The sequence below is a fragment of the Mycobacterium triplex genome (assembly GCF_000689255.1).
Taxonomy (GTDB): Bacteria; Actinomycetota; Actinomycetes; order Mycobacteriales; family Mycobacteriaceae; genus Mycobacterium; species Mycobacterium triplex.
In genome coordinates this window covers 4,543,278-4,656,897 of sequence record NZ_HG964446.1, presented here as the reverse complement: position 1 = coordinate 4,656,897, position 113,620 = coordinate 4,543,278, and the positions used below count along the sequence as shown (strand labels likewise).

The following is a 113,620-nucleotide window of genomic DNA, read 5'->3' as shown; positions in this document are numbered from 1 at the left end:
GACGAGTTCGACCTCTACTATGTGCGCACCGGCCGCAAGTCCGCCCACCCGCTGGTCATCATCCCCGGGGGGCCGGGCGTGGCCTCGCTGCAGGTCTACAAGGGATTACGGCGTCGCGCCGCCCTCGCGGGTCTCGACGTCATCATGATCGAACACCGCGGGATCGGCATGTCGCGCCATGACGACTCCGGCGACGATCTGCCGCCCGAGGCGATCACCGTCGATCAGGTCGTCGACGACGTCGCCGCCGTGCTCGACGACGCCCACGTGGACTCCGCCGTCGTCTACGGCACGTCGTACGGCAGCTACATCGCGGCGGGCTTCGGCGTACGCCATCCCGGCCGGGTGCACGCGATGATTCTCGATTCCCCACTGCTGTCACGACACGACATCGCGGTCGTGCGCGACGCCGTCCGCGGTCTGCTGTTCGACGGCGATACTCCGGAAACCGCTGCGTTGGCGCCCAAGGTCCGCAAGCTGATCGACACCGGGGTGATGACCGGGACGGCGGGGGAGATCGCCGCCACCATCTACGCCTACGGCGGCGCTGCGCTGCTGGAGCGCGAACTCGACTTGCTGCGCAGTGGCCGAATGACGGTGTGGCGGATGCTATCCCGCTTCTCCGGCCTTGTCAGCCGCAATGTCGCATACCGCCACGAGATCGATCTGGTGAGCCGCATCGCATTCCGCGAACTCGACTACGCGGCCGAACCCGACGGGTTGCCGCTCGATCCCGCTGTGGCATTACGCGAAATCATCAGCGAGACAGACGCTTTCGAAGCAGAGCCGTATGATCTGGTGGCCGAGATGCCCAAGTTCACCTGGCCCACGGTCGTGGTGTCCGGTGGGCGCGATCTGGTGACACCACGGGCGGTGGCGGAGCGGGTGGCCTCGCTGGTGCCCAACGCGCTGTTGTTGGCATTGCCGACGATGGCGCACAGCGCCGTGGACTTTCGTGAGCCCGCCGCGCTGATGATCGCCGACGCGGTGTGCCGCGGCGACGTCGACACGCTCGCCGGTCGGGGACCTGCGCTGGACACCCTGCCGGCCCGTCCCGCCATGCGCGTGCTGTGGAAGGCGGTCGAGGTGGCCGCGATCGCGGAGGGCGCGTTGCCGGTGGTGACACCGCTGTGGCGGCGGCTCAGGTCCGCATGAACCCGATCGCGGTGTAGTCCACGTCGGCCAGTCCGGCCGCACCGAAATTGGCCAAATCACGTCGCACCGCCCGGTTGCCCGGCGACTGAAACAGTGGCAGGTTGAACCCTTCCTGCCAGATCATCTGGTCAACTTCATTGGCCAGAGCACGCGCCTTGTTCTGGTCCAGCTCCGACAATGTCTCGGCGATCTTCGCATCGATCGCGGCGTTGCCGATCCTGCCGAAATTGCTGTCGCCGTCCGAGGTGTAGATCTGCGGAAGCGCAGACAGCGGGAAAGCATTGCCTTCCCAACCGAATTGGGCGATATCGAAGTCGCCGACCCCGATGTACTGGCTGAAAAAGCCATTCCCGGCTTTGACGTCGAGCACCAGCTTCACGCCGATCTGCGCCAGGCTGTTCTGCGCCACCATGGCGATCTGCCGGTTGGACGCCGCGTCGAAAAGGACGTCGCGGACGACGAGCTGCTTGCCGTCCTTCTCGCGCACCGCCCCGTTGAGCTTCCACCCCATGGCGTCCAGCTCTCTGCGGGCCTGGTCCGGGTTGTAATCGCCTGGCGCACTGTTGTTTTGGTAACCAACCTGTCCGGCCACATAGACGTGGTTGTTCAACGGCACGGGATCAGTGGTCAGACCGTGCTCGACGACATCGACGATGGCCTGTCGGTCGATGCCGTGGCAGACCGCCCGTCGCAGCCGCTCGTCGGCCATGATCGACCCCTGGGCGCCGTTGAACGTGAAGTGGAACCAGGTCGGGGCCGGCGCGCGCCGGATCACAATCCCGGGTGTGCGCTGGGCGGTCACCATATCGTCGAGCGTCGTGATACCCGCCGCGTCGATCGCCTTGTTCTGCAGGGCGGGGATGATCGCGGAGACGTCGAGCACCAGGAAGGTGATCGAATCCAGCCGTGGCTTCCGGCCCCACCATCGAGGATTGCGGGTCAACACGATGCGCTGGGCGGTCCGGTCGATCGTCGACACGATGAACGGCCCGGCGGACGGGCCGGGGCCTTCCAGCTGGCCCTTGTTGAAGACCTCCGGATTGGCGGTCATGCTGCGAGGTTGCATCCCGCCGGCGAACATGCCCCGCCATTCGGCGTACGGATCGGAGAAGGTGACCACGGCCTGGCGGTCGTCGACGCCTCTGGTCACCGACTTCACCCGTTCGAACCCGGCCCGGCTGGCGATCAGGTACCGCTTGTCGCGGCCGTTGCACGCTTCAACCTCCGACTTGAGGTCTTCCCACGTGATCGGCGTGCCGTCGCTCCAGACGGCCTTGGGATTGATTGTGTACGTGACGGTTTGGGGATTGGTCCCCGTCAGCTCGGCGCCGGTGAAGTAGTCGGTGTTGAGCTGCAGGCTGCCGTCCGCCTGGGTCATGAACGCCCCGGGCTGCGTGGCCGCCAGAACCGCGGCGGTGTCGGAGGTATTGCCGTCGATGTTCAACTGATTGAAGTTGTCCGGGAACGCCGTCAGTGGCAGGCGCAGGTTGCCGCCGTCCTGCAGCGTGTCGGGGTCCTGCGGGTTCATGTCGCTGGTGGCGCCGAGCTGAGCCGCCCGGGTCTCCGGCAGGTCGTCATACCCGCTCGAACATCCGGCGACCAGCAGCGCCAATGCCAGGGCCGCGAACTTGCGGGGGGTCACCGTCACCCCGCCGATGCTAACCCGCATCGGCGTGCGCTCGCGGAACGGCGGCCAGCAGCCGCCGGGTGTATTCGTGCTGTGGGTTGGTGAAGACCTCATCGCCGTCGCCCTGCTCGACGATGGTGCCCCGGTACAGCACCACCACCCGATGCGCCAGGTGTTTGACGACGGAAAGATCGTGCGAGACAAACAGATACGACAGACCAAACCGGTCTTGCAGGTCGAGCAGCAGGTTGATGATCCCCGCTTGGATCGAGACGTCGAGCGCCGACACCGGCTCGTCGAGCGCCAGTATCTTAGGCTGCAGCGCCAGCGCCCGCGCGATGCCGATGCGCTGCTTCTGTCCCCCGGAGAACTCGGCCGGATAGCGGGTGGCGTCGGCGTGGCGCAGGCCGACGATGTCGAGCAGTTCGGCGACTCGCGCGTCGGCGTCGGCCTTGTGAAATCCGTTTGCCTGCAAAGGCTCAGCTATGACTTCGGACACCGGTAGCCGCGGGTCCAGCGACGCCACCGGGTCCTGGAACACGACCTGGATGTCGCGCCGCAGCGAGCGCCGGCTCTCCGGATTCAACGCGGCGACGTCGGCGCCGAGCACCTCGATCGAACCCGATTGCGGTGCATTTAATTCCAGGATCTGTTGCAGGGTAGTCGATTTGCCCGAGCCGGACTCGCCGACGATCGCCAGTGTGCGGCCCTGCTCCAGGGTGAAGCTGACGCCGTCGACCGCTCGCACCTCACCCACCCGCCTGCGGAAGACCACGCCCTTGGTGAGCGGGTAGGTCTTGCGCAGGTCTGCGACCCGTAGCACCGTTGCACCCACCTCCGCCGCGGTATCGATGTCCGGTGGCGCGGTTGTCACGTCGAAGATCTCGGCGGCAGAACGCCCCGCGACGTCGTCGGTACGGATGCACGCCGCCCGGTGGTCTTGCGCGACGGTGATCAGAGCCGGTTCAGCCGAACCACATTCGTCGATCGCCAGCGGGCAGCGCGGCATGAACGGACAGGCCTCGGGGACCAGCGTCGAAAGATTGGGTGGCGCACCGGGGATCGGAACCAGCCGGGTGCCCTGCGGGGCGTCCAGCCGCGGCGCCGAACCGAGCAACCCGACCGTGTAGGGCATCCGGCGGTCCCGGTACAGATCTTCCACGGTCGCGATCTCCACCTCACGCCCGGCGTACATGACCATGGCCCGGTCGGCGAACTCCGAGACCACCCCCAGGTCGTGGGTGATGATCAACACGCCCGCGCCGGTGACGTCGCGGGCCGTGCGCAGCACGTCGAGAATCTGAGCCTGCACGGTGACGTCCAGCGCGGTGGTGGGCTCGTCGCAGATCAGCAGGTCGGGATCGTTGGCGATCGCGATCGCGATCACGACCCGCTGGCGCTCGCCGCCGGATAGCTCGTGCGGGAACGCTTTTGCGCGGCGGTCCGGCTGCGCGATACCGACCAGCTCGAGCAGCTCCACGGCCCGCGTGCGGGCAGCGGCGCGGCCGACGTCGCGGTGGTGGACCCGGATGGCCTCGGCTATCTGGTCCCCGACGGTATAGACGGGGGTCAGCGCCGACATCGGGTCCTGGAACACGGTGCCGATCGTCTTGCCGCGGATCCGTGACATCTCCTGGTCGGACAGCCCGAGCAGCTCCTGGCCGTGCAGCCGCACCGAACCGGACACCTGGGCGTACTGGGGCAGCAGTCCGATCACGGCCATCGCGGCGGTGCTCTTACCCGAGCCGGATTCGCCCACGATCGCCAGCACTTCGCCCGGGTCGATGTGGTAGGTCGCCCCGCGCACCGCGGGGATTCGGGCATCCCCGCTGTCGAAGGTGACGCCGAGGTCGGTCACTTCCAGCAGCGCCGTCACCGCGGCCGCCCGACCGGCTTGCGATTCTTGCGCCGGGTCGGCTTCGCGCCCGGATCGATGGCGTCGCGCAGTCCGTCACCGGCGAGGTTCGCGCACAACACGATCAGGATCAGCGCCGCACCCGGGAACAGGAAGACCCAGGGGAAGGTGGTCACCGACGGAGTGCCCTCGGCGATCAGGGTGCCCAGCGAAACGTCCGGCGGCTGGACACCGAATCCCAGGAAGCTCAACCCGGTTTCGGCCAGGATCGCGAAACCCACGTTCAGCGTCGCGTCGATGATCAGGATCGAGGCGACATTCGGAACGATGTGGTGCATGATCACCCGTCGGCTCGACACACCCATATACCTTGCCGCGCGGACGAATTCGCGTTCCCGCAGGCTCATCGTCAACCCGCGCACCATCCGGGAGCTGACCATCCAGCCGAACGCCGCCAGCAGCACGATCAGCCAAAGAATGCTGTTCGAATGCTTGGTGCGGGGCGTGACGACGGCAATGAGCAAAAAGCTGGGCACCACCAGGAGCAGGTCCACCAGCCACATCAGCGTTCGGTCGCGCCAGCCCCCGAAATAGCCGGCGATCGATCCGACGGTGGCGGCCAGGGTGGTCGAGATCATGGCGACGCACACGCCGATCAGTAGCGACTTCTGCATGCCGGTCAGAGTCCGGGCCAGCAGGTCCTGGCCCAGCGCGTTGGTGCCGAACCAGTGTCGCGGCGACGGCGGCTGCAGCAGGGCGTGCAGGTCCAGATCGGTATAGCTGTACGGCAACAGCGGCGGTAACGCGTAGCAGCCGATGAACGCCAGCGCCAGCAGGATCAGCGCCACCGCGGCGGGCCTGTTGCGAAAAAAGCGGTGGACCAACAGGTTTCGGCGCGACGCGAACGTTGCCACCGGGTGCACGCCGGACCGTACCGGGGCGGTTCCTTGTGTCATGAAACGCGTACCCTCGGATCCAGTGCCGCGTAGATCACGTCGGACAACAGCCCCGCCAGCAGAACCGCCGCGCCGGAGAAAAGCGTGATCGCGGCGACGACGTTGGCGTCCTGGGTCGCGATTCCCGACACCACCCATTCACCCATGCCGTGCCAGCCGAAGATTTTCTCGACGAACACCGCGCCGACCACCAGCCCGCTCACGCCATAGGCGAACAAGGTGGCCATCGGAATGAGTGCGGTGCGCAAGCCGTGTTTGAACAGCGCGCGCCGCCGGGTCAGGCCCTTGGCGCGCGCTGTCCGGATGAAATCCTCACCGAGCACGTCGAGCATCGCATTGCGTTGGTAGCGGCTGAAACCCGCGATTGCGCCCAGGGCCAGCGTCAGGGTGGGCAGCACCATGTGCTGCAGGCGTTCGGTGAGCGCCTCGACGGGTCCATCGGGTGGAAGCGGCGAGGTCTCCCCGGTGTACTGGAAGATCCCCATGCCCGCGAACATGTTGATCCGCAGGGCGCCCAGAATGAGCAGGCTGGCCAACACGAACGACGGGATGCTCAACACGATCAGCGACAGCACCGTGATCACCCGATCGCTGAGCCGGTACTGCCGCACCGCACCCCAGGCGCCCACGACGACGCCGATCAGCGTGCCCAGCACCGAACCGGTCACCACCAGCCGCAGGCTCACCCCGACCCGGCGCCACAGCTCCTGGGCGACGGGGTGACCGCTCACCGTCACCCCGAAGTCGCCGCGGACCACACCGGAAACCCAGCTCGCGTAACGGAGGACCACCGGTTTGTCCAGGCCCAACGCAACGGCCTTGGCGTGAATGGCCTCCGGCGGCGGCGTCGGGTGGCGCTGGATGAAGCTGTCGAGCGGATGAAACGTCTGCGAGGTCAGCAGGAAGGTCAGGAAGGACGCCAGCACCAACAGGACGACGTAGTTGAGGAACCGCCGGGCGAGGTACCGGATCATGCCCGGCGGGCCTGCCTGCATCGCATGGGGACAGGTTAGCGAGCCGACCGCGAGCCGGCTTGGATCACGGTTGGCGGCCCCGTCGACCGCCGTTCAGCAGCGCCGACAGCCGACCAGTATGATGAATTCTTCAACTGATCAACTAAAGGAATGTTGAATTCTTCAGGAGCAAAGGTGGAGTCGAAGCCCCTTTACAAGCTCAAAGCCGACTTTTTCAAGACGCTTGGGCACCCGGCGCGCATCAGGATTCTCGAGCTGCTGGTGCAGCGCGACCGCTCGGTCGGGGAGTTGCTGGTGTCCGATGTCGGGCTCGAGGCGTCGAACCTGTCCCAGCAACTGGCGGTGTTGCGCCGGGCGGGTGTTGTCGTCGCGGACCGCGACGGCAACGTCGTGACCTACTCGATCGCCTCGCCCGACATCGCCGAGCTGCTCGCGGTGGCGCGCCAGGTACTGGCCCGGGTGCTGACCGATCGGGTCGCGGTGCTCGAAGACCTGCGCGCCGACCCCGCGGCGAATTAGCGCCATGGGATGGCTCGCCAAAATCCTTCGCGTCGGCCGGATCGTCGAGCCCGCGGCACCGGCGCCGCCGTCGGCAACGGAACCGCCGGCGGGGGTGCGAGGTTCGCTGCAGATCCGGCACGTCGACGCGGGTTCGTGCAACGGATGCGAGGTTGAGATTTCGGGTGCGTTCGGCCCCGTGTACGACGCCGAGCGGTTCGGGGCACGGCTGGTAGCTTCGCCCCGGCACGCCGATGCCCTGCTGGTGACCGGGGTGGTGACCCGCAACATGGCCGACCCGCTGCGCAATGCCCTTGCTGCGACGCCGCGCCCGCGGGTGGTGATCGCATGTGGCGACTGCGCCCTGAACCGAGGGGTGTTCACGGATGCCTACGCTGTGGCGGGTTCGGTGGGGGAGGTGGTGCCCGTCGATGTCGAGATCGCGGGTTGCCCGCCCACACCCGCCGACATCGTTGCGGCGCTGCGATCGGTGACGGGGAAGTGACGACGACCACGTCGACCGTCGTCGCGACCTCGACGCCAAATGTGTTGCCGCGATTGGGTTTCGGTCGGGTCATCGGCGGCATGGCTACGTCCGCTGCAGGCATCGTCGGGGTGTGGCTGGGCTTGCGGGGCATGTTCGGATCGGTACGCCCGGTCGATATCGACTGGCTTCTCCCGCTGTCCGGCGTACGGATCGAACTCGACCCGCTCGGCGGATTCTTCGTGGCGCTCACGGGCGCGGTCGCGGTCCCGGTCGGCTGTTACGCGATCGGGTACGCCAGGCGCGAGCAGCTGAGCTGGGTCACGATGGCGGTGCTGCCGGTGTTCGTCGCGGCGATGGAGCTGGTGCCGGCCGCGGGATCGGTCACGACGTTCCTGCTGGCCTGGGAGTTGATGGCGGTCACGTCGCTGACGCTGGTGCTCTCCGAGGACACCCGCCCGCAGGTCCGCTCGGCGGGTCTGTCGTACGCGGTGATGACCCAGCTCGGGTTCGTCGCGATCCTGGTCGGGCTGATGGTGTTGTCGGCGGCCGGCGGATCCGACCGGCTCGCCGACCTGACCGGGGTGTCCGGCGGTGCCCGCACCGCGGTGTTCGTGCTGACGTTCGTCGGCTTCGGGTCGAAGGCGGGGTTGGTGCCGCTGCACGCCTGGTTGCCGCGCGCCCATCCCGAGGCGCCCAGCCCCGTGTCGGCGTTGATGAGTGCGGCGATGGTCAACCTGGGGATCTACGGGATCGTTCGCTTCGATCTGCAGTTGCTCGGGCCGGGGCCCCGCTGGTGGGGGCTGGCGCTGATGGCCGTCGGCGCCATCTCCGCGCTCTACGGCGTGCTGCAGGCCTCGGTGGCTACCGACATCAAGCGGCTGCTGGCCTATTCGACGACCGAGAACATGGGCCTGGTCACGTTGGCACTCGGTGCGGCAACACTTTTCGTGGACACCGGTGCCTACGGTCCGGCGACGATCGCCGCGGTCGCCGCGGTGGTGCATCTGATGGCGCACGGGGCATTCAAGAGCCTGGGCTTCCTGGCGGCCGGATCGGTGGTAGCCGCGACGCACCTGCGCGACCTCGACCTGCTCGGCGGACTGGCGCGCCGCATGCCGATCACCACCGGGTGCTTTGGGGTGGCAGCGCTGGGCGCCTGTGGGCTGCCGCTCGGTGCCGGCTTTGTCGGTGAGTGGCTGCTGGTCCAGTCCCTGGTCCACGCCGCTCCCGGACGCGATCCGATGGTGGCGCTGACGACACCGTTGGCGGTCGGCGCGGTCGCACTCGCCACCGGTCTGAGTGTGGCCGCAATGGTCAAAGCGTTCGGGATCGGGTTCTTCGCCCGTCCCCGCTCGAGTCAGGCCGCCGGCGCGGGTGAGGCGCCGGCCAGCATGCGTGCCGGCATGGCGGTCGCGGCGGGCGCCTGCCTGATACTGGCGGTGGCGCCGGGGCTCGTCGCGCCACTGGTGCGACGGACCATCGCAACGCTGCCGTTTGGCCACGCCGTGGAGTTCACCGACTTCGGCGCCGTGGTGCGACTGCCGGGGGTGCCCGGTTCGATCGCGCCCGGCGTGATCGCCGCCGGTGTCGTCGGCGCGGCGCTGGTGGCGTCCGGGCTGGCACTGCTGCGTTCCCGGCGGCGCCCCCCACCGGTAGTGCTGCCGCTATGGGCTTGCGGCGCAGCTGATCTCACCGAGCGGATGCAATACACCGCGACGTCCTTCGCCGAGCCGCTGCAGCGCGTCTTCGGCGAGGTGCTGCGCCCCGATACCTACATCGAGGTCACCCCGACCGCCGAGGCGCAATTCATGGCCGACCGAATCGCCTACCGGACCGCGATCACCGACGCGATCGAACAGCGCCTGTATACCCCGGTGGTCGGCGCGATCGGGGCCATGGCCGGGTGGATGCGGCGCGCCCACACCGGTAGCGTGCACCTCTACCTGGCCTACGGTGCGCTGGGCGTGCTGATCGTGCTGGTGGCGGCCAAGTGAACGCGATGTCCTACGTCGCGGGCGCGGCCCAGCTCGGCGTGGTCACGGTGGGCGCGCCGCTGGTGGTCGGTGTGACGCGTCAGGTGCGGGCCCGCTGGGAGGGGCGAGCGGGCGGTGGCGTGCTGCAGCCGTGCCGCGATCTACTCAAACAGCTTGGTAAGCAACAGATCACGCCAACGGGAACGACGATCGTGTTCGCCGCCGCGCCGGCGATCGTCGCCGGCACCACCCTGTTGATCGCGGCGATCGCGCCGATTGTCGCCACCGGGTCGCCGCTGGATGCCAGCGCCGATTTGTTCGCCGTGGTCGGTTTGCTTTTCCTGGGCACGGTTGCGCTCACCCTTGCCGGCATCGACACGGGCACCTCGTTCGGCGGTATGGGCGCAAGCCGCGAGATCACCATCGCCGCCCTGGTCGAGCCGACGATCCTGTTGGCGGTGTTCGCGCTGTCCATTCCCGCCGGATCGTCCAATCTCGGTGCGCTAGTGACAAATACGATCGCGCACCCCGATCACGTCATGTCCTTGACCGCGGTGCTCGCCTTTGTTGCGCTGGTCATCGTCATCGTCGCGGAAACCGGGCGGCTGCCGGTGGACAACCCGGCGACCCACCTGGAGTTGACGATGGTACACGAGGCGATGGTGCTCGAATACGCCGGGCCTCGGTTGGCGCTCGTCGAATGGGCGTCGGGGATGCGGCTGACGGTGCTGCTGGCGCTGCTGGCAAACCTGTTCCTGCCGTGGGGGATTGCCGGCGCAACGCCCACCGCGCTTCAGGTGTTGGCGGGGGTGGCGGCGATCGTGGCCAAGGTGGCGGTGCTGGCCGCGTTGCTCGCGACGTTTGAGGTGTTCGTCGCCAAACTTCGATTGTTCCGGGTGCCCGAGCTGTTGGCCGGCTCGTTCCTGCTGGCCCTGCTCGCGGTCACCGCCGCCAACTTCTTCACCGTCCGCGCATGAGGGCTCGCCGATGACCGACGCCAACTTCTCCACCCTGGTGGACTTCGCCGCCGGCGGCCTCGTGCTGGCCGCGGTCTTGATCGTGTGGCGCCGCGAGCTGTCCGCCATCGTGCATCTGCTGGCCTGGCAGGGCCTGGCGTTGGCCGCGATCCCGGCGCTGCGCGGCATCCACGACCACGATGTCGCACTGATCGGAGTGGCCGTCGCCGTGCTGGTGCTGCGCGTGGTGGTGTTGCCGTGGTTGCTCGCCCGCGCGGTGGGTGCCGACGTCGTCTCGCGACGCGAGGCCACCCCGCTGATCAACACGACCAGCTCGTTGCTGATCACCGGCGGATTGACGGTCGCCGCGTTTGCGATCACGCAGCCGGTGGTCGACCTGGAACCGGGCCCCAGTACCAACGCCGTGCCCGCCGCGTTCGCGGTGCTGCTGATCGCACTCTTCGTGTTGACCACCCGGCTGCATGCGGTCTCGCAAGCAGCCGGATTCCTGATGCTGGACAACGGGATCGCCGCGACGGCGTTCCTACTCACCGCGGGAGTTCCGTTGATCGTCGAACTCGGAGCCTCACTGGACGTGCTCTTGGCCGTCATCGTGATCGGCGTGCTGACCGGCCGGCTGCGACACGCCTTCGGCGACGCCGACTTGGACAAGCTGCAGGAACTGCGCGACTGATGACCGTGTTACTGCTCACGGCGATCCTTGCCCCGGCCGCCGCATCCGTTGCCGCCCTGGCCGGCGGATGGCGGCGCGTGACGGCGGCGCTGACAGTGCTGTCCGCGGTCGCCGTGCTGGTGTGCGGCGTGGCGCTGGGAATTCGGGTCGGGGCCGGTACCGGGTTTGCGCTCGGCGGGCTGCTGCGAGCCGACGCGCTCACGGTGACGATGCTCGTCGTCATCGGGACGGTCGGCACGCTGGCCACCTGGGCCGGCATGTCCTACATCGATGGCGAACTCGAGCGCGCTCACACCGACGAGCGTGGCGCCCGCCTATACGGCGTACTGACGCCGGCGTTTTTGGCGGCGATGGTACTCGCGGTGTGCGCCAACAACATTGGTGTGGTGTGGGTGGCGATCGAGGCCACCACGGTGGTCACCGCCTTCCTGGTGGGGCATCGCCGCACCCGCACCGCGCTGGAGGCGACCTGGAAGTACGTTGTGATCTGCTCGGTTGGCATCGCCGTCGCATTCCTGGGCACCGTGCTGCTGTACTTCGCCGCGCGCGACGGCGGGGCACCAGCCGCGCATGCGTTGAACCTCGATGCCCTTGCCGCGCATGCCCGCGGCCTGAATCCCGCCGTCGCGCGGCTGGCCGGTGGACTATTGCTGATCGGTTACGGCGCCAAGGCCGGGCTCTTTCCGTTCCACACCTGGCTGGCCGACGCCCACAGCCAAGCTCCCGCGCCGGTGTCCGCGCTGATGAGCGGGGTGCTGCTGTCGGTCGCGTTCTCGGTGCTGATCCGGCTGCGGCCGATCATCGACGCCGCCACCGGGCCCACCTTCCTCCGCGGCGGGCTGCTGGTGGTCGGGTTGATGACGCTGCTGGTCGCCGCGCTGATGCTGACCGTCACCGGTGATATCAAGCGGATGCTGGCCTACTCGTCGATGGAGAACATGGGCCTGATCGCGATCGCCGCGGCCGCCGGCACCACATTGGCGATCTCCGCGCTGCTGCTGCATGTGCTTGCCCACGGGATCGCGAAGACGGTGTTGTTCCTCGCGGGCGGCCACTTGCAGGCCGCGCACGACTCCACCGCGATCGCCGATATCACCGGCGTGCTGCGCCGGTCGCGGCTGGTCGGTTTGTCGTTCGCCACCGGCTTGATCGTCCTGCTCGGGCTGCCGCCGTTCGCGATGTTCGCCAGCGAGCTGGCGATCGCGCGGTCGCTGGCCGGTGCGCGGCTGGCCTGGGTACTGGGGGTCGCGATGCTGCTGATCGCGATCGCCTTCGCCGCGCTGGCCCGCAACTCCGGGCGAGTACTGCTCGGCGCACCCGCGGCGGGCGCGCCGTCGCTTGTCGTGCCCGCCACGGCCGCAATGGTGTTGATCATCGGCATCGCCGTCTGCGCGGCCCTGGGCGTCACGGCCGGCCCGCTCACCCACCTGTTCGCCGTCGCCGCCGGCAGCAACGTGGGAGCCCCGCGATGAGCCGAACCTGGTTGCGACACAGAGTATCCCAGCTTGAGCTGATCGAGATGGCCGAACAACTCCTGAACGATTCGTTTCGACTGGCGTTGGTCGCCGCGCACGACGACAAAGACAGTCTGCGCGTGGTCTATCTTTTTCTGGCCGGCTGTCCGGACCGCCGTGTCGAGCTGGAATGCGTTGTACCCGTGGATAACCCGAGCATCCGATCCTTGGCCTATATGTCGTTTCCGGCAAGCCGATTCGAGCGCGAGATGGCCGACTTGTACGGAATCCGCCCGGTCGGCCACCCCAAACCGCGCCGCCTGGTCCGGCACGCGCACTGGCCCGACTGGCACCCGATGCGTGCCGACGCGGGGCCCGCGCCCGAATTCGCGGACACCGGCGCATTCCCTTTCCTCAACGTCGAAGGCCCCGGGGTCTACGAGATCCCGGTTGGCCCCATCCACGCGGGCCTGATCGAACCCGGCCACTTTCGCTTCTCCGTGGCGGGCGAGACCGTGGTGCGGCTGAAGGCCCGGCTGTGGTTCGTGCACCGCGGCATCGAGAAACTATTTCACGGCCGGTCCGCCGCGGGGGCGGTCGATCTCGCCGAACGGATCAGCGGCGACACGTCGGCCGCCCATGCCCTGGCCCACAGCCTTGCCATCGAAGACGCGCTCGGCATCGAGCTGCCCGACGAGGTGCATCGGCTACGGGCGCTGATCGTCGAACTCGAGCGACTTTATAACCACGCGGCCGATCTGGGCGCCCTGGCCAACGACATCGGCTACAGCATCGCCAACGCGCATGCCCTGCGTATCCGCGAAAGACTGTTGCGGCTCAACGCCACCGTCACCGGCCACCGGCTGCTGCGCGGCGCCATCCACCCGGGCGCAGTTGCGCTGCAAGAGCTTCCCGACACCGAGGAGATTCGACGGCTCGACGCCGAGGTGGCCGAGCTCGCCGCGCTGACGCTGGCCAACGCGGTCGCCTACGACCGCTTCGCCGGCACCGCGATTCTCCGCTGTGAGGACGCCGCCGCCCTGGGCTGTCTGGGTTACGTCGCCCGCGCCAGTGGCCTGCGTACCGACGCCCGGGTCGAGCACCCCGCCGTCGAACTGCCCATCGCCGAGATCTCCGCGCCGGATGGCGACGTCCTCGCCCGCTACACCGTGCGGCGTGACGAGTTCGCGGCTTCGGCTGCCCTCGCCTGTCACATTGTCGAGTCACACAGCGGCGCAATCGAACACAGGGTCAGCGCCGACCCGACGGGTACGCCCGGCAGCGGTGTCGGCATCGTCGAAGGTTGGCGCGGCACCATCGTGCACCGTGTCGAAGTCGACGCGACCAACCGCATCACCCGCGCCAAAATCGTTGACCCGTCCTGGTTCAACTGGCCCGCGCTGCCGGTGGCGATGGCCGACACGATCGTCCCGGACTTCCCGCTGGCTAACAAGAGCTTCAACCAGTCGTACGCGGGCAACGACCTGTAGCCCGGCCACATCCGGATGCCCGGTCGCCTGCCGTGCACGATTTAAGACCCGGCAGAGCGAAACCAGACGCCGCGCGAACCGAAAGCGATACACTGCGGCACCGATTGTGTAGCAATTCCATGCCGCGATGCCGCTAGGAGGCCTGCCGTGACGGTTACCGATGACTACCTGGCCCACAACGCCCGATACGCGAGCACGTTCAACGGGCCACTGCCCATGCCGCCGAGCAAACACGTCGCGGTCGTCGCGTGCATGGACGCCCGGCTCGACGTCTATCGCATCCTCGGCCTGAACGCGGGCGAGGCCCACGTCATCCGCAACGCCGGCGGGGTCGTCACCGACGACGTGATTCGCTCGCTGGCCATCAGCCAGCGGCTGCTGGGGACTCGGGAGATCATCCTGATCCACCACACCGACTGCGGGATGCTCACCTTCACCGACGACGACTTCAAGCGCGCCATCCAGGAAGAGACGGGCGTCAAACCGCCGTGGGCGGCCGAGGCCTTCCCGGATCCCGCCGAAGACGTCCGGCAGTCGCTGCGCCGCATCGAAAACAGCCCGTTCGTCACCAAACAGGTGTCACTGCGGGGTTTCGTCTTCGACGTCGCCACCGGCAAGCTCGACGAGGTAACGCTCTAGCCGACCTTGTAGGTAGCGAGGGCCTTGGCGATCAGCCGGCCCTCCGGGTCGACGATCTCGGCCTCGCAGTTGGTCAGCGACCGGCCGCGCCGCAGCACCCGGCCCACCCCGATCACGTCGGTGGCGCGGGCCGGCGCCATGAAGTCCAGGGCCATCGATACGGTCACGCCGCGGAATTCCGGCGGTGCTTCCCTGCCGCACCAGGCCGCGGCCATCACGGTGAGGTCGGCCAGGGTGGCGATGGCGCCGCCGTGCACCATGTCGCCGAGCGTGACGTTGGACGGATCCCACGGCAGCCGTAGCCGTACCTCGTCGTCGTTGAGCTGGTCGGCGACGATCCCCAGCTTGGCGACGAACGGCGATTGGGGCAGAAACTGCGCGATCACGTCGCGCCCGCTGGGGGGAGCGGAGGAAGTGGTCATTCGTCCATGCTGTCGCACCGATCGCCCGCGGTGGAAGGGCCGGGGCCGCAACCCGGCGCGATGTGTCCGGTGCTCGGTCCCCGCGCCACGCCGCCCACTGGTTGACAGGGCCGGGGCCGGCTGGTTCTATGAACGTCAATGACCGTAAACATGGTCAGTTCGACCAAGTTTATCCGGATAAGTGGTGTGGGCAGGGAAGCAATGACCAGTGGTGTGACGGCGGGCCCCGCGGCGGGTCAGTACGAACTGAGCCATCTGCGCTCGTTGGAGGCGGAGGCCATCCACATCATCCGCGAGGTCGCCGCGGAGTTCGAACGGCCTGTGTTGCTGTTCTCCGGTGGCAAGGACTCGATCGTGATGCTCTACCTGGCGCTCAAGGCGTTTCGCCCCGGGCGGCTGCCGTTCCCGGTCATGCACGTCGACACCGGCCACAACTTCGACGAGGTGATCTCGACCCGCGACGAACTCGTCGACGAGTTCGGGGTGCGCCTGGTGGTGGCGTCGGTGCAGGAAGACATCGACGCCGGCCGAGTCGTCGAGACCATCCCGTCGCGCAACCCGATTCAGACGGTGACGCTGCTGCGCGCCATCCGGGAGAACAAGTTCGACGCCGCGTTCGGCGGGGCACGGCGCGACGAGGAGAAGGCGCGCGCCAAGGAGCGGGTGTTCAGCTTCCGCGACGAATTCGGCCAGTGGGACCCCAAGGCTCAGCGGCCCGAACTGTGGAACCTCTACAACGGGCGGCACCACAAGGGTGAGCACATCCGGGTCTTCCCGCTGTCGAACTGGACCGAGTTCGACATCTGGTCCTACATCGGCGCCGAGAAGGTCAAGTTGCCCCCGATCTATTACGCCCACCGGCGCAAGGTTTTCGAGCGCGACGGGATGCTGCTGGCCGTACACCGCCACATGCAGCCGCGCCCCGACGAGCAGGTGGTGGAGAAGATGGTGCGGTTCCGCACGGTCGGCGATGTCACCTGCACCGGGTGCGTCGAATCGGAGGCCGCCACGGTGTCGGAGGTCATCGCCGAGACCGCGGTCTCCCGGCTGACCGAGCGCGGGGCCACCCGGGCCGACGACCGCATCTCGGAGGCTGGAATGGAAGACCGGAAACGGCAGGGTTACTTCTGATGGCTGCCCCAACCACGTTGCTGCGCATCGCAACTGCCGGCTCGGTCGACGACGGCAAGTCCACCCTGATCGGGCGCCTGTTGTACGACTCCAAGGCCGTGATGGAAGATCAGTGGGCCGCGGTCGAAAAGACGTCGAAGGAACGCGGTCACGACTACACCGATCTCGCACTGGTCACCGACGGCCTGCGGGCCGAGCGTGAGCAAGGCATCACGATCGACGTCGCGTACCGCTACTTCGCGACTGCCAGGCGGAAATTCATCATCGCCGACACCCCGGGCCACATCCAGTACACCCGCAACATGGTGACCGGTGCGTCCACCGCGCAGCTGGTGATAGTGCTCGTCGACGCCCGCCAGGGGCTGCTCGAGCAATCCCGCCGGCACGCCTTCCTGGCGTCGCTGCTGGGTATCCAGCACATCGTGCTCGCCGTCAACAAGATGGACCTGATCGACTGGGACCGGGCGAAGTTCGACGCGATCAAGGACGAATTCCACGCCTTCGCAGCACGTTTGGACGTGCAGGACGTGGCCACCATCCCGATTTCGGCTCTGCACGGCGACAACGTCGTCGCCAAATCGAATCAGACGCCCTGGTACGAGGGGCCGGCGCTGCTCTCACACCTCGAGGAGGTGTACATCGCCGGTGACCGCAACCTGGTCGACGTGCGGTTCCCGGTGCAGTACGTGATCCGGCCGCAGACCCACGAGCATCGTGACCACCGCAGCTACGCCGGAACGGTGGCCAGCGGAGTGATGCGCCCGGGCGACGAGGTGGTGGTGCTGCCGATCGGCAAGACCAGCCGGATCAGCGCCATCGAAGGCCCGAATGGCCCAGTGGAAGAAGCGTTTCCGCCGATGGCCGTCTCGGTGAGCCTGGCCGACGATATCGACATCTCGCGGGGCGACATGCTCGCCCGCACCAACAACCAGCCCCGGGTCGCGCAGGAATTCGACGCGACCGTGTGCTGGATGGCCGACGGCGCGTCGCTCGAGCCGGGCCGCGATTACGTCATCAAGCACACCACACGAACCACCCGGGTCCGGGTCACCGCGCTGGACTACCGGCTCGACGTCAACACCCTGCATCGGGACAAGAGCGCAACGGCCTTGAAGCTCAACGAACTTGGCCGCATATCGCTGCGCGCGCAGGTGCCGTTGCTGCTCGACGAGTACACCCGCAACGCCAGCACCGGATCGTTCATCCTGATCGACCCGCACACCAACGGCACCGTCGCGGCGGGCATGGTCTTGCGCGACGTTACGGCGCAGAAGGCAAGCCCGAACACGGTGCGGCACGAGTCGCTGGTCACCGCCGAAGACCGGGCGGCTCGCGGCCGGACCGTCTGGCTCACCGGCCTCTCGGGTGCGGGCAAGTCGTCGGTGGCGATGCTGGTCGAGCAGAAGCTGCTCGAAAAGGGAACGCCCGCTTATGTTCTCGACGGCGACAACCTGCGCCACGGCCTGAATGCCGACCTGGGCTTTTCGATGGCCGACCGGGCGGAGAACCTGCGCCGGCTGGCCCACGTCGCGACGTTGCTCGCCGATTCTGGCCAGACCGTGCTGGTGCCCGCGATCAGCCCGCTGGCCGAGCACCGCGAGATGGCTCGTAAAGTGCACGCCGACGCCGGGTTTGAGTTCTTCGAGGTGTTCTGCGATACCCCCCTCGCGCAGTGTGAGGCCCGTGATCCCAAGGGGCTGTACGCCAAAGCCCGGGCCGGTGAAATCACGCATTTCACCGGTATCGACAGTCCGTACCAGCGGCCGAAGAATCCCGATCTGCGGCTGGTCCCGGACTGTTCGCTCGAGGAGATGGCGCAGCGTGTCATCGACATGCTGGAGTTGCGCGCCTAGGCGCACAGGTTCGACCCGCCGCACGAGATGGCACAATCCTCAAGGTGCGGATGTCAGCCAAGGCGGAGTACGCGGTGCGGGCGATGATCCAGCTCGCCACCGTGGAAAGCGGCACGCTGGTCAAGACCGACGACTTGGCCCAGGCGCAGGGCATACCGCCGCAGTTTCTCGTCGACATCCTGACCAACCTGCGCACCGACCGCTTGGTGCGCAGCCACCGCGGTCGCGACGGGGGCTACGAGCTGGCCCGCCCGGGCAGCGAGATCAGCATCGCCGACGTGCTGCGATGCATCGACGGCCCGCTGGCCAGTGTCCGTGACATCGGCCTCGGTGACCTGCCGTACTCCGGGCCGACGGCACCGCTGGCCGACGTCTGGCGTGCGCTGCGCGCCAGCATGCGATCGGTCCTGGAGGAGACCAGCCTGGCCGACGTGGCGTCCGGCACCCTGCCCAAGCACGTGGCCAAGCTCGCCGACGACTATCGAGGCCAGGAGAGCCGGCGGCACGGCGCCGGGCGCACCGACTAGGCCGCACCCGATCCGTACGGCCGAGTCAGGATTTCCATGGCGTGCCCGGACGGATCCAGGAAGTAGACCCCACGGCCGCCGTCGCCGTGGTTGATCTCGCCGGGCCGGCTTTGGCGAGGATCGGCCCAATGCTGCATGCCGCGCGAGGCGATCTTGCCGTAGATCGTGTCGAACTCGGGCTCGGAGACCAGGAACGCGTAGTGCTGCCGGTGGATGTCCTCGCCCTCGGGGGCATCGGCGAAGTCGAGGTTCACCCCGTGCTCGAGCGCGACGACCAGGAAGTGCCCGAATGGCTTCGGGGCGGGCAGGTCGAAGAGCTCGGCCAGAAATTCCGCGGACTCGCGCTTGTCGCGGGCGGCGACGATGGTGTGGTTGAAACTGATGGACATAGTTCTTTCCAGCTTACTTGGGCGCCGTCAGCTCCAAGGCGATGTTGTCGGGGTCGCGGAACTCTAGAATGTAGGACGGCCCGATGTCTTTGACCGGCTCGTGCTCGACCCCGATGTCATCCAGATGTGCTGCCGCAGCGTCTAATTCGTCCAAGCTGGCGAGCCGGAACGCGATGTGGTCCAGGCCGCAGCGGTCTTCGTGAAAGCGGTCCGAGGCGACCGGGCGCAGCCCGAGCAGGGTGCCGCCGAGGTCGTAGACGACCCCGCCGAACAAGAAGGAGAACTGGTCGCGGGTCGCCTCGTCGGCATTCTCGGGCACTTCCAGCAGCACCGGCCAGTCGAACACGCTCTCGTAGAACTGGCGCGATCGCTCGATATCGGTGACGGTCAGGCGGACATGTGCGATGGACGTACTGGCTAAGGGCACTCACCCCATGCTGCCACTTCGGCAACCACATGTAGAGGGCATGCCAGAATCGCCGTCGTGCGGATAGCAATGACGATGCCGGTGATGGAGCCGGATCTGGATGCCACGGTGCTCGAAACCTGGGCGCGCGCGATCGACGAGGGCCCGTTCTCGTCGCTGTGCTGGGGTGAGCGCATCGCATTCGAAAACCCGGACAACCTCACGCTGCTCGGCGCGCTCGCGGCGTGGACCAAACGGGTGCGGCTGATGACGACGGTGATCGTGCCGCAGCTGCACGATCCGACGATGCTGGCGAAGGGTCTCGCGACCGGCGACATGCTGTCCGGCGGGCGGTTGACCGTAGGCATCGGCGTGGGCGGCAGGCAGGAGGACTACCACGCGGTCGGCGCCGACCCGGCGACGCAGACCAGGCGCGACATGGCCGCGCGGGTCGCGGTGATGAAGCGGGTGTGGGCCGGCGAAAAGCTCACCGACTCGGTGTTGCCGGTCGGGCCCGCGCCGGTGCAGCCCGGCGGTCCGCCGCTGCTCGTCGGCAGTATCGGGCCGAAGACCATCCGCAGCGCCGCAGCCTGGGCCGACGGGTTGGCCGGCACCACCCTGGACCTCGACGTCGACAAGCAAAACGAGCTTTTCGACGTCGCACGGGCGGCATGGGCGCAGGCCGGCAAGCCCAAACCCCAGCTGGTGACCTCGTTCTGGTTCGCCTTCGGCACACCGGAGCAGTCGCGCGCCCAGGTGCATCGGCACCTGCGCCGTTACATGAATTGGATCCCGGCGGAGTACGTCGACGCGATGGCCCCGATGACCGGCTGGGCCGGTAGCGAGGACGAGCTGGCCGCGGTGCTGCGCAAGTTCGACGACATCGGCACCGACGAGGTGCAGCTGATTCCGACGAGTTCGGACGTCGACCAGGCGCGCCGCGCCGCCGACGTGGCCGGGCGCCTTTAGGCCGGGCGGCGCTCGCGGCCGACTTCCGGCTGCTGCGGCGGCCGCCCCTTGCGCAGCGTGGCCAACAACTCGCGATACGGGCCGACGAGGTAGACGGTGTCGCCGCCGCGCAGCCGCGCATCGCGGCGGGGGCGGCGCTGCACGGGGGCGTCCTCCCGGGTGATCACGATGACCCGGGTCTGGGTGGACAGCTCGAACATCCGCAGCCCGTCGAGCTCGCTCCCCGGCGCCACGTGCATGCCGCCGACCATGAAGTAGCGCTGCCCGACCGAAAACGTTCCCAGGACGTGCAGGCCCATCGCGGCACCGATGAACCACGGGGCGGCCAGTTCGACCGTCGAACGCACGGTGTCGAACCCGAACCGGTCGGCCACCGCGCTGCCCAGCACATGGTCGTAGATGCGCAGCACGATCGGAACGTCGGGCCGGACGACCTGCGGCATCACCCGCGGGCCGAGCATCTCGCGCAGCACGATTCCGGTCTCGATGTTGACCATGTCGTCGTGAGTCAGCACCGTCACGGCGCGCGCGTGTTCGACGTGGGCCGCCTCCAGCGTCTGCGGCAGCGTCGCGTCCCCGAAGATCACCGGAATGCCCAGCTCGGCCGCGGTCGACAAGTACCGGTTGTTTTCGTCGATCTCGATGACCGCGACTTCGTATCCGGCTGCGGTCAGATCGGCGGCGACTCGGCTGCCGAACGAGCCCAGCCCGACGACGATGACGTGATTGCGCAGCTGACGTGCCCGGCGGCGGCCGGCGGTGAAGGCGAAGCGTCGCGAGATCAACAGGTCGGCGATGAATGCGACCAGGACGGCGGTGGTGATCAGGCCGCCGAACATCAGCCCGATGCTGAACAGTCGCAGCCAGGTGGGTTGGGACAGGAAGCTGAAGTCGCCATAGCCGACGGTCGCGATCGTCTCGGTGCTGAAGTACAACGCGTCGACCCAGGTCATTTTCGCGTGCGGCTGGTAGCTGTAGCGCAACAGCACCGTCGAGCCGATCAGCACGGTCAGCACCGCGGCGATCGCACGCAAGAACATCGGGTTGGCGTCGCTGCCCAGCCCGCGTACGGCCTCGACGGCGCGCCGCACCCAGCGGGTACGCACTCGTGCGGCGCTGGGTGCCCGGACCCTGATGCCCTGCGCCGCCAACTCTTCGGCCGTGCCGATCATGGCCGTCCAGTCACCGGTACGCACCTGCACGTCGCGGGCCGGGCAGATTTCCACAAACCCGGGCGTGGGGGAGTTCTTGCCGTGGATCACCGCCACCGGCGCCAGGTCCCCGTAGATCTCCCGCAACGTCCCGTCGTAGGGCGCCTCCGCGCCGGACACCAGCAGCTTGATGCCGGCGACCTCGAACGGGTGCGCGGTGTGCGCCAGGGCCGCCTCGACGACCGAGGGCGCCGCCAATTCGGCGACGTCGAGGATGGCGCCGGGGCCGTTGTCGGCGGCAACCGCTTCGCGCAGCACATCGTTGGCCAGCCGGGCCACCACGCGCACGTTCGGGTTGGCTTTCCTTGCCAGCAAAGCGATTTCGAGGTTTATCGCGTCGTCGTTTCCCGCGCAGACCACGGCCGCCGCATGATCGATCCCGGCCTGGGCGAGATCGTCCTTGGTGTCGGCGACAGTGTCGTCGACGAGCTTGACGATCCGCGCGCCCGCGTTCTGAAGCTCCTCGGCGATCGTCATCGCCAGCGCGTCGTCACCGCTGACGATGATGTGGCCGCGCATGCTCACCCCGCCTCCCGGAACATCACATTGCTATGACTATCGGCCACCGTGCCGATTTCTGCCAGCGCAACATCGGGAACGTCGGGGGCCGCCGCCGCACTAGGCCGGTATCTGCTTCGGCCATAACGGCTTTGCGCTACAGGACGCGAACGTCGGAAGGGCCCCAGAACGCCCGCATCGACGTGATCTTGCCGTCGTCGTCGAACGTCATCAACGAGATCGGCGAGATCTGGGTGCGCGTGTCGCCGGCGTCGAGGGTCAGGTGCCAGTAAAACGCCGCCTCGTTGCCGCCGATGCGGATCTCGGCGAGTTCGGTGTCCTTCTTGGCATCTTGGAATGCCGCGTAGAACTCGCGGACCGCATCCCGGCCGCGCCGCACGTCGGATCCGGCCGGATCCTCGATGGTGGCGTCGGCGGAGTAGAGGTTCACGATCTCGTCGGTGGCGCCGTTGGCGACGTGGGTGAGATAGCTGTTGACGGTCTCGGTGATGGCGTCTTGGGAAGGCATGGCTTCGGACGCTACCTGCTCGCCATCGCGGTCGTGACCGGTTGGTCGCATTCATACTGGGCTCCGTGCCATTCATCGAACGCGTCGCGTCGCGCGAGATCTACCGGAACCCTTGGCTGATCTTCCGGGAGGACGACATTCGCCGCCCGGATGGCAGCCCCGGCATCTACGCCGTGGTGGACAAGCCGACCTATGCGCTGGTGCTGCCCTACGACGGCGAGCGATTCCGGCTCGTCGAACAGTTCCGCTACCCGGTGGGCGCGCGGCGCTGGGAGTTTCCGCAGGGCACCGCACCCGATCTGGTCGACACCGAGCCCGCCGAGCTGGCCGCGCGCGAGTTGCGCGAGGAAACCGGGTTGAGCGCGACCTCGTTCGAGGCGCTCGGCCTGCTCGACGTCGCGCCCGGCATGACCAGTCAGCGCGGCTGGGTGTTTTTGGCCACCGGCATCTCCGAGGGCGAATCGAACCGCGAGCACGAGGAGCAGGACATGCGCAGTGCGTGGTTCTCCCGCGAGGACGTCGAGGAGATGATGCGCTCGGGAGTGATCGCGGACTCGCAGTCGGTCGCTGCCTACGGGCTGTTCCTGCTACACGGGCGATGAGTTTCCGGGTCGGCCCCGGTCAACATCGTCATGACGATCAAAGCGCGCAATCTCGACGGGTACGGAGCGCCGACGATTGAATGGGCCCGGGTAAAAACGGTGCTGGACGGCCGGCTGACGCAGGCGCCGGGCAGCGGTGGTCCGCAACGCCATACGGCGTGGCTCACGACAATCAATCCCGACGGCAGCCCGCACGTGCGGCCGGTGGGGGTGATTGCACACGACGGCAGCTGGTATTTCACGTCCGGACCGGCGACCCGCAAGTCCGGCAACCTGGCCCGCGACCGCAGGTGTGTGGTCAGCGTCGCCACCGAGCAGTTCGATCTCGTTCTCGAGGGCACCGCCGATCGGGTCCGCGACGCTAGCGAATTAGCCTGCGTCGCAGAGGCTTTCGTACATTCCGGATGGCCCGCCCAGGTTGCCGGGGACGCGCTCACCGCCGAGTACAGTGCGCCGTCGGCGGGTCCGCCGCCCTGGCGGGTCTACCGTACCCAACCGGCGGCCGTGTTCGCGCTGGCGACATCGGAACCGTTCGGCGCCACCAAGTTTCGCCTGGACTAGGGCAACGACGGCGGCGCTATTAGGGGCAGTAGTTGGATTCGGCGGCGCTGACGACGCCCGTTGCGTCACTGAGGCTGATTCCCGGGTTCTTGCTCTGCACCACCTGGGCCAGCTGGTCGGGGGTCTCGCCGGCGCTGCGGTCCGCGCAGATCAGGTGCCCGAGCTGGATCAGTCCGTCCTTGTCCCCGGTGAGGCCGATCTTGTGGATCTGGGCGAGGTAAGCGTCATCGTCGGCGGCGGCGACCCCGGTGCTCACGGTCAATGAGGCGGCAACGGCAATAGCGGGGACACTCAGTGCGCACAGTGTGCGAGCAGAAAACATGTCGGCTCCTTTTGAGGTCGGGCAAGTGCGACGCCCTATTATGCTGTTCGCGACGCGTGAATGCATAGCGAATGAACGAAGCGGGCAAAGACTTGCGCGGGCGCCGTCGCCGGACCGAAGCGTCCGAGATCCCGCTGTGCCTACCGCAACCCCGCTCCAGCGGGGGTTGGCGCAGCGAGGGTTGGGCAAAATAGTTCCCCAAAATAAGCGCGCAGGCGGAAAATGGCCAGGCCCGGGCGCGAAATGGTGTGCTTCCCCATACGCACGAAATAGTGACCCGCTGCAATCGTGTCTTTTTCGGAGTTTCTCCCGAGTGTCGCTATCCGATGATGGTTAGGGTCGGGAATGTGACGTCCCTGGTGAAGTTGTTCCGCGACACCGTCGCGGTTCGGATGGCAGTTGTCGTGGTGCTCGGAGTTGTCGTCGCCATCACGGTGGGGCACGCCGCCGGTTCGCGGTACGCGCTGGTCGGTTGGATCACCGCGGCGGGAGTGTATGTGGTGTGGACGCAGCTGATCCTGCGCGGAATGGATGCCGACCAAACCCGTATCTGGGCGACGCGGGAGGACCCGACTCGGTGGGCCGCCGACGCGATCATCCTGACCGCGAGCGTCGCGAGCCTGGGCGGGGTCGGATATGTGGTGGCCGCCGGATCGCGCTCCGGCGCCGAGGCTCTGCAGGCCGCCATCGTCGGTGTGCTCAGCGTCGCGGCGTCCTGGTTCGCCGTGCACACGTTGTTCACCGTGCACTACGCGCGGCTCTACTATTCCGGCGAACCGGGCGGCATCGACTTCCACGACCCGGAGCCGCCGCGGTTTCGGGACTTCGCGTATGTCGCGTTCACCGTTGGCATGACGTACCAGGTGTCGGACACCGAGATCAACCTGACGTCGATCAGGGCGACGGTGTTGCGACAAGCGCTGGTGTCCTACCTGCTGGGCGCGGTGGTCCTCGCGGTCACGATCAATTTGATCGCGGGGCTGGGCGCCAAGGTGTGACCGATGCCGGCGTTGCCTTGGTGCCAAAACTATTGGACTAGAACAATTGTGGGGCGTGCCGGCCGCCGCTAGCCGATCTTGGTGAGGGTGAAGGCGTCGTGCGGGTCGGTGAGGCCGCACGGCGCGGTGCTGTCCAAGAAGACCGCAACACCGGTGAGCGTCAGTGGGTCCCAGGATTGGTGAACATGGACCGGGTGCAGGCTGGAGTCGTTGGCGCAGATCGCGGCCTCCGGGATCGTGCGCGTCACGGTGTACTGGCCGTCGATCAGCGGGGCGTTGAAGCCTTGACCGGGACCGGTGCTCACGTGGGCGACGCAGACCTGCTTGCACGTGGTGTTGATCGTCCACGTTCCGGTGTCGCCGTCCTCGTCCGCGTAGTGGTAAACGCCGTTCATCGTCGTGTCGTCGGCCGCGGCCGGTGGTTCGGCCGTGGCTAGGGGCGCCGGCAATGCAGCCATGCCAGCAAAGAATGTAATTGCCGCGATTAGTGAGTAGACCTTCATGTTTTCCGCCCTCAAGTCTTAGTTCTACCGCCGCGCAGGACACCCGACGCGAACGTATCAGCAAACTAAGAAAGAGTTTCCGGTCACTCTTGAACGCATATCGAATTGAAAGACAAATGGGTTTCTGAGGCCGAAAAGTTCTATGAAATCGACATGCGTCCGGGTTTGCTGCGATGTCGCGGAAGGCCGCGGCGCTCAGCAGTGCGGCGCCCAGCACCTCTGGTTGGGGCAATAGGTCGCGTGCGCGATGCCGACCATGGATGCGACGTCGCCGACCGCGATGCCCCTCGGGTCCAAGTTGGCGTGCACGTCCCGGGCGATCTGGTCTGCCGTCCAGCCCCAGCCGAGATCGTCGCAGATCAGTTGCGCCACCCCGATCAGGGCGGCGTCGTGCCCCGGCGGCCAGGTGAGGCCGGCGGCGCGCAGTTGAGCAAGGTATCCGTCATTGACGGGATCTGCAGTCGCTATCGGTGCGCTCGCAACCAGGGCGGCACCAACCATAGCGGGGGCGGCGATTCTGACCAGCCGGCGAGATATGCGCATCGAGTCATTGTGCGGCAAACGTATGAAGAACAAAGAAAGTCGGGATAGCCGTTGAGGTGTGACAGCCTCGGTGCCCCGCGCAGGATTCGAGGATGTCATCACCAAGGTTGCGCTCGATCGCGCCGCTGGTCGCAATCGTTGCGCTGATCGCCGGCACCACCGTCGCGGCGTGCGGTCGTGGCCAGGGCGCGCCCGCGGCCGAGTACGCCGTCTACGCGGAATACTCACTGTCGAACAAGCCGATGGTCGCCGGCTGGAATGCCCGCGTCTTCAACAAAAAGGAAGTGCAAGAAGGCGAGAACATCGGCCTCGACGATCGGACCGGGGTGGTGACGCTGCGGGCCGGGCTGTATCACATCACCGCCATGTCGCTGGTCAACTCCTACGACGTGGCGAACCCGACCAGCATCCCGACGTTGTCGACGCCGCCGGCCGGCTATGCGCGGCTGCGATACCTCGAGGATGCCCTGAGCCCGGACGTCGTCCCGACCATCGACGTGCTCAACGCCAACAATGCCAAGGCGCTCTCCATCGGCACGGGAAGCGACGCCAACGCGCTGCCGAGCTTCATGGAGACGTTCTTGAGGGTCCAGGACAAGGCCAGCCTCGTCGTCGAGCACCAGGTGGGCAATGACGTGAAGGGTCTCTATCTGCAGGTCAACGCGAACGGCTCGATCTGGCACGTCAACGCGCGAATCTCGATCCAACGGCTCTGATCTCAGCCGGAGAGTCCGGCCGCGGCACGGATCTGCCGGCGGGCCGCGGCGCGGTCGGTCTCGGGAAAGATGTAGTGGCTCAACGCGGTTCGCGATATAGCCCCGGCCAGATCGCGGGGATCCACCGCTGCGGCGAAGGCACCCTCGAGGGCACAGTGCTGCAAGACCGGCACCAGTCCCTCCGCGAGCATCGGGAGCGCCGCGGCCATCTGGTCGTGCGCGAAGCCCGGCTCGAGGTCGAGCAGCCGCCCCGGGGGTTGGGCCTCGAGGAAGCTCGCGACGACGTCCACCGCGGCCTCCAATCGTGCGACGCCGGCGACTCCGGACGTCGCTTGGTCCATCGCCGCGTAGAAGCGACGGCGTTCGCGCTTTCCCATGGCGTCGATCAGGTCTTCCTTGCACGCGAAATAGCGGTAGATGGTGGGCCGCGACACCCCGGCCAGGGTCGCCACGTCCGACAGCGACAACTTGCGGGCTCCGGTCCGGAATATCAGCCGCTCGGCCGCGTCCAGGATTCGATCCGCCAGAGCTCCATGATCTGAACGGGGCCTGCGTGATTCGGCGATCGACACCGTGGCGGCCTCTACAGCTTTCCGAGTTTGCGCAGCCACGAGATCAGCAGCCGCAGTCCGTCGTCGAAGGACATGGGCTGGTAGTTCAGGCGCCGGGTGGTCAGGTTGTCTTTGCTCCGAGTCATGCGGTCGCTGTTGGCCGCGGCCTTCGCAATGGCCATCAAGGTGGGTCCGAATTCGGCGGTCAACGCCTCGGGATCGGTGCGGTAGTCGAGATCCTCGACACGGTGGTCGATTCCGGCGACCTCGCAGGCGCGGTTGATGCCGCCGGCGGTGCTGAAGGTGTCTTCGGGCCGCCCGACCAACAGGTAGCGCTCGCCGGCCACGCCGGCATCCAGTGCGGCGATCGCGCCCCTCGCGACGTCCGCTCCGGCGACCCAGGTCACCGGAAAAGCCAAGTAGCGCTTGATCTTTCCGCGCATTCCTGCCAACAGAACCCGATTGAAACTGGTGCGGTGCAACGCGCGGTCCGCGACCGGGCCGGGTCCGTAGATCGCGCCCGGGTGGCATGTCAGGACGTCGTCGCCGGCGGCTGCGCGCCGATGAGCTTCCAGGAAAGCGGCGAGCTTGGTGACGGTGTAGGGGTCGCTGGGCGGGTTCTTCAGGACCGGCGCCTCCTCGAAGTCGGCGCCCGTGCTCAGGTCGAGGAAGGTGGCGGTGCTCAGGGCAACGACCCGACGCATGCCGTGGGCTTTCCCGGCATCCAAGACGTTGGTGGTGCCGACCAGGTTGACGGCCTTGAAGTCGTCGAGGTCCTGGCTCGCACCACCCAGCAGTGCCGCACAGTGGATCGCCGCCTCGGCGCCCTTGGCCGCGTTGAGTACATCGTCGGCGTCGGCGATGTCGCCCTTGACCAATTCGACGCCGATTTCGGCCAGCGGCGCGGCGTCGTCGGGATGGCGCACCAGGGCGCGAACATGGTCGCCACGCTCGATCAGCTGCTCGCAGACGTTGCCGCCCGTTTGACCGGTTGCGCCGGTGACGAAGATCGTGCTGGTCATCGGGACCTCCCAGGCGTTACAAATCGAACATGTCTAGCAAGAACTGTAAACCTTGACGTGGGGTTGTTCTATAGTTCAGTCCATGGCACTCGATCCCTCCAGCGTCCTGCTCACCGACCGCGTCGCGGTCGTCACCGGTGGGGGCGCGGGTATCGGCCGGGGCATCGCGGCAGGGCTGACCGCATTCGGTGCACGAGTCGCGATCTGGGAACGAAACCCCGACTCGTGTGCCGCCGCCGCCAACGAGATCGGCGCTCTCGGAATTCCGGTCGACGTCCGGGACAGCGCCGCCGTGGATGCCGCGCTGGCGCAGACATCGGACCGGCTCGGAACGGTGTCGATCCTGGTCAACAATGCCGGCGGAGTCTTCTGGTCGGGGATCCTCGACACCACCGAGAACGGGTGGGACGCGCTGTACAAGTCGAACTTGCGCCACGTCTACCTGTGCACGCAGCGGGTGGCCCGCAACCTCGTCGAGCAGAAGCTGCCCGGCAGCATCATCAGCGTCACGTCGATCGAGGGTGTCCGTGCCGCTCCGGGCTATGCGACCTACGCGGCGGCCAAGGCGGGCGTCATCAACTACACCAAGACCGCCGCGCTGGAACTCGCCCCGCATGGCATCCGGGTCAATGCGCTGGCCCCGGACATCACCTGGACAGAAGGCCTCGAGCAGATGGCGCCGCCGGGGTCTCGGAATCGCACGGGCTACACGGTGCCGATGGGGCGCGCGGGTCGCGTCGACGAAATGGCCGGAGCGGCAGTATTTCTCGCGTCCGACATGTCCAGCTACATCACCGGCCAGACGATCCACGTCGACGGTGGCACGCATGCCGCCAGCGGCTGGTACCACCATCCGGAGACCGGGGCATACGCGCTGGGGCCAACGAATTAAATACGGGTAATTTAATGCAGCCATCTTGGCCCAGCTGACCGTTTGCTGCGTAGACGCCTTCGGTGCATAGATGTTTGCTGGTTCCTGACGGCGCGCGACACGTGCTCGAACGCGCGTCCGCAAAGGGGTGGGGGAGGTACCCCGCCGCAGCTCGCGCGCCCCGGACGAGACTTAGCGTCTGCCTGTATCTACGGAGCTGCCGGAACTTTCGGGCGCGCCAGGTGGGCACATTGAGACGACATAAAAGTTTGCTGGAAGGCGAAAGATGACCGTGGGGGAGTTGCTGCGAGCGCAGCTCGACGAAGCGATGGCGCGCGAGCGTGACCAGTTAGGCCAACCAGCCCTGGAATGGGACGAACGCGAACAACAGCACATCGACGCCGCATGCCGGGCCGCCGACGCCGTGGAGCTACTCGATCAGCGAATCGAGGCCGAGCAGGCCGGTGAGCACGGCGGCAACGGCCCACTGATCGTGAAGTACCTGGCCGAGCGTCGGCTACAAGACGACAAAGTCAGTGAGCACCTCAAGTACCTACACATCGAGCAGTTCACGCCGCTCAAGAATCCGCACCGAGTCGCTGGCGGTCACGCCCGCTGGGCGGACGTGCAACGCGGCCATAGGGGGACGGCCTGATGCCGGTGGTCCGGGGTGACGGTGCTCGGCGCCAAAAGGGCGTATACGCCTGGCTTCTGGAGCGGGAGGAGGCCGAGTACCAACGCTGGAAGACCGGCCATGGTCGGGCACCGAACGCCGGGGTGTACCCGAGGCGGCGGGGACTCGAAGCGCTGCGAGCTAGCTGTGGGACTGACGATGGCCGGTGACAGGCTGGGCTTGGGTCTTTTGTAGCAGTCTTTCGTATGGCGTTTGGCCGTGAAGGCCGCCGTGGGGCCGGTGATAGTTGTAGTAGTCCTCCCATTCCTTGAGTTTCTGGTTGAACAGGCCGGTGTCGTCCTCGACGACGCCGTCGATTAGCCGGTAGAACTCCTCAGCGTCGATGCGGTGCGATCGCTTCGATGCTCCTATGTTTGTCAAGCGGCGGCGGGTTGTGCTGTGGCCGCACGGGATTCGGGTTCAGGGCGTGGGAGGTTCGCGTAGATTTCCCGGGCGATGTAGCGCTTGAGGCAGCGGATGATTTCGCGCTTGCTGAGGCCTTCGTTAGTGCGTCGTTCGACGTAGGTGCGGGTGGGTTCGTGGTGGCGCATACGCACGATGGTCACGATATAGAGCGCGCTGTTGGCTTGGCGGTCGCCGCTGCGGGATAGGCGATGGCGCCCGGTGGTCCGACCGCTGCTGGCGGGCTGCGGGGCCACGCCGCAGAGTTTGGCGAAGGCTGCTTCGTTGCGGATGCGGTCAGGGTTGTCGCCGGCCGTGACGAGGAATTGGCCCGCGAGTTCGGTACCGACCCCGAAGAGCTCGACCAATTTGGGTGCAGCCAGACCGACCATGGCAGCGATCTGCTGATTGAGTGACTTGATTTCGGTATCGAGGACTTTCCAGCGGCGGGCCAGATCCCGCAGCGCTATTTTCACGCCAGCGAGCAGCAGTCGATCGGGGTCGCTGGCAAGTGTGGCGAGGTCGTCGGTTTCGGGACGAAGGTGCAGGCAACGGTTGACGAGGGTGCGTTTGGTCAGATCGACCAGGTCGTCACGCAACGGTGACGGTGCTCCGATCATCACGCCGAAGAGGTTGTTGAATGCCTGGGTGCGGGCCTTGACGGCGCTGGCTCGCGTAACACGCAGGGTGCGAATCACTTCGACCATCCCGGATTTGGCCTTCGGGATAGCGGTCGAAGTGCGGCCCAGGACAGCGCGGGCAATGTTTTCGGCATCGAGGCGATCAGATTTGCCGTCCATGCGACGCGCCACACGATTGGGCCGGTTTACTTCGACGACGTGTTCCCCGGCCGCGGTCAGCGCCCGGGTTAATGTCGCTCCGAACGAGCCGGTGCTCTCCACGCCGATCGCCCGCAGGGGCCCAAAGGCTCGCATCCACGACAGTAAGGCCGCGTAGCCGCGATCGGTCGCGGGGAACTGTTGATGCCCACGAAGCCGACCGAGCGTGTCGATGACCGCCGCGTAGTGGGTGTGTTTGTGGGTGTCGACACCGCCGATGACATCGCCGTCTTCTGTTGTCATGATGAAATTCGCTCCTCCGTTAGGGCTGAACTGACGGGTGGGGCGAACCGGTCGGGCGGAGCGACAGGTCTGTGATGGGGCTTCTAGTCCAAGCTCCTATCAGGTCAGATCCGTCTGGCCGGTGCGACCCGCGATGTTGCACCGGAATCGGTCGACAAATCGAACGCAGGACACCATGGTCATACCTTGGCCGGGGTCAGACCGATCCGGTGCAACATCGGCGATAAGTCTTCACACACCTTCCCGTTCAGCCGCGGTGTCGCCGGCCGGATGTAAACGTGGCCGATGCCCTGGTCCAGGACGTGCCAGTGAAAGCTGGACTGGAACTCGGCACCGTTGTCGGTCTGAATCTTTTCGACCTGGAACGGCAGCCGCGACAAGACGTAGTCGAGGAATTGGATCGCCGTCTTCTGGTCCGAGCGGGGATAGGCCCGCAGTACGCGCAGCCGCGTGCAGTCGTCGATGGCCGTGTATTGGTAGTAACGCTTTCGTCGACCGGATGCTGTGGTGATCGGCTCGATGAACTTGACGTCGATCTGGACATGATGGCCGGGGCGTTGTTTCTCGTAGCGCTTCCACCGCCCGGTGTGGCGTTTGTACCGCTGCGAGGCGGGCAGACGATTCATGTTCAGCCGCTTGAGGATTCGCCATATCCCGGAAGTGCTGATTTCCACATCGTGATAGCGCTTGAGATACATCCCGATCTTCATCGGCCCGAAGTGATAATGCTGGCGCAGATGGATGATCTTCTCAACGATCTGAGGATCGGTGACGGTAGGGCAGTGCAACGGTGCACTGGAACGATCCTTCAGACCTTCAAGGCCCTCGTCCTCGTAGCGGCGCTTCCACCGATAGAAGACGTTGCGGCTGATGCCGTAGTAGCGACACGTCGCCGCCACATTGCCGCTAACTTCCTCGGCATGGCGCAGCACAGCCAAGCGCCGGTTCGCGCGCCTGATTAGGTCCTTCTCACTCCAAACACGCTCAGCCATGCGGCTCCTTCCATCAGGAGCCCAGACTGTCAACAACCTCAGTCAGTTTTAGAGCTAGCCGGCCGGTGTCGGTTTCAGTGGGGGAACTGCCAACGTGGGCTCGACCAGCCGGTTATCCGCTGCCGCCGAAGACGCGCGCGGACTTTACGCGGGAGTATCAGGTCCGCTGCGGGGAAGCGGTCACTGTGTATGTCGACGACCGAGTTGTGGTCCACACGGTCGCCGACGCGGTGGGGCTCGGCTTTGCTGTCGATTACCGGGACCTGTGATGCGCCGCCGCCGTTGGCTGGTCGCCGAAATCGACGACCTGATCGGCCGCGTCGACAACCTTGAACGGCGCGTCGCCGCGCTGGAAGCCGGGCGACCCCCGATCGTCCGCGTGGGAGGGCCGGCCGTAGCAACCCGGGGTGGCCCACGGCCGCGGTGGCGTCCTCATGTCGCCAGCCCAGCGGCCACGAGGGGTTCATAAGCGGTGTCACTTTTGGTACTATTCTTGGTGCGCACTTTGGTGCACCGTGGTGCCAATTAGATTAGGTTGACTAGATATGTATCCCAACCGGGAGGTCTTCCCCAACGCGCCTTTGGCACTGGTCATAGCAGAGATCAAGTTTTCCGACTCTCCTCGTCTACGGCAGCAAGAAACACTCGATGTGGTAGCGATCGCGCTGGAAGAGCGCTTCCCGGTCAGTACGCCGCAGACGAATGTCACCTTCACCGTCGGGAACCTTGGCCCCGGTGTTCTTCCCCAGGTAGTACAGGAGCGCCGGACGGTGCTAATGAATTCGGCAAAAACCGAATCAGTCACCATCACACCAGCTTCGTTCATTTACGAGACAACCTCGTATCGCGAATTCGATGACCTCTGTAGCGGTGTGATCGCCGTGTGCGAAGCACTCGCCGGTGCCAACGTTCGCCCCGCACTGGTACGTGTTGGCCTTCGTTACGTCGACGAAGTGCGGGTGCCAGAACCGATAACCGACGTGCGCGCGTGGGGTAAGTGGATTGACGCCAGTGTCATAAGCACTCTGGCCATTGGCCCCGACGGTGTACCCGCCCGCAATGCGCAAGGGCTTGTGACGTTCGACCTTAGCTATGGGAAGGGCCTCACCTTTCAATACCAGGCGCTCGATCAACACCCCATCGTCCAACCACAACTTCTAACGCGCCAGAACTTCGATGCGGGGCCGTTCTTCGTCCTAGACTTCGACGGATTCCGCGATTTCAATGGGGAGGATGTGGTCCGGTTGGACGCGAATGAAGTGACTACCGTCCTTAACGAAGTCCACGGCCCCGTAGGGGCAGCGTTCCAGCGTGCGATTACTGAAGATGCCCGAAACCTCTTTAGAGGAGTGACCGCATGACGATGCCGGCTGTTGGTCCCCTGACCGGTACTGGTACCGGTACGGGCGATTTCAAAGGCTACAAAGTGGTCCCGATGGGAACCCGTGCGCTATCAATGGAAGTTGGGGACCTTCGGACAGAGAATGACCTAAACGGCGGGGAAGCGCACGACCTGCACGACAGGGTCCGTGCGTTGACACTGGACCAGTGGACGCGCAACAAAAGCAGGCTTGGTGTCCCTGCCCTCCTAGACGAACTTGCGTATCAGCGCGGCATGGCGTGGACTCATATCGCCGAAATTGCCGACGTGAGTGTTTCGGCAGTTCGCAAGTGGCGCAAGGGTAATGATGCCTCGCCCGAAAGCCGAAGCCGGCTCGCGAAGTTCGCGGCCATTTTGGACATGCTCGAGCAGGAAGCAGGCATCGAAGACCCATCAACTTGGATGGAGATGGAGCTGCCCCTTGCGGCCGGTTACTATATCCGGCCACTGGACCTGTATCTCGACGGAAAAGACATGGCGCTCATGGATATTGCCGAGCAGCGCGGGAATGTCGAACATATTCTTGATGACATCCGCCCCGGCTGGCGCGATAGCCGCAGCAAGTTCGAGGTGTTCGACGATACGGATGGGATGCGCTCAATTCGCATACGCGGTGAGTAACGACGAGCATGGAATCCATTGATCCGGAACATCTTTACGACGAACGAGGTGAAGTAGCCCGAAGTCGCCCCGTCTTTCAAGGGGATGTGTTCAAGGATATTGTCCTACCGGGCTTCGGGGATGAACCCCGCCTCGTGCAGGTGGTGGCGCATCCATGTTCGATGCGTGACCGCGAGGGGCTACTTTGCCGACGCATCACCGTCGCACCAGTCGAGCGGCATCAGCGGGTCAATGGAAGCAACGGATGGAACGGAAATCTGAGGATCATGCCGCTTGCTGACCTCGTGGGCGCCCAGCACTATGCCGCCCATTTCATTGATCTGACGGCCGCGCCTTCTGAACTTCTGGATCTCAACGCCCGCATCGCGACGCTCAGCGACCGTGGCATCTACATCCTCCAGCAGCGAATTGTGAAGAATTACACAAGGTTTGAGGTTGACATTCCTAGCCTCGCGAAGGAGACAGCGCCCACCGTCTGGGAGATGCACCAGCAACGGGACTGGGTCGAAACGGTATTCGATGACGAAGTCGATTGGACCACAGACAATCTCAGGGCCGAGGAGATCGAATTCCAGACCTGGCTTAGTGGAGGCGACCCCTCTCGTCGCACGCAGCTAAAGGAAGACCACACTCACACCGATCTGAGACGAGAGGCGCACTCGGCGGCCTTGGCGAGGCGGGAAGAAGTCTCGGCGGCCTTGGCGAGGCGGGAAGAAGTACAGCCCTGAGTCTTGTGCGATGACGTTATGCCCGGGGGCCGTCAGCCGTCGACTTCCTGGGCCAGGGCTACGCGCGACAAAGCGCTGACAAATCCGTGTGCATCGAATTCTTCGGGCGAGTTCCTGTCAGGCAACTCGGTGATCCACTGGTTGATCTCGACGACTGCGTTGGCGGCGTCTTCGGGGTCTGCAAGGATTACATACGTTTTCCGATGGTCGTCGGCATCGTCGGTGGTGTCGCGGACGGCGACGGGGTCCTCCAACGCGTACCCGATGCCATGCACCGCGTCATTGTCGAGTGCCCATTGCCATTCGCTCGGCTGTAGACCGTAAAGCTCGAACTCGCGGTAGTTCTGTGTGTCACTCATGCGATCACCGGGCCTGTGCGTAGTCCCGCGCGGCGGAATCTTCATCCGCGGTGTCGCTGTACTGTTCCGCGCACACTGCGCAAGCGGGCTTGTAGTAGACGGGGATGTCGCCGACCATGCGTTCGGCGAGTTTCTGCATGGCCCACTGGTTTACGGATACGCCTTGCTCGGCTGCCTCGATGGTCAGCCGTCGGTGCAGTTCTGGCGATGTACGCACGAACACCTTGCCGCTGTATCGACGATCTGCGAGCGGCTTAGGCGGCGTTTCGTGCTCCGCGCGTATATCGGCGACAACGCCGGCGACTAGGCGCTCGATACCACGGAGCGCCTCAACCATGTCGGGGTCCAGCCACGACAGCGACGGGAACTCGGCAACCAAGCCGACCCATTCCCCGTCTTCCGGTGACCATTCGACGCGGTAGGTGTAATGCAGTTCGTTCACTTGTGCTCACCCCTTTGTTTCTCAAATTTGTCTATCGCTAACAGGACCTGTTTGACCTGGTAGGACTTTGCCTTGCCGCCTTTGTCGCGTTGAATGTTGACCCGCGGGTCGCCCGCCCACGGCATCTTGAAGACGGCGTGGCTTGTGCCCTTTTGGCGGGCCGCACCGAAATACTCGACGCACACCTTGTAAACGTCCGCGTAGGCGACGTTCGCCGGGTTCTCGCGCATCTGCGCGACGATCTTGGCGACCCGTTCTCTATCCACCCCCTCATGCTAGCGCATGTGTTAGCACTCGCGTATGTATGGACGTCTACGGCGCAGATGTATTCCCGGCCGCGGCGGTTTCGCCGGCCGACTGCGGGTGCCTATGCTCAGCACCGTGAACCGGACGCTTGCCGTCATTTGCTGCGCGGCAACTGCGCTCTGCGGCTGCGGCACGTCGACACCGAGCAAGCAGACGACGACGCCCCTGGCACCGTCGTCGGTGTCGGCACCGTCGTCTTCTGCAGCGTCGGGGCCGACACGGCCGACTTGATCCCCTACCCCGCACACGGCCGGCGGCCCATCGGGGTTGGGCCCGGGCCGGGAAACCTGCCAGCTTCAGGGCGGCAACGGCGGAACGTACTTCCTCACCCTGACGTCGATGGCCCACCTCGACTTGGGCCAGTGTGCTGGCGGCACGCCACTTCAGGCGGACGTCGTGGACTTGCTGCGCGATCCCAAGTACGGGCCTCATGTCGATCGGCGCTGCATCTATGACATGACGACAGATCCCAACGTCGATGCCATCGTCGGCGTTTACAGCCCCGACCGCGACATCGACCGAGAAGCGGCCCAGGTGGTCTGCGACCAACACCACGGGTCCAACAAATAGCTGGCCAGGCGCGCGCCGGTTGTCGGCGCTAAGTTGCGGCGTGACCTGGGCCGCTACCACATACCAGAGCCAAGGCGGCTGAAGCTCTCCGCGTACGTCTTACACGCTTCCGCGGCCCCCTCGGCTGACCCCGCGAATAGCCCAGCTGTCAGAGGCGGCCAAGCGGCACCGTGCATCGCCCGCTCCGCGTTGATGTTCTCGACTGCGTTGCCGTAGCGCCTAGAACGCCACATCGATCGCCCGAACCAAAGGTTCCGATATCTCGTCATGCCTGCGGTGACCGGATCGTCGGCCCGACTCGCGATGTCCCTGAGAATGACGTCCTCGGCCACAATTCCGATGAATGCCTCCGCAGCGTCAAATTCGTTGTCGTAACTCGCGTCGTCTGGGAACTGCTCGGCGAAGACCGGCCGCAAGATGGTGTGCAACCATTCAGCTGTGGGCGTGTGGAATCTGCCGACTTTGTTCTGTTTGAATGCGTCCCACGCGGTAGCGAGGTCTTCGCCGTCCATGGCCGCACGAGCCAGGATGTGCGGAACCCACTCAGCATCCTGGAATACCCCCCAGAGGCCCGTGGCCACGATAAGCGGAGCCGGCCGCTTTTGGTGCCGCGGATCTGGGACCCAGGCATCAACCAACAGCGTTTTGAAGTTGTCCCACCGTTGTTGGCCATAAGTTGACAGCACAGCCACGAAAAGCGTTATCAGGCAAGGTAATTCCCTCATACTGCCCAGTGCGACTAGGCCGCTCCGAGCTTCTAACGCCGCAGCGGCGAACGCGCGCAGGCCCTTTACCCATGGCATGAGATCTGCCGGCGAAGCCCAGCGCGCCGCAACGTTCAACGACCAACAAAACGGTTCGACCAGCCGCCAGTAGTCATCGGCGATGGCGGCAGCTTGCAGTTGCCGCTCATCGGGAGACCCCGGGGCGAGTTCCGTCGGGAATCGGTCGGTGTCGCGCATCGCAGCGATTACACTCAAAACCTCTTGTGCAACAAGGCTATCTAATTCGATTTGGCGCCTAGGGTCTGGAATCATCTCTTTGGTGACGCGGCGCAGGAGGGTCGGGCGAGTCTCCGGATCGGCCTCTTGCACCGCGGCACGCACGGTTGCCGGGTTCAAAGGCGGGTCGCCCATGACTTTCTTGATGGCCTCGATAAGCTGGATAGCGCGCAGCGCGTAGGAATCTCCGAACAGGTCCACGTAGTTGAGGTCGCGAAGTGTTCTTCCAGCGCCGAGTTCGATCTCCGGGATCTCGCAGTCGTCGAAGCGCACGGGGATAAGCCACGTGCGGCCCGGCGGGCGTAGCCGGAACTCTTCTGCCGCGAGAATCAGTTCCTCGTTCTGGTACGACTTGTCTTTCGCGTGGTATTCGTTAGAGAAACAGGCCAGGAAGCACAGTGCGTCGGATTGGATCGCCTCTCTGATTTTGGTTTTCCACATGTCGCCAGGGCCAAGGGCGCTTCGGTCTCGCCAATGCGGAATGTCAGCCGCGGTTAAGACCTGACAGAGCCTGTCCACGTGGTCGGAATCCTCGTGAACGTACGACACGAAGGCATGCTTGTCCTGGTCGGGTGACGTCATCGGCTGCCCCTTACGGTCTCGCGATCGGCCTTCGTTCCCACCCCGAGGTAAAAGCGTAAATGCCGCCCCAGACGAGCACGCGATTGCGGTGTGAGCGTGAAATAGCGCCTCGCCGGGGATATCGACGAGACGCTGGTCCTGGATTCGGGCTAGATTCGCCGCGAAGGTGGTGCGGTCACAGGTGCCCGCCCGGGCAGAACTGCGCTTTCGCGATCGCCACGAACTGCGGTGTCAGGTGACCGCCGATCGGCGGCCCGAACACGGTGGTGGTGAGATCGTCTTCTGTTTTGCCCATGCCGAGCCCCCCGCAGGCGAAGTAGCCGGCGAGCACGCCGTGGCCGGTGGTGCGGGCCGGGATGCCCGCGCGGTCAAGGTCCGCCAGGAACTCTGCATCACGATCGGCCGGCGGTGCCGTCACCGTCACCGCCGGCGCTGTCAAGACGCGAAGGCCGTGCGCGCCCGCCACGATGAACGCGGCCGCGGCCGAGAGTAGCACCGCGAGTGCGAGCGCCCAACGGGCGCGCACGGTGCGGCTGTCGGGCAATGGCGCCGCCGCGGTCGGCGGGTAGTCCTCGGCGGGGTACTCGAGCGCGTAGGCATGCGGTTCCTCTGGCGCAGCGGCCGTTTCGCCCGCCGCGGTCAGGCCGTCGGCGCCCGCGAGGTCATCTTCGTGCATCGCCACACTCACAACGCGCGACCCGCCGGGTGACGACGCCGAGCCGCACCGACGGCCTCATCTGCGCGAAGGTCACCCTCGACGACAACAGCTAGGCGCTCAGCGCGGGCGATGGCTTCGGTGATCTTTTTGGTCAGCGGTTCGGCGGTGTTGGTGTCGAGGCGAAGCTCCTTGAGCCCGTCGTGGCATGAATGCAACGCGTTAAGGGCGGCGGTGGTGTTGATGTGGTCGAGGGGCGTGGTGGGGAACCTTCCGGAACGGTGTCGTCTTTGCTGACACCAGACCGCTCGGTTTCCGAAGTGCATCCCGGGGGCATTTGCGGTTTCAGCAGGAGGCTAGAAATAGCCTTTGACCTACGGTGACCTTGGTGCCCCCGGCAGGATTCGAACCTGCGGCCTTCTGCTCCGGAGGCAGACGCTCTATCCCCTGAGCTACGGGGGCGCACGATATAGATACTGCGCCAATGGGCTTGAAACTATCCGGGACAGACTAACGCATCCGCGCGGCCGGTCTGACATCGCAATGGATTCGGGGCGTAGGCACGCTAACCAATAGGATGGACGCTCGTGACCCCCGCTGACCTGGCTGAGCTGCTCAAAGTCACCGCATCCGCGGTACTCGCCGAGCACGGCCTCGACGTGTCCGCACTGCCGGCGGCGGTCACCGTGGAGCGTCCGCGCAATCCCGAGCATGGCGACTACGCGAGCAACCTGGCGATGCAACTGGGCAAGAAGGTCGGCACCAACCCGCGTGAGCTGGCCGGATGGCTCGCCGACGCGCTGGCCGCAGCCGACGGCATCTCCTCGGCGGAGGTGGCCGGACCCGGTTTCATCAACCTGCGCCTCGAGGCGTCGGCGCAAGCCAAGGTCGTCGACAACGTCATCGACGCCGGCGACCGGTACGGCTACTCCGAGGCGTTGTCCGGCACCAAGATCAACCTGGAATTCGTCTCGGCCAACCCGACCGGCCCGATCCACATCGGCGGCACGCGCTGGGCCGCCGTCGGCGACGCGCTGGGCCGGTTGCTCTCGACGCAGGGCGCCGACGTGGTCCGCGAGTACTACTTCAACGACCACGGCGCGCAGATCGACCGGTTCGCCAACTCGTTGATCGCCGCGGCCAAGGGCGACCCCACCCCGGAGGACGGCTACGCCGGCACCTACATCACCGACATCGCCGCGCAGGTCTTGGCGAAGGCGCCCGACGCGCTGAGCCTGCCGGACAGCGAGATGCACGAGACGTTTCGCGAGATCGGCGTCGACCTGATGTTCGCCCACATCAAAGAGACGCTGCACGAATTCGGCACCGACTTCGACGTGTACACCCACGAAGACTCGATGCACACCAGCGGGCGTGTCGAGGAGGCCATCGCCCGGTTGCGTGCGTCCGGCAACATCTACGAAAAAGATGGCGCAAGCTGGTTGCGCAGCAGCGCTTTTGGTGACGACAAGGACCGCGTCGTGATCAAGAGCGATGGCAAACCGGCCTACATCGCCGGAGACATCGCGTACTACCTGGACAAGCGGCAACGCGGTTTCGACTTGTGCATCTACATGCTCGGCGCCGACCACCACGGATACATCGCGAGGCTCAAGGCCGCGGCGGCCGCCTTCGGCGACGACCCCGCGACCGTCGAGGTGTTGATCGGGCAGATGGTCAACCTGGTCCGCGACGGCCAGCCGGTGCGGATGAGCAAGCGCGCCGGCACCGTGATCACGCTCGACGACCTGGTCGACGCGCTCGGCGTCGACGCCGCGCGCTACAGCCTGATCCGCTCGTCGGTGGACACCGCGATCGACATCGATCTGGCGTTGTGGTCGTCGGCGTCGAATGAAAACCCGGTGTATTACGTGCAATACGCGCATGCTCGGCTCTCCGCGCTGGCCCGCAACGCCGCCGAGCTCGGATTGATCCCCGATACCGGGCACCTCGAACTGCTCAGCCACGACAAGGAGGGCGCGCTGCTGCGCACCATCGGCGAGTTCCCGCGGGTGCTCGACACCGCCGCCTCCCTGCGCGAACCACACCGGATCTGCCGTTACCTGGAAGACCTTGCCGGTGACTACCACCGGTTCTACGACTCGTGCCGGGTACTGCCCCAGGGCGACGAACAACCCACGGACCTGCACATCGCCCGGTTGGCGCTGTGTCAGGCCACCCGCCAGGTCATCGCCAACGGACTGGCAATACTCGGTGTCAGCGCCCCGGAGAGAATGTGAACGTCCATCCCGCCGGTCCCCGGCACGCCGAAGAAATCCGTCACGCGGACAGCCCGCCGCGGCCGCAGTCCCCGGAGGAGCTGCTGGGCCTGGCGCCGAATGTCTGGCCGCTCAACATGGTTCGCAACGAGGCCGGCGTGGCCGTCATCGCCGGAATCCCGGTGACCGACCTGGCCCACGAGTACGGAACCCCGCTGTTCGTCGTCGACGAGGACGACTTCCGGTCCCGGTGCCGTGAGATCGCGGCGGCGTTCGGCGGTGGCGCCAATGTGCACTACGCCGCAAAAGCGTTCCTGTGCACCGAGATAGCCCGCTGGATCGACGAAGAGGGCCTCTGCCTGGACGTGTGCACCGGCGGTGAACTGGCCGTGGCGCTGCACGCCAACTTCCCGCCGGAGCGGATCACCCTGCACGGCAACAATAAATCGATCGCGGAGTTGACGACCGCGGTCAAGGCCGGGGTCGGCCATATCGTCGTCGACTCGATGACCGAAATCGAGCGCCTGGAAACCATCGCGGGCGAGGCCGGCGTCGTTCAGGACGTCTTCGTGCGGCTCACCGTCGGCGTCGAGGCGCACACCCATGAGTTCATCTCCACCGCGCATGAGGACCAGAAGTTCGGCCTGTCGGTCGCCGGCGGCGCGGCAATGGCGGCGGTGGAGCGGGTATTCGCGACCGATCATCTGCGCCTGGTCGGGTTGCACAGTCACATCGGCTCGCAGATCTTCGACGTCGCCGGCTTCGAACTGGCCGCGCGCCGCGTCCTCGGCTTGCTACAGGAGATCGTCGCTGCGTTCGGGGTGGAGAAGACCGCGCAGATCTCTACCGTGGATCTCGGTGGCGGCCTTGGCATCTCGTACCTGGCAGCCGACGACCCGCCTCCGATGGCCGAACTGGCGACCAAGCTGAGCACGATCATCGGCAATGAGTCCGCGGCGGCGGGTCTGCCCACACCGCGGCTGGTGGTGGAGCCCGGACGGGCCATCGCCGGACCGGGGACCATCACGCTCTACGAGGTCGGCACCGTCAAGGACGTCGAGGTCAGCACCAAGGCGATCCGGCGCTACGTCAGCGTCGACGGCGGCATGAGCGACAACATCCGCACCGCACTCTACGACGCGCAATACGACGCCCGACTGGTGTCGAGGGTCAGCGACGCGCCGGCGGCGCTGGCGCGTATCGTCGGAAAGCACTGCGAGAGCGGCGATATCGTCGTCCGCGACACCTGGGTTCCCGGCGACCTGGGCCCGGGTGACCTGCTGGGGGTCGCCGCGACCGGTGCCTACTGCTATTCGCTGTCGAGTCGTTACAACATGATTTGCCGGCCCGCGGTCGTGGCGGTGCGCGATGGACGGGCCCGCCTGATCCTGCGCCGGGAGACGGTCGACGATCTGCTGAGTTTGGAAGTGAGGTGAACTGTGTCCGGTAACGGAAAGCCAGTCGGCGTGGCGGTACTCGGGTGCGGCAACGTCGGCAGCGAGGTCGTCCGCATCATCGAACAGAGCGCGGACGATCTCGCCGCCCGGGTCGGCGCGCCTCTTGCCTTGCGCGGCATCGGGGTTCGGCGTGTCGCAGCCGATCGCGGTGTCCCGGTCGAGCTGCTCACCGACAACGTCGAAGAACTGGTGTCGCGGGAAGACGTCGACATCGTCGTCGAATTGATGGGGCCGGTCGAGCCGTCGCGCAAGGCGATCCTGGCCGCGCTCGAGCACGGTAAGTCCGTCGTCACGGCCAACAAGGCGTTGTTGGCCACGTCGACCGGAGAATTGGCGCAGGCAGCCGAAAATGCGCATGTCGACTTGTATTTCGAGGCGGCGGTCGCGGGTGCGATTCCGGTCATCCGCCCGCTCACCCAGTCGCTGGCCGGTGACACGGTGGTCCGGGTGGCCGGCATCGTCAACGGCACCACCAACTACATCCTTTCCGCGATGGACAGCACCGGCACGGACTACGACAGCGCCCTGGCCGACGCGAGCGCGCTGGGTTACGCCGAGGCCGACCCCACCGCCGATGTTGAGGGCTACGACGCCGCGGCCAAGGCCGCGATCCTGGCATCCATCGCCTTCCACACCCGGGTGACCGCCGACGACGTCTATCGCGAGGGCATCACCAAGATCACCCCGGCCGACTTCGCGTCCGCGCACGCGTTGGGCTGCACCATCAAGCTGCTGTCCATCTGCGAGCGCATCACGACCGACGATGGCCAGCAACGGGTCTCGGCCCGCGTCTACCCGGCACTGGTGCCCCTGGAACATCCGCTGGCCACCGTCAACGGGGCGTTCAACGCCGTGGTGGTGGAGGCCGAGGCGGCAGGCCGGCTGATGTTCTACGGCCAGGGCGCCGGCGGCGCGCCCACCGCGTCGGCGGTGACCGGCGACCTGGTGATGGCCGCCCGCAACCGGGTGCTGGGCAGCCGCGGGCCGAAAGAATCCAAGTACGCCCAATTGCCTATCGCACCAATGGGTTTCATCTCCACCCGCTACTACGTCAGCATGAACGTCGCGGACAAGCCCGGTGTGTTGTCGTCGGTGGCGGCCGAATTCGCCAAGCGTGAGGTCAGCATCGCCGAGGTTCGTCAGGAAGGCGTCGCGGACGAAGGCGGACGACGGGTGGGGGCCCGCGTCGTGGTGGTCACGCACAGCGCCACCGATGCGGCACTCTCCGAAACCGTGGATGCGCTGGCCGATTTGGACGTCGTGCAGAGGGTGGCAAGCGTGCTGAGATTGGAAGGAACCAGCATATGAGCACGCCGCGCACTGCGGTCCACCAACCCTGGCCGGGACTGATCGCCGCCTACCGCGACCGGTTACCGGTCGGCGCCGACTGGACGCCGATCACCCTGTTCGAGGGCGGCACACCGCTGATCCCCGCGACCCGGCTCTCGGAGAAGACCGGCTGCACGGTCCACCTGAAGGTGGAGGGCCTCAACCCCACCGGCTCCTTCAAGGACCGGGGCATGACGATGGCTGTCACCGACGCGGTGGCCCGCGGGCAGCAGGCCGTGTTGTGCGCGTCGACCGGAAACACCTCGGCGTCGGCGGCGGCCTACGCGGCGCGTGCCGGCATCACCTGCGCGGTGCTGATACCTCAGGGCAAGATCGCGATGGGCAAACTCGCACAAGCGGTCATGCACGGCGCCAAGATCATTCAGATCGACGGTAACTTCGACGACTGTCTGGAGTTGGCCCGCAAGATGACGGCCGATTTCCCGACGATCTCGTTGGTCAACTCGGTCAACCCGGTGCGTATCGAGGGCCAGAAGACGGCGGCGTTCGAAATCGTGGACGCGCTGGGTACCGCGCCGGACGTCCACTCGCTGCCCGTCGGCAACGCCGGCAACATCACCGCGTACTGGAAGGGCTACACCGAGTACCACCAGGACGGCGTGTTCGAGAAGCTGCCCCGCATGCTGGGCACCCAGGCGGCCGGAGCCGCGCCCCTGGTGCACGGCAAACCGGTCAAAGACCCCGAGACGATCGCCACCGCGATCCGCATCGGTTCGCCGGCGTCGTGGACGGCGGCCGTTGCGGCCCAAGAGCAATCCAATGGGCGCTTCCTGGCCGCGACCGACGAGGAGATCCTGGCGGCCTACCATCTGGTGGCCGAATCCGAAGGCGTGTTCGTCGAGCCGGCGTCCGCGGCCAGCATCGCGGGTCTGCTCAAGTCCGTCGAAGACGGTTGGGTCGCCCGCGGATCGACGGTGGTGTGCACGGTCACCGGCAACGGCCTCAAGGATCCCGACACGGCGCTGAAGGATATGCCGAGCGTGTCGCCGCTGCCGGTGGATCCTGTACTCGTGGTAGAGAAGCTCGGGCTGGCTTAGTCGTGACCCAGAAGCTGCCCGCCGGGCTGGTGGCCAGCGCCGCGGTGTCGGCGTCCAGCGCCAACCTTGGGCCGGGTTTCGACAGCATTGGTCTCGCATTGAGTCTCTACGACGAGATCGTCTTGGAAACAACCGATTCCGGCTTGGTTGTGCAGGTTGAGGGGGAGGGCGCGGGCCAGGTGCCGCTGGGCCCGGAGCATCTGGTGGTGCGCGCCATCGAGCGCGGGCTGCAGGCCGCCGGTGTCCGCGCTCCCGGCATGGTGGTGCGCTGCCGCAACGCCATCCCGCATTCCCGCGGCCTGGGCTCGTCCGCGGCAGCCGTGGTCAGCGGCCTGGCTGCGGTCAATGGTCTTGTTGCACAGACGGATTCGACCCCGTTTAGCGATGCCCAGTTGATCCAGCTGGCCTCGGAGTTCGAGGGTCACCCGGACAACGCCGCGGCGGCGGTGCTGGGCGGTGCCGTGGTTTCGTGGACCGAGCACGGCGGCGAAGCGCCCGTCTACTCCGCCGTCCCGCTGGCGCTGCACCCCGATATCCGGCTGTTCTGCGCGATCCCGGAGGAGCGCTCGTCGACCGCCGAGACGCGGGTGCTGCTCCCCGCCCAGGTCAGCCACGAGGACGCCCGATTCAACGTCAGCCGCGCCGCGTTGCTGGTGGTCGCGCTGACCCAACGCCCGGATCTGTTGTTGGCGGCCACCGAAGACCTGCTTCATCAACCGCAACGGGCCCCGGCGATGCCGGCGTCGGCGGAATATCTGCGGCTGCTGCGGCGTCTTAAGGTGTCAGCGACGCTCTCGGGGGCGGGTCCGTCGGTTATCGCATTGACCACCGAGTCGGAGTTGCCGTCCGAGGCGCTGGACTGCGGCGTTGCGACCGGATTTACCATCTCAGAGATGACGGCCGGCGAAGGGGTTCGTTGGAGCCCGGGCGTCACGGTCGCCGGTTAATCCACAAGCTCACCGGAGGGTTTGCTTGCTTCGAGCACAGATGCGGGCTATCCTCGGCATCGTCCAGCAATCGCAGTCATCTGCATCTGCATACACACTGCCTTGCCGCTGGTACAACACCAATTCTTCTCGTGGACGAGGTTCGCCTTTTTCTCCGCCCATCCCAGGCGATCACCGTTGCAGAGTCGATGATTGGGCGCACTCGGCAATTTGGCTGAATGCAACGAACCCCTCGTATGACGTGATCAGCGAGGGAAGAAAGGAAATCCGTGACTGATACGGACCTGTTCACGGCTGACGAAAGCACCGACAGCAATCAGTTGTCGAACGCCGTGACCACAGACACTCCGGACGTCAAAACCAACGTCTCGGCCGGCTCCCTGTCCAGCATGGTGCTGCCCGAGTTGCGTGCGCTGGCCAGTCAGGCCGGCGTCAAGGGAACGTCGGGGATGCGTAAGAACGAACTCATTGCCGCGATCAAGGAAATCAGGGGACAGGCCAACGGCACCTCCGCCGCCGCCACCCCGTCCGAGGACACCGGCAAGTCCGAACAGGACAAGAACCAAGAGAAAACTGCCGTCGAAGAGCCGACTACCCAAGGGGAACAGCCGGATTCGGCGAACGAGGGCCCACGCCGGGAACGGCGCGGCGCCTCCCGCGAAGCGGGGTCGGTCACCCGCACCGCCGACGAGGCCGACAGTGGGGGTTCGGAGCGCCGCAACGGCACCGCCCCTCGCGACGGCGACAAGCGCGACCGGGGCGACGGGGGACAGAAGGAATCCAAGACCGAGGACCGCGGAACGGATGCGGGCGATCAGAACGCCGATCAAGGCTCGGCTGGCCAGCAAGGTCGCGGCGGCTCGAATCAGCAGGACGACGACGGCGAGGGCCGTGGCGGCCGGCGTGGCCGCCGGTTCCGCGACCGCCGGCGTCGCGGTGAGCGCTCCGGCGACGGCGGGGGCGAGGCCGAGCTGCGCGAAGACGACGTCGTCCAGCCGGTAGCCGGCATCCTTGACGTCCTCGACAATTACGCCTTCGTGCGCACGTCCGGCTACCTGGCCGGGCCGCACGACGTCTACGTGTCCATGAATATGGTGCGCAAGAACGGCCTGCGCCGCGGTGACGCGGTGACCGGCGCGGTGCGGGTGCCCAAGGAGGGCGAGCAGCCCAACCAGCGACAGAAGTTCAACCCGTTGGTCCGCCTGGACAGCGTCAACGGTGGACCGGTCGAAGACGTCAAGAAGCGTCCCGACTTCCAAAAATTGACGCCGTTGTACCCCAACCAGCGGCTGCGGCTGGAAACCACTCCGGATCGGCTGACCACGCGGGTCATCGACCTGATCATGCCGATCGGTAAGGGCCAGCGCGCCCTGATCGTGTCGCCGCCCAAGGCCGGTAAGACCACGATCCTGCAGGACATCGCCAACGCGATCACCAAGAACAACCCGGAATGCCACCTGATGGTCGTGCTCGTCGACGAGCGCCCGGAAGAGGTCACCGACATGCAGCGCTCGGTCAAGGGTGAGGTCATCGCCTCGACCTTCGATCGGCCGCCGTCGGACCACACGTCCGTCGCCGAGCTGGCCATCGAACGCGCCAAGCGACTCGTCGAGCAGGGCAAAGACGTCGTGGTGCTGCTCGACTCGATCACCCGCCTGGGCCGCGCGTACAACAACGCGTCGCCCGCGTCGGGCCGGATCCTGTCCGGTGGTGTCGACTCCACCGCGCTGTACCCGCCGAAACGATTCCTCGGCGCCGCGCGCAACATCGAAGAAGGCGGATCGCTGACCATCATCGCCACGGCGATGGTCGAGACCGGGTCCACCGGTGACACGGTCATCTTCGAGGAGTTCAAGGGCACCGGTAACGCCGAGCTCAAGCTGGACCGCAAGATCTCCGAGCGGCGGGTCTTCCCGGCGGTCGACGTCAACCCGTCCGGTACTCGTAAGGACGAACTGCTGCTCTCGCCCGACGAGTTCGGCATTGTGCACAAGCTGCGCCGGGTGCTGTCGGGTCTGGATTCCCACCAGGCCATCGACCTGCTGATGTCGCAGCTGCGCAAGACCAAGACCAACTATGAATTCCTGGTCCAGGTGTCCAAGACGACGCCGGGGAGCATGGACAACGACTAGGGCTGTACACCTGCCCTGACCCGCGACACATAAACCACGCACACGACACCCCGCGCAGCGCCGCCGTGGCTTGAGTCTCGGCGAAGTTGGCCCACCACCGTCCGGGAATGGGCGGGCGCATCTCGGTGTTTGGGGGGAAGGTAGTTGACCTGGCATAATCGAGCGTCGACTGCCCGGAGCCCCCGGTGAGGCTCCGAGTTCACGCCCGACGGCCGGATCCCTGCGGGGGACCAGGGCGACAACGATCGAAGAGGACATCATGAAAGCTGACATTCATCCCGCCTACGCGGAGACCACCGTGCTCTGCGGTTGCGGCAACACGTTCACCACGCGCAGCACCAAAGAAGGCGGTCACATCACCGTCGAGGTTTGCTCGCAGTGCCACCCGTTCTACACGGGCAAGCAGAAGATCCTGGACAGCGGTGGCCGGGTGGCGCGCTTCGAGAAGCGCTACGGAAAGCGGAAGGCCGGAGCCGACAAAGACTCGGCCGACAAATAGCTGCCTTACCGACGCCCGAACTGTGCAGTAACTGCGCAGGCCGGGCGTCGGTTCGCGTTCGCGGTAAATATGCTCGCAGAGAACGGGGAGGTGTGTGATGACGCAGCCGGTCCAGACGATTGACGTGCTGCTCGCCGAGCACGCCGAACTGGAGCGGCGACTGGCGGACCCCGAGCTGCACAGCAATCCCGACGAGGCGCGCAAGGCCGGCCGTCGATTCGCCCGCCTGGCCCCGATCGTGGCCACGCATCGCAAGCTGGAGTCGGCGCGCGACGACCTGATGACCGCACGCGAACTGGCCGCCGACGACGATTCATTCGCCGACGAGGTCGTCGAACTCGAGGCACGGGTGGCCGAACTGGACACCCAGCTCACCGACATGCTGGCGCCGCGCGATCCGCATGACGCCGACGACGTCGTGCTCGAGGTCAAATCCGGTGAAGGCGGCGAGGAATCGGCATTGTTCGCGGCCGATCTGGCCAGGATGTACATCCGCTACGCCGAACGGCATGGCTGGACCGTGACGATGCTGGACGAAACGACCTCCGACCTGGGCGGGTACAAGGACGCGACGCTGACGATCGCCAGCAAGGGTGACTCGGCCGACGGGGTCTGGTCACGCCTGAAGTTCGAGGGTGGGGTGCACCGCGTGCAACGCGTGCCGGTGACGGAATCCCAAGGCCGCGTGCATACTTCGGCGGCCGGCGTGCTGATCTATCCCGAACCCGAGGAAGTCGGTGAGGTGCAGATCGACGAGTCGGATCTGCGCATCGACGTCTACCGCTCGTCGGGCAAGGGCGGCCAGGGCGTCAACACCACCGACTCGGCGGTGCGCATCACCCACCTGCCCACCGGAATCGTCGTCACCTGTCAAAACGAGCGATCGCAGTTGCAGAACAAGATCCGGGCGATGCAGGTGCTGGCCGCCCGCTTGCAGGCACTCGCCGAGGAGCAGGCCCAGGCCGACGCGTCGGCGGACCGGGCCAGCCAGATCCGCACCGTGGACCGCAGCGAACGCATTCGCACCTACAACTTCCCGGAGAATCGGATCACCGATCATCGGATCGGTTTCAAGTCACACAATCTCGACCAGGTTCTCGACGGTGACCTGGATGCGCTGTTCGATGCATTGAGCGCCGCCGACAAACAGGCCCGGCTGCAACAGGCATGACCGTACTGCGGCGCGCAATCGACTCCGCTGCGGCGATGCTGGCCGAAGCCGGAATCGATTCTGCGCGTTGGGATGCCGAGGAGTTGGCCGCTCATGTCGCGGGCGCCGAGCGCGGGCGGTTGACCCTGATCGAGTCGATCGACGACGAGTTCCTGGTGCGCTACCACGACGTCGTCGCCGCCCGCTCGCGGCGAGTGCCGTTGCAGCATCTCACCGGGACCGCGGCATTCGGCCCGGTCGTGCTGCAGGTCGGCCCCGGCGTCTTCATCCCACGGCCGGAGACCGAGGCCATCCTCGAGTGGGCCACCGCGCAACGCCTCGGCGCCGCGCCGATGATCGTCGATTTGTGCACCGGCTCCGGCGCTTTGGCGGTCACGCTGTCCCGGCATCGGCCGGCGGCGCGGGTGATCGCCATCGACGACTCCGAGGCGGCCCTGGACTACGCGCGCCGCAACGTCGAGGGCACCGCGGTGGAGCTGGTTCGCGCCGACGTCACCGCGGCAGGCCTGCTTGCCGAGCTGGACGGACGAGTCGACCTGGTGGTGGCCAACCCGCCCTACGTTCCCGACGGTGTCAAGCTGGATCCCGAAGTCGCCCAGCATGATCCGCCGCACGCGGTGTTCGGCGGACCGGACGGGATGGCGGTGATCGACGCGGTGGTGGACGTCGCCGGACGCTGGCTGCGCCCCGGCGGCCTGTTCGCCGTCGAGCACGACGACACCACGTCGTCGCGCACCGTCGAATTAATCCAGCGCACTGAGCTTTTCGACGACATCCGGGCGCGGCGAGATCTCACCGGCCGGCCAAGATTCGTGACCGCCATTAGGAGCGCCGAGTGACTGAGGTGTTCAATTGTGCTGAACCCGAACAGCGTTCGGCCGGCATCAGTTCGGCGGTTGGGGCCCTCAAGGGTGGCCGGCTGGTGGTGATGCCGACCGACACCGTGTACGGCATCGGCGCCGACGCCTTCGACAACTCCGCGGTGACCGCACTGCTGGCAGCCAAGGGGCGCGGACGCGATATGCCGGTCGGCGTGCTGGTCGGGTCCTGGCACACCATCGAGGGCCTGGTCTACACGATGCCCGACGGGGCCCGCGAACTGATTCGGGCATTCTGGCCCGGTGCGCTGAGTCTGGTTGTGGCGCAAGCGCCGTCGTTGCAGTGGGATCTCGGCGACGCCCGCGGTACCGTGATGCTGCGGATGCCGCTGCACCCGGTCGCGATCGAGCTCCTTCGCGAGGTCGGGCCGATGGCGGTATCCAGCGCCAACGTCTCCGGTCGCCCACCGGCGGTCAACGCCGGCGAGGCCCGCGACCAGCTCGGCGACCTCGTCGACGTCTATCTCGACGCGGGACCCGCCGAACAGCAGGCCGCCTCGACCATCGTCGATCTCACCGGAGACACTCCGCGGCTGCTGCGCGCCGGACCGGTGAGTGTCGAGCGAGTCGCGGAAGTGCTTGGAATGGAACCGGGACGGTTGATCGCCTAGCGGCGCACCGGCGATGAAGCGAGACTTCGGGTCTCAGGAAGGTGGCGTACGGTCTCGTGGTGTCCAGCGACCCAGCCAGCAATCTCGTCAGCCTCGCCGCTGGTCTGCACGCCCTGTCCGATCGCGGTGCCGGGGTCCCACTGCGTGAGCTGGCGTTGGTCGGACTGACCGCCGCGATCATCACCTACTTCGTGACCGGACCGGTGCGGGTGCTGGCCACCCGGTTGGGGGCCGTCGCCTATCCGCGGGAACGCGATGTGCACGTGACGCCGACCCCGCGCATGGGCGGGCTGGCGATGTTCGTCGGTGTGGCATCCGCGGTGTTCCTGGCTTCCCAGCTGCCCGCGCTGACCCGCGGGTTCGTCTATTCCACCGGCATGCCCGCGGTCATGGTGGCCGGCGCGGTGATCATGGGCATCGGTCTCATCGACGACCGCTGGGGCCTGGATGCCCTCACGAAATTCGCCGGCCAGATCACCGCGGCCAGCGTGCTGGTCACGATGGGTGTTGCCTGGAGCGTGCTGTACATCCCGTTCGGGGGCGTCGGCACCATCGTGCTGGACCAGGCATCGTCGATCCTGCTGACGCTGGCGCTGACCGTGTCAATTGTCAACGCGATGAACTTCGTCGACGGACTCGACGGTCTGGCGGCCGGGCTCGGACTCATCACCGCGCTGGCGATCTGCATCTTCTCGGTCGGTCTGCTCCGCGACCACGGCGGCGACGTGCTGTTCTACCCACCCGCCGTCATCTCCGTCGTGCTGGCCGGGGCCTGCCTCGGCTTCCTGCCGCACAACTTCCACAAGGCCAAGATCTTCATGGGCGACTCCGGCTCGATGTTGATCGGCCTGATGCTCGCGGCCGCGTCCACCACCGCGGCCGGCCCGATCTCGCAAAACGCCTACGGCGCACGCGATGTCTTTGCCCTGCTGTCGCCGTTCCTGTTGGTGGTCGCGGTGATGTTCGTGCCGATGCTCGACCTGCTGCTGGCCATCGTGCGGCGTACCCGGGCCGGCCGCAGCGCCTTCAGCCCCGACAAGATGCATCTACACCACCGGTTGCTGCAGATCGGCCATTCGCATCGCCGGGTGGTGCTGCTCATCTATCTATGGGTCGGCATCGTCGCGTTCGGCGCCGCCAGCACCATCTTTTTCAACCCGCGCGATACCGGCGCGGTGATGCTGGGTGCCATCGTGGTTGCCGGCGTAGCGACGGCGATCCCGCTCTTGCGCCGCCGCGAGGACTACTACGACGAGGAGTAGTAGTAGCGCTGACCTTATGGTACGGTGCTGGTAGAACCCCAAAAAGAATCTTGAGGGTTGCCGGCCAATCGGCCCGCCGGATCGTTTTCCGACAGCGCCGATCGACGACCGACTAAGGGAGCTACCCCTTGAGAGAATCCACTGTGACGTGCGATACGCTCGGCGGGCTACCGATCAGTCGGTCGGAAGTTTTCCGCTCCACCAGTCCGGATTGAGGTGCTGCAGTGACGACACCAGCGCAGGACGCGCCGTTGGTGTTTCCCTCTGTTGCATTCAATCCGTTGCGGCTGCTGGTGGTCTGCGCCGCGATCACCACGGTGGCGGTAGCTGCCGCCTATTTCGGCGGTCATCTGATGGTCGGAGTGTTCTTCGGCGTCGGATTGCTGCTGGGTTTGCTCAACGCGCTTCTGGTGCGCCGCTCGGTTGCATCGATAACCGCGAAAGAACATCCGATGAAAAGCACGATGGCGCTGAACTCGGCGACGCGGCTGGCGATCATCACCGTCATCGGCTTGGTCATTGCTTACATCTTCCGGCCCGCCGGCCTGGGCGTGGTGTTCGGCTTGGCCCTGTTCCAGGTGGTGTTGGTGCTCTCGACCGCACTGCCGGTATGGAAGAAGCTGCGCGCCGGCGACTGGGCGGAGTCGGCCTCCGAAGGTACCGAAAGAGGGAACACCAGCGATGAGTGAGACGAGGTTCCTGGCCGAGGGCGCAATCGAGGTCGGCGAGCACACCCACGCCACCTGGCTTGGGATGACCGTCAACACCGACACGATTTTGTCGACCGGCATTGCGGCGCTGATCGTGATCGCGCTGGCCTTCTTCCTGCGCGCGAAGATCACCTCGACCGGCGTTCCCAGCGGCGTGCAGCTGTTCTGGGAGGCCATCACCGTCCAGATGCGCGATCAGATCGAGAGCGCGGTGGGGATGCGGATCGCGCCGTTCGTCTTGCCGTTGGCTGTCACCATCTTCATCTTCATCCTGATCTCCAACTGGCTGTCGGTGCTGCCGTTGCAGTACACCGACAAGTCCGGGCGCACCACCGAATTGCTCAGCTCGGCGGCCGCGGACATCAATTACGTTCTCGCCCTGGCCCTTTTCGTTTTCGTCTGCTACCACGTCGCGGGCATCTGGCGCCGCGGCATCGTCGGACACCCGCTGGCGGTGCTCAAGGGGCACGTGGCGTTCCTCGCGCCGATCAACCTCGTCGAGGAACTCGCCAAGCCGATCTCGTTGTCGCTGCGACTTTTCGGCAACATCTTCGCCGGCGGCATCCTGGTCGCGCTGATCGCGCTCTTCCCGCCCTACATCATGTGGGCGCCGAACGCGATCTGGAAATCCTTCGACCTGTTCGTCGGTGCGATTCAGGCGTTCATCTTCTCGATCCTGACCATCCTGTACTTCAGCCAAGCCATGGAGATCGAGGATCACCATGACTGAGACCAGGCTGAATCGGCCTGAGCCACAAACCATTACAGAAAGCCTGGTAGACCCCTACCAGTTACAAGGAGGATAAGAATGGCCCTGGACCCCCAAGTCGCTGCCGCTGCTCTCATCGGCGGTGGAATCATCATGGGCGGCGGCGCAATCGGTGCCGGTATCGGTGACGGTATCGCCGGTAACGCGCTGGTTGCGGGAATCGCCCGTCAGCCGGAGGCGCAAGGCCGGTTGTTCACGCCGTTCTTCATCACCGTCGGTCTGGTTGAGGCGGCGTACTTCATCAACCTGGCCTTCATGGCGCTGTTCGTATTCGCCACTCCCGTCGGCTAGTTCGCAGTGATGGGTGACGCGAGCCGTAGCGTTCTGGCGTCCAGCCAGTTAGCAGCCGAGGGGGGCAATAACTTCCTCGTCCCCAACGGCACTTTCTTCTTCGTGCTGGCGATCTTCTTGATCGTGCTGGCCGTCATCGGCACGTTTGTCGTGCCGCCGGTCATGAAGGTGTTGCGTGAACGCGACGCAATGGTCGCCAAGACCGCCACCGACAACAAGAAGGCGAACGAGCAGTTCGAAGCCGCCCAAGCGGATTACGACGAGGCGATGCGGGAAGCCCGCGTTCAAGCGTCGTCCTACCGGGACAACGCCCGGGCCGAGGGTCGTAAGGTCATCGAGGACGCGCGCGCCCGCGCCGAGCAGCAGGTCGCATCGACCGTGCAGACCGCCGCCGAGCAACTGAAGCGGGAAAGGGACGCCGTGGAACTGGATTTGCGCGCCAACGTGGCTGCCATGTCGGCGACGCTGGCCAGCCGCATCCTCGGTGTCGACGTCACAACCACTGCCGCGACAAGGTAACCATCAATGTCGACGTTTATTGGGCAGCTGATCGGCTTCGCCGCAATCGTGTTCCTGGTGGTGCGTTATGTCGTGCCGCCAGTACGCAATTTGATGGCCGCTCGCCAGAACACGGTGCGCCAGCAGTTGGAGGACTCGGCGAAGGCCGCCGACCGGTTGGCCGATTCGACCGCCGCGCATAGCAAGGCCGTCGAATCCGCGAAGTCGGAAGCCGAACGCGTCGTCGAAGAGGCCAAGTCCGACGCGGAGCGCATCACCGAGCAGTTGCGCGCTCAGGCCGAAGTCGAGGCGGCGCGCATCACCGGGCAGGGATCGCGGCAGGTCGAGTTGCTGCGGACCCAGCTGAGTCGCCAGCTTCGCCTGGAGCTTGGTCACGAATCCGTGCGTCAGGCACGGGAATTGGTGCGCAACTACGTCGCCGACACCGACCAGCAAGCGTCCACCGTGGACCGATTCCTGGACGAGCTGGACGAAATGGCACCGTCATCGGCCGACGTTCAGTATCCGCTGCTGGCCAAGCTGCGCTCGTCGAGCCGGGAAGCGCTGGCCAACCTGTCGGACCGATTCACCGCGATCGCCAAAGGCCTGGACAACAACGCGCTGTCCACGCTGTCGGCCGAACTGGTATCGGTGGGTCAACTGCTGAGCCGGGAAGCCGTCGTCACGCGCTACCTCACCGTGCCTGCCGAAGACGCGTCGCCCCGCGTTCGGCTGATGGAGCGACTGGTGTCCGGCAAGGTCGGCGACGCCACCCTCGAGGTGCTGCGTGCGGCGGTCTCGGAGCGTTGGTCGGCCAACGCCGATCTGGGCGATGCGATCGAGCACGTGTCACGACAGGCGCTGCTGGAGATCGCCGAGCGCGACGGACAGGTCGACGAGGTCGAAGACCAGCTCTTCCGTTTTTCGCGGGTTCTGGATGCCCAGCCGCGATTGGCGATCTTGCTGGGCGACTATGTCGTACCGGCCGAGCGGCGAGTCGCGTTGTTGCGCAACGTACTTGAGAGTTCGAGCGCTCGGGTCAACCCGATCGTGCTGTCACTGTTGACCCAGACGATCGAGCTGCTGAGCGGTCAGTCGGCCGAAGAGGCCATCGGCTTCCTGGCAGAAGTGGCGGTGGCTCGCCGCGGCGAAGTCATCGCTCAAGTCAGTGCGGCGGCCGAGCTCAGCGACGCCCAGCGGACCCGCCTCACCGAGGTGCTCGGTCGCATCTACGGTCATCCGGTGACGGTGCACCTGCAGATCGACCGGGAATTGCTCGGTGGACTGCTGATCTCTGTGGCCGACGAGGTGATCGACGGGACGCTCTCGTCTCGCCTTGCCGCGGCCGAGGCTCAAGTGCCCGACTGAACACGAACCAAAACCTCGCGAACGACAGAATCAAGTAGGAAGACGAAAAGCCATGGCCGAGTTGACAATCTCCGCTGATGACATCCAGAGCGCAATCGAGGAGTACGTAGGCTCCTTTACTTCCGACACCTCTCGCGAAGAGGTTGGCACCGTCGTCGACGCCGGAGACGGCATCGCGCACGTCGATGGTCTGCCGTCGGTGATGACCCAGGAACTGCTCGAGTTCTCCGGCGGGGTGCTTGGCGTCGCGCTCAACCTCGACGAGCACAGCGTCGGTGCGGTCATCCTGGGTGACTTCGAGAAGATCGAGGAAGGCCAACAGGTCAAGCGGACCGGCGAGGTCCTCTCGGTGCCCGTCGGCGACGCGTTTTTGGGCCGCGTGGTCAACCCGCTGGGCGAGCCGATCGACGGCCAAGGCGACATCGAGACCGACACCCGACGCGCGCTGGAAATCCAGGCGCCGTCGGTGGTTCAGCGCCAAAGCGTCAGCGAGCCGCTGCAGACCGGCATCAAGGCCATCGACGCGATGACCCCGATCGGTCGTGGCCAGCGCCAGTTGATCATCGGTGACCGCAAGACCGGCAAGACCGCCGTCTGCGTCGACACGATCCTCAACCAGCGGCAGAACTGGGAGAGCGGCGACGAGAAGAAGCAGGTGCGCTGCGTCTACGTGGCCATCGGCCAGAAGGGCACCACCATTGCCTCGGTGCGGCGCGCGCTGGAAGAGGGTGGCGCGATGGACTACACCACCATCGTCGCGGCGCCGGCGTCTGACTCCGCCGGGTTCAAATGGCTTGCGCCGTACACCGGTTCGGCGATCGCCCAGCACTGGATGTACGACGGCAAGCACGTGCTGATCGTCTTCGACGACCTGAGCAAGCAGGCCGAGGCGTACCGCGCCATCTCGCTGCTGCTCCGTCGCCCGCCGGGCCGCGAGGCCTACCCGGGTGACGTGTTCTACCTGCACTCTCGGCTGCTGGAGCGCTGCGCGAAGCTCTCCGACGAGCTCGGTGGCGGTTCGATGACCGGCCTGCCGATCATCGAGACCAAGGCCAACGACATCTCGGCCTACATCCCCACCAACGTCATCTCGATCACCGACGGGCAGTGCTTCCTGGAGTCCGACCTGTTCAACCAGGGCGTGCGGCCGGCCATCAACGTCGGTGTCTCGGTGTCCCGAGTCGGTGGTGCCGCGCAGATCAAGGCCATGAAAGAGGTAGCAGGAAGTCTCCGCTTGGACCTGTCGCAGTACCGCGAGCTGGAAGCATTCGCCGCGTTCGCCTCGGACCTGGACGCCACCTCCAAGGCGCAGCTGGATCGCGGCGCCCGGCTGGTCGAGCTGCTCAAGCAGCCGCAGTACCAGCCGCTGCCCGTTGAGGAGCAAGTGGTTTCGATCTTCCTGGGCACCGGCGGTCATCTGGACTCGGTGCCCGTCGAGGACGTCAGCCGCTTCGAGACCGAGTTGCTCGACCACATGCGGGCGTCGGAGGAGAGCACCCTGACCGCAATCCGGGACAGCGGAAAGCTTTCCGAAGAGGCCGAGAAGCAGCTCGAGGAAATCATCAAGAAGTTCAAGAAGGGCTTCGCCGCCACGGGTGGCGGCTCGGTGGTGCCGGACGAACATGTCGAGGCCCTCGACGAAGAGGACCTGGCCAAGGAATCGGTAAAGGTCAACAAGCCGGCGCCGGAAGAGAAGAAGAAGTAGTACTCGATGGCTGCCACACTTCGCGAGTTGCGCGGACGGATTCGGTCCGCCGGTGCGATCAAGAAGATCACCAAGGCCCAGGAGCTGATCGCGACATCGCGTATCGGCAAGGCCCAGAGCCGACTTCAGGCTGCCCGCCCGTATACGGAAGAGATCACCAACATGCTGACCACGCTGTCCAGCGAGGCGGCGCTGGATCACCCGTTGCTGGTCGAGCGGCCCGAACCGAAACGGGCCGGCGTGCTGGTGGTCTCCTCGGACCGAGGTCTGTGTGGCGCCTACAACTCCAGCGTGTTCCGCCGCGCCGAGGAGCTGTTTTCGCTGCTGCGGGAAGAAGGCAAAACGCCGGTGCTGTACGTAGTCGGCCGTAAGGCGTTGGGCTACTACAGTTTCCGGAACTGGAACATCACCGATTCCTGGACCGGCTTCTCCGAGCAACCCACCGTTGAGAAGGCCGCCGAGATCGCTTCCACGCTGGTGGACGCTTTCATCCCCGGCAGCGACGGCGCCGAAGAGGAATCTGACGTCGAGGCCGTCGACGAATTGCACATCGTCTACACGGAATTCAAGTCGATGTTGTCACAGGCCACGGTGGCCCACCGGATGGCTCCGATGGTGGTCGAGTACGCCGACGAGCCGGAGCCACTGCATACCCTGTATTCATTCGAGCCGGATGCGACCACACTGTTCGACGCGCTGTTGCCGCGCTATGTGACCACTCGCGTCTACACCGCGCTGCTGGAATCGGCGGCGTCGGAGCTGGCGTCGCGCCAGCGGGCGATGAAGTCTGCGACCGACAACGCCGACGACCTCATCAAGGCGTTGACGCTCATGGCGAACCGCGAGCGGCAGGCCCAGATCACCCAAGAGATCAGCGAAATCGTCGGCGGCGCAAACGCGCTCGCCGACGCCCGAGCCCGATAGCACCACGAGGAAGCGAAGAAAAAAATGACTGCGACTGCCGAAAAGAGCAAGAAGTCGACAAGCGCCGACACCAGCGGACGCGTGGTGCGGATCACGGGACCGGTCGTCGACGTCGAGTTCCCGCGCGGCTCCGTCCCGGCGTTGTTCAACGCGCTGCATGCCGATATCACGTTCGAAGAGCTGAAGAAGACGCTCACGCTCGAGGTCGCCCAGCACCTGGGTGACAACCTGGTCCGCACCATCTCGCTGCAGCCCACCGACGGCCTGGTGCGCGGCGTCGAGGTCATCGACACCGGCGCCTCGATCTCGGTGCCGGTCGGCCAGGAAGTCAAGGGCCACGTCTTCGACGCGCTGGGTCGCTGCATGGACGAGCCCGGATACGGAGAAGACTTCGAGCACTGGTCGATTCACCGTAAGCCGCCGCCGTTCGAGGAACTCGAGCCGCGCACCGAGATGCTCGAGACCGGCCTCAAGGTCGTCGACCTGCTGACCCCGTACGTGCGTGGTGGCAAGATCGCGCTGTTCGGCGGTGCCGGCGTGGGCAAAACGGTGCTGATCCAGGAGATGATCAACCGTATTGCGCGCAACTTCGGTGGTACGTCGGTGTTCGCCGGCGTGGGGGAGCGCACCCGTGAAGGCAACGACCTCTGGGTCGAGCTGCAAGAAGCCAACGTGCTCAAGGACACCGCACTGGTATTCGGTCAGATGGACGAGCCGCCCGGCACCCGTATGCGAGTGGCGTTGTCCGCGTTGACGATGGCGGAGTGGTTCCGCGACGAGGCGGGCCAGGACGTGCTGCTGTTCATCGACAACATCTTCCGTTTCACCCAGGCGGGTTCGGAGGTGTCGACGCTGCTCGGCCGGATGCCGTCCGCGGTGGGCTACCAGCCGACGCTGGCCGACGAAATGGGTGAACTGCAGGAGCGCATCACCTCGACGCGTGGCAAGTCGATTACGTCCATGCAGGCCGTGTACGTGCCCGCCGACGACTACACCGACCCCGCACCGGCGACGACGTTCGCCCACCTGGACGCCACCACCGAGCTGTCGCGTTCGGTGTTCTCCAAGGGCATCTTCCCGGCGGTGGACCCGCTGGCGTCGAGCTCGACCATCCTCGACCCCGGCGTCGTCGGTGACGAGCACTACCGGGTCGCACAGGAAGTCATCCGAATCCTGCAGCGGTACAAGGACCTTCAGGACATCATCGCCATCCTCGGTATCGACGAGCTGTCGGAAGAGGACAAGCAGTTGGTCAACCGGGCCCGGCGTATCGAGCGGTTCCTGTCGCAGAACATGATGGCGGCCGAGCAGTTCACCGGTCAGCCGGGTTCGACGGTCCCGCTGAAGGAGACCATCGAGTCGTTCGACCGGCTGACCAAGGGTGAGTTCGACCACGTGCCCGAGCAGGCGTTCTTCCTGATCGGTGGTCTCGACGACCTGGCCAAGAAGGCCGAGAGCCTTGGCGCCAAGCTCTAGTCTCTTCGACGAGTCGAAAGGTGGTGTGGCATGGCTGAATTGAACGTCGAGATCGTCGCCGTAGACCGGAAGATCTGGTCGGGTGAGGCGACGTTCCTGTTCACCCGCACCACCGTCGGCGAGATCGGCATCCTGCCCCGACACATCCCGTTGGTGGCCCAGCTGGTCGACGACGCCATGGTGCGCGTCGAGCGGGAAGGCCAAGACGACCTGCGGGTGGCGGTGGACGGTGGGTTCTTGTCGGTGACCGAGGAGAGCGTCACCATTCTCGCCGAGTCCGCCGAGTTCGAGTCGGAGATCGACGAGGCTGCGGCCAAGCAGGATGCGGAATCCGACGATCCTCGTACTGCCGCCAGGGGGCGCGCCAGATTGCGCGCCGTCGGCGCGATCGACTAGCCGGCCATGAGCGCGCCCATGATCGGCATGGTCGTGCTCGTCGTCGTGTTAGGCGCGGCCGTGCTGGCGCTGAGCTATCGGCTGTGGAAGCTGCGGCAGGGCGGCACCGCTGGCATCATGCGCGACATCCCGGCGGTCGGAGGTCACGGCTGGCGGCACGGCGTGATCCGCTACCGCGGTGGCGAGGCCGCTTTCTATCGGCTGTCCAGCCTGCGCCTGTGGCCGGATCGACGGCTGTCCCGGCGAGGTGTCGAGATCGTCGCCCGGCGCGCACCGCGCGGCGACGAGTTCGACATCATGACCGACGAGATCGTGGTGCTCGAGCTGCGCGATACCACGCAGGAACGCAGATCCGGTTACGAAATCGCGCTCGATCAGGGCGCGCTGACCGCGTTCTTGTCGTGGCTGGAGTCTCGTCCGTCACCGCGCGCGCGGCGTCGCAGCGTCTGACTAAATGCGTAGTGGTGCAACGGATTTAGGCGCCGCCGCCCGGCTTCCACAGCACGTCGCCCTCCGGGTTGGCCGCGCGTGACAGGATGAAGAGCAGATCCGACAATCGATTCAGGTATTTCGCCGGCAGCACGTTGACGTCGTTCGGCGCGGAATCGACTGCGGCCCAGGCTGATCGCTCGGCGCGACGCACCACGGTGCGGGCGACGTGCAACAGCGCCGACAACGGCGAACCACCCGGTAGCACAAAGGAATTCAGCGCCGGAAGCGCCTCGTTGTGTTTGTCGCACCATCCCTCGAGCCGGTCGATGTAGGACTGGGCGACACGCAACGGAGGAACTTTCGGGTTGTCCACGACCGGCGTCGACAGATCCGCACCGGCGTCGAACAAGTCGTTTTGAACCTGGCGCAACACGCCCGCGATTTCGGGATCGGGCTGCCCCAGCGCGATGGCGACGCCGATCGCGGCGTTGGCCTCGTCGCAGTCCGCGTACGCGACCAGGCGGGGGTCGTTTTTCGAGACCCGCGAGAAGTCGCTCAATCCCGTGGTTCCGTCGTCGCCGGTCCGGGTATAGATGCGGGTCAGGTGTACTGCCATGAACAAACCGTACTCGCCAGAAGTGAGTTCGCTGACTGACAAGCCGATACCGCTTCACTAGACTGACGCGGGTGGCTGAGCGATTCGTGGTGACCGGCGGCAACCGGTTGTCCGGCGAAGTCGCGGTAGGGGGCGCCAAGAACAGCGTGCTCAAGCTGATGGCCGCGACCCTGCTGGCCGAAGGCACCAGCACGATCACCAACTGCCCCGACATCCTCGATGTGCCGTTGATGGCCGAGGTCCTGCGCGGGCTGGGTGCCACCGTCGAACTGGACGGCGACGTCGCCCGCATCACCTCACCCGACGAACCGAAGTACGACGCGGACTTCGCGGCCGTGCGGCAGTTCCGGGCTTCGGTGTGTGTGCTCGGGCCGCTGGTCGGACGATGCAAGCGGGCCAAGGTCGCGCTGCCCGGTGGTGACGCGATCGGATCGCGTCCCCTGGACATGCATCAGGCGGGCCTGCGCCAACTGGGCGCAACATGCAACATCGAGCACGGCTGCGTCGTCGCTCACGCAGATACCTTGCGCGGCGCGGAGATTCAACTCGAATTCCCCTCGGTGGGCGCCACCGAGAACATCCTGATGGCCGCCGTCGTCGCCGAAGGGGTTACCACGATCCACAACGCGGCGCGGGAGCCCGACGTCGTCGATCTCTGCACGATGCTCAACCAGATGGGCGCGCAGATCGAAGGTGCGGGATCGCCGACCATGACGATCACCGGGGTGCCGCGGCTGTACCCCACCGAGCACCGGGTGATCGGCGACCGCATCGTGGCCGCCACCTGGGGGATCGCCGCTGCCATTACCCGCGGTGACATCTCGGTGAGCGGCATCGACCCGGCGCACCTTCAGGTGGTGCTGCACAAGCTGCACGATGCCGGTGCCACCGTCACCCAGACGGACAACAGCTTTCGCGTGAGCCAGTACGAGCGCCCGAAGGCCATGAACGTTGCGACGTTGCCGTTTCCGGGTTTTCCGACCGACCTGCAACCGATGGCGATTGCGCTGGCGTCGATCGCCGACGGCACCTCGATGATCACCGAGAACGTGTTCGAGGCTCGCTTCCGATTTGTCGAAGAAATGATCCGGCTCGGCGCCGACGCCCGCACCGACGGCCATCACGCCGTGGTGCGGGGACTGCCGCAGCTTTCCAGCGCCCCGGTCTGGTGTTCGGACATCCGGGCCGGCGCCGGCCTGGTGCTTGCCGGCCTCGTCGCCGACGGTGACACCGAGGTTCACGACGTCTTCCACATCGATCGCGGCTACCCGTTGTTCGTCGAAAACCTGGCGATTTTGGGAGCGGAGATCGAGCGGGTACAGTAGCCAAAGTCAGTGCCCCACAGGCGCGGTCACCACTCGACGGAGACCGAGACCGGGGCCTTGACTCCCTCGCCGGATTGGTACTAACCTGGCACGGCTGCCCTCGCAGCGATCACCACGATCGCAAGAAAATTGGGGGTTGACGCCTCTGCCGAATCCGTATTAAGCTGGCAGGGTTGCCCCGAAGCGGGCGAAGCAAGCAAGAGTGTTGTTTGAGAACTCAATAGTGTGTTTGGTGTTTTTGTTTGTTGTTGTTTTTTGACCATACTTTTAACACTCCCCGTGTGTGGGTATGGTCGTTTTTTGATGCCAGTAAGATGGTGTCTTTTTGTTAGGTCAGATTTTCTCTGATTCGAAATACACCTCGCTTGTCGAGGAGTTTTTGTTTGGAGAGTTTGATCCTGGCTCAGGACGAACGCTGGCGGCGTGCTTAACACATGCAAGTCGAACGGAAAGGCCTCTTCGGAGGTACTCGAGTGGCGAACGGGTGAGTAACACGTGGGTAATCTGCCCTGCACTTCGGGATAAGCCTGGGAAACTGGGTCTAATACCGGATATGACCACGAGACGCATGTCCTGTGGTGGAAAGCTTTTGCGGTGTGGGATGGGCCCGCGGCCTATCAGCTTGTTGGTGGGGTGACGGCCTACCAAGGCGACGACGGGTAGCCGGCCTGAGAGGGTGTCCGGCCACACTGGGACTGAGATACGGCCCAGACTCCTACGGGAGGCAGCAGTGGGGAATATTGCACAATGGGCGCAAGCCTGATGCAGCGACGCCGCGTGGGGGATGACGGCCTTCGGGTTGTAAACCTCTTTCAGCAGGGACGAAGCGCAAGTGACGGTACCTGCAGAAGAAGCACCGGCCAACTACGTGCCAGCAGCCGCGGTAATACGTAGGGTGCGAGCGTTGTCCGGAATTACTGGGCGTAAAGAGCTCGTAGGTGGTTTGTCGCGTTGTTCGTGAAAACCGGGGGCTTAACCCTCGGCGTGCGGGCGATACGGGCAGACTGGAGTACTGCAGGGGAGACTGGAATTCCTGGTGTAGCGGTGGAATGCGCAGATATCAGGAGGAACACCGGTGGCGAAGGCGGGTCTCTGGGCAGTAACTGACGCTGAGGAGCGAAAGCGTGGGGAGCGAACAGGATTAGATACCCTGGTAGTCCACGCCGTAAACGGTGGGTACTAGGTGTGGGTTTCCTTCCTTGGAATCCGTGCCGTAGCTAACGCATTAAGTACCCCGCCTGGGGAGTACGGCCGCAAGGCTAAAACTCAAAGGAATTGACGGGGGCCCGCACAAGCGGCGGAGCATGTGGATTAATTCGATGCAACGCGAAGAACCTTACCTGGGTTTGACATGCACAGGACGCCGGCAGAGATGTCGGTTCCCTTGTGGCCTGTGTGCAGGTGGTGCATGGCTGTCGTCAGCTCGTGTCGTGAGATGTTGGGTTAAGTCCCGCAACGAGCGCAACCCTTGTCTCATGTTGCCAGCGGGTAATGCCGGGGACTCGTGAGAGACTGCCGGGGTCAACTCGGAGGAAGGTGGGGATGACGTCAAGTCATCATGCCCCTTATGTCCAGGGCTTCACACATGCTACAATGGCCGGTACAAAGGGCTGCGATGCCGTAAGGTTAAGCGAATCCTTTTAAAGCCGGTCTCAGTTCGGATCGGGGTCTGCAACTCGACCCCGTGAAGTCGGAGTCGCTAGTAATCGCAGATCAGCAACGCTGCGGTGAATACGTTCCCGGGCCTTGTACACACCGCCCGTCACGTCATGAAAGTCGGTAACACCCGAAGCCAGTGGCCTAACCTTTTGGAGGGAGCTGTCGAAGGTGGGATCGGCGATTGGGACGAAGTCGTAACAAGGTAGCCGTACCGGAAGGTGCGGCTGGATCACCTCCTTTCTAAGGAGCACCACGAGAAACACTCCAATTGGTGGGGTGTGAGCCGTGAGGGGTTCTCGTCTGTAGTGGACGAGGGCCGGGTGCACAACAACAGGCAATCGCCAGACACACTATTGGGCCCTGAGACAACACTCGGCCGGCTGAGGTCGATGTGGTGTCCCTCCATCTTGGTGGTGGGGTGTGGTGTTTGAGCATTGAATAGTGGTTGCGAGCATCTAGACGGATCCGTTGCCCAAGTGGCCGCGTATTCGTCAAAAATGTGTAATTTTTCTTTTGGTTTTTGTGTTCGTAAGTGTTTAAGGGCACATGGTGGATGCCTTGGCATCGAGAGCCGATGAAGGACGTGGGAGGCTGCGATATGCCTCGGGGAGCTGTCAACCGAGCGTTGATCCGAGGATTTCCGAATGGGGAAACCCAGCACGAGTTATGTCGTGTTACCCGTATCTGAATATATAGGGTGCGGGAGGGAACGCGGGGAAGTGAAACATCTCAGTACCCGTAGGAGAAGAAAACAATTGTGATTCCGCTAGTAGTGGCGAGCGAACGCGGAACAGGCTAAACCGCATGCATGTGTAACCGGGTAGGGGTTGTGTGTGCGGGGTTGTGGGATTGATAGGTCTCAGCTCTACCTGGCTGAGGGGCAGTTAGAAAGTGTCGTGGTTAGCGGAAGTGGCCTGGGATGGTCTGCCGTAGACGGTGAGAGCCCGGTACGCGAAAACCCGGCACCTGCCTTTTATCAACTCCCGAGTAGCAGCGGGCCCGTGAAATCTGCTGTGAATCTGCCGAGACCACTCGGTAAGCCTAAATACTTCTCGATGACCGATAGCGGATTAGTACCGTGAGGGAATGGTGAAAAGTACCCCGGGAGGGGAGTGAAATAGTACCTGAAACCGTGTGCCTACAATCCGTCAGAGCCTCCTTGTGGGGTGATGGCGTGCCTTTTGAAGAATGAGCCTGCGAGTCAGGGACATGTCGCAAGGTTAACCCGTGTGGGGTAGCCGCAGCGAAAGCGAGTCTGAATAGGGCGCTTGAGTGGCATGTTCTGGACCCGAAGCGGAGTGATCTACCCATGGCCAGGGTGAAGCGCGGGTAAGACCGCGTGGAGGCCCGAACCCACTTAGGTTGAAGACTGAGGGGATGAGCTGTGGGTAGGGGTGAAAGGCCAATCAAACTCCGTGATAGCTGGTTCTCCCCGAAATGCATTTAGGTGCAGCGTTACGTGTTTCACCACGGAGGTAGAGCTACTGGATGGCCGATGGGCCCTACTAGGTTACTGACGTCAGCCAAACTCCGAATGCCGTGGTGTATAGCGTGGCAGTGAGACGGCGGGGGATAAGCTCCGTACGTCGAAAGGGAAACAGCCCAGATCGCCGGCTAAGGCCCCTAAGCGTGTGCTAAGTGGAAAAGGATGTGCAGTCGCAAAGACAACCAGGAGGTTGGCTTAGAAGCAGCCACCCTTGAAAGAGTGCGTAATAGCTCACTGGTCAAGTGATTGTGCGCCGATAATGTAGCGGGGCTCAAGCACACCGCCGAAGCCGCGGCAACCGCAAGGTTGGGTAGGGGAGCGTCCCCCATGCAGCGAAGCTGTCGGGTAACCGATGGTGGAGTTTGGGGGAGTGAGAATGCAGGCATGAGTAGCGATTAGGCAAGTGAGAACCTTGCCCGCCGAAAGACCAAGGGTTCCTGGGCCAGGCCAGTCCGCCCAGGGTGAGTCGGGACCTAAGGCGAGGCCGACAGGCGTAGTCGATGGACAACGGGTTGATATTCCCGTACCCGTGTATGAGCGTCCCTGACGAATCCATTCTGCTAACCACCCAAATGGTGGTCTATCAATCCCTTCGGGGTGCGAAGACCGCCTGCTGCGTGGGACCCGGGTGGGTAGTAGTCAAGCAATGGGGTGACGCAGGAAGGTAGCCGTACCAGTCAGTGGTAATACTGGGGCAAGCCTGTAGGGAGAGCGATAGGCAAATCCGTCGCTCATATTCCTGAGAGGTGATGCATAGCCGATTGAGGCGAATTCGGTGATCCTCAGCTGCCAAGAAAAGCCTCTAGCGAGCGCATACATGGCCCGTACCCCAAACCAACACAGGTGGTCAGGTAGAGAATACCAAGGCGTACGAGATAACTATGGTTAAGGAACTCGGCAAAATGCCCCCGTAACTTCGGGAGAAGGGGGGCCGGCTTACCGTGAACAGCCTTGCGCTGGGAGCGGGAACCGGCCGCAGAAACCAGTGGGAAGCGACTGTTTACTAAAAACACAGGTCCGTGCGAAGTCGCAAGACGATGTATACGGACTGACGCCTGCCCGGTGCTGGAAGGTTAAGAGGACCCGTTAACTCGTAAGGGTGAAGCGGAGAATTTAAGCCCCAGTAAACGGCGGTGGTAACTATAACCATCCTAAGGTAGCGAAATTCCTTGTCGGGTAAGTTCCGACCTGCACGAATGGCGTAACGACTTCCCAACTGTCTCAACCATAGACTCGGCGAAATTGCACTACGAGTAAAGATGCTCGTTACGCGCGGCAGGACGAAAAGACCCCGGGACCTTCACTACAACTTGGTATTGGTGTTCGGTACTGTTTGTGTAGGATAGGTGGGAGACTGTGAAACTCTAACGCCAGTTAGAGCGGAGTCGTTGTTGAAATACCACTCTGACCGTATTGGACACCTAACTTCGAACCCTAATCGGGTTCAGGGACAGTGCCTGGCGGGTAGTTTAACTGGGGCGGTTGCCTCCTAAAATGTAACGGAGGCGCCCAAAGGTTCCCTCAACCTGGACGGCAATCAGGTGTTGAGTGTAAATGCACAAGGGAGCTTGACTGCGAGACCTACACGTCAAGCAGGGACGAAAGTCGGGATTAGTGATCCGGCACCCCCGAGTGGAAGGGGTGTCGCTCAACGGATAAAAGGTACCCCGGGGATAACAGGCTGATCTTCCCCAAGAGTCCATATCGACGGGATGGTTTGGCACCTCGATGTCGGCTCGTCGCATCCTGGGGCTGGAGCAGGTCCCAAGGGTTGGGCTGTTCGCCCATTAAAGCGGCACGCGAGCTGGGTTTAGAACGTCGTGAGACAGTTCGGTCTCTATCCGCCGCGCGCGTCAGAAACTTGAGGAAACCTGTCCCTAGTACGAGAGGACCGGGACGGACGAACCTCTAGTGCACCAGTTGTCTCACCAGAGGCACTGCTGGATAGCTACGTTCGGACAGGATAACCGCTGAAAGCATCTAAGCGGGAAACCTTCTCCAAGATCAGGTTTCTCACCCTTTTAGAGGGATAAGGCCCCCCGCAGACCACGGGATTGATAGGCCAGACCTAGAAGCTCAGCAATGAGTGCAGGGAACTGGCACTAACCGGCCGAAAACTTACCAACACAATCGCAACCACTATTCTTTCAGCGGCAATTTGCCGCAGAAAAGCGGGATACCACACCCCCCACCAGAACACTTGAATGAAAAATAAATAGAGTTACGGCGGCCACAGCGACAGGGAAACGCCCGGTCCCATTCCGAACCCGGAAGCTAAGCCTGTCAGCGCCAATGATACTGCCCGATCGGGTGGAAAAGTAGGACACCGCCGAACATACACAAAAACACCCCCTGTGCGCAGGGGGTGTTTTTGCATTTTCGCTTGCCGTCCAACGTCGAGTTGTTGCGGATGTACGCGGCAAATCGCGACAACAACTCGACGTTCGGCAGCATTAGTCGAATAGCGTTAAATTCGAGCGCTGGTTTTCCAATTCGAGCAGCGTGCGCTTTCGGCCCAGTCCGCCGCCGAAGCCGGTGAGGCTGCCATTGGCGCCGATGACTCGATGGCAGGGCACGACGATCGCGATCGGATTGTGGCCGTTGGCCAATCCGACCGCACGTGCGGCGCCGGGCGCCCCGATCTGTTCGGCGATTTCCCCGTACGAGCGGGTTTCGCCATACGGAATCGTCAGCAGCGCTTTCCAGACCCGCCGCTGGAATTCGGTGCCCCGCAGGTCGAGTTCGATGTCGAAAGTCATGAGCTCGCCGGCGAAGTACGCGACGAGTTGGTCGACGGCCGCGCCGAATGCTTCCGGATCGGGCGACCAGTCGGCGCGGCTCGGTTCATAGGTCTGGTCGACCATCCGCAGATTGGTCAACACCGAGCCGTGCCCCGCCAGGGTCAGCAACCCGATCGGGCTGTCGATGGTGCGGTAGCTGATCATGCGACCTCCTGTGGCGGCCATTGGTTTACCGGATGCTCGAGGGTGGTCCACAAGTGCTGAGTGGCGTACGAGCGCCAGGGGCGCCAATGTGCGCTGTGCTCAATGAGTTTGCGTTGATTCGTCGGAATGCCCAGCGCTTTGGCGGCGAGCTGTAGACCGAGGTCGCTGGCCGGAAAGGCATCCGGGTCGCCGAGCCCGCGCATGGCGATCACCTCGGCGGTCCATGGGCCGATACCCGGCAGGGCCAACAATTGGGTGCGCGCGCTGTCCCAGTCGCTGCCGGCGTCCAGGACCACGCTGCCGTCGAGCAGTCCGGTGACGAGCGCGGCCATCGTCCGCTGCCGGGACTTGGGCACCGCCAGATGGACGGGATCGATCTCGGCCAGCTGCTCGATTGACGGGAAGGCATGTGTCAGTGCGCCGTCGGGGTCGTGCACCGGTTGGCCGTAGGCGGCGACCAATCGGCCGACGTGGGTGCGTGCGGCCTTGGTCGATACCTGCTGGCCCAGCACCGCGCGCACCGCGAGTTCGGCCTCATCGACCGTGCGCGGCATGCGTTGTCCCGGCGCCTTGGCCACGACGGGAGTCAGCACCGGGTCGCGGCTCAGCGTGTCCACGATCGCCTCCGGGTCGGCGTCGAGGTCGAGCAGTCGCCGGCAGCGGGCGATCGCGGTCGTGAGGTCGCGGAAGTCGTCGAGCACGAGCAGACAGCGGACGTGGTCGACGGCCGGCGTCAGCGCGACCACGGCGTTGCCGGCCGGGAGCCGCAGGGTGCGCCGATATGCGCCGTCACGTACTTCCTCGCAACCCGGGACGGCGCCCGCGGCCAGATGACCGAAGACGCCTTCGTAAGCGAACGGGGTCCGTACCGGCAGCCGAAGGCACACTGTCCCAGTCGAAGTCGTGTCGGATCCGGACCGGGCCGCCGCGCGCCTGCGCAAGTCGGTCGGTGTGCTTTCGAACACCAGGCGCACGGTGTCGTTGAATTGGCGGATGCTGCAGAAGCCTGCTGCGAACGCGACGTCGCCGAACGGTAGGTCGGTCGTCTCGATCAGCAGCCGGGCGGTCTGGCTTCGTTGCGCGCGGGCCAGCGCGAGCGGGCCGGCGCCGACCTCGGCCTGCAAAAGCCGCTCCAGCTGCCGGGTGGTGTACCCGAGGTGGGCGGCCAGACCGCTCACCCCGGCGCGGTCCACGGTGCCGTCGGCGATCAGCCGCATCGCCCGCGCCACGACGTCGCCGCGCACGTTCCATTCCGGCGAACCCGGTGAGGCGTCGGGACGGCATCGCTTGCACGCTCGGAAACCCGCCCGCTGCGCTGCCGCCGCGGTCGGATAAAACCGCACGTTACGGGCGAACGGCGGGCGCACCGGGCAACTGGGCCGGCAGTAGATGCGGGTGGTCAGCACCGCGGTGACGAACCAGCCGTCGAACCGGGCGTCCTTGGACTGGACCGCCCGGTAGCAGCGTTCGAAATCGTCGTGCACGCTTCCACAGTTACACCTGAGGACCGACAAGACTGGCGGAAAAGCGACATGACTGCGGGTCGGCGCGTGCCCTCCGCGATGCTTGAACGACCGATCGCCCCAAAGGAGACCGCATGACCGAGCCGAGACCCATTGCCGTCGAGAACTTCTCCCATGTGTGCATCGGTGTCTCCGACATGGACAGGTCGTTGGCGTTCTACACCGCGGTGCTGGGCATCGACGTGGTCTTCGATGTCGAACTCGAGGGTGGCGGACTCGATGCGGTGACCGGCGGCGCGGCCCAGAACGGTCGCATGGTCGGCGGGCTGATCGCGGGAGCGATGGTCGAACTGCTGTTTCTCGGCGATGTTCCCGCCGGCCCCGCCGGTCCGCATCGCGGCTACACCAACATCTCGTTTCGCGTCGCCGACCTCGACGACACTTTCGACGCCGTGCGGCGCCAGCATCCCGAGGTGCGCACCGAGCCGATCGTCGATATCGGTGGCGTGCGAATGTTCTTCGTCTACGACCCCGACGACACGCCCATCGAGATTCTCGAGCTGCCCGGCGGGGCGCGCACCACGGTGGAGCTGTGGCGGCCCGGCGGCTAAGGCGTCGCGGCGGCCCGCTCTTGACGCTGCACCGCGTGGGCGCCCGCCTCACGCGTCAGCTGATTCACCAGATAGTAGATGGCGTAGAGCACGAAGTAGGGCAGGATCAGATAGGGAACGTTTTCCCCAATAAACTTGAACCAGAAGCCAAATGCGCCCTGCCCGATGTCGTGGAACCCCGCGCGCACCTCGGCGACGTAGTAGGCCGTCGTGCCGGTGATCAACACGGCGATGCCGAAGAAGCTCAACCACAGACAGCGAATTCGTGACTCGTCGGGCAGGTCTCGGCGCAGCATCCGCGTCCACACCACGAACAGCATGATTCCGGCGAGGACGGCGCCGAACTCCAGGCCGAAGATGAAGTTGTCGTCGCTGCGGTAGCGCGTATCGGCCAAGCCGTACTGCCACCACAGCCACTTCCAGCCGGGATCGGTGGTGGTTCCCCACAGGCTGAACGGATGGCCGAGGAGAAACGGCAACTCGTAGCTGAGCTGGCTGCCGGCGGTCAGCGGTATGTACACCATGACGAGCTCGGCGGCCAGCGCCGACTTGGATCGCTGTTCCCCCGGCGCCTTCCAGAACAGGATGAACGGCAACAGGATGACCGGTATGCCGAAGATCAGGTTCGCGATCACGTCCACGGTCATGGTCGGGGCCACCAGTCCGACCGCGGACGCGATCGTCATGAACACGAAAACGGCCCCGACGAACGAGAACATGACGGAAAAGATCTTCAGCCGATGCGGTGCGAATGGCCGGGCGAGCTCGGGGTGGGTTGGCTCCATTGCGTACCTCCGCCTCGATCAGTATCAGGTACTTGATACTACGGAGGCCGCCGTTGCGCAAGGGTTGGCGCCGGAATCAAACCGGCCGCGTCGCCGAGGCGATGAAGTCTCGGGCGGAGCGGGACAACGGTCGTGCCGAATCCCAGATCATCCCGATGTCGCGGTAGGCGTCGGCGTCGGCCAGTGGCAGCACCCTGACGCCGGGCGCATGCTCGCCGCCGTCGATCGGGGTCAGGCTGATGCCCAACCCGGCGGCCACCAGCCCGGCGTTGGTGGTCAGGTTCGTCGATTCCAGGACGATGCGTGGCTGGAATTGCGCTGCGGCACAAAGCTCATCGAGGAGTTGCCGCATACCAAATCCCGGATGCATCGTGATGAACGGCTCGTCGGCGAGGTCCGTCATCGACACCGCCGCCGCGTCCGTCAGGCGGTGCTCGCGGGGTACGGCGACACCGAGGCGCTGACGAAACAGGCTGCGCCAGGCCAGGGTTGGCTTCTGTGGCCGTGGCGATACCACCGCGACGTCGATGGCCCCCTCCAGCACGCGTTCGCTGATGGACTCGGCGGCACCCTCCTCGAGGGTGAACGTGACGCGCGGTGACACCTCGCCGAACCCGGCGATCAGGCGGGGCACGACGACTGATCCAAACGAACTCAGGAAACCCAGCCGGATCTCCCCGGCGGCCGGGTTGTTCAGGTCCTCGATTTCGCGCCGGGCCGAATCGAGCTCCAACTGCGCCCGGCGCGCGTGCTGGTAGAAGATCCGGCCGTAGGTGCTCAGCGCGAGCCGGCGGCCGTGCCGATCGAACAGTGGCACCCCGAGTCGGCGCTCCAGGCGCGCCAGCATCCGGGTCAGGGTCGGCTGCGCGATGTGAAGTTGTTGAGCCGCCGCGGTGACGTGTTGGAGCTCGGCGAGTGTGAGAAACCACTCGTAGTCGCCATCGGCCATGCCCGCCACCTCTGCTTATGTTGGAATCGCATTATAAAACCGCCAATAATTCATTTCCTATTCAGTCGGCCAACGCGAAGCATCGTCGTCATGCCCCAGCTCACCGCGACTCCGATCGCCCACCTCGCCGGCAGCCGCGGATACCGGCGGGTGACCGCGGCGCTGTGTGGTGCGGGTCTGGCCAGTTTCGCCGCGATGTATTGCACCCAGGCGCTGCTTCCCGCGCTGTCGGCCTACTACCGGATCGGCCCGGCCACCGCGGCGCTGACGGTCTCGCTCACCACCGGAATGCTGGCGTTGTCCATCGTCCCGGCGAGCGCGCTCTCCGAGCGCTACGGGCGCATCACCGTGATGCTGATCTCCGGGATCACCTCCAGCATCATCGGGTTGCTGCTGCCGTTGAGCCCCTCGCTCGGCGTGCTGCTGGCCGGGCGGGCCGCCCAGGGCGTCGCGCTCGCCGGGATTCCCGCCGTGGCGATGGCGTTTCTGGCCGAGGAGGTGCACGCGTCTTCGCTGGGATCGGCGATGGGACGATACATCGCCGGGACGACGATCGGCGGCTGCGCGGGGCGCATCGTCCCGGCGCTGGTCCTCGAAGTCAGCAACTGGCGGGTCGCACTGTTGGTGTGCTCGTCGACGACGCTGGCCGCGACGGTGATATTCGCCCTCCTGGTGCCCCGTTCCCAGTTCTTCACCCCGAAGCCGGTGAGTCCGCGCGTGACGACGCAGAGCATCCTGGCGCATCTGCGAAACCCGCTGTTGCTCAAGCTTTTTGCCTTGGCATTTACGCTGATGGGCGGTTTCGTCACCGTGTACAACTACCTCGGCTACCGGCTGGCCGCGGCGCCGTTCGCGCTGGCGCCATCGGTGGTGGGCCTGCTGTTCCTGCTGTATCTGGTGGGCACCTGGACGTCGGCCGCGGCGGGACGGCTCGCCGACCGCCGGGGACGCATGCTGGTGCTGGGCTGCGCCCTGCCGATCACCGTCGTGGGCTTGCTGATGACGCTGCCGGATGCACTGCCCGCGGTCGTCGTCGGGACCGCGGTCTTCACCGGCGGGTTCTTCGCCGCCCACGCGGTGGCCAGCGGATGGGTGGGCGCGGTGGCATACCGGGATCGCGCCGAGGCTTCCGCGCTGTACCTGTTCAGCTACTACCTGGGCGGCTCGGTCGCCGGCGCGCTGGGCGGGCTGATCTACGGCGTGGGTGGTTGGCCGGCCACCGTCTGGTGTGTGGGTACGCTGCTGATCTTCGCCCTGCTACTGGTGGCGTCGTTGGTGAGAGCGACTGTGCCCGTGCGGGTTCGCAGTCTGTCGTAAACGTCGGGCAGGTGCGCGATGTGGCCGAAATGATGCGCACTTCGGCCAGTTGTATGTTGCCCCGTGTCACACCATTGGAAAGTGTTGGCAGTGAACAGGGGGAGCGTGCGTCACATGCTTGCCGCCGGCCATCGTGGCTACCGCCGGGTTTGACCCGCTGCGCGACGAGGGCGAGTCGTACGCCGCGGCCTCGAAGCGGCCGGCAATGTCGTCGATCGCCTCGGCTCTTCGAGCCCACCTTCAGCACTCTTCCTGGGGTCACCCGTCAAAGATGTTGCGGCGCAGGGGGCCCGGCTGGGCAGCCGGATCGACGAACCATTCGTGACTGAACACCAGTCCGAACACCCGCGGCGGCAATAGCATCACCAACCCGAACAGACGCGCGCCGAGCCCGCCGCCGATCTGCGAGCGGTGGGCGGCGAACGCATCGCGCTTCTGCCGGGCGCAGGCCCGGACGTCGATCCGGTGCGTGATCGTGGCCTGCGGGGCGTACGCGGTGCGTACCGTTTCGGCATCGTAGGGCGCCGGAAGTCGCAGTAGGCGACAGACGTTGGAGACCCGGACGAGTAACTCGCGCGGCATCGTCACCTCGAGCACCCGCGGAGTCGCGGCCAACTCGGCGGCACGCTTGCCGACGCGATGGACCTGCACATGATCCCGGTGCCCGTATCCGCCGTTGGTCTGATAGCTCAGCAGCAGTTGTGCGTCCTCGTCGCGCAGGATCGCGGCCAGTCGCTGTGCCGCCGCTTCGACCTCGGCCCGCGCGAACCGGACCCGGCCGGGTGGATCCGGGTAGAAGATCGGCCCGTAGCCACTGTCGGCATAGCCGAGGCACTCCACTCGGTGCACGCCGAGAATGCTTGCGCTCGACTGTAATTCATTCATTCGGGTGTCGTCGTCCTCGGTGCCCATGCGCCCGTCGGTCGCGGTCACCAGGACCACCCGGTGCCCCGCGGCCACCGCCGCCGCCAGCGTGCCCCCGGTGAGGACCACCTCGTCGTCGGGATGCGCGTGGAAGGCGACGAGAGTTGCCACGGTTTACTCGCTGCGTTCGGGCGAGGCCAGGCGGGTCGGGTGGTCGTGCCCACGCAGCGTCACGGTCTCACCCAAAGACCAACGGGCGCTTTCGCTTTCGCTCGCACCCCCCACAGTGTCCGCGGTCGCCAGCAATCTGCCCGGGTGTGACTTGGCCAGCTCGCACAGCCGGGCCGCCTCGTTGACCGGTTCGCCGATCACGGTGTATTCGAACCGTTCCTTGGCGCCGACATTGCCGGCGACCACCTGGCCGGCCGCCACACCGATGCCGGCCTGCAGCTCGGACATTTCGTGCGCCAGCCGGCTGCAGATCGCGCGTGCGGCGGCCAGCGCCTCGTCTTCGGGACGGTCGAGGTGATTCGGAGCGCCGAAGATGGCCAGCGATGCGTCGCCCTCGAACTTGTTGACCAGTCCGTGATGCCGGTCGACTTCCTCGACGACGATCGCGAAGAACCGATTGAGCACACCGACGACCTCGGTCGGCGGCTGGCTGGTCACCAGTTGCGTGGAGCCGACGATGTCGATGAACACCACCGCGACGTGGCGCTCCTCGCCGCCCAGTTTCGGCTTCTCGCGCTCGGCCGCCAGGGCGACCTCGCGCCCGACGTGGCGGCCGAAGAGATCGCGCACCCGCTCGCGCTCACGCAGGCCGTCGACCATGGCGTTGAAACCGCGCTGCAACTCGCCGAGTTCGGTGCCGTCGAACACCACCAGCTCGCCCCGCAGATCGCCCTGCTCGACCCGCTTGAGCGCGGCACGCACCACCCGCACGGGTGTGGCCGTCAGCCAGGACAGGATCCACATCAGGATGAAGCCGAAGATCAGGGTCACGATCGCGACGATCAGCACCGCGACGCTGAGTTGGGTCTCGCTCAGATTGCCCAGCACCAGCGCGAAGAACGCGATCAGTGCGATGCCCAGCACCGGTACACCGGAACCGAGCAGCCAGACCGTCAGGGTGCGGCCCATGATGCCCGGCGCCAGCCGCTGCGGGGCGCGTCCGGCCTCGAGGGCCTGCGCGGCGACCGGTCGCAGGGCGAACTCGGTGAACAGGTAGCACGCGGTCGCCACCAGGATGCCGCAAAAGCTCACCGAGAACCCGACGATCGGAATGAACAGCTTGTTGACCAGCCCGTAAAGCGTGGTCAGCAGCGCCGCGCCGGCGCCCCACAGCACTAATACCCCGATCGCGAGCCAGAACGGAACCAGGAAGGTGTTGCGTTCGTCGTCGGGGGTGGGGGTGCGCTCCTCGATCGCCCACCGCAGGGCGGCCATCGTTCGGTTGGTGATCCAGAAGGTGCCCAGCGCCAGCGCGACGGCGACGTATCCGGGCGCGACGGCCCAGGTGATCCAGCCCGGCGCGTCGGTGAAGATACTGGGCGACGGCAACGCGACCGCCAACAGCAGCACCGCCACGCCGATCCCGATCAGATTCGCCGCGAGGATGAAGATGGTCAGGATGAGCTGGATGCGGACCCGGCGGCGGCCCTGGCTCTCGGTCACCCGGCCGAGCAGCAGGGAGCCGTAGGCGGGCGTCTCCTGCAATCGGCCGCTCTGACGGGTGACCCTTTCGAGCACCCGTCCCAAGCGCTGCGCCACAGTCTTGTTGGCCGACATGGTGGCGTCAGCCTAATTCGTTGACGACGCTCTAAGGTGAGTCGGGTGCGTCTAGTGATCGCCCAGTGCACCGTCGACTACGTTGGCCGGCTCACGGCGCATCTGCCGTCGGCGCGTAGGTTGTTGCTCTTCAAGGCGGATGGGTCGGTCAGCGTGCACGCCGACGATCGGGCCTACAAGCCGCTGAACTGGATGAGCCCGCCATGCTGGCTGACCGAAGAGGTGATCGGCGAGACGCCGGTATGGGTGGTGGAGAACAAGACGGGCGAACAGCTGCGCATCACCGTCGAGGAGATCGAGCACGACTCCAGCCACGACTTGGGCGTCGATCCCGGGCTGGTCAAGGACGGGGTCGAGGCGCACCTGCAGGCATTGCTCGCCGAACATGTCCAGCTGCTGGGCGAGGGGTACACCTTGGTGCGCCGCGAGTACATGACCGCGATCGGCCCCGTCGATCTGTTGTGCCGTGACGCCGACGGCGGCTCGGTTGCGGTGGAGATCAAGCGTCGCGGCGAGATCGACGGCGTGGAGCAGCTGACCCGCTATCTCGAATTGCTGAATCGCGACACCGTTCTCGCGCCCGTCAAGGGTGTGTTCGCCGCACAGCAGATCAAACCTCAGGCGCGAACTTTAGCCACCGACCGCGGGATACGTTGTCTCACATTGGATTACGACAAAATGCGGGGAATGGACAACGACGAGTACCGGCTGTTCTGAGTTGCCCGATTAGACTTGTCGGCATGGCTCGGCGCCGCACTCCGCCCCGCCGGCAACAGCTGCCTTCGCTGTCGCCGGCGGGGCGGCGGGTGGAAACGGGGCCCGACGGCTACGAATACGAGGTGCGCCCGGTCACGGCCTCGCGTGCACTCAAGACCTATCGATGCCCCGGCTGCGATCACGAAGTCCGTTCCGGTGTAGCGCATTTGGTGGTGTGGCCGGCAGACTCGGCCGGCGGCGCCCTACAAACGCGCGAAGACGACCGCCGGCACTGGCACACGCCGTGCTGGACGAATCGGGCGAATCGCGGCCCGACTCGAAAGTGGTCGTGAAATAAGTGGCTAGGAAGCCGGCTCCACCAACTCCATCAGCACCCCGCCGGCGTCCTTGGGGTGAATGAAGTTGATCCGCGAGTTCGCGGTGCCGCGCCGCGGTGCCTCGTAGATCAGCCGGACGCCCTGCGACCGCAGCTGCTCGCAGAGGGCGTCCAGGTCGCTGACGCGGAGGGCCATCTGCTGGATGCCCGGCCCGCGCTTGTCCAGGAATTTGGCGATCGTCGAGGACTCGTCGATCGGGGCCATCAACTGGATCTGGGCCGTGCCGGGTTCGCCGTCTTGCACGGCGATCATGGCTTCGCGGATTCCCTGGTCCTCGTTGACTTCCTCGTGCACCAGCACCATGCCGAGGGTGGCGTGGTACCACTCGATGGCTGCGTCGAGGTCGGCGACTGCGATGCCGACGTGATCGATCGCCGTCACCAGTGAGGTGGCCAGGATCTGACGGGCATCGACTTGATCGGTCGTCATCACATAACGGTAACCTGGCGGCAAAGATCGCGCTTCTCCGGGAGGCCGAACGGGCCGTCCATGCGTCGCTAGGAGGTTGTTATGACGACATCGGTGATCGTTGCTGGAGCACGGACCCCGATCGGCAAGTTGATGGGTTCGCTGAAGGATTTCTCGGCCAGCGATCTGGGTGCGATCGCGATCGCCGGTGCGCTGGAGAAGGCCAACGTGCCGGCCTCCGCGGTGCAGTACGTGATCATGGGCCAAGTGCTGACCGCGGGCGCCGGGCAGATGCCCGCCCGCCAGGCCGCGGTGGCCGCCGGCATCGGCTGGGACGTCCCGGCGCTGAGCATCAACAAGATGTGTCTGTCCGGCATCGACGCCATTGCGCTGGCTGACCAGCTGATTCGGGCCGGGGAGTTCGACGTCGTGGTGGCCGGCGGCCAGGAGTCGATGACGAAGGCGCCGCACCTGTTGATGGACAGCCGGGCGGGCTACAAGTACGGCGACGTGACGGTGCTCGACCACATGGCCTACGACGGCCTGCACGACGTGTTCACCGACCAGCCGATGGGCGCCCTGACCGAGCAGCGCAACGACGTCGACAAGTTCACCCGCGCCGAGCAGGACGAGTTCGCTGCACGGTCGCATCAAAAGGCGGCCGCGGCGTGGAAGGACGGGGTCTTCGCCGACGAGGTCGTGCCCGTGAACATCCCGCAGCGCAAAGGTGATCCGCTGCAATTCACCGAGGACGAGGGCATTCGGGCAAACACCACCGCCGAGTCGTTGGCCGGGCTGAAACCGGCGTTCCGAAAGGACGGCACCATCACCGCGGGCTCGGCGTCGCAGATCTCCGACGGTGCCGCCGCGGTGGTCGTGATGAGCAAGGACAAGGCGCAGGAAATGGGCCTGTCGTGGCTGGCCGAGATCGGCGCGCACGGTGTGGTGGCGGGGCCCGATTCGACGCTGCAGTCCCAGCCGGCCAACGCGATCAAGAAGGCACTTGGCCGCGAGGGGATCACGGTCGACCAGCTCGACGTGGTGGAGATCAACGAGGCGTTCTCGGCGGTCGCACTGGCCTCCACCCGCGAGCTCGGCGTCAACCCCGAGATCGTCAACGTCAACGGCGGTGCGATCGCGGTGGGGCACCCGATCGGCATGTCGGGCGCCCGGATCACCCTGCATGTGGCACTGGAACTGGCGCGGCGCGGTTCGGGTTACGGCGTCGCGGCGCTGTGCGGTGCGGGCGGCCAGGGCGACGCCCTGATCCTGCGGGCCGGCTGACCCGGGGCTGACCACGGGTCAGCGTTGCTGGGAGGCGACGTGCGGGGATCGTTGTGATGTTGCTCATATGACCCGACCAGCGACCTTCGCGGGCCCGATCGTCGGCCGGGTTTGCCGGTGCGGCGGCCCGCGTGCCACCGGGTGGATGGGTAGTCGGCGCGCATGACAGACTTGACGGCGTGACGCGTCCGAGATCCTCGATCGGGCCCGCGCTGGCTGGTGCGGTCGACCTGTCCGGTCTGAAGCAACGTGCTCAGCAGAGCCCGTCGGCCGCCGACGCGGCGGGCCGGCCGACGCCGGCGGGTGCGGGGACCACCGAGGTCACCGAGGCCAATTTCGAAGCCGAGGTGCTGATCCGCTCCGACGAAGTGCCCGTCGTGGTCGCCCTGTGGTCGCCGCGCAGCGAGGCGTGCGTCGAACTGGTCGAGGTGCTGTCCGGGCTGGCCGCGCAGGACGGCGGCAAATGGGCGCTGGCGACGGTCAATGTCGACGTGGCACCCCGGGTGGCTCAGATCTTCGGCGTCGAAGCCGTTCCCACCGTCGTCGCGCTGGCCGCCGGCCAGCCGCTGTCCAGCTTCCAAGGTTCGCAGCCCGCCGATCAGTTGCGCCGTTGGCTGGACCAATTGCTGTCGGCGACGGCCGGAAAGCTCAAGGGCGCAACCGGTTCCGCGGACGACGCGGAGGTCGACCCGGCGCTGGAGCAAGCCCGCCGGCAGCTGGAGGCCGGTGACTTCGAGGCGGCCAAGCAGTCCTACCAGGCGCTGCTGAACACCAATCCGGACAGCGTCGAGGCCAAGGGGGCGATCCGGCAGATCGACTTCCTCACCCGCGCAACCGCACAGCGTCCCGATGCGGTGGCCGTCGCGGACGCCGCGCCGACCGACATCGAAGCGGCCTTCGCGGCAGCCGATCTGCAGATCCTCAATCAGGACGTGACCGCGGCATTCGAGCGCTTAATCGCGTTGGTGCGCAGCACTTCCGGAGACGAACGCACCCGAGTGCGAACCCGGCTGATCGAGTTGTTCGAACTCTTCGACCCCGCCGACCCCGAGGTCGTCGCCGGTCGGCGAAACCTCGCCAACGCGCTCTACTGACCCGGCCGCGAGCCTTGCCGGGCCAGTAGCGCGGCGATCGGCGGTCTACTCGGGTTCCAGCCACAGCGCCGACGTCGGCGGCAACACCAGCTGCGCCGAGGCCGGGCGGCCATGCCACGGCTCCTCGGTGGCGTCGACGCCGCCGAGGTTGCCGATTCCGGAACCGTTGTAGTCCGTCGCGTCGGTGTTGAGCACCTCGCGCCAACGGCCGGCGCTGGGCAGACCGAGCCGATAGCCGCTGTGCTCGGCACCCGCGAAGTTGAACACACACGCCATCACCGAGCCGTCGTTGCCGTACCGCAGGAAACTCAACACGTTGTTGCCGGAATCGTTGGCGTCGATCCAGGAATACCCTTCCGGCGTGGTGTCGCGGCTCCACAGGGCCGGACGGTCGCGGTAAATGGCGTTGATGTCGCGCACGAAACGCAGCACCCCGTTGGAGAAACCTTGCTCGTCGAGCTGCCACCAGTCCAAGCCGTTCTGCTCGGACCACTCGGCGCGCTGGCCGAATTCCTGTCCCATGAACAACAATTGCTTACCGGGGTGGGCCCACTGATAGGCGAGCAGGGTGCGCAGCCCGGCGGCCTTGACGTGGTTGTTGCCCGGCATCCGGCCCCACAGCGTGCCCTTGCCGTGCACCACCTCGTCGTGGCTGAGCGGCAGCACGTAGTTCTCGCTGAACGCATACAGCATCGAGAAGGTCATCTCGTGGTGATGGAAGCTGCGGTAGATCGGGTCGCGGCTGATGTAGTCGAGCGTGTCGTGCATCCAGCCCATGTTCCACTTCATCGAAAAGCCAAGGCCGCCAAGGCTCGTCGGCCGCGTCACGCCGGGCCACGACGTCGACTCCTCGGCGATCGTGACGATGCCCGGCGCGGCCTTGTGCGCCGTCGCGTTCATCTCCTGCAGGAACTGCACCGCTTCGAGGTTTTCACGCCCGCCGTAGATGTTGGGTGTCCAGCCGCCCTCGGGCCGCGAGTAGTCCAGGTAGAGCATGGACGCCACCGCGTCCACCCGGAGGCCGTCGATGTGGTATTCCTCGAGCCAGTACAGCGCATTGGCGACCAGGAAGTTGCGGACCTCGCGGCGGCCGAAGTCGAAAACGTAGGTGCCCCAGTCGAGTTGCTCACCACGCTTGGGATCGGAATGCTCGTAGAGCGGGGTGCCGTCGAAGCGGCCCAGCGCCCAGGCGTCCTTGGGGAAGTGCGCCGGAACCCAGTCCACGATCACGCCGACACCCGCCTGGTGCAGCGCGTCGACCAGCGCCCGGAAATCGTCGGGCGTGCCGAATCGCGATGTCGGGGCGTAGTACGAGGTGACCTGGTATCCCCAGGATCCGGCGAACGGGTGCTCGGCCACCGGCAGCAGCTCTACGTGGGTAAATCCCTGCTCGACAACGTAATCGGTCAGCTCGGTGGCGAGCTGGCGGTAGGACAGGCCGGGTCGCCACGAGCCCAGATGTACCTCGTAGGTGCTCATCGGCTCGAACACCGGATTGCGCTGCGCGCGCTGCGTCATCCAGTCCCCGTCGGCCCAGGTGTAGTTGCTCGTCGTCACCCGTGACGCGGTGTGCGGAGGCACCTCGGTGGCGAAGGCGAACGGGTCCGCCCGTTCGGTGACGACACCGTCGGCGCCGTGCACGCGGAACTTGTACAGGCCGTCCGTCGGGAACCCGGGCCAGAACAACTCCCATACCCCGGTGGAACCCAGCACTCGCATCGGAGCCTCGGTGCCCGTCCAGCCGTTGAACTCGCCAATCAAGTTGATGCCCTTGGCGTTAGGCGCCCATACCGCGAACGACACGCCGTCGACGACGCCGTCGGCCGTGGTGAAGGAGCGGGCGTGGGCGCCCAGCACTTCCCAGAGTCGTTCGTGGCGGCCCTCGGAGAAAAGGTGCAGGTCGACCTCGCCCAGGGTGGGCAGGAAGCGGTACGCGTCGGCCGTCACGTGCGCGCCGGAGCCGTAGTCCACCTTCAGCCGGTAGTCGATGAGCTTCGTGAACGGCAACGCGACGGCGAACAGCCCGGATTCGAGGTGCTCCATCGCGAACTCGTCGTCACCGACCAGCGCGACGACTTGTCGCGCATGCGGGCGGAAGGCCCGGATGACGGTGTGGTCGCCGTACTCGTGAGCCCCCAGGATGCCGTGCGGGTTGTGATGCGTGCCCGCCACCAGTCGGGCCAAGTCACCCGGGTCAGGCGCCAGGTGCGTCTGATCGGTTCGGCTCTCGGTTCGACTCATGCTGGTATCCCCTTCCGGGCCCTCTTACCTCCTGCGCAGCAACGTGTTTCGAGACTCCTGCGGGATGATTGGCATATTGATGATGTGGGCGACCGCCTGTCCGGGGTCGATGCGAACGTAATTTGACTGCCCCCACTGGAATTCCTGGCCGGTGATCTCGTCGCGCACCCAAAAACGCTCATAGGGCTCCATACCCAATGCCGCCATGTCTAACCACAGCGTGCCCTCCTCGGGCCCGAACGCGTTGAGCGTCACAACCACCAGCACGCAGTCCCCGGTGGCCGGGTCGAACTTGCTGAAGGCCATCAGTGCGTCGTTGTCCACGCCGTGGAAGTAAATCGTGCGTAGCTGCTGCAGAGCGGGATGGACCCGGCGAATCGCGTTGAGTTGTTTCAAGAACGGCTCCAGCGACCGGCCTTCGGCGCGTGCAGCGGCATAGTCGCGGGGGCGCAATTCGTACTTCTCCGAGTTCAGGTATTCCTCGCTGCCCTCGCGTAGCGCGCGGTGCTCGAAGAGCTCGTAGCCCGAATAGACGCCCCAGGCCGGGCTCATCGTCGCCGCCAGCACCGCGCGGATGGCGAACATACCCGGACCGTTGTGCTGCAGGACCGCGTGCAGGATGTCGGGGGTGTTCACGAACAGGTTCGGCCGCCGGAAGTCGGCCAGGGCGGAGATCTCGTTGCCGAATTCGGTGAGCTCCCATTTGGCGGTCCGCCAGGTGAAGTAGCTGTAGGACTGGGTGAAGCCGAGTTTGGCCAGTCCGTACTGCCGGGCCGGCGGGGTGAACGCCTCGGACAAAAACAGCACGTCGGGATCGCTGTCTTTGACCTGACCGATCAGCCAGGCCCAGAAGTCCGGCGGCTTGGTGTGCGGGTTGTCGACCCGAAAGAACTTGACGCCGTGGTCAACCCAGTGCCGGACCACGCGCAGCACTTCGTCGTAGAGGCCCGCGGGATCGTTGTCGAAGTTGATCGGATAGATGTCCTGGTATTTCTTCGGCGGGTTCTCCGCGTAAGCGATGGTGCCGTCCGGCAACTCGGTGAACCACTGCCGGTGGTCGCGGGCCCAGGGGTGATCCGGGGCGCACTGCAGTGCCAGGTCCAGGGCGACTTCCATGCCCAGATCGCGTGCCGCGGCGACGAATTTGTCGAAATCCTCGATGGTGCCCAGGTCCGGGTGAATGGCGTCGTGGCCGCCCTCGTCGCTGCCGATCGCCCAGGGCGAGCCCACATCTCCCGGTGCCGCGGTGGGGGAGTTGTTGCGCCCCTTGCGATGTACCTTGCCGATCGGATGGATCGGCGGCAGGTAGACGACGTCGAATCCCATCTCGGCGATGCGCGGCAGGTCCGCGGCCGCCGTCGCGAAGGTGCCGTGCACCGGGTTTCCGTCGGCGTCCCAGCCGCCGGTCGAACGCGGAAACATCTCGTACCAGGAGCCGAAGCGGGCCAGCGGCCGGTCCACCCAGACCCCGTACTGCTCGCCGCGGGTGACGAGCTCGCGCAGCGGATAGGTGGCGAGGATCTCCTCGATCTCGGGCGCCAGCGCCAGCGCGGTGCGCGTCACCGGATCTCCCGGAACCCGCAACGCCGCGGCGGCAGCCAGCAGCGGATCACGATGCGCGCGCGGCACCCCGGTCGCGGCGCGCTCGAGCAATCCGGCGCCGACCAACAGATCGTTGGACAGTTCCTTCTCGCCCTGGCCGGCATCCAGCTTGGCCAGCAGGCCGTGTCGCCAGGTGTGGATGGGGTCACCCCATCCGTCCACGCGAAAGGTCCACAGTCCGACCCGGTCGGGCGTGAACTGGCCGTGGAAAACGTAGGGCTCCAGACCCATCGTCATCGGCAGCTGCAGCGGCTTGACCCGTTCGGCCGGCTTGCCGTCGACCGGGGACGACGCCAGCCGTTCCGGTGCCTGCACCGCGGTGACGCGACGGGTCTCGGTGACCTGCGGGTAGCGCGGTCCCAGGTAGCGGACCACCAGGGTCGCCGCGACCGCGTCGTGGCCTTCGCGCCACACCGCGGCGCTGACTGGGACCGTCTCGCCGATCACCGCTTTGGCGGGGTACGCACCGCAGGAAACGACGGGTGCGACGTTATCGATCTCGACACGACCGGGCACCACCACTCCGTTCCGTCCGATTGATTGCCGGCAAACCGCGGATTGTGCTGCGGCACGGAATGCCTGCCGCATCCGAAACATCGTCTCGTGGGGAAAGTTCCTGTGCTGGGGAAGCGTCTTTGCGGCCCCAATTACTACCCGTACCCACCCTAGTGTCTGGTCACACCCGCCCACCGGCGAACGTCGAAGACTGATCCTGCGAGCCTGTCAATCCTTAGTTAAGGTTGTCTTGCGTGAAAGCTCTACGTCGCTTTACCGTCCGCGCTCACCTGCCCGAGCGGCTCGCCGCACTCGAACAACTGTCCATCAATCTGCGATGGTCCTGGGACAAGGCGACGCAAGATCTATTCGCGAGCATCGATCCGACGCTGTGGGCGAATTGCGGCAGTGACCCCGTCGCGCTGCTGGGCGCGGTCAACCCCGCGCGTCTCGACGAATTGGCGCTCGACGAGGGCTTTTTGCGCTGGCTCGACGAGCTGTCCGCCGACTTGAACGACTACTTGACCCGTCCGCGGTGGTACCAGCAACAGCAAGAAGCCGGTGTCGCGATGCCCACCGGGATCGCGTACTTCTCGATGGAGTTCGGCGTCGCCGAGGTGCTGCCCAACTACTCGGGTGGCCTGGGCATCCTGGCCGGCGATCACCTCAAGTCCGCGTCGGACCTGGGTGTGCCGCTGATCGCGGTCGGCTTGTACTACCGCTCGGGGTACTTCCGCCAATCGCTGACGGCCGAGGGCTGGCAGAACGAGACCTATCCGTCGCTGGATCCGCAGGGTCTGCCGCTGCGGTTGCTCACCGATGCCGCCGGGGATCCCGCGCTGGTGGAATTGGCGCTGCCGGATTCGGCGCGGCTGTTCGCGCGGATCTGGGTGGCGCAGGTGGGCCGGGTTCCGCTGCTGCTGCTGGATTCCGACGTTCCGGAGAACGAGCACGATCTGCGCAGTGTCACCGACCGGCTGTACGGCGGCGACCAGGAACACCGGATGCGCCAGGAGATCCTGGCCGGCATCGGCGGGGTGCGCGCGATTCGTGCGTTCACCGCCATCGAGGGCCTGGCCGCCCCCGAGGTGTTCCACATGAACGAGGGGCACGCCGGGTTCCTCGGGGTGGAGCGCATCCGGGAACTGATCGCCGATCGGGGGTTGGACTTCGATACGGCGCTGACGGTGGTGCGATCGGCCACCGTGTTCACCACCCACACGCCGGTGCCCGCCGGGATCGACCGCTTCCCGGTCGAGATGGTGCAGCGGTACTTCGACGACCATTCCGACGAGGCTCCCGACGACCGCGCGCCCGCCTTGCTGCCGGGCGTGCCGATCGATCGGGTGATCGCGCTCGGCGCCGAGGACGACGAGACCAAATTCAACATGGCACACATGGGTCTGCGCCTGGCGCAGCGCGCCAACGGTGTGTCGCTGCTGCACGGCCGGGTGAGCCGGGCCATGTTCAACGAGCTGTGGCCGGGATTCGACCGCGCCGAGGTTCCGATCGGGTCGATCACCAACGGGGTGCACGCCCGCAGCTGGGCGGCGCCGCAGTGGCTGCAGCTGGGCCGCGAGCTGGCCGGGCCGGACGACGCGGCGTTCAGCGATCCGGGCGTCTGGCTGCGACTGCGGGAGGTCGACGCCGGGCATCTGTGGTGGATCCGCTCCCAACTGCGCGCGCTGTTGGTCGACGACGTCCGCCGTCGGCTGCGCCGCTCGTGGCAGGAGCGCGGCGCATCGGACGCCGAATTAAGTTGGATTGCAAAGGCTTTCGATCCCGACGTGCTGACCGTGGGCTTCGCCCGCCGGGTGCCGACGTACAAGCGGTTGACGCTGATGCTCAGCGATCCCGACCGGCTGGAACGACTGCTGCTGAACAAGGAACGCCCGATCCAGCTGATCGTCGCCGGAAAGTCGCATCCGGCCGACGACGGCGGCAAGGCCCTGATCCAGCAGGTCGTGCGGTTCTCCGACCGGCCCGAGGTGCGCCACCGCATCGCGTTTTTGCCCGACTACGACATGTCCATGGCCCGGCTGCTGTATTGGGGCTGCGACGTCTGGCTCAACAACCCGCTGCGGCCGCTGGAGGCCTGCGGCACTTCGGGAATGAAGAGCGCGCTCAACGGCGGGTTGAACCTGTCCATCCGCGACGGCTGGTGGGACGAGTGGTACGACGGCGAAAACGGTTGGGAGATACCGTCGGCCGACGGGGTGCGCGACGAGGAGCGCCGCGACGAGCTGGAGTCCAATGCCCTTTACGGCTTGCTGGAACAAGCGGTGGCGCCGAAGTTCTACGAGCGCAATGAACACGGGGTGCCGCCGCGCTGGATCGAAATGGTGCGGCATACCCTGCAAACGCTCGGGCCCAAGGTGCTGGCGTCCCGGATGGTGCGCGACTACGTCGAGCAGTACTACGCGCCGGCCGCCGAATCGCTGCGCAAGACCATCGCCGACGCCGGGGCGGGTCCGTTCGGCGCCGCGCGTGAACTGGCCGAGTACCGGCGGCGCGCCGTGGCGGCGTGGCCGATGGTGCGGATCACCGACGTCGACTCGACCGGTCTGCCCGATACCCCGGTGCTCGGCTCGAAGCTCACCCTGACCGCGACCGTGCAGCTGGCCGGTCTGGCGCCCGACGAGGTCACCGTGGAGGCGGTGGTGGGTCGCGTCGATTCCGGCGATGCGCTGCTGGACCCGGTCACCGTCGAAATGTCTTACACCGGAACGGCCGAGGGCGGCAACCAGGTGTTTTCGACGACGACCTCGCTGCCGGTGGCGGGAGCGGTCGGCTACACGGTCCGGGTGCTGCCGCATCATCCGATGCTCGCGGCCGGCAACGAGCTCGGCCTGGTCGCCCTCGCCGGGTAACGCGGCTCAGGCCGGTGGGTCGTCGGCGCGCAGCCGCCGCAGGGCGGCGCGGACCTGCTCGGCGTTCGTGGTCTGCCAAAACGGCGGCAGCGACGCGCGCAGGTAGCCGCCGTAGCCGGCGGTGACCATTCGCGAGTCGAGCACCGCGACCACGCCGCGGTCGGTGACGCGACGCAGCAGCCGTCCGGAACCCTGCGCCAGCAGCAGCGCCGCATGACTGGCCGCGACGGCCATGAAACCGTTGCCGCCGCGGGCGGCCACCGCGCGCTGCCGGGCACCCAGCAGCGGGTCGTCCGGCCGCGGAAACGGAATGCGGTCGATCAGCACCAGCGATAGCGACGGCCCGGGCACGTCGACGCCCTGCCACAGCGACAGCGTGCCGAACAGCGAGGTTTCCGCGTCGGCGCTGAACTGCTCGACCAACGCCGAGGTGCTGTCGTCGCCCTGGCACAACACCGGCGTGGACAGCCGTTCGCGCATGGCGTCGGCGGCGGCCCGGGCGGCGCGCATCGACGAGAACAGGCCCAGGGTGCGGCCGCCGGCGGCGGTGATCAGTTCGGCGATCTCGCTCAGCTGCTCGGCCGAGCCCGTGCCGTCGCGGCCCGGCGGTGGCAGATGCTTTGCCACGTAGAGGATTCCGGCCTTGGCATGCTGAAACGGGGATCCGACGTCGAGCCCGCGCCAGTTCGGGCGATCCGGGGCATCGTCTCCTCCGGTCAGGCCCCATGACGAGGCCATCGCGTCGAAGGATCCGCCGACGGTCAGCGTGGCCGAGGTCAGCACGGTCGTCGACCGGGAGAACACGTGGTTGCGCAGCAAGCCGGCCACCGACAGCGGTGCCACCCGCAAGACCGGTCGCGGCGAGCCCCGGTTGTCCTCGTGATCCAGCCACACCACGTCGGTGCGATCGGGGATCGCGGGCCCGAACGACGTCAGGATCCGCGAGGCCGTGTCGGCGATCTCGCTCAGTGCCGCAACGGCTTCGGCGCGCGCCGCGGCCGCCTTGGTGTCACTGGTGGTGTCGATGTCGGCGCGCGCGGCGCCGGCCACGTCGCGCAGCGCCCGCAGGTATGTCGCCAGCTCGTCATCGAGGTGATCGATGCGGCCCGGTGTGGCGTCGTGGATCGCCGCGGCGAAGGTGGCGGCCGTCGCTTCCAGGCGTCCGACCAGTTCCGGGTTCACCAGCCGGGTGATCCGCCGCGCGGCGACCCCCAGGGCCGCCGACGTCAACTCCGCGGTGGCCACCGACGTCACCCGGTCGACCAACTCGTGCGCCTCGTCGACGACCAACAGCGAATGTTCGGGCAACACAGTCGATTCCGAGACCGCGTCGATGGCCAGCAGGGCGTGATTGGTGACGACTACATCGGCCACACCGGCCCGGCCGCGGGCGCGTTCGGAAAAGCACTCCGAGCCGAACGGGCAGCGGGCCACCCCGAGGCATTCCCGCGCCGAGACGCTGACCTGTGACCAGGATCGGTCCGGCACACCGGGTTTGAGGTCGTCGCGGTCACCCGAATCCGTGGTCGAGGCCCACGCGGTGAGCCGTTGCACGTCGCGACCCAGCGCGCTGGCCGCCATCGGGTTGAACAGCTCCTCTTGTGGCCGTCCCTCGTCGCTGTCCGGCTCCGCGGTCGATCCATTGTGAATTTTGTTCAGGCACAGATAGTTTCGCCGCCCTTTCAGCAGCGCGAACCGTGGGGGACGGGGCAGCGTATCCGCCAGGGACTCGGCCAGTCGGGGTAGGTCACGGTCGACGAGCTGGCGCTGCAGGGCAATCGTCGCCGTTGACACCACGACCGGTTCTTCGTCGGCGATCGCGTGCACGATGGCGGGAATCAGGTACGCCAGCGACTTGCCGGTCCCGGTGCCCGCCTGCACCGCAAGGTGCTCACCGGTTTCGAATGCGCGCGCGACCGCGGTGGCCATTTCCAGCTGGCCGCTGCGTTCGCTGCCGCCGAGCGCGGCCACGGCGATGGCCAACAGCTCGGGCACGGACACCTCTGGCGTGATAACTCCCTTGGTTGCGACCGGATTCGGCTAGCTCGACGGTATCGCTGCGACCGGAATGCGCACCGTCGGAATCGCCGGTTCGCCGTGCGCCAGTTTCAGGCCCTCCCACGGCAGGCTGTGCAGCCCGGATGCCACCAGGTCCCGGGCGGCGGCCAGGGCCGCGCGGTCGGTGCCCGCCACGACCTGGCCGCCGCGGACCAACGGGATGGTCAGCACCCGGAACGGCTCGGTGGTCGCGGGGGGCCGGCCCGCCGGGTGCACGACCTCCTCGGTGATCGTGCCGGTCGGGCGGGACAGTCGCAGCGCTTGCTTGCGGCCGCCCTGGGATTCCTTGCGGCTACTGCGTTTCTGCACCGGCATGCCGTCGACCTCGACCAGCTTGTAGACCATGCCGGCGGTCGGGGCGCCCGAACCGGTCACCAGCGAGGTGCCGACGCCGTAACTGTCCACCGGCTCGGCCCGCAGCGCGGCGATGGAGAACTCGTCGAGATCGCCGGACACCACGATGCGGGTGCGGGTGGCGCCCAACCGGTCGAGCTGCTCGCGCACCTGCCGGGCCAGCACGCCGAGTTCGCCGGAGTCCAGCCGCACCGCCCCCAGCGTCGCCCCCGCGGCGGCCACGGCATTGGTCACGCCGGTCGTCACGTCGTAGGTGTCCACCAGCAGCGTGGTGTTCACGCCCAACGCGTCGACCTGGGCGCGAAATGCCGCCAGCTCGTCGGGCCCATCCTCGCCGGTGTGCAGCATCGTGAACGCGTGCGCGGCGGTGCCTTCCGTCGGTATGCCGTAACGGCGCTCGGCCTCGAGGTTCGACGATGCGGCGAACCCGGCGATGTAGGCCGCGCGGGCCGCGGCGACGGCGGCGCGTTCGTGGGTTCGCCGCGATCCCATCTCGATCAGCGGGCGGCCGGCGGCCGCGGTGACCATGCGTGCCGCCGCGGAGGCGATCGCCGTGTCGTGGTTGAAGATCGACAGCGCCAGCGTCTCGAGCACCACGCATTCGGCGAAGCTGCCGCGCACCGACAGCACCGGAGAACCGGGAAAGTAGAGCTCGCCTTCGGCGTAGCCGTCGATATCGCCGGTGAAGCGGAAATCGCGGAGATAACGCAAGGTGTCGGTGTCGAGGAATCGCGCCAGTAGTCGGCATGCGTCGTCGTCGAACCTGAACCGTGGCAAGAGCTCCAGCAAACGGCCGGTGCCCGCGACCACGCCGTAGCGCCTGCCCTCCGGCAGGCGGCGGGCGAACAGTTCGAACGTGGTCCGGCGCTCGGCCGTGCCGTCCCGCAAGGCCGCTGCCAGCACGGTCAACTCGTACTTGTCCGTCAACAGCCCGGCTAAGGCCGGCTCGTTCATGCCGCAACGGTAACGGCTGGCTGCGGACGGCGGCTCCCTCGGTATCCTGGAGGCCATGGTTGCTGCGCCAGCGCCCACCAAGCCCGGCACCACCGGGCAACGCGAGTCCGCTCCAGTCGAGGTCACCGCCAGTCCGTGGGTCACCATCGTGTGGGATGACCCGGTCAATTTGATGACCTACGTGACGTATGTGTTCCAGAAGTTGTTCGGCTACAGCGAGCCGCATGCCACCAAACTGATGCTGCAGGTGCACAACGAAGGCAAGGCAGTGGTGTCGGCGGGTAGCCGTGAGTCAATGGAAGTCGACGTGTCCAAGCTGCACGCCGCCGGTCTGTGGGCGACGTTGCAGCAGGACCGCTGAGATTCGAGGGCATCCGGGATTTCTTGTGCGCAAATGGAAGCGGGTTGAGACCGCCGATGGTCCCCGTTTCCGGTCCTCCTTGGCTCCGCACGAGGCGGACCTGCTGAAGAATCTGGTCGGCGCGTTGATCGAGTTGTTCGACGAACGCGAATCCTCGTCGCCGGCAGACGAACTCGAGGAGATCACCGGCATCAAGACCGGAAATTCGGAACCTCCTTCGGATCCGACGCTGCGGCGGCTGCTGCCGGACTTCTACCGACCCGACGACGAGGACTCCTCGAGCGCCGGTCTCAACGCCGCGCTGCGCAGTTTGCACGAGCCGGAGATTATCGACGCCAAACGTGTTGCGGCACAACAGTTGTTGGGCACGATTCCGGACAGCGGCGGCCGGTTCGAGCTGAGCGAGGATCAGGCCAACGCCTGGATCTCGGCCGTCAACGACATTCGGCTGGCGCTGGGCGTCATGCTCGACATCGGTCCTGACGGGCCGGAACGGCTGCCCGCCGACCATCCGATGGCCACGCACTTCGACGTCTATCAGTGGCTGACCGTGCTGCAGGAATACCTGGTCCTGGTGCTGATGGGCAAGCAGGCCGGATGAACGCGCTCACCGACGTCGGCGGCATCCGCGTCGGCCACTATCAGCGGCTGGACCCCGACGCCTCGCTGGGGGCGGGGTGGGCCAGCGGCGTGACCGTCGTGCTGACACCGCCGGGGACGGTCGGCGCGGTCGACTGCCGCGGCGGTGCGCCCGGCACCCGGGAGACCGACCTGCTGGATCCGGCGAACACGGTGCGGTTCGTCGACGCGGTGCTGCTGGCCGGCGGCAGTGCCTACGGTTTGGCGGCCGCCGACGGCGTGATGCGCTGGCTGGAAGAACACGAGCGCGGGTTGGCCATGACGGGCGGACTGGTGCCCATCGTGCCGGGCGCGGTGATCTTCGACCTGCCGGTGGGCGGTTGGGAATGTCGGCCGACGGCCGAGTTCGGCTACTTGGCGTGTGAAGCCGCGGGCGCGGCGGTGGCCGTCGGGACGGTCGGCGCCGGTGTCGGGGCGCGCGCCGGCGTGCTCAAGGGCGGCATCGGTACGGCGTCGACGACGCTGCCGTCGGGCGTCACCGTCGGCGCGGTCGTCGCGGTGAACTCCGCGGGCGAAGTCGTCGACCGGGCCACCGGCCTGCCGTGGATGGCGGATGCGATCGAGGAGTTGGGGCTGACGCGGCCGCCGGCCGCGCAGATCGACACGCTCGCGCAGCTACCTTCGCCGCTGGAACCGCTCAACACGACGATCGCGGTGGTGGCGACCGACGCCGCGCTGAGCCCGGCGGCGTGCCGGCGCATCGCGATCGCTGCCCAGGACGGGCTGGCCCGCACGATCCGGCCCGCACACACCCCGCTGGACGGCGACACGGTGTTCGCACTGGCGACCGGGGCGGTCGAGGTGCCGCCCCCGGCCGATGCGCCCGCCGCGATGTCGCCGGAGACGCGACTGGTCACCGAGGTGGGTGCCGCGGCCGCCGATTGCCTGGCGCGTGCGGTGCTGGTCGGCGTGCTGGCGGCCGAGTCGATCGCCGGAATACCGACCTACCGCGACACGTTGCCCGGTGCATTCGGGACAGGGAGCTGACGTGGTGATGATTCGCGCCGACCTGGTGGAGGCGATGGTCGCGCACGCGCGCCGCGATCACCCCGACGAGGCGTGCGGGGTGCTGGCCGGCCCCGAGGGTTCCGATCGTCCCGAACGGCACATCCCGATGGTCAACGCCGAGCGCTCGCCGACGTTCTACCGGTTCGACTCCGGCGAGCAGCTCCAGGTGTGGCGGGCGCTCGACGAAGCCGACGAGGTGCCCGTCGTCATCTACCACTCGCACACCGCGACCGAGGCCTACCCGAGCCGCACCGACGTGAAGCTGGCCGCCGAACCGGACGCGCACTACGTGCTGGTGTCCACCCGCGACCCGGAAACCCACGAGCTGCGCAGCTATCGGATCGTCGACGGCGAGGTCACCGAAGAGCCCGTCGATATCGTCGAGCAGTACCCAGAAAGGTCCACATGAACGTCACCGTGTCGATCCCGACCATCCTGCGGCCGCACACCGGCGGCGAGAGGCGCGTCTCGGCCAGCGGTGACACGCTGGGCGCCGTGATCAGCGACCTGGAAGCCAACTACTCGGGCATCTCCGAGCGGTTGATCGACTCCGGCAAGCTGCACCGCTTCGTGAACATCTACGTCAACGACGAGGACGTCCGGTTCTCCGGCGGCCTGGACACCGCGATCGCCGACGGCGATTCGGTCACCATCCTGCCCGCCGTGGCGGGTGGGTGAGCGGGGCGCATGACGCGCTACGACTCGCTGTTGGCCGCCCTGGGCAACACGCCGCTGGTCGGTCTGCAACGCCTCTCGCCCCGGTGGGGCGACGAGCCGCACGTACGGCTGTGGGCCAAGCTCGAGGACCGCAATCCGACCGGGTCGATCAAGGACCGGCCGGCGCTGCGGATGATCGAGCAGGCCGAGGCCGACGGACTGCTGGCGCCCGGCGCCACGATCCTGGAACCCACCAGCGGCAACACCGGTATCTCGCTGGCGATGGCGGCCCGGCTGAAGGGCTATCGGCTGATCTGCGTGATGCCCGAGAACACCTCGGTGGAACGCCGTCAGCTGTTGGAGCTCTACGGCGCGCGGATCGTCTACTCGCCCGCCGCGGGCGGCTCCAACACCGCCGTGGCCACCGCCAAGGAGCTGGCCGCGGCCAACCCGTCGTGGGTGATGCTCTACCAGTACGGCAACCCGGCCAACACCGACGCGCACTACCACGGCACCGGCCCCGAGCTGCTCGCCGATCTGCCCGACATCACCCACTTCGTCGCGGGACTGGGCACCACCGGCACGCTGATGGGCACCGGGCGCTATCTGCGCGAGCGGGTGCCCGGGGTCAACATCGTGGCGGCCGAACCGCGTTACGGCGAGGGCGTGTACGCGCTGCGCAACATCGACGAGGGGTTCGTGCCGGAGCTGTACGACCCGCACGTGCTGACGACGCGCTATTCGGTCGGCTCGCTGGACGCGGTCCGTCGCACCCGCGAGTTGGTGGAGGCCGAAGGCATCTTCGCGGGCATCTCCACCGGTGCCGTGCTGCACGCCGCCCTGGGCATCGCGGCCAAGGCGGTGGCCGGGGGCGAACGCGCCGACATCGCGTTCGTGGTCGCCGACGCCGGCTGGAAGTACCTGTCGACCGGCGCCTATGCCGGTAGCCTGGATGATGCCGAGGACGCTCTAGAAGGGCAGTTATGGGCATGAGCCCGGGACAGCAGCGCGTACCCGCTACGCAGAAAAAGCGGCCCCAGTGGATGGTGGGCGGGGCCACGATCCTCACGTTCGTCGCCCTGCTCTACCTGATCGAGCTGTTCGACCAACTGTCGCGGCATTCCCTGGACGCCAACGGCATCAGGCCGCTGGAAACCGACGGCCTGTGGGGGATCGTCTTCGCGCCCGTGCTGCACGCCAACTGGCAGCATCTGATGGCCAACACGGTCCCGCTGCTGGTGCTCGGATTTCTGATGACCCTGGCCGGCATGTCCCGGTTCGTGTGGGCGACCGTGATCGTGTGGGTCCTGGGCGGCTTCGGCACCTGGCTGATCGGCAATGTCGGCATGCACTGCCCGTACGTCGGCGTGCACTGCGAGAGCAACCACATCGGAGCGTCGGGGCTGATCTTCGGCTGGCTGGCGTTCCTGATCGTGTTCGGCTTCTTCACCCGCAAGGTGTGGGAGATCGTCGTCGGCGTCGCCGTGCTGTTCGTCTATGGCGGCGTTTTGCTCGGCGTGCTGCCCGGCACCCCCGGGGTGTCGTGGCAGGGCCACTTGTGTGGCGCCGTCGCCGGCGTCGTCGCCGCGTATGTGTTGTCCGCTCCCGAACGCAACGCCCGCGCGCGCAAAAAAACCGGCACGGACTCATGAGCTCACCGCTGGCGCCCGTCGGGGTCTTCGACTCCGGCGTCGGGGGACTGACGGTGGCCCGCGCGATCATCGACCAACTGCCGGACGAGGACATCGTCTACGTCGGCGACACCGGCAACGGCCCCTACGGACCGCTGTCCATTCCCGAGGTGCGCGCCCACGCGCTGGCCATCGGCGACGATCTGGTCGGCCGCGGCGTGAAGGCGTTGGTGATCGCCTGCAACACCGCCTCGGCGGCCTGCCTGCGCGACGCCCGCGAGCGTTACGACGTGCCCGTGGTCGAGGTGATCCTGCCGGCGGTACGCCGCGCCGTCGCCACCACCCGCAACGGCCGCATCGGCGTCATCGGCACCCAGGCGACCATCACCTCGCACGCCTATCAGGACGCGTTCGCCGCCGCCCGCGACACCGAGATCACCGCGGTGGCGTGCCCGCGCTTCGTCGACTTCGTCGAGCGCGGCGTGACCAGCGGGCGTCAGGTGCTGGGACTGGCCGAGGGCTACCTGGAGCCGTTGCAGCGCGCTCAGGTCGACACGCTGGTGCTGGGCTGCACGCACTACCCGTTGCTGTCCGGGTTGATTCAGCTGGCGATGGGCGAAAACGTGACGCTCGTTTCCAGCGCCGAGGAAACCGCGAAGGAAGTGCTGCGGGTGCTCACCGAACAGGATTTGCTGCGCCCGCATGACGCGGCGCCGGCCGCCCGCGTCTTCGAAGCCACCGGCGACCCCGAGGCCTTCACCAAACTGGCGGAGCGATTCCTGGGGCCCGCCGTCAGCGGGGTGCGGCCCGTGCATCATTCGCCGATCGGCTAGCCCGCGGCGAGATTCTCATCACATCAATCACGCGATGTTTTTCTCATGGTGCTTCCGGGCATGGCACAGTAGTGCCTGTGCGAATAACCGTGCTCGGCTGCTCGGGCAGCGTGGTCGGTCCGGACTCGCCGGCGTCGGGATATTTGCTTCGGGCTCCGGACACTCCGCCGCTGGTGTTGGACTTCGGTGGGGGCGTGCTAGGCGCCCTGCAGCGCTTCGCCGACCCGGCGTCCGTCCACGTGCTCTTGTCTCACCTGCATGCCGACCACTGTCTGGACATGCCGGGCCTTTTCGTGTGGCGGCGCTACCACCCCTCGTCGCGCCCGCTCGGCAAGGCGATGCTGTACGGCCCCAGCGACACCTGGTCGCGACTGGGCGCCGCGTCGTCGCCCTACGGCGGCGAAATCGACGACTGCTCGGACATATTCGACGTGCATCACTGGGTCGACGGCGAGGCCGTCGAAGTCGGTGCACTCACCGTGACACCACGTGTTGTCGCACACCCGACCGAGTCCTACGGCTTGCGGATCACCGACCCCAGCGGAGCGTCGTTCGTCTACAGCGGCGACACCGGAGTCTGCGATGCGCTCGTCGAGCTGGCGCGCGGCGCCGATGTGTTCCTGTGCGAGGCGTCCTGGACACACGAGCCCGATCGTCCGCCCGCCCTGCACCTGTCGGGCACCGAAGCGGGCCGGGTCGCGGCGCAGGCCGGCGTTCGCGAGCTGCTGCTGACGCACATCCCGCCGTGGACCTCGCGCGAGGACGTCATCAGCGAGGCCAAGGCCGAGTTCGACGGTCCGGTGCACGCCGTCGTGTGCAACGAGACGTTCGACGTTCGGCACTCGCAGCGAGTCTGATTCAGCCGACCCGCTGTCTGACGCACCGGCGGGCTAGGGTTGCGTCGTGTCGAAACGAGAAGACGGTCGCAACGACGACGAGCTTCGCCCGGTGGTCATCACCCGGGGCTTCACCGAAAACCCCGCGGGTTCGGTGCTGATCGGGTTCGGGGGAACCAAGGTCTTGTGCACCGCGAGTGTCACCGAGGGAGTACCGCGCTGGCGCAAGGGGTCCGGCCTGGGCTGGCTGACCGCGGAATACGCCATGCTGCCGTCGGCCACCCACACGCGGTCCGACCGGGAATCGGTGAAGGGCCGGTTGTCCGGGCGCACCCAGGAGATCAGCCGGCTCATCGGACGCTCGCTGCGCGCCTGCATCGACCTGGCGGCGTTGGGGGAGAACACAATCGCCGTGGATTGCGATGTGCTGCAGGCCGACGGCGGCACCCGCACCGCGGCGATCACGGGCGCCTATGTGGCGCTGGCCGACGCGGTGACCTATCTGTCGGCGGCGGGCAAGCTGTCGGATCCGCGGCCGCTGTCGTGCGCGATCGCGGCGGTGAGCGTCGGGGTCGTCGACGGCAGGGTCCGCGTCGACCTGCCCTACGAGGAGGACTCGCGCGCCGAGGTCGACATGAACGTCGTCGCCACCGACACCGGAACCTTGGTGGAGATCCAGGGCACCGGCGAGGGCGCGACGTTCCCGCGCTCGACGCTGGACAAGCTGCTCGACATGGCGCTCGGCGCGTGCGACACGCTCTTCGCCGCCCAGCGCGAGGCGCTGGAGTTGCCGTACCCGGGCGTGCTGCCGGACGGCCCGGCCGCGCCGAAGGCATTCGGCAGCTGACCGTGCCTGATGGTGACGACCCGCTGCGCCCGGCTTCGCCGCCCTTGCGATCGTCACGGCTGCTGGTCGCCAGCCGCAACGCCAAGAAGCTGGCCGAACTGCGCCGGGTGCTGGACGGCGCCGGCCTGTCGGCACTCACGCTGCTATCGCTCAACGACGTTGCGCCGTTCCACGAGGCGCCCGAAACCGGCGCGAGCTTCGAGGACAACGCGTTGGCCAAGGCGCGAGATGCGTTCGCCGCCACCGGGTTAGCCACCGTGGCCGACGACTCCGGTTTGGAGGTGGCGGCCCTGAACGGCATGCCCGGCGTGTTGTCGGCGCGCTGGGCGGGCACCCACGGCGACGACGCCGGCAACACCGCGCTGTTGCTGGCCCAGCTCCGCGATGTGCCCGACGAACGGCGCGCCGCGGCGTTCGTGTCGGCCTGCGCGCTGGTGTCCGGCAGCGGCGAAGTCGTCGTCCGCGGCGAGTGGCAAGGAACGATCGCCCGGGAGCCGCGCGGCGCCGGCGGGTTCGGCTATGACCCGGTGTTCGTTCCCGACGGCCCGGAATTCGGGGCCCGCACCGCGGCGCAGTTGAGTCCCGCGGAGAAGGACGCGGCCTCACACCGTGGCCGCGCGCTGGCGCTGCTGCTGCCCGCGCTGCGGGAGCTGGGCTGAGCGGTTTGTGGCGCCGCGGCTGACCCTGGCCGCCGAGCGTGGGCCCTACGTACGGGAACCGCCTGGAAATCGTGCATAGGCCCCACGTTCGGCGGGCAAAAAATCTATAGCCCGAAGCGGGCTTTGATGTCCTTGGTCTGGAAGTGCTCGACGATGATGCCCAGCAACGGGATCGTTCCGGCCAGCAGCACGCCGATCGTCTTGCCGATCGGCCACCGAACCTTGATCGCCAGGTTGAAAGCCGTTAGCACGTAAGCGAAATAGACCCAGCCGTGCACCACTTCGATCCACCGGATCTCGTGGTGCAACACGAGGTGCGAGACGATCTCGTAGCACAGTGCGATCAGCCACAGACCCGTCGTCCACGCCATTATCCGGTAGCCGAGCAGGGCGGGCCGGATGCGGTCGGCGGAGACGGCCGCGCTCGTTTCGGAGGGTGTCTCGGGTGTGGTCATGCGGTCGTCCTGTTCTGCTTTTCGGCATCTTGGGCTGCGAGCTGGGCCAGGTAAGCGTTGTACTCCCGCAGGGCGGGATCGTCGGGTGGTGGCTGGGCGGGCGCGGGCCGCTCGGGAAGCAGCCCGGCCGGGATCTCGGTCACCGCGCCGTGGTTGTGCGGCTCCGGCGGGGCCTGTTCGTAGCGGACGAAGTTGCGGTACGCGTAGCCGCAGAACCATGCGAACAGCGGCCACTGCAACGCGTAGCCGAGGTTCTGGAAGGTGCCCGACGGCGACTGAAAGCGCGTCCATTGCCACCAGCCCAGGGCCAGGCAGCCGCAGGCCGCGGCGATCGCCAGGACGATCAATGCGGGCCGGTGATGGCGCCTCCGACGGGCCTCGCTGGACACCCCTCGACGGTACCGCGCGCGCACCACGAGCCGTGCGACCAGCACTGGGGTTCGCCGGTGCCTAATGTGGTGAAACTCTCACAGCGCGTGGGAAGGCTAGCCTAGCCTTACCCCGACGTAGTAAGGTCCGTCGCCATGGCCTCCTCATCCTCCACGGTGACCGCTGCGCTGCAAAGTATTCTGCGTGACGACCTCAACGTCGACATGACCCGGGTCACGCCCGAAGCCAGATTGATCGACGACGTCGGACTCGACTCGGTGGCCTTTGCTGTGGGCATGGTCGCCATCGAGGAGCGGCTCGGTGTCGCGTTGTCCGAAGAAGAACTGCTGACCTGCGATACGGTCGGCGATCTGGACGCGGCGATCGCTGCGAAAACAGCGTGATGAGCGAGCTTGCGGCAGCAATGACGCGGTCGATGCAGACCGCGACGACCGAGCTGGCCGTCTTCGACAAGGAGACCTCGGCATGGCAGCGGCGCCCGTGGCCGGACGTGCACGGGTTAGCCAAGGGAGTTGCGGCCTGGCTTCTCGACCGTGACCGGCCCGCCGCGGTGGGTCTGGTCGGCGAGCCGACGATCGAATTCGTCGCCGCGATCCAGGGCGCCTGGCTAACCGGCGCCGCCATCTCGATCCTGCCGGGGCCGGTAAGAGGCGCGGACTTGCAGCATTGGGCGGAGTCGACGCTGACCCGGTTTGCCGGCATCGGGGTAGGCGCTGTACTAAGCCACGGCTCCCACCTGGAAAGTCTGCAAGCGGTTGGGCGCGCGGGCATCGTCACCGAAGACCTCGCGACCGCGGCGCGCACCAATCGGTCGACGTCGGGTCTGCCGCACGCCGAATCCACCGGCATCGCCGTCCTGCAGGGAACCGCGGGGTCGACCGGATCGCCCAAGACCGCGATGCTTTCCCCGCGAGCCGTGCTCGGCAACATGCGCGGACTCGAGCAGCGGCTTGGCCTCGACCCCGCCCACGATGTGGTGTGCTCCTGGCTGCCGATCTTTCACGACATGGGGCTGACGTGCGTGCTCGCCCCGGCCCTGCTCGGTCTGCCGCTGTGGCTGACATCCCCGACGGCGTTCTCCGCATCGCCGTTCAATTGGCTGAAGTGGCTGTCGGAAAGCCGCGCCACCATCACCGCCGCGCCCAACCTCGCCTACAACATCCTGGGCAAGTACGCGGCGCTGGTATCCGACGTCGACCTCGGTGCACTGCGGTTTGCCATCAACGGCGGCGAGCCGGTGGACTGCGACGGCTTTGCCCGGTTCACCGAAGCCATGGCGCCGTTCGGCTTTGACGCCGGTGCGCCCGCACCGTCGTACGGCCTGGCCGAATCCACCTGCGCGGTGGCCCTGCCCACGCCGGGCACCGGACTGCACTTCGACACCGTCTCCGACGACAGCGGATCACGTAAATACGCCGTCCTGGGCAAGGCGCTTCCCGGCACCCAGATCCGGGTCGTGGCCAGTGATCGCTATGTGGGCACGGCCGACCGCGAGATCGGTGAGATCGAGATTCGCGGTACGTCGATGATGGACGGCTACTTAGGACACCCCGCCATCGATCGCGAAGAATGGTTCCCCACAGGCGATTTGGGTTTCTTCGGGGAAAGCGGCCTGGTCGTGTGTGGCCGAGCCAAGGAAATCATCTCGATCGCCGGGCGCAACATCTTCCCGACGGAGATCGAGCTGATCGCGGCCCAAGTCAACGGGGTGCGGGAAGGCTGCGTGGTCGCCCTGGGCACCGGCGAGCGATCCGCGCGTCCCGGCCTGGTCGTCGCGGCCGAGTTCAAAGGCGATGACCAGGGCCAGGCCCGCACCGAAGTGATTCAACGCATCGCGTCGGTGTGCGGAATCGTGCCGGCCGACGTGATTTTCATGTCGCCGGGGTCCCTGCCGCGTACCTCCTCGGGCAAACTGCGGCGCCTGGAAGTGCGGCGAACACTGGAGCTGGTGGACTGATATGACCGCGACAGGCCAGATCGTTTTCGACGCCGACTATCGCGCGCTACTTGCCGACGCGTTCGACGACCGAGTCACCGAGTGGACATCCGAAGCCGAGGCGCAGCAACGGTTTCCGCGCAAGCTGATCGAGCACCTTGGCGCCAGCGGCGTCTTCGCCGCCAAGTGGACCGACCAGACCCAGCCCGATGTCGGCAAGCTCATCGAGCTTGCCCTGGCGCTGGGCCACTTGGCCTCGGCCGGTATCGGCGTCGGCGTCAGCCTGCACGACTCGGCCATCGCCCTGCTGCGCCGCTTCGGCAAGTCGGACTACCTGAAGGACATCTGCGAGAAGGCGATTCGCGGCGAGGCGGTGCTGTGCATCGGCGCCTCGGAAGAATCCGGTGGATCGGATCTGCAGATCGTCGAAACCGAAGTTCGTTCGCACGACGGCGGGTTCGCCGTCCGCGGCATCAAGAAGTTCGTCTCGCTTTCTCCCATCGCCGACCACATCATGGTGGTGGCGCGCAGCGTCGACCACGACTCGTCCAGCCGGCACGGCAACGTCGTCGTGGTGGCGGTGCCGACGACGCACGTCAACGTGCAGCAGCCCTACAACAAGGTGGGTGCCGGGCCGCTGGACACCGCGGCGGTCCATATCGATACCTGGGTCCCGGCCGACGCGATGGTCGCACGGGCCGGCACCGGGCTGGCGGCCATCAGTTGGGGATTGGCGCACGAGCGCATGTCGATCGCCGGCCAGATCGCGGCGTCGTGCCAGCGGGTGATCGGAATTACCTTGGCCCGCATGATGAATCGGCGCCAATTCGGCCGCACGCTGTTCGAGCATCAGGCGTTGCGGCTACGGATGGCCGACCTGCAGGCGCGCGTCGACCAGCTACGCTTCGCGCTGCACGGCATCGCCGCTGCGGGGCGGCTGGATCTGCGGGCAGCCGCGGGGATCAAGGTCACCGCGGCCCGCCTCGGCGAAGAAGTCATCGGCGAGTGCATGCACATCTTCGGTGGGTCGGGCTATCTCGTCGACGAGACGCCGCTTGGCCGGGTGTGGCGGGACATGAAACTGGCCCGGGTCGGCGGCGGCACCGACGAGGTCCTCTGGGAATTGGTCGCGGCCGGCCTGAAACCCGACCACGCCGGTTACGAGGACTGGGTCGGACGGTCCAACGCGTAGAGCAGCATGCGCCGGTTCGGCGCGTCGTGCTCACCGAGCGAACGGCATCCGACGTAGTCGCACAGCCGGCGCACGGTGGTATTGCGGTGATCGGGGTCGAACATGATCTTCTCGCAGCGTGGTTCCTGGTCGAACACGCTGGCCACGATCCGCGGTAGCAGACGCGGGCCGAAGCCGCGGTTGACCAGCCTCAGATCCGCGATGGCCGCATGTAGCCCGATGTCGTAGGGATGAGCGTCGTAATGGCGCGAGATCATGTCCTTTGCTGCCCAGTAGATCTCGAGGTAGGCGCACTCCTCGCCGCGCAAGGTTGCGATTAGTGGCAGCGAGTAGGTCCCCTCGAGCTGCGCGTCGAGGTGCTGGCGCCAGCGCGCCGGGGGCCAGGCGTACTCCCAGGTCTCGGCGAGGTGAGGGCGATTCATCCACTCCGACACCATCTCTGCGTCACCGCTCACCGCGGCACGGATCGCGTATGGCTGCTCCAGCGCGGGGACCGGAGGCCGGCCGACGCGCTGTACCGCTTCGGACAGGTCCTTGCGCTCGCGCTTGAGTACCTGGGTTTCGTCGGTCTGGGTGCTTGCGGCTCCGTTCATCGTTTGCTGACCTTACCCGAGGCCCGTTTCGGGGTTAGGTTAGGCATGCCAAATTCATGCCTACGCATGCCGGCCACCGACGGACTCGGCGGAGCGGTCGGCGGTACGATCGGCAGGCCGCGGGCGTGATGAAATTGGCAAACATGCCGGCTTTAGGTGCCGGTGCTCGAGAGAGTTTGAGGGTTCGAGTCCCTCCGCCCGCACCCCTGCACATGCCGGGTCTCAGCCGTGAATACCGTGCACCGGCCACCGCGCCTCGACCCTCCTCTTGAGTTCAGCTATGGTAAGGCAACCCTTAGTTAGGGTAGATGGGTCGTGGCGGAAACTCCCCGCCGCGGGAGAGGACCGCTGATGGCACGTGGGTTCCAGGGGGCGATCTTGCGTGGCTTCGGCGCTCGCGATCACATCGCAACCGTGCTCGAAACCGTGCAGATCGCACCACATTTCGTGCGGATCCGGATGCAGTCGGCGACCCTGTTCGAAGACGTGGAGGCCGAGCCCGCGGCGTGGCTGCGGTTCTGGTTCCCGGACCCGGCCGGGTCGGACACCGAGTTCCAGCGCGGCTACACCATCTCGGAGGCCGACGCTGCCACCGGCCGCTTCGCGGTCGACGTGGTGCTGCACGAACCCGCCGGCCCGGCGTCGACGTGGGCGCGCACCGTCACGCCCGGCACCACGATCGCGGTGATGTCGCTGATGGGCTCGTCGCGGTTCGACCCGCCCGAGGAGCAGCCGGCCGGTTATCTGCTGATCGGCGACTCGGCGTCGATCCCCGGGATGAACGGCATCATCGGCACGATTCCCGACGACGTGCCGATCGAGATGTACCTCGAGCAGCACGACGACAACGACCCGGCCATCCCGATCACGCAGCATCCGCGGCTGCGGCTGCACTGGGTCCGCCGCGTCGACGAGAAATCGCTGGCCGACGCGATCGAGACCCGCGACTGGTCGAACTGGTATGCCTGGGCGACGCCCGAGGCCACCGCGCTGAAGCACGTGCGCAAGCGGCTCAAGGATGGGTTCGGCTTCCCCAAGTCCGAGGTGCACGCGCAGGCCTACTGGAGCGCCGGGCGCGAGATGGGCACCACCCGCGGCGGCGAGGCGCAGACCGTCGCCGAGCCGGAAAGCATTGCGGCTCAGCCCGAGACACCGCCGGCCGCCGCCGATGAGCCGGCCCCGGTCAACGCCGGCAACTGGCGCGCTCAGGCCGCCGGCCGGTTGCTCGCGCCGCTGCGATCGGCGCTGATCGTCTCCGGCGTGCTGCAAGCCGTGATCACGCTCGTGCAGCTCGCGCCGTTCGTGCTGCTGGTCGAGTTGGCCCGGCTGCTGGTGTCGGGCGCGGACGCGTCGCGATTGTGGGACGTCGGAATCGCCGCGATTGCGCTGCTGGGCCTGGGCACCCTGCTCGGTGCCGCCCTCACCCTGTGGCTGCACGTGGTCGACGCCCGCTTCGCGAGCGAGCTGCGCTCGCGGTTGTTGAGCAAGATGTCGCGGCTGCCGCTGGGCTGGTTTACCGCCCGTGGGTCGGGTTCGATCAAGCAACTGGTGACCGACGACACCCTGTCGCTGCACTACCTGGTCACCCATGCGATCCCGGACGCGGTCAACGCGATCGTCGCGCCGGTGGCGGTGCTGGTCTATCTGTTCACCGTCGACTGGCGGGTGGCACTGGTGCTGTTCGGGCCGGTGCTGGTCTATCTCGTGATGGCGTCGGCCCTGTCGATCCAATCCGGCCCCAAGATCGCGCAATCGCAGCGCTGGGCCGAACGAATGACGACGGAGGCCGGCGCCTACCTGGAGGGCCAGCCGGTGATCCGCGTCTTCGGGGGCGCGGCGGCGTCGAGCTTCCGGCGCCGGCTGGACGAGTACGTCGCCTTCCTGGTGGCCTGGCAGCGCCCGCTGGCCGGTAAGAAAACCGCGATGGATCTGGCCACCCGGCCGTCGACCTTCCTGTGGCTGATCTCGGTGATCGGCACGTTGCTGGTCGTCACGCATCGGATGGACCCGGTCAACCTGCTGCCGTTTTTGTTGCTGGGCACCACCTTCGGTGTCCGGCTGCTCGGCATCGCCTACGGCCTCGGCGGCATCCGCACCGGAATGCTCGCCGCCCGGCGTCTGCAAGTCGCACTCGACGAGCAAGACCTCGAGGTGGCCGAACAACCGGAGGCACCGGCCACCGACGCCGCGGCCACCGTCGTGTTCGACCGCGTCGGCTTCAGCTATCGCCCCGGGGTTCCGGTGATCGAAGACGTATCACTGGAATTGCGCCCGGGCACGGTGACCGCGCTGGTCGGCCCGTCCGGATCCGGGAAGTCGACGCTGGCGGCGTTACTGGCCCGGTTTCACGACGTCGAGCACGGTGCGATACGTGTTGGGGGACAAGACATCCGGTCGTTGACCGCCGACGAGCTCTACACCCGGGTCGGTTTCGTGCTGCAGGAAACCCAACTCGTGCACGGCACCGTCGCGCAGAACATCGCGTTGGCCGTCCCGGATGCCACCCCCGACCAGATTCAGGCCGCGGCCCGGGCGGCACAGATCCACGACCGGGTGCTGCGGCTGCCGAATGGTTACGACACCATGCTGGGCGCCAACGCCGCGCTCTCCGGTGGTGAGCGGCAGCGCCTCACCATCGCCCGTGCGATCCTGGCCGACACGCCGGTCTTGATCCTCGACGAGGCCACCGCATTCGCCGATCCGGAATCGGAATACCTTGTGCAGCAAGCACTTAACCGGCTGACTCATGATCGTACCGTGTTGGTGATCGCCCACCGGCTGCACACCATCACCCGGGCCGATCAGATCGTCGTGCTCGATCACGGACGGATCGCCGAGCGCGGCACCCACGAGGAGTTGCTCGCCGCCGACGGGCGCTATCGCCGGCTGTGGGATACCGGCCAGGGCAATCCTGTTGTCGTGAGCGGGGCGCAGGAGGGCGGGCGATGATTCGCACCTGGATCAGCCTCGTTCCGGCGCACCGGCGCGCCAAGCTGACCGTTTACGCGGTGCTGGCGCTGGTTTCGGTCGTCGTGCGCGCGGTCGGCGCCGTCCTGCTCGTCCCGCTGGTGGGGGCGCTGTTCAGCGACGCGCCGCAACACGCGTTGGCCTGGCTGGGCTGGCTGACCGTCGCGACGGTGACCGGATGGATCGTCGATACCATCACCGCGCGTACCAGTTTCGACTTGGGCTTCGCGGTGCTCGACCATTCGCAACACGACGTGGCGGACCGGCTACCCGGCGTACGGCTGGACTGGTTCACCGCCGACAACACCGCGACGGCGCGTCAGGCGATTGCGGCAACCGGCCCCGAGCTCGTCGGCCTGGTGGTCAACCTGCTGACGCCGCTGACGACGTCGGTGCTGCTGCCCGCGGTCATCGGCCTGGCGCTGTTGGGAATCTCGTGGCAGCTCGGCGTCGCGGCGCTGGCCGGTGTGCCGTTGTTGCTCGGGGCGCTGTGGGCCACGGTCGTCTTGACGCGTCGCGCCGACGCGGCGGCCGGCGACGCCAATACCGCACTGACCGAACGGATCATCGAGTTCGCCCGGACCCAGCAGGCGCTGCGCGCCGCGCGGCGGGTCGAGCCGGCCCGCAGCCTGGTGGGCTCCGCGCTGGCCGAGCAGCACAGCGCGACGATGCGGCTGCTCGGCATGCAGATCCCGGGCCAGCTGCTGTTCAGCGTCGCCAGCCAGCTCGCCCTGATCGCGCTGGCCGGGGCCACCACGGCGCTGACCATGGACGGCACGCTGACCGTGGCCGAGGCGGTCGCCCTGATCGTGGTGATCGCTCGCTACCTGGAACCGTTCACCACCGTCAGCGAGTTGGCGCCCGCGCTGGAGAGCACCCGCGCCACCCTCGACCGCATCCGCGGCGTGCTCACCGCACCGGCCGTGACGGCCGGGACCGCCGCCCTGCCCGACACCACCGCCGCCCCGCGCATCCAATTCGACGACGTCGCCTTCGGTTACGACGGCGCCAGCACGCCGGTGCTGGACGGGGTCAGCTTCGCGCTGGAGCCGGGGACCACGACCGCGATCGTCGGGCCGTCGGGCTCAGGAAAGAGCACGATACTGGCGCTGATCGCCGGGCTACACCAACCGACCAGCGGCCGCGTCGTCATCGACGGCACCGACGCCGCCACCCTGAACGCCGAGGCGCGCCGCGCGGTCAGCAGCGTCGTCTTCCAGCACCCGTACCTGTTCGGTGGGACGATCCGCGACAACGTCTACGCCGGTAACCCCACGGCCGGTGACGACCAGTTCGGCCGGGCCGTCGCGCTGGCGCGGGTCGACGAGCTGATCGCCCGGTTGCCCGACGGCGCGGACACCGTCGTCGGCGAGGCCGGCTCGGCGCTGTCCGGCGGCGAGCGGCAGCGGGTCAGCATCGCGCGGGCGCTGCTGAAGGCCGCGCCCGTGCTGCTGGTCGACGAGGCGACCAGCGCCCTGGACAACGAGAACGAGGTTGCGGTGGTCGACGCGCTCACCGCCGATCCGCGGGCGCGTACCCGCGTGATCGTGGCCCATCGGTTGGCGAGCATCCGCCACGCCGATCGCGTCCTGTTCGTCGATAACGGGCGGGTGGCCGAGGACGGTTCGATCGACGAATTACTGGCCGCGGGTGGCCGATTCAGCGAATTCTGGCGCCAGCAGCACGAGGCCGCCGACTGGCACATAGTCGCTGAGTAAGTCGCCGAATAGGCCATGGCGGGCGGCTCTTGCCGTATGCCTTACAGTTGAGCAGTCAGTCAGCCGGTTGAGTCCTGGAGGCGTGGTTGCTTATGAGTGCTGTGGTGTCGATTCCGCGGTACCCCGGCGATGTGACACCCGCATGGTTATCGGCCGCACTGAGCGAACGCCGCACACCCGTCGAGGTGTCGCACGTCGACGTGGTGCCCATCGGCACGGGCCAGACCGGGGCGACCTACCGCGTGACGGCGCAATACGCCGCTGATCGCGGAGATCTGCCGGCAACTTTCGTGATCAAGCTGCCCGCCCAGGACGACACCGTGCGCGACCGCGTCGTGATCGGCTACCGCAGCGAATGCGCGTTCTACACGACGGTGGCCGACCGCGTGCGGGTGCCGACTCCGAGCTGCTTCTACTGCCAAATCACCGACGACGCCATGGAATACGCGTTGCTGCTGGCCGACCAGGCGCCGGCGGTGCAAGGTGACCAGATCGCGGGCTGCGGGGAGCAGCAGGCGCGACTGTCGGTGCTGGCGCTGGCCGGTCTGCACGGGCCCAGTTGGTGTGACCCGTTCTGGCTGGATCTGCCCGGGCTCGCGTTTCCCCGCCCGGACGAGGCCGGGGCGCAGGGCCTCGGCGACGTCGCGAAGATGAGTGCGGATATCACCCTGGAAAAGCTGGGTGACCGAATGAGCGCCGAAGACCGCGAAACCTTCACTGCGACAATGGGTAAGGTGGCGCCATGGCTGTCGGTCGAGCGGGATCGTTTCGCGCTGCTGCACGGTGACTACCGACTGGACAACCTGCTGTTCGACCCGGCGCACACCTGGGTGAGCGTGGTCGACTGGCAGACGCTCGGCGTCGGCCTTCCGGCTCGGGATCTCGCGTATTTCACTGCGACGAGCCTGAATTCGGAGCTGCGGTCGGCAATCGAGAAAGACCTCGTCGACGACTATCATCGCGCGCTGCTGGGGCATGGCGTGACCGGCTACGACCGCGAAACATGTTGGCGCGATTACCGACTCGGGATGCCGCAGGCGCTGCTGATCTCCGCCCTGGGGTTCGCCTTCGCGACCTCCACCGAACGCGGTGACGACATGGTCCTTGCCATGCTCAGCCGCGGCTGCCAGGCCGTCCGTGATCTGGGGACGCTGGAACTGCTCGGCTGAGCCGACGTTACCGGTTGAACCGGCCGTCGAGATACTCGGCCCGGCACGCGTTGCGGGCCAGTTTGCCGCTGGTGGTGCGGGGAATCGTGCCGGCGGCGACGAGCCGCAGGTCGGCCACCCGCACCTGATGCTCGCGTGCCACCGCTGCGCGTACGGCCGCGGCGATCGCGTCGGGATCGGCGCGACCGACGCCCGCGGCGCGTTCGGCGACGATGACAAGCTGCTCGGCCGAACCGCCGTCGGATTCGTCGGCCGGCACCGAGAACGCGGCCACATAGCCGGTGCGGATGGCCGTTGACGAATGACTGACCGTGGTCTCGATGTCATGCGGGTAGTGGTTACGACCGTCGATGATGATGAGATCTTTGATCCGGCCCGTCAGGTAGATCTCGCCGTCGATGTAGACACCCAGATCGCCGGTGGCCAGCCAGTAGCAATTGTCCGGCGCGCCTTCGGCGTGGCTGCCCCGCTCGAGCCGCGATTGCAGCTTGTTGCCGAACGTGCGGTGTGATTCTTCCTCGCGTCCGAAGTAGCCGCGGGCGATGTTGTTTCCGTGTAGCCAGATTTCCCCGACCGTATTATCGGGCACCTCGCCGCCGTCCGGGCTGGCGATCACCGCCCACAGGTCACGGAACGGGTGGCCGCAGGACACGTAGGCGACCGCACCCTCGGCGTCCGGCTCGACGCGCACCGCGTGGCCCGCGGCGAGTTCCGCGCGGTCGAGATAGACCGCGTTGTATCCCGAATGCGGGGGCGTGCTGGCAACTCCGAGCGTCGCCTCCGCCATGCCGTAGGACGGTTTGACCGCCGTAGCGGGCAGGCCGTAGGGCGCGAACGCGTTGGTGAACTTCTCGATGGCGGCAATTGTCACCGGCTCGGAGCCGTTGAGCAGGCCGACCACGTTGTGCAGGTCGATGTCGACGCCCTCGGGCGGCAGCCCGCGCTCGGCGGCCAACTCGAAGGCGAAGTTGGGTGCGGCGGCGAACGTCGGGCCGTTGGCGGCTTCGGTGCTCAGTTCCTTGATCCACCGGAACGGCCGGCGCACGAAGGCCATGGGATCCAGCAGCGTCAGATATTCGCCACCGCACAACGCCGGGAACATGATCATGATCAGTCCCATGTCGTGATACAGCGGCAGCCAGCTCACGCTGTGGGTGTTGCGGTGCAGGTCGCCGGCCAGGATCATCTGCAGCACATTCGTGCAGACGGCGCGATGCGTGACCTCCACGCCGGCCGGGCTGCGCGTCGACCCCGACGTGTACTGCAGATACGCGATGTCGTCGGTGCCGATGGTCGGCTCGACGAACATCGAGGCCAGCGACGACGGGATCGCGTCGACCGCGATCAAACGCGGCCGTCCCGCCACCGGGTGCGCCCGCAGCGACTCCCGCACGGACTCGGCCGCCGCGGTGGTCGTCAGCACCACGGCGGGTCGCGCGTCGGCCAATACCGCGGTCAACCGCTCGGTATGGCCGGCCAGGGTCGGGGCGAACAGCGGGACCGCGATGTTGCCCGCGTGGACGGCGGCGAAAAACGATGCCACGTACTCGAGGCCCTGGGGCGCCAAGATCGCGACGCGATCCTTTGGCTTCGCGACTTGTTGGAGGCGGGCGCCGATCGAACGGACCCGGGTCCAGAGCTCATTCCAGCTCAGTTCGAGGACGCGGCCGTCCTGCTCCTTCGCGTAGTCGATGAACCGGTATGACGGGCGGTCGCCAAATGCCGCACGGTTCTGATCGAAGAACGAGGTGAGCGTCAAACCGTCGGGCAAGACGATCGAGCCGTCGTCGAGAATGTAGTCGTTTAAGTCAGCCGCTACTGGCTTAACAGCATCAATCGACAAATGGGGCCGTCCCATGTTGAGAGAATAAGTAACGCTCTTAGTCTTTTGCTCCACCGGGTGGGTGTGTCGCCCACGACGTTGCATAACGATGTGATGTGTATCACATCACATCGACACAACGACCTGCGAATTCAATCGGCAATATGCGGATGCATCCGCCGTTGTCGGCGTGAAAGATGTTGGCGCGACTTGTGGCTCGGGACCGAGCCGCGGCCGTGTCTTCGCCATCGATGGTGCGCGCGGGTCAGTACTGGCTGGAACCCTGATCCACCCGGATCTGGGCCGCGGTGACTTTGCGCGACTCGTCGCTGGCCAGCCAGCACACGGCGTCGGCGATCTCTTCCGGCTCGGCAACCCAGTCGGGCAGAAACGGCGTCAGGACGTGCGCCAGCGCAGGATTGGTTTCCATCGCCCTGGCCACCGCCTCGACCATGTCGCCGGAGCCCATCTGGGTGTTCACCGGGCCGGGGTGAACGCTGTTGACCCGGATCGAGTGCTTGCCCAGTTCGGCGGCGAAAGCGCGGGCCAGCCCGGTTACGGCGTGCTTGCTGGCGGTGTAGTGCACCATGAACGGCTGCTGTTTGGCCCCGGCCGCCGAGCTGATCAGAATGATCGAGCCGCCGCGGCCGCCTTCGATGATCTTGTCCGCGCCGGCCATCACGGTGTTCCAGGTGCCGGTCACGTTGATGTCCAGCACGTCGGCGAAGTCCGCGGGCGTGATCTCGTTCCACGGCTGGGGAGCCGCGACCCCGGCGTTGGCCACGATGACGTCCAGACGTCCGAATGCGGCGACACCGTCGTCGACGGCCTTGCGCAGCGCCGCCAGGTCGCGGGTATCGACAACCGAGGCGGCGATGCGTCGGTTCGTCTCCTCGACCAGGCGGACGGTTTCGGCGAGATCTTCCTCCGTCGCCGGATCGTAGGGAACGCAGTTCGGCAGCTTGCCGGCGATGTCGACGGCGATGATGTCGGCGCCTTCGGCGGCCATGCGCACGGCGTGGGCGCGGCCCTGGCCGCGCGCCGCTCCCGTGATGAAAGCGACTCGTCCCTCGAGCTTGCCCGCCATTAGCGCTCCTTCGTTGTGGTGGCTCGCCCCGCCGCTTTGACCAGGTTCGAACCGATGATCAGACGCTGAATCTCGCTGGTGCCCTCGTACAACCGCAGCAGCCGCACGTCGCGGTAGATGCGTTCGACGGCAACGCCGCGCATGTAACCGCTGCCGCCGTGAATCTGGACCGCGAGATCCGCGACGTTGCCGGCCATTTCGGTGCAGAAGACTTTCGCGGCCGACGGCGCAATTCTGCGATCCTCGTTCGCGACCCACAGCCGCGCGGCCTCGCGCACCAGCGCGCGGCCAGCCATCACCCCGGTCTGCTGGTCGGCCAGCATCGCCTGGACCAATTGGAAGTCCCCGATCGGCGTGCCGCCCTGAGTCGCGGTGGCGGCATACCCGACGGACTCGTCGAGCGCGCGCGCCGCGATGCCCACTGCCAGCGCGGCGATGTGCACCCGTCCCCGTGCCAGCGAGGTCATCGCGGCCCGATAGCCGACGTCTTCGTTGCCGCCGATGAGCGCATCCGATCCGACGCGCACGTCGGTGAAGCTGACGTCGGCCGTCCACGCGCCTTCCTGGCCCATCTTCGCGTCCTTGACGCCCACCTCGACGCCCGCCGTGTCCGCGGGAACCAGGAAGACGGCGATCCCCGGGCCGTCATCGTCGGCGGGGCGGGTGCGCGCGAACACCACGAACAGGTCGGCGACGGGCGCGTTGGTGATGAAGCGCTTCTGGCCCGAGATCACCCAATCGTCGTTGTCGCGAACCGCTTTGGTTCGCAGACCGGCCGGGTTGGATCCGGCGCCGGGTTCGGTCAGCGCGAAGGAGGCGACGACGTCGCCGGACGCGATCGACTCCAGCCAGCGGGACTTCTGTTCGTCGGTGCCGAACCCGACCAGGACCTGCCCGGCGATGCCGTTGTTGGTGCCGAACATCGAACGCAGCGCCAGTGACGTGTAGCCCAGCTCCATCGCCAGCTCGACGTCTTGCATCAGATTCAGGCCAAGGCCGCCCCACTCCTGGGGGATCGCGTAGCCGAACAGCCCCATCTTTTTGGCCTCGTCGCGCAGGTCGTCGGGGACGCGATCGGTGTCGAGGATCTCCTGCTCGCGAGGGACGACGGCGGTGCGCACGAATTGCCTTGTCTGAGCGAGGATCTCGCGGAAATCGTCGTCGCTGACTGCGGTGTATTCGGCGGTGGCCATGGGCTCCACACTCCTCTCCGGGGCCGGGATACCCCGGTCCAGGGCAGGATCCTATAT

General features: G+C 66.3%; 109 protein-coding genes, 2 tRNA genes, 3 rRNA genes and 3 pseudogenes (1 of these 117 running past the window's edge). 74 read left to right on the top strand and 43 right to left on the bottom strand.

Translation table 11 applies throughout. From position 1 onward, the window contains the following. Positions 1–1,155, top strand: the 3' portion of a protein-coding gene (locus BN973_RS21535) for an alpha/beta fold hydrolase (protein ID WP_036470766.1). The gene continues 96 nt to the left of window position 1, outside the view; 1,155 of the gene's 1,251 nt are visible here — the last part of the coding sequence; its start codon lies beyond the left edge, outside the window; the stop codon is at positions 1,153–1,155. Here the strand turns inward: BN973_RS21535 and BN973_RS21530 are convergent. Genes BN973_RS21530 through BN973_RS21515 form a run of 4 tightly spaced genes read right to left on the bottom strand, consistent with a single transcriptional unit; the run spans position 1,142 to position 6,567 of the window. Beyond that, positions 1,142–2,824: an ABC transporter family substrate-binding protein gene (locus BN973_RS21530; protein ID WP_051641392.1), complete on the bottom strand. Its 1,683-nt coding sequence runs from the start codon at positions 2,822–2,824 to the stop codon at positions 1,142–1,144. The two genes, BN973_RS21535 and BN973_RS21530, sit on opposite strands and share 14 nt — an antisense overlap. Beyond that, positions 2,814–4,658 carry a dipeptide ABC transporter ATP-binding protein gene (locus BN973_RS21525; protein ID WP_036470764.1) on the bottom strand — a complete coding sequence of 615 codons (1,845 nt, stop codon included), beginning with the start codon at positions 4,656–4,658 and terminating at the stop codon, positions 2,814–2,816. Before BN973_RS21525 ends, BN973_RS21530 begins: the two co-directional genes overlap by 11 nt. Beyond that, positions 4,655–5,593 carry an ABC transporter permease gene (locus BN973_RS21520; RefSeq protein WP_036470762.1) on the bottom strand — a complete coding sequence of 313 codons (939 nt, stop codon included), beginning with the start codon at positions 5,591–5,593 and terminating at the stop codon, positions 4,655–4,657. The genes BN973_RS21525 and BN973_RS21520 overlap by 4 nt, the downstream gene beginning before the upstream one ends. Next, positions 5,590–6,567: an ABC transporter permease gene (locus tag BN973_RS21515; RefSeq protein ID WP_036472830.1), complete on the bottom strand. Its 978-nt coding sequence runs from the start codon at positions 6,565–6,567 to the stop codon at positions 5,590–5,592. Before BN973_RS21515 ends, BN973_RS21520 begins: the two co-directional genes overlap by 4 nt. A gap of 174 nt (positions 6,568–6,741) precedes the next feature. Here BN973_RS21515 and BN973_RS21510 point away from each other — a divergent pair, with 174 nt between their 5' ends. From BN973_RS21510 to BN973_RS21475, 8 genes are all read left to right on the top strand, one after another. Further along, positions 6,742–7,086 (top strand): lsr2/espR transcriptional regulator, encoded by a 345-nt coding sequence (locus BN973_RS21510; RefSeq protein ID WP_084163484.1) that lies wholly within the window; start codon positions 6,742–6,744, stop codon positions 7,084–7,086. Positions 7,087–7,090: 4 nt separating this feature from the next. After that, the gene (locus BN973_RS21505; RefSeq protein ID WP_036470757.1) at positions 7,091–7,570 is read left to right on the top strand and encodes an NADH-quinone oxidoreductase subunit B family protein; all 480 of its coding nucleotides are present in this window, start codon (positions 7,091–7,093) and stop codon (positions 7,568–7,570) included. A gap of 80 nt (positions 7,571–7,650) precedes the next feature. Then, the gene (locus BN973_RS21500) at positions 7,651–9,546 is read left to right on the top strand and encodes a proton-conducting transporter transmembrane domain-containing protein (protein ID WP_036472828.1); all 1,896 of its coding nucleotides are present in this window, start codon (positions 7,651–7,653) and stop codon (positions 9,544–9,546) included. A gap of 5 nt (positions 9,547–9,551) precedes the next feature. Then, the gene (locus tag BN973_RS21495; protein WP_036472827.1) at positions 9,552–10,502 is read left to right on the top strand and encodes a respiratory chain complex I subunit 1 family protein; all 951 of its coding nucleotides are present in this window, start codon (positions 9,552–9,554) and stop codon (positions 10,500–10,502) included. A 10-nt stretch (positions 10,503–10,512) separates the two neighbouring features. After that, a complete protein-coding gene (locus BN973_RS21490) occupies positions 10,513–11,175 on the top strand; it encodes a hypothetical protein (protein ID WP_036470756.1) in 663 nt (220 codons plus the stop codon). Further along, complete coding sequence (locus BN973_RS21485; protein ID WP_036470754.1) at positions 11,175–12,647, top strand: proton-conducting transporter transmembrane domain-containing protein; 1,473 nt, start codon at positions 11,175–11,177, stop codon at positions 12,645–12,647. The genes BN973_RS21490 and BN973_RS21485 overlap by 1 nt, the downstream gene beginning before the upstream one ends. Beyond that, entirely contained in the window at positions 12,644–14,119 is a 1,476-nt protein-coding gene (locus tag BN973_RS21480) for a hydrogenase large subunit (protein ID WP_036470752.1), read from the top strand. The genes BN973_RS21485 and BN973_RS21480 overlap by 4 nt, the downstream gene beginning before the upstream one ends. 147 nt (positions 14,120–14,266) lie before the next feature. Further along, a complete protein-coding gene (locus BN973_RS21475; protein ID WP_036470750.1) occupies positions 14,267–14,758 on the top strand; it encodes a beta-class carbonic anhydrase in 492 nt (163 codons plus the stop codon). Here BN973_RS21475 and BN973_RS21470 read toward each other — a convergent pair. Next, positions 14,755–15,144 (bottom strand): PaaI family thioesterase, encoded by a 390-nt coding sequence (locus BN973_RS21470; protein ID WP_036472826.1) that lies wholly within the window; start codon positions 15,142–15,144, stop codon positions 14,755–14,757. The two genes, BN973_RS21475 and BN973_RS21470, sit on opposite strands and share 4 nt — an antisense overlap. 186 nt (positions 15,145–15,330) lie before the next feature. Here BN973_RS21470 and cysD point away from each other — a divergent pair, with 186 nt between their 5' ends. The 3 genes from cysD to BN973_RS21455 are packed head-to-tail and all read left to right on the top strand — an operon-like array spanning position 15,331 to position 18,691. Next, positions 15,331–16,311, top strand: coding sequence for a sulfate adenylyltransferase subunit CysD (gene cysD, locus BN973_RS21465; protein WP_139830378.1), 981 nt, complete (start codon positions 15,331–15,333; stop codon positions 16,309–16,311). Continuing rightward, positions 16,311–18,164 (top strand): adenylyl-sulfate kinase, encoded by a 1,854-nt coding sequence (cysC, locus tag BN973_RS21460; RefSeq protein ID WP_036470749.1) that lies wholly within the window; start codon positions 16,311–16,313, stop codon positions 18,162–18,164. The genes cysD and cysC overlap by 1 nt, the downstream gene beginning before the upstream one ends. Positions 18,165–18,208: 44 nt before the next feature. Beyond that, positions 18,209–18,691, top strand: coding sequence for an Rrf2 family transcriptional regulator (locus tag BN973_RS21455; RefSeq protein ID WP_036470747.1), 483 nt, complete (start codon positions 18,209–18,211; stop codon positions 18,689–18,691). Here BN973_RS21455 and BN973_RS21450 read toward each other — a convergent pair. Next, complete coding sequence (locus BN973_RS21450) at positions 18,688–19,080, bottom strand: VOC family protein (protein WP_036470746.1); 393 nt, start codon at positions 19,078–19,080, stop codon at positions 18,688–18,690. The genes BN973_RS21455 and BN973_RS21450 overlap by 4 nt on opposite strands. Before the next feature lie 13 nt (positions 19,081–19,093). After that, on the bottom strand, positions 19,094–19,507 hold the full coding sequence (locus tag BN973_RS21445; RefSeq protein ID WP_036470745.1) for a VOC family protein: 414 nt from the start codon (positions 19,505–19,507) through the stop codon (positions 19,094–19,096). Positions 19,508–19,576: 69 nt separating this feature from the next. Between BN973_RS21445 and BN973_RS21440 the strand changes: the two genes are divergently transcribed. After that, on the top strand, positions 19,577–20,455 hold the full coding sequence (locus BN973_RS21440; RefSeq protein WP_036470743.1) for an LLM class flavin-dependent oxidoreductase: 879 nt from the start codon (positions 19,577–19,579) through the stop codon (positions 20,453–20,455). Here BN973_RS21440 and BN973_RS21435 read toward each other — a convergent pair. Both BN973_RS21435 and BN973_RS21430 read right to left on the bottom strand, forming a co-directional pair. Continuing rightward, entirely contained in the window at positions 20,452–22,185 is a 1,734-nt protein-coding gene (locus tag BN973_RS21435) for an NAD-binding protein (protein WP_036472823.1), read from the bottom strand. The genes BN973_RS21440 and BN973_RS21435 overlap by 4 nt on opposite strands. 136 nt (positions 22,186–22,321) lie before the next feature. Then, a complete protein-coding gene (locus tag BN973_RS21430; protein ID WP_036472822.1) occupies positions 22,322–22,693 on the bottom strand; it encodes a nuclear transport factor 2 family protein in 372 nt (123 codons plus the stop codon). Positions 22,694–22,758: 65 nt separating this feature from the next. Here BN973_RS21430 and BN973_RS21425 point away from each other — a divergent pair, with 65 nt between their 5' ends. Both BN973_RS21425 and BN973_RS21420 read left to right on the top strand, forming a co-directional pair. Continuing rightward, positions 22,759–23,295 (top strand): NUDIX domain-containing protein, encoded by a 537-nt coding sequence (locus BN973_RS21425; protein WP_036470742.1) that lies wholly within the window; start codon positions 22,759–22,761, stop codon positions 23,293–23,295. Between the two features lie 30 nt (positions 23,296–23,325). Next, positions 23,326–23,856, top strand: coding sequence for a pyridoxamine 5'-phosphate oxidase family protein (locus BN973_RS21420; RefSeq protein ID WP_139830377.1), 531 nt, complete (start codon positions 23,326–23,328; stop codon positions 23,854–23,856). Between the two features lie 19 nt (positions 23,857–23,875). On the opposite strand, the gene BN973_RS21415 is transcribed toward BN973_RS21420, so the two are convergent. Continuing rightward, positions 23,876–24,178, bottom strand: a complete 303-nt coding sequence (locus tag BN973_RS21415) for a DUF732 domain-containing protein (RefSeq protein ID WP_051641390.1) — start codon at positions 24,176–24,178, stop codon at positions 23,876–23,878. A 329-nt stretch (positions 24,179–24,507) separates the two neighbouring features. Here BN973_RS21415 and BN973_RS21410 point away from each other — a divergent pair, with 329 nt between their 5' ends. Beyond that, complete coding sequence (locus BN973_RS21410; protein WP_051641631.1) at positions 24,508–25,176, top strand: DUF1345 domain-containing protein; 669 nt, start codon at positions 24,508–24,510, stop codon at positions 25,174–25,176. Positions 25,177–25,244: 68 nt separating this feature from the next. On the opposite strand, the gene BN973_RS21405 is transcribed toward BN973_RS21410, so the two are convergent. Continuing rightward, positions 25,245–25,634, bottom strand: coding sequence for a hypothetical protein (locus BN973_RS21405; RefSeq protein WP_036470739.1), 390 nt, complete (start codon positions 25,632–25,634; stop codon positions 25,245–25,247). Positions 25,635–25,874: 240 nt separating this feature from the next. Continuing rightward, on the bottom strand, positions 25,875–26,222 hold the full coding sequence (locus BN973_RS21400; RefSeq protein WP_232232124.1) for a DUF732 domain-containing protein: 348 nt from the start codon (positions 26,220–26,222) through the stop codon (positions 25,875–25,877). 92 nt (positions 26,223–26,314) lie between these two features. Between BN973_RS21400 and BN973_RS21395 the strand changes: the two genes are divergently transcribed. Next, positions 26,315–26,938, top strand: a complete 624-nt coding sequence (locus BN973_RS21395) for a hypothetical protein (RefSeq protein WP_139830376.1) — start codon at positions 26,315–26,317, stop codon at positions 26,936–26,938. 2 nt (positions 26,939–26,940) lie between these two features. On the opposite strand, the gene BN973_RS21390 is transcribed toward BN973_RS21395, so the two are convergent. Together BN973_RS21390 and BN973_RS21385 are read right to left on the bottom strand one after the other, a co-directional pair. Further along, positions 26,941–27,510 (bottom strand): TetR/AcrR family transcriptional regulator, encoded by a 570-nt coding sequence (locus BN973_RS21390; protein WP_036470735.1) that lies wholly within the window; start codon positions 27,508–27,510, stop codon positions 26,941–26,943. Positions 27,511–27,521: 11 nt separating this feature from the next. Further along, the gene (locus BN973_RS21385; protein WP_036470734.1) at positions 27,522–28,511 is read right to left on the bottom strand and encodes an NAD-dependent epimerase/dehydratase family protein; all 990 of its coding nucleotides are present in this window, start codon (positions 28,509–28,511) and stop codon (positions 27,522–27,524) included. 82 nt (positions 28,512–28,593) lie between these two features. Between BN973_RS21385 and BN973_RS21380 the strand changes: the two genes are divergently transcribed. Together BN973_RS21380 and BN973_RS21375 are read left to right on the top strand one after the other, a co-directional pair. Beyond that, complete coding sequence (locus BN973_RS21380; protein WP_036470732.1) at positions 28,594–29,403, top strand: SDR family NAD(P)-dependent oxidoreductase; 810 nt, start codon at positions 28,594–28,596, stop codon at positions 29,401–29,403. A gap of 265 nt (positions 29,404–29,668) precedes the next feature. Continuing rightward, positions 29,669–30,037: a hypothetical protein gene (locus BN973_RS21375; protein ID WP_036470731.1), complete on the top strand. Its 369-nt coding sequence runs from the start codon at positions 29,669–29,671 to the stop codon at positions 30,035–30,037. A gap of 159 nt (positions 30,038–30,196) precedes the next feature. Here the strand turns inward: BN973_RS21375 and BN973_RS21370 are convergent, their stop codons facing one another. The 4 genes from BN973_RS21370 to BN973_RS21355 form a co-directional block, all read right to left on the bottom strand. Then, complete coding sequence (locus BN973_RS21370; protein WP_036470730.1) at positions 30,197–30,436, bottom strand: integrase core domain-containing protein; 240 nt, start codon at positions 30,434–30,436, stop codon at positions 30,197–30,199. Next, entirely contained in the window at positions 30,433–31,539 is a 1,107-nt protein-coding gene (locus tag BN973_RS21365) for an IS110 family RNA-guided transposase (RefSeq protein WP_036469779.1), read from the bottom strand. Before BN973_RS21365 ends, BN973_RS21370 begins: the two co-directional genes overlap by 4 nt. A gap of 179 nt (positions 31,540–31,718) precedes the next feature. Beyond that, positions 31,719–32,564: a helix-turn-helix domain-containing protein gene (locus BN973_RS21360; protein WP_198048952.1), complete on the bottom strand. Its 846-nt coding sequence runs from the start codon at positions 32,562–32,564 to the stop codon at positions 31,719–31,721. A gap of 220 nt (positions 32,565–32,784) precedes the next feature. Then, the gene (locus BN973_RS21355; protein ID WP_036470729.1) at positions 32,785–32,967 is read right to left on the bottom strand and encodes a hypothetical protein; all 183 of its coding nucleotides are present in this window, start codon (positions 32,965–32,967) and stop codon (positions 32,785–32,787) included. A gap of 109 nt (positions 32,968–33,076) precedes the next feature. On the opposite strand from BN973_RS21355, the gene BN973_RS21350 reads away from it, so the two are divergent. The 3 genes from BN973_RS21350 to BN973_RS31165 are packed head-to-tail and all read left to right on the top strand — an operon-like array spanning position 33,077 to position 35,261. Further along, positions 33,077–33,892 (top strand): TIGR04255 family protein, encoded by an 816-nt coding sequence (locus BN973_RS21350; RefSeq protein ID WP_036470728.1) that lies wholly within the window; start codon positions 33,077–33,079, stop codon positions 33,890–33,892. Then, positions 33,889–34,533: a hypothetical protein gene (locus BN973_RS30025; protein ID WP_051641389.1), complete on the top strand. Its 645-nt coding sequence runs from the start codon at positions 33,889–33,891 to the stop codon at positions 34,531–34,533. The genes BN973_RS21350 and BN973_RS30025 overlap by 4 nt, the downstream gene beginning before the upstream one ends. An 8-nt stretch (positions 34,534–34,541) precedes the next feature. Beyond that, complete coding sequence (locus BN973_RS31165) at positions 34,542–35,261, top strand: hypothetical protein (RefSeq protein WP_139830067.1); 720 nt, start codon at positions 34,542–34,544, stop codon at positions 35,259–35,261. A 32-nt stretch (positions 35,262–35,293) separates the two neighbouring features. Here the strand turns inward: BN973_RS31165 and BN973_RS21335 are convergent, their stop codons facing one another. The 3 genes and pseudogenes from BN973_RS21335 to BN973_RS21325 all read right to left on the bottom strand — a co-directional run bounded on the left by BN973_RS21335 (position 35,294) and on the right by BN973_RS21325 (position 36,328). Then, on the bottom strand, positions 35,294–35,620 hold the full coding sequence (locus BN973_RS21335) for a hypothetical protein (protein ID WP_036470726.1): 327 nt from the start codon (positions 35,618–35,620) through the stop codon (positions 35,294–35,296). A gap of 124 nt (positions 35,621–35,744) precedes the next feature. Next, positions 35,745–36,062 (bottom strand): annotated as a pseudogene (locus tag BN973_RS21330) (type II toxin-antitoxin system HicB family antitoxin); the annotation flags it as partial. Continuing rightward, complete coding sequence (locus tag BN973_RS21325) at positions 36,059–36,328, bottom strand: toxin HicA (RefSeq protein WP_036470725.1); 270 nt, start codon at positions 36,326–36,328, stop codon at positions 36,059–36,061. The gene BN973_RS21325 and the pseudogene BN973_RS21330, both read right to left, overlap by 4 nt. A 379-nt stretch (positions 36,329–36,707) precedes the next feature. On the opposite strand from BN973_RS21325, the gene BN973_RS21320 reads away from it, so the two are divergent. Then, positions 36,708–36,938: a hypothetical protein gene (locus BN973_RS21320; RefSeq protein WP_139830068.1), complete on the top strand. Its 231-nt coding sequence runs from the start codon at positions 36,708–36,710 to the stop codon at positions 36,936–36,938. 53 nt (positions 36,939–36,991) lie between these two features. On the opposite strand, the gene BN973_RS21315 is transcribed toward BN973_RS21320, so the two are convergent. The 4 genes from BN973_RS21315 to BN973_RS21300 all read right to left on the bottom strand — a co-directional run bounded on the left by BN973_RS21315 (position 36,992) and on the right by BN973_RS21300 (position 39,638). After that, a complete protein-coding gene (locus BN973_RS21315; protein WP_036470723.1) occupies positions 36,992–38,521 on the bottom strand; it encodes a toll/interleukin-1 receptor domain-containing protein in 1,530 nt (509 codons plus the stop codon). Positions 38,522–38,696: 175 nt separating this feature from the next. Beyond that, the gene (locus tag BN973_RS21310; protein WP_139830069.1) at positions 38,697–39,197 is read right to left on the bottom strand and encodes a DUF732 domain-containing protein; all 501 of its coding nucleotides are present in this window, start codon (positions 39,195–39,197) and stop codon (positions 38,697–38,699) included. Positions 39,198–39,205: 8 nt separating this feature from the next. Continuing rightward, the gene (locus BN973_RS31160) at positions 39,206–39,502 is read right to left on the bottom strand and encodes a hypothetical protein (protein WP_156959186.1); all 297 of its coding nucleotides are present in this window, start codon (positions 39,500–39,502) and stop codon (positions 39,206–39,208) included. A 60-nt stretch (positions 39,503–39,562) separates the two neighbouring features. Then, positions 39,563–39,638: transfer RNA gene (locus BN973_RS21300), tRNA-Arg, on the bottom strand. Positions 39,639–39,763: 125 nt separating this feature from the next. On the opposite strand from BN973_RS21300, the gene argS reads away from it, so the two are divergent. From argS to BN973_RS21195, 21 genes are all read left to right on the top strand, one after another. Continuing rightward, entirely contained in the window at positions 39,764–41,416 is a 1,653-nt protein-coding gene (argS, locus tag BN973_RS21295) for an arginine--tRNA ligase (protein WP_036470718.1), read from the top strand. Continuing rightward, positions 41,413–42,831, top strand: a complete 1,419-nt coding sequence (lysA, locus tag BN973_RS21290; RefSeq protein ID WP_036470717.1) for a diaminopimelate decarboxylase — start codon at positions 41,413–41,415, stop codon at positions 42,829–42,831. Before argS ends, lysA begins: the two co-directional genes overlap by 4 nt. A 3-nt stretch (positions 42,832–42,834) precedes the next feature. Next, complete coding sequence (locus tag BN973_RS21285; protein WP_036470716.1) at positions 42,835–44,160, top strand: homoserine dehydrogenase; 1,326 nt, start codon at positions 42,835–42,837, stop codon at positions 44,158–44,160. Then, positions 44,157–45,239, top strand: coding sequence for a threonine synthase (gene thrC / locus BN973_RS21280; protein ID WP_036470715.1), 1,083 nt, complete (start codon positions 44,157–44,159; stop codon positions 45,237–45,239). The genes BN973_RS21285 and thrC overlap by 4 nt, the downstream gene beginning before the upstream one ends. Before the next feature lie 2 nt (positions 45,240–45,241). Further along, complete coding sequence (gene thrB, locus BN973_RS21275; protein ID WP_036470714.1) at positions 45,242–46,186, top strand: homoserine kinase; 945 nt, start codon at positions 45,242–45,244, stop codon at positions 46,184–46,186. A gap of 269 nt (positions 46,187–46,455) precedes the next feature. Continuing rightward, positions 46,456–48,318, top strand: coding sequence for a transcription termination factor Rho (gene rho / locus BN973_RS21270; RefSeq protein WP_036470713.1), 1,863 nt, complete (start codon positions 46,456–46,458; stop codon positions 48,316–48,318). A 259-nt stretch (positions 48,319–48,577) separates the two neighbouring features. After that, positions 48,578–48,817, top strand: coding sequence for a 50S ribosomal protein L31 (gene rpmE, locus BN973_RS21265; protein WP_036470711.1), 240 nt, complete (start codon positions 48,578–48,580; stop codon positions 48,815–48,817). Between the two features lie 97 nt (positions 48,818–48,914). Next, positions 48,915–49,988 carry a peptide chain release factor 1 gene (prfA, locus tag BN973_RS21260; RefSeq protein ID WP_036470710.1) on the top strand — a complete coding sequence of 358 codons (1,074 nt, stop codon included), beginning with the start codon at positions 48,915–48,917 and terminating at the stop codon, positions 49,986–49,988. Beyond that, positions 49,985–50,827, top strand: coding sequence for a peptide chain release factor N(5)-glutamine methyltransferase (gene prmC, locus BN973_RS21255; protein WP_036470709.1), 843 nt, complete (start codon positions 49,985–49,987; stop codon positions 50,825–50,827). The genes prfA and prmC overlap by 4 nt, the downstream gene beginning before the upstream one ends. Then, positions 50,824–51,477: an L-threonylcarbamoyladenylate synthase gene (locus BN973_RS21250; protein WP_036470708.1), complete on the top strand. Its 654-nt coding sequence runs from the start codon at positions 50,824–50,826 to the stop codon at positions 51,475–51,477. The genes prmC and BN973_RS21250 overlap by 4 nt, the downstream gene beginning before the upstream one ends. A 41-nt stretch (positions 51,478–51,518) precedes the next feature. Beyond that, the gene (locus tag BN973_RS21245) at positions 51,519–52,739 is read left to right on the top strand and encodes a glycosyltransferase family 4 protein (protein ID WP_036470707.1); all 1,221 of its coding nucleotides are present in this window, start codon (positions 51,519–51,521) and stop codon (positions 52,737–52,739) included. A gap of 224 nt (positions 52,740–52,963) precedes the next feature. After that, positions 52,964–53,428 carry an ATP synthase subunit I gene (locus BN973_RS21240; protein ID WP_036470706.1) on the top strand — a complete coding sequence of 155 codons (465 nt, stop codon included), beginning with the start codon at positions 52,964–52,966 and terminating at the stop codon, positions 53,426–53,428. Further along, positions 53,421–54,179 (top strand): F0F1 ATP synthase subunit A, encoded by a 759-nt coding sequence (gene atpB, locus BN973_RS21235; protein ID WP_036470705.1) that lies wholly within the window; start codon positions 53,421–53,423, stop codon positions 54,177–54,179. Before BN973_RS21240 ends, atpB begins: the two co-directional genes overlap by 8 nt. Before the next feature lie 84 nt (positions 54,180–54,263). Beyond that, positions 54,264–54,509: a F0F1 ATP synthase subunit C gene (locus BN973_RS21230; RefSeq protein ID WP_090609504.1), complete on the top strand. Its 246-nt coding sequence runs from the start codon at positions 54,264–54,266 to the stop codon at positions 54,507–54,509. Positions 54,510–54,518: 9 nt separating this feature from the next. Beyond that, positions 54,519–55,028 carry a F0F1 ATP synthase subunit B gene (locus BN973_RS21225; protein ID WP_036470703.1) on the top strand — a complete coding sequence of 170 codons (510 nt, stop codon included), beginning with the start codon at positions 54,519–54,521 and terminating at the stop codon, positions 55,026–55,028. A 6-nt stretch (positions 55,029–55,034) separates the two neighbouring features. Continuing rightward, on the top strand, positions 55,035–56,375 hold the full coding sequence (locus BN973_RS21220; protein WP_036470702.1) for a F0F1 ATP synthase subunit B/delta: 1,341 nt from the start codon (positions 55,035–55,037) through the stop codon (positions 56,373–56,375). A 52-nt stretch (positions 56,376–56,427) separates the two neighbouring features. Next, on the top strand, positions 56,428–58,080 hold the full coding sequence (gene atpA, locus BN973_RS21215) for a F0F1 ATP synthase subunit alpha (RefSeq protein ID WP_036470701.1): 1,653 nt from the start codon (positions 56,428–56,430) through the stop codon (positions 58,078–58,080). Between the two features lie 6 nt (positions 58,081–58,086). Further along, positions 58,087–59,004, top strand: a complete 918-nt coding sequence (locus BN973_RS21210) for a F0F1 ATP synthase subunit gamma (protein ID WP_036470700.1) — start codon at positions 58,087–58,089, stop codon at positions 59,002–59,004. 24 nt (positions 59,005–59,028) lie between these two features. After that, a complete protein-coding gene (gene atpD, locus BN973_RS21205) occupies positions 59,029–60,480 on the top strand; it encodes a F0F1 ATP synthase subunit beta (RefSeq protein ID WP_036470698.1) in 1,452 nt (483 codons plus the stop codon). 30 nt (positions 60,481–60,510) lie between these two features. Next, complete coding sequence (locus BN973_RS21200) at positions 60,511–60,876, top strand: F0F1 ATP synthase subunit epsilon (protein WP_025735169.1); 366 nt, start codon at positions 60,511–60,513, stop codon at positions 60,874–60,876. Between the two features lie 6 nt (positions 60,877–60,882). Continuing rightward, complete coding sequence (locus tag BN973_RS21195; RefSeq protein WP_036470696.1) at positions 60,883–61,326, top strand: DUF2550 domain-containing protein; 444 nt, start codon at positions 60,883–60,885, stop codon at positions 61,324–61,326. A 25-nt stretch (positions 61,327–61,351) separates the two neighbouring features. Here the strand turns inward: BN973_RS21195 and BN973_RS21190 are convergent, their stop codons facing one another. Beyond that, on the bottom strand, positions 61,352–61,924 hold the full coding sequence (locus BN973_RS21190; protein WP_036470694.1) for a cob(I)yrinic acid a,c-diamide adenosyltransferase: 573 nt from the start codon (positions 61,922–61,924) through the stop codon (positions 61,352–61,354). A 71-nt stretch (positions 61,925–61,995) separates the two neighbouring features. On the opposite strand from BN973_RS21190, the gene murA reads away from it, so the two are divergent. The 4 genes from murA (at position 61,996) to rrf (ending at position 68,729) form a co-directional block, all read left to right on the top strand. Then, the gene (murA, locus tag BN973_RS21185; RefSeq protein ID WP_036470692.1) at positions 61,996–63,249 is read left to right on the top strand and encodes a UDP-N-acetylglucosamine 1-carboxyvinyltransferase; all 1,254 of its coding nucleotides are present in this window, start codon (positions 61,996–61,998) and stop codon (positions 63,247–63,249) included. 380 nt (positions 63,250–63,629) lie between these two features. Further along, positions 63,630–65,148, top strand: a 16S ribosomal RNA gene (locus BN973_RS21180). A 286-nt stretch (positions 65,149–65,434) separates the two neighbouring features. Continuing rightward, positions 65,435–68,520: ribosomal RNA gene (locus BN973_RS21175) — 23S ribosomal RNA — on the top strand. Between the two features lie 96 nt (positions 68,521–68,616). After that, positions 68,617–68,729, top strand: a 5S ribosomal RNA gene (gene rrf, locus BN973_RS21170). Together the 16S, 23S and 5S rRNA genes form the textbook arrangement of a ribosomal RNA operon. Positions 68,730–68,847: 118 nt before the next feature. On the opposite strand, the gene BN973_RS21165 is transcribed toward rrf, so the two are convergent. Together BN973_RS21165 and BN973_RS21160 are read right to left on the bottom strand one after the other, a co-directional pair. Then, positions 68,848–69,339 carry a methylated-DNA--[protein]-cysteine S-methyltransferase gene (locus tag BN973_RS21165; RefSeq protein WP_036470690.1) on the bottom strand — a complete coding sequence of 164 codons (492 nt, stop codon included), beginning with the start codon at positions 69,337–69,339 and terminating at the stop codon, positions 68,848–68,850. Beyond that, positions 69,336–70,823 (bottom strand): DNA-3-methyladenine glycosylase 2 family protein, encoded by a 1,488-nt coding sequence (locus tag BN973_RS21160; RefSeq protein WP_036470689.1) that lies wholly within the window; start codon positions 70,821–70,823, stop codon positions 69,336–69,338. The genes BN973_RS21165 and BN973_RS21160 overlap by 4 nt, the downstream gene beginning before the upstream one ends. Before the next feature lie 113 nt (positions 70,824–70,936). Here BN973_RS21160 and BN973_RS21155 point away from each other — a divergent pair, with 113 nt between their 5' ends. After that, complete coding sequence (locus tag BN973_RS21155; RefSeq protein WP_036470688.1) at positions 70,937–71,413, top strand: VOC family protein; 477 nt, start codon at positions 70,937–70,939, stop codon at positions 71,411–71,413. On the opposite strand, the gene BN973_RS21150 is transcribed toward BN973_RS21155, so the two are convergent. Then, on the bottom strand, positions 71,410–72,198 hold the full coding sequence (locus tag BN973_RS21150; protein ID WP_051641388.1) for an emopamil-binding protein: 789 nt from the start codon (positions 72,196–72,198) through the stop codon (positions 71,410–71,412). The two genes, BN973_RS21155 and BN973_RS21150, sit on opposite strands and share 4 nt — an antisense overlap. A 76-nt stretch (positions 72,199–72,274) precedes the next feature. Further along, positions 72,275–73,147 (bottom strand): LysR family transcriptional regulator, encoded by an 873-nt coding sequence (locus BN973_RS21145; protein WP_036472815.1) that lies wholly within the window; start codon positions 73,145–73,147, stop codon positions 72,275–72,277. Between the two features lie 90 nt (positions 73,148–73,237). Between BN973_RS21145 and BN973_RS21140 the strand changes: the two genes are divergently transcribed. Next, on the top strand, positions 73,238–74,464 hold the full coding sequence (locus tag BN973_RS21140) for an MFS transporter (protein WP_084163482.1): 1,227 nt from the start codon (positions 73,238–73,240) through the stop codon (positions 74,462–74,464). A 112-nt stretch (positions 74,465–74,576) separates the two neighbouring features. Continuing rightward, positions 74,577–74,789, top strand: a pseudogene (locus BN973_RS31155) (hypothetical protein); the annotation flags it as partial. Here the strand turns inward: BN973_RS31155 and BN973_RS21135 are convergent. After that, complete coding sequence (locus tag BN973_RS21135) at positions 74,723–75,499, bottom strand: PIG-L deacetylase family protein (protein ID WP_036470687.1); 777 nt, start codon at positions 75,497–75,499, stop codon at positions 74,723–74,725. The pseudogene BN973_RS31155 and the gene BN973_RS21135 overlap by 67 nt on opposite strands. A gap of 3 nt (positions 75,500–75,502) precedes the next feature. After that, on the bottom strand, positions 75,503–77,116 hold the full coding sequence (locus BN973_RS21130; protein WP_036470685.1) for an adenylate/guanylate cyclase domain-containing protein: 1,614 nt from the start codon (positions 77,114–77,116) through the stop codon (positions 75,503–75,505). Positions 77,117–77,161: 45 nt separating this feature from the next. Here BN973_RS21130 and nucS point away from each other — a divergent pair, with 45 nt between their 5' ends. Continuing rightward, the gene (gene nucS / locus BN973_RS21125) at positions 77,162–77,833 is read left to right on the top strand and encodes an endonuclease NucS (protein WP_036470682.1); all 672 of its coding nucleotides are present in this window, start codon (positions 77,162–77,164) and stop codon (positions 77,831–77,833) included. A 23-nt stretch (positions 77,834–77,856) separates the two neighbouring features. Further along, positions 77,857–78,165: a hypothetical protein gene (locus tag BN973_RS21120; RefSeq protein ID WP_036470679.1), complete on the top strand. Its 309-nt coding sequence runs from the start codon at positions 77,857–77,859 to the stop codon at positions 78,163–78,165. Between the two features lie 9 nt (positions 78,166–78,174). Here BN973_RS21120 and mce read toward each other — a convergent pair whose 3' ends face one another. Further along, complete coding sequence (gene mce, locus BN973_RS21115) at positions 78,175–78,642, bottom strand: methylmalonyl-CoA epimerase (protein ID WP_139830071.1); 468 nt, start codon at positions 78,640–78,642, stop codon at positions 78,175–78,177. 78 nt (positions 78,643–78,720) lie between these two features. Here mce and BN973_RS21110 point away from each other — a divergent pair, with 78 nt between their 5' ends. After that, complete coding sequence (locus tag BN973_RS21110) at positions 78,721–79,902, top strand: acetyl-CoA C-acetyltransferase (RefSeq protein WP_036470676.1); 1,182 nt, start codon at positions 78,721–78,723, stop codon at positions 79,900–79,902. 179 nt (positions 79,903–80,081) lie between these two features. Beyond that, positions 80,082–80,996: a tetratricopeptide repeat protein gene (locus BN973_RS21105; RefSeq protein WP_036470675.1), complete on the top strand. Its 915-nt coding sequence runs from the start codon at positions 80,082–80,084 to the stop codon at positions 80,994–80,996. 45 nt (positions 80,997–81,041) lie between these two features. On the opposite strand, the gene glgB is transcribed toward BN973_RS21105, so the two are convergent. Continuing rightward, positions 81,042–83,237, bottom strand: a complete 2,196-nt coding sequence (gene glgB, locus BN973_RS21100) for a 1,4-alpha-glucan branching protein GlgB (RefSeq protein WP_036470673.1) — start codon at positions 83,235–83,237, stop codon at positions 81,042–81,044. A 24-nt stretch (positions 83,238–83,261) separates the two neighbouring features. Further along, positions 83,262–85,355: an alpha-1,4-glucan--maltose-1-phosphate maltosyltransferase gene (locus tag BN973_RS21095; RefSeq protein WP_211283568.1), complete on the bottom strand. Its 2,094-nt coding sequence runs from the start codon at positions 85,353–85,355 to the stop codon at positions 83,262–83,264. A 233-nt stretch (positions 85,356–85,588) separates the two neighbouring features. Here BN973_RS21095 and glgP point away from each other — a divergent pair, with 233 nt between their 5' ends. Then, positions 85,589–88,204: an alpha-glucan family phosphorylase gene (gene glgP, locus BN973_RS21090; protein WP_036470671.1), complete on the top strand. Its 2,616-nt coding sequence runs from the start codon at positions 85,589–85,591 to the stop codon at positions 88,202–88,204. Positions 88,205–88,210: 6 nt separating this feature from the next. Here the strand turns inward: glgP and BN973_RS21085 are convergent, their stop codons facing one another. Next, on the bottom strand, positions 88,211–90,217 hold the full coding sequence (locus tag BN973_RS21085; RefSeq protein ID WP_139830072.1) for an ATP-dependent DNA helicase: 2,007 nt from the start codon (positions 90,215–90,217) through the stop codon (positions 88,211–88,213). Positions 90,218–90,244: 27 nt separating this feature from the next. Next, positions 90,245–91,627, bottom strand: a complete 1,383-nt coding sequence (locus BN973_RS21080; RefSeq protein ID WP_407067550.1) for a nicotinate phosphoribosyltransferase — start codon at positions 91,625–91,627, stop codon at positions 90,245–90,247. Between BN973_RS21080 and clpS the strand changes: the two genes are divergently transcribed. The 11 genes from clpS to BN973_RS21025 all read left to right on the top strand — a co-directional run bounded on the left by clpS (position 91,626) and on the right by BN973_RS21025 (position 99,041). After that, complete coding sequence (gene clpS, locus BN973_RS21075) at positions 91,626–91,931, top strand: ATP-dependent Clp protease adapter ClpS (RefSeq protein WP_036470669.1); 306 nt, start codon at positions 91,626–91,628, stop codon at positions 91,929–91,931. The two genes, BN973_RS21080 and clpS, sit on opposite strands and share 2 nt — an antisense overlap. A 25-nt stretch (positions 91,932–91,956) precedes the next feature. Then, positions 91,957–92,532: an oxidative stress transcriptional regulator AosR gene (gene aosR, locus BN973_RS21070; protein WP_036470668.1), complete on the top strand. Its 576-nt coding sequence runs from the start codon at positions 91,957–91,959 to the stop codon at positions 92,530–92,532. Then, on the top strand, positions 92,529–93,557 hold the full coding sequence (locus BN973_RS21065) for a P1 family peptidase (protein WP_036470667.1): 1,029 nt from the start codon (positions 92,529–92,531) through the stop codon (positions 93,555–93,557). The genes aosR and BN973_RS21065 overlap by 4 nt, the downstream gene beginning before the upstream one ends. A 7-nt stretch (positions 93,558–93,564) precedes the next feature. Further along, entirely contained in the window at positions 93,565–93,987 is a 423-nt protein-coding gene (locus BN973_RS21060) for a M67 family metallopeptidase (RefSeq protein ID WP_139830077.1), read from the top strand. Then, positions 93,984–94,256 carry a MoaD/ThiS family protein gene (locus BN973_RS21055; RefSeq protein ID WP_036470662.1) on the top strand — a complete coding sequence of 91 codons (273 nt, stop codon included), beginning with the start codon at positions 93,984–93,986 and terminating at the stop codon, positions 94,254–94,256. The genes BN973_RS21060 and BN973_RS21055 overlap by 4 nt, the downstream gene beginning before the upstream one ends. 9 nt (positions 94,257–94,265) lie before the next feature. Further along, positions 94,266–95,228 carry a cysteine synthase gene (locus BN973_RS21050; protein WP_036470660.1) on the top strand — a complete coding sequence of 321 codons (963 nt, stop codon included), beginning with the start codon at positions 94,266–94,268 and terminating at the stop codon, positions 95,226–95,228. Further along, positions 95,219–95,887 carry a rhomboid family intramembrane serine protease gene (locus tag BN973_RS21045; protein WP_036470658.1) on the top strand — a complete coding sequence of 223 codons (669 nt, stop codon included), beginning with the start codon at positions 95,219–95,221 and terminating at the stop codon, positions 95,885–95,887. The genes BN973_RS21050 and BN973_RS21045 overlap by 10 nt, the downstream gene beginning before the upstream one ends. Beyond that, entirely contained in the window at positions 95,884–96,699 is an 816-nt protein-coding gene (gene murI, locus BN973_RS21040) for a glutamate racemase (RefSeq protein WP_036470657.1), read from the top strand. Before BN973_RS21045 ends, murI begins: the two co-directional genes overlap by 4 nt. 71 nt (positions 96,700–96,770) lie before the next feature. Next, on the top strand, positions 96,771–97,556 hold the full coding sequence (locus BN973_RS21035) for a cyclic nucleotide-degrading phosphodiesterase (RefSeq protein ID WP_036470655.1): 786 nt from the start codon (positions 96,771–96,773) through the stop codon (positions 97,554–97,556). 46 nt (positions 97,557–97,602) lie between these two features. After that, complete coding sequence (gene rph / locus BN973_RS21030; protein ID WP_036470653.1) at positions 97,603–98,382, top strand: ribonuclease PH; 780 nt, start codon at positions 97,603–97,605, stop codon at positions 98,380–98,382. Positions 98,383–98,426: 44 nt separating this feature from the next. Next, the gene (locus BN973_RS21025; protein ID WP_036472809.1) at positions 98,427–99,041 is read left to right on the top strand and encodes a non-canonical purine NTP pyrophosphatase; all 615 of its coding nucleotides are present in this window, start codon (positions 98,427–98,429) and stop codon (positions 99,039–99,041) included. A 104-nt stretch (positions 99,042–99,145) separates the two neighbouring features. Here the strand turns inward: BN973_RS21025 and BN973_RS21020 are convergent, their stop codons facing one another. Then, positions 99,146–99,496, bottom strand: a complete 351-nt coding sequence (locus BN973_RS21020) for a DUF3817 domain-containing protein (RefSeq protein ID WP_036470651.1) — start codon at positions 99,494–99,496, stop codon at positions 99,146–99,148. Beyond that, positions 99,493–99,885, bottom strand: a complete 393-nt coding sequence (locus tag BN973_RS21015; protein ID WP_036472808.1) for a hypothetical protein — start codon at positions 99,883–99,885, stop codon at positions 99,493–99,495. The genes BN973_RS21020 and BN973_RS21015 overlap by 4 nt, the downstream gene beginning before the upstream one ends. Positions 99,886–100,011: 126 nt before the next feature. On the opposite strand from BN973_RS21015, the pseudogene BN973_RS21010 reads away from it, so the two are divergent. From BN973_RS21010 to mbtN, 3 genes and pseudogenes are all read left to right on the top strand, one after another. After that, positions 100,012–100,269, top strand: a pseudogene (locus BN973_RS21010) (acyl carrier protein); the annotation flags it as partial. Then, positions 100,269–101,843, top strand: a complete 1,575-nt coding sequence (mbtM, locus tag BN973_RS21005; protein ID WP_036470647.1) for a long-chain-fatty acid--ACP ligase MbtM — start codon at positions 100,269–100,271, stop codon at positions 101,841–101,843. The pseudogene BN973_RS21010 and the gene mbtM, both read left to right, overlap by 1 nt. A 1-nt stretch (position 101,844) precedes the next feature. Beyond that, positions 101,845–103,014: a mycobactin biosynthesis acyl-ACP dehydrogenase MbtN gene (mbtN, locus tag BN973_RS21000; protein WP_036470646.1), complete on the top strand. Its 1,170-nt coding sequence runs from the start codon at positions 101,845–101,847 to the stop codon at positions 103,012–103,014. Here mbtN and BN973_RS20995 read toward each other — a convergent pair. Continuing rightward, a complete protein-coding gene (locus BN973_RS20995) occupies positions 102,981–103,607 on the bottom strand; it encodes a GNAT family N-acetyltransferase (RefSeq protein WP_036470644.1) in 627 nt (208 codons plus the stop codon). The two genes, mbtN and BN973_RS20995, sit on opposite strands and share 34 nt — an antisense overlap. Before the next feature lie 119 nt (positions 103,608–103,726). Here BN973_RS20995 and BN973_RS20990 point away from each other — a divergent pair. The 4 genes from BN973_RS20990 (at position 103,727) to BN973_RS20975 (ending at position 109,461) form a co-directional block, all read left to right on the top strand. Beyond that, positions 103,727–103,810 (top strand) — tRNA-Leu (locus BN973_RS20990). Positions 103,811–103,958: 148 nt separating this feature from the next. Next, on the top strand, positions 103,959–106,556 hold the full coding sequence (locus BN973_RS20985) for an ABC transporter ATP-binding protein/permease (protein ID WP_036470642.1): 2,598 nt from the start codon (positions 103,959–103,961) through the stop codon (positions 106,554–106,556). After that, positions 106,553–108,292: an ABC transporter ATP-binding protein gene (locus BN973_RS20980; RefSeq protein ID WP_036470641.1), complete on the top strand. Its 1,740-nt coding sequence runs from the start codon at positions 106,553–106,555 to the stop codon at positions 108,290–108,292. The genes BN973_RS20985 and BN973_RS20980 overlap by 4 nt, the downstream gene beginning before the upstream one ends. Positions 108,293–108,384: 92 nt before the next feature. After that, the gene (locus BN973_RS20975) at positions 108,385–109,461 is read left to right on the top strand and encodes a phosphotransferase family protein (RefSeq protein WP_036470639.1); all 1,077 of its coding nucleotides are present in this window, start codon (positions 108,385–108,387) and stop codon (positions 109,459–109,461) included. A gap of 7 nt (positions 109,462–109,468) precedes the next feature. Here the strand turns inward: BN973_RS20975 and BN973_RS20970 are convergent, their stop codons facing one another. The 3 genes from BN973_RS20970 to BN973_RS20960 all read right to left on the bottom strand — a co-directional run bounded on the left by BN973_RS20970 (position 109,469) and on the right by BN973_RS20960 (position 113,563). Then, positions 109,469–111,319 carry a fatty acyl-AMP ligase gene (locus BN973_RS20970; protein ID WP_036470637.1) on the bottom strand — a complete coding sequence of 617 codons (1,851 nt, stop codon included), beginning with the start codon at positions 111,317–111,319 and terminating at the stop codon, positions 109,469–109,471. A gap of 229 nt (positions 111,320–111,548) precedes the next feature. Next, the gene (locus BN973_RS20965) at positions 111,549–112,370 is read right to left on the bottom strand and encodes a mycofactocin-coupled SDR family oxidoreductase (RefSeq protein WP_036470636.1); all 822 of its coding nucleotides are present in this window, start codon (positions 112,368–112,370) and stop codon (positions 111,549–111,551) included. Continuing rightward, positions 112,370–113,563: an acyl-CoA dehydrogenase family protein gene (locus BN973_RS20960; RefSeq protein WP_036470635.1), complete on the bottom strand. Its 1,194-nt coding sequence runs from the start codon at positions 113,561–113,563 to the stop codon at positions 112,370–112,372. Before BN973_RS20960 ends, BN973_RS20965 begins: the two co-directional genes overlap by 1 nt. Positions 113,564–113,620 lie beyond the last annotated feature (57 nt).

What these genes read in the sequence shown, in the direction of transcription:
- BN973_RS21045 (WP_036470658.1), top strand. Translation starts at nt 95,219, where the DNA reads ATGGGCATGAGCCCGGGACAGCAGCGCGTACCCGCTACGCAGAAAAAG.
- BN973_RS21355 (WP_036470729.1), bottom strand. Translation starts at nt 32,967, where the DNA reads ATGAGGACGCCACCGCGGCCGTGGGCCACCCCGGGTTGCTACGGCCGG.
- BN973_RS21220 (WP_036470702.1), top strand. Translation starts at nt 55,035, where the DNA reads ATGTCGACGTTTATTGGGCAGCTGATCGGCTTCGCCGCAATCGTGTTC.
- BN973_RS20980 (WP_036470641.1), top strand. Translation starts at nt 106,553, where the DNA reads ATGATTCGCACCTGGATCAGCCTCGTTCCGGCGCACCGGCGCGCCAAG.
- BN973_RS20975 (WP_036470639.1), top strand. Translation starts at nt 108,385, where the DNA reads ATGAGTGCTGTGGTGTCGATTCCGCGGTACCCCGGCGATGTGACACCC.
- BN973_RS21200 (WP_025735169.1), top strand. Translation starts at nt 60,511, where the DNA reads ATGGCTGAATTGAACGTCGAGATCGTCGCCGTAGACCGGAAGATCTGG.
- BN973_RS21350 (WP_036470728.1), top strand. Translation starts at nt 33,077, where the DNA reads ATGTATCCCAACCGGGAGGTCTTCCCCAACGCGCCTTTGGCACTGGTC.
- BN973_RS20965 (WP_036470636.1), bottom strand. Translation starts at nt 112,370, where the DNA reads ATGGCGGGCAAGCTCGAGGGACGAGTCGCTTTCATCACGGGAGCGGCG.
- BN973_RS21410 (WP_051641631.1), top strand. Translation starts at nt 24,508, where the DNA reads ATGGTTAGGGTCGGGAATGTGACGTCCCTGGTGAAGTTGTTCCGCGAC.
- BN973_RS21530 (WP_051641392.1), bottom strand. Translation starts at nt 2,824, where the DNA reads ATGCGGGTTAGCATCGGCGGGGTGACGGTGACCCCCCGCAAGTTCGCG.
- BN973_RS21145 (WP_036472815.1), bottom strand. Translation starts at nt 73,147, where the DNA reads ATGGCCGATGGCGACTACGAGTGGTTTCTCACACTCGCCGAGCTCCAA.
- atpA (WP_036470701.1), top strand. Translation starts at nt 56,428, where the DNA reads ATGGCCGAGTTGACAATCTCCGCTGATGACATCCAGAGCGCAATCGAG.
- cysD (WP_139830378.1), top strand. Translation starts at nt 15,331, where the DNA reads ATGGTCAGTTCGACCAAGTTTATCCGGATAAGTGGTGTGGGCAGGGAA.
- BN973_RS21440 (WP_036470743.1), top strand. Translation starts at nt 19,577, where the DNA reads ATGACGATGCCGGTGATGGAGCCGGATCTGGATGCCACGGTGCTCGAA.
- clpS (WP_036470669.1), top strand. Translation starts at nt 91,626, where the DNA reads ATGGTTGCTGCGCCAGCGCCCACCAAGCCCGGCACCACCGGGCAACGC.
- BN973_RS21190 (WP_036470694.1), bottom strand. Translation starts at nt 61,924, where the DNA reads ATGGCAGTACACCTGACCCGCATCTATACCCGGACCGGCGACGACGGA.
- BN973_RS21395 (WP_139830376.1), top strand. Translation starts at nt 26,315, where the DNA reads ATGTCATCACCAAGGTTGCGCTCGATCGCGCCGCTGGTCGCAATCGTT.
- BN973_RS20970 (WP_036470637.1), bottom strand. Translation starts at nt 111,319, where the DNA reads ATGGGACGGCCCCATTTGTCGATTGATGCTGTTAAGCCAGTAGCGGCT.
- BN973_RS31160 (WP_156959186.1), bottom strand. Translation starts at nt 39,502, where the DNA reads ATGCACTTCGGAAACCGAGCGGTCTGGTGTCAGCAAAGACGACACCGT.
- BN973_RS21080 (WP_407067550.1), bottom strand. Translation starts at nt 91,627, where the DNA reads ATGGCCTCCAGGATACCGAGGGAGCCGCCGTCCGCAGCCAGCCGTTAC.
- BN973_RS21520 (WP_036470762.1), bottom strand. Translation starts at nt 5,593, where the DNA reads ATGACACAAGGAACCGCCCCGGTACGGTCCGGCGTGCACCCGGTGGCA.
- BN973_RS21110 (WP_036470676.1), top strand. Translation starts at nt 78,721, where the DNA reads ATGACGACATCGGTGATCGTTGCTGGAGCACGGACCCCGATCGGCAAG.
- BN973_RS21365 (WP_036469779.1), bottom strand. Translation starts at nt 31,539, where the DNA reads ATGACAACAGAAGACGGCGATGTCATCGGCGGTGTCGACACCCACAAA.
- BN973_RS21335 (WP_036470726.1), bottom strand. Translation starts at nt 35,620, where the DNA reads ATGAGTGACACACAGAACTACCGCGAGTTCGAGCTTTACGGTCTACAG.
- BN973_RS21400 (WP_232232124.1), bottom strand. Translation starts at nt 26,222, where the DNA reads ATGCGCATATCTCGCCGGCTGGTCAGAATCGCCGCCCCCGCTATGGTT.
- BN973_RS21150 (WP_051641388.1), bottom strand. Translation starts at nt 72,198, where the DNA reads ATGGAGCCAACCCACCCCGAGCTCGCCCGGCCATTCGCACCGCATCGG.
- BN973_RS21385 (WP_036470734.1), bottom strand. Translation starts at nt 28,511, where the DNA reads ATGACCAGCACGATCTTCGTCACCGGCGCAACCGGTCAAACGGGCGGC.
- BN973_RS21500 (WP_036472828.1), top strand. Translation starts at nt 7,651, where the DNA reads ATGGCTACGTCCGCTGCAGGCATCGTCGGGGTGTGGCTGGGCTTGCGG.
- BN973_RS21165 (WP_036470690.1), bottom strand. Translation starts at nt 69,339, where the DNA reads ATGATCAGCTACCGCACCATCGACAGCCCGATCGGGTTGCTGACCCTG.
- BN973_RS21485 (WP_036470754.1), top strand. Translation starts at nt 11,175, where the DNA reads ATGACCGTGTTACTGCTCACGGCGATCCTTGCCCCGGCCGCCGCATCC.
- BN973_RS21375 (WP_036470731.1), top strand. Translation starts at nt 29,669, where the DNA reads ATGACCGTGGGGGAGTTGCTGCGAGCGCAGCTCGACGAAGCGATGGCG.
- BN973_RS21155 (WP_036470688.1), top strand. Translation starts at nt 70,937, where the DNA reads ATGACCGAGCCGAGACCCATTGCCGTCGAGAACTTCTCCCATGTGTGC.
- cysC (WP_036470749.1), top strand. Translation starts at nt 16,311, where the DNA reads ATGGCTGCCCCAACCACGTTGCTGCGCATCGCAACTGCCGGCTCGGTC.
- BN973_RS20995 (WP_036470644.1), bottom strand. Translation starts at nt 103,607, where the DNA reads ATGAACGGAGCCGCAAGCACCCAGACCGACGAAACCCAGGTACTCAAG.
- BN973_RS21505 (WP_036470757.1), top strand. Translation starts at nt 7,091, where the DNA reads ATGGGATGGCTCGCCAAAATCCTTCGCGTCGGCCGGATCGTCGAGCCC.
- BN973_RS21310 (WP_139830069.1), bottom strand. Translation starts at nt 39,197, where the DNA reads ATGCACGAAGATGACCTCGCGGGCGCCGACGGCCTGACCGCGGCGGGC.
- BN973_RS21210 (WP_036470700.1), top strand. Translation starts at nt 58,087, where the DNA reads ATGGCTGCCACACTTCGCGAGTTGCGCGGACGGATTCGGTCCGCCGGT.
- BN973_RS21515 (WP_036472830.1), bottom strand. Translation starts at nt 6,567, where the DNA reads ATGATCCGGTACCTCGCCCGGCGGTTCCTCAACTACGTCGTCCTGTTG.
- glgB (WP_036470673.1), bottom strand. Translation starts at nt 83,237, where the DNA reads ATGAGTCGAACCGAGAGCCGAACCGATCAGACGCACCTGGCGCCTGAC.
- atpD (WP_036470698.1), top strand. Translation starts at nt 59,029, where the DNA reads ATGACTGCGACTGCCGAAAAGAGCAAGAAGTCGACAAGCGCCGACACC.
- BN973_RS21050 (WP_036470660.1), top strand. Translation starts at nt 94,266, where the DNA reads ATGACGCGCTACGACTCGCTGTTGGCCGCCCTGGGCAACACGCCGCTG.
- murI (WP_036470657.1), top strand. Translation starts at nt 95,884, where the DNA reads ATGAGCTCACCGCTGGCGCCCGTCGGGGTCTTCGACTCCGGCGTCGGG.
- BN973_RS30025 (WP_051641389.1), top strand. Translation starts at nt 33,889, where the DNA reads ATGACGATGCCGGCTGTTGGTCCCCTGACCGGTACTGGTACCGGTACG.
- BN973_RS21225 (WP_036470703.1), top strand. Translation starts at nt 54,519, where the DNA reads ATGGGTGACGCGAGCCGTAGCGTTCTGGCGTCCAGCCAGTTAGCAGCC.
- BN973_RS21420 (WP_139830377.1), top strand. Translation starts at nt 23,326, where the DNA reads ATGACGATCAAAGCGCGCAATCTCGACGGGTACGGAGCGCCGACGATT.
- BN973_RS21435 (WP_036472823.1), bottom strand. Translation starts at nt 22,185, where the DNA reads ATGCGCGGCCACATCATCGTCAGCGGTGACGACGCGCTGGCGATGACG.
- BN973_RS21495 (WP_036472827.1), top strand. Translation starts at nt 9,552, where the DNA reads ATGTCCTACGTCGCGGGCGCGGCCCAGCTCGGCGTGGTCACGGTGGGC.
- BN973_RS20985 (WP_036470642.1), top strand. Translation starts at nt 103,959, where the DNA reads ATGGCACGTGGGTTCCAGGGGGCGATCTTGCGTGGCTTCGGCGCTCGC.
- BN973_RS21020 (WP_036470651.1), bottom strand. Translation starts at nt 99,496, where the DNA reads ATGACCACACCCGAGACACCCTCCGAAACGAGCGCGGCCGTCTCCGCC.
- BN973_RS21065 (WP_036470667.1), top strand. Translation starts at nt 92,529, where the DNA reads ATGAACGCGCTCACCGACGTCGGCGGCATCCGCGTCGGCCACTATCAG.
- prfA (WP_036470710.1), top strand. Translation starts at nt 48,915, where the DNA reads ATGACGCAGCCGGTCCAGACGATTGACGTGCTGCTCGCCGAGCACGCC.
- mbtM (WP_036470647.1), top strand. Translation starts at nt 100,269, where the DNA reads ATGAGCGAGCTTGCGGCAGCAATGACGCGGTCGATGCAGACCGCGACG.
- BN973_RS21415 (WP_051641390.1), bottom strand. Translation starts at nt 24,178, where the DNA reads ATGTTTTCTGCTCGCACACTGTGCGCACTGAGTGTCCCCGCTATTGCC.
- BN973_RS21380 (WP_036470732.1), top strand. Translation starts at nt 28,594, where the DNA reads ATGGCACTCGATCCCTCCAGCGTCCTGCTCACCGACCGCGTCGCGGTC.
- BN973_RS21480 (WP_036470752.1), top strand. Translation starts at nt 12,644, where the DNA reads ATGAGCCGAACCTGGTTGCGACACAGAGTATCCCAGCTTGAGCTGATC.
- BN973_RS21490 (WP_036470756.1), top strand. Translation starts at nt 10,513, where the DNA reads ATGACCGACGCCAACTTCTCCACCCTGGTGGACTTCGCCGCCGGCGGC.
- BN973_RS20960 (WP_036470635.1), bottom strand. Translation starts at nt 113,563, where the DNA reads ATGGCCACCGCCGAATACACCGCAGTCAGCGACGACGATTTCCGCGAG.
- BN973_RS21130 (WP_036470685.1), bottom strand. Translation starts at nt 77,116, where the DNA reads ATGTCGGCCAACAAGACTGTGGCGCAGCGCTTGGGACGGGTGCTCGAA.
- BN973_RS21055 (WP_036470662.1), top strand. Translation starts at nt 93,984, where the DNA reads ATGAACGTCACCGTGTCGATCCCGACCATCCTGCGGCCGCACACCGGC.
- BN973_RS21405 (WP_036470739.1), bottom strand. Translation starts at nt 25,634, where the DNA reads ATGGCTGCATTGCCGGCGCCCCTAGCCACGGCCGAACCACCGGCCGCG.
- BN973_RS21195 (WP_036470696.1), top strand. Translation starts at nt 60,883, where the DNA reads ATGAGCGCGCCCATGATCGGCATGGTCGTGCTCGTCGTCGTGTTAGGC.
- BN973_RS21140 (WP_084163482.1), top strand. Translation starts at nt 73,238, where the DNA reads ATGCCCCAGCTCACCGCGACTCCGATCGCCCACCTCGCCGGCAGCCGC.
- mbtN (WP_036470646.1), top strand. Translation starts at nt 101,845, where the DNA reads ATGACCGCGACAGGCCAGATCGTTTTCGACGCCGACTATCGCGCGCTA.
- BN973_RS21060 (WP_139830077.1), top strand. Translation starts at nt 93,565, where the DNA reads ATGATTCGCGCCGACCTGGTGGAGGCGATGGTCGCGCACGCGCGCCGC.
- prmC (WP_036470709.1), top strand. Translation starts at nt 49,985, where the DNA reads ATGACCGTACTGCGGCGCGCAATCGACTCCGCTGCGGCGATGCTGGCC.
- atpB (WP_036470705.1), top strand. Translation starts at nt 53,421, where the DNA reads ATGAGTGAGACGAGGTTCCTGGCCGAGGGCGCAATCGAGGTCGGCGAG.
- BN973_RS21120 (WP_036470679.1), top strand. Translation starts at nt 77,857, where the DNA reads ATGGCTCGGCGCCGCACTCCGCCCCGCCGGCAACAGCTGCCTTCGCTG.
- BN973_RS21320 (WP_139830068.1), top strand. Translation starts at nt 36,708, where the DNA reads ATGGCCCACCTCGACTTGGGCCAGTGTGCTGGCGGCACGCCACTTCAG.
- rpmE (WP_036470711.1), top strand. Translation starts at nt 48,578, where the DNA reads ATGAAAGCTGACATTCATCCCGCCTACGCGGAGACCACCGTGCTCTGC.
- BN973_RS31165 (WP_139830067.1), top strand. Translation starts at nt 34,542, where the DNA reads ATGGAATCCATTGATCCGGAACATCTTTACGACGAACGAGGTGAAGTA.
- BN973_RS21315 (WP_036470723.1), bottom strand. Translation starts at nt 38,521, where the DNA reads ATGACGTCACCCGACCAGGACAAGCATGCCTTCGTGTCGTACGTTCAC.
- thrC (WP_036470715.1), top strand. Translation starts at nt 44,157, where the DNA reads ATGAGCACGCCGCGCACTGCGGTCCACCAACCCTGGCCGGGACTGATC.
- BN973_RS21450 (WP_036470746.1), bottom strand. Translation starts at nt 19,080, where the DNA reads ATGTCCATCAGTTTCAACCACACCATCGTCGCCGCCCGCGACAAGCGC.
- BN973_RS21430 (WP_036472822.1), bottom strand. Translation starts at nt 22,693, where the DNA reads ATGCCTTCCCAAGACGCCATCACCGAGACCGTCAACAGCTATCTCACC.